The 114,322-nt window shown below is 71.3% G+C and carries 97 protein-coding genes, 6 tRNA genes, 2 pseudogenes and 1 riboswitch (2 of these 106 cut by a window edge); of the genes and pseudogenes, 57 read left to right on the top strand and 48 right to left on the bottom strand.

Going from position 1 to position 114,322, the window contains the following annotated elements; all coding sequences use genetic code 11:
- The 8 genes from ABZS69_RS13160 to ABZS69_RS13125 form a co-directional block, all read left to right on the top strand.
- Window positions 1-155 carry the end of a DUF3618 domain-containing protein gene (locus ABZS69_RS13160; RefSeq protein ID WP_355370512.1) on the top strand. 544 nt of this gene lie to the left of the window's left edge, so only the last 155 of its 699 coding nucleotides appear in the window; its start codon lies off the left edge, out of view; it ends in the stop codon at window positions 153-155.
- A gap of 47 nt (window positions 156-202) precedes the next feature.
- Window positions 203-631, top strand: coding sequence for a protease inhibitor I42 family protein (locus tag ABZS69_RS13155; RefSeq protein ID WP_355370510.1), 429 nt, complete (start codon window positions 203-205; stop codon window positions 629-631).
- Window positions 632-690: 59 nt separating this feature from the next.
- A complete protein-coding gene (locus tag ABZS69_RS13150; RefSeq protein ID WP_355370507.1) occupies window positions 691-1,410 on the top strand; it encodes a DUF1838 family protein in 720 nt (239 codons plus the stop codon).
- Window positions 1,411-1,428: 18 nt separating this feature from the next.
- The gene (locus ABZS69_RS13145; RefSeq protein ID WP_355370504.1) at window positions 1,429-1,833 is read left to right on the top strand and encodes an HIT family protein; all 405 of its coding nucleotides are present in this window, start codon (window positions 1,429-1,431) and stop codon (window positions 1,831-1,833) included.
- 50 nt (window positions 1,834-1,883) lie between these two features.
- Window positions 1,884-3,062 carry a histidine kinase gene (locus tag ABZS69_RS13140; protein WP_355370501.1) on the top strand — a complete coding sequence of 393 codons (1,179 nt, stop codon included), beginning with the start codon at window positions 1,884-1,886 and terminating at the stop codon, window positions 3,060-3,062.
- Window positions 3,063-3,095: 33 nt separating this feature from the next.
- Window positions 3,096-3,842: a LytTR family DNA-binding domain-containing protein gene (locus tag ABZS69_RS13135; protein WP_355370499.1), complete on the top strand. Its 747-nt coding sequence runs from the start codon at window positions 3,096-3,098 to the stop codon at window positions 3,840-3,842.
- A complete protein-coding gene (locus tag ABZS69_RS13130) occupies window positions 3,842-4,267 on the top strand; it encodes a hypothetical protein (RefSeq protein ID WP_355370496.1) in 426 nt (141 codons plus the stop codon). Before ABZS69_RS13135 ends, ABZS69_RS13130 begins: the two co-directional genes overlap by 1 nt.
- A gap of 114 nt (window positions 4,268-4,381) precedes the next feature.
- Complete coding sequence (locus tag ABZS69_RS13125) at window positions 4,382-5,869, top strand: cation acetate symporter (RefSeq protein WP_355370493.1); 1,488 nt, start codon at window positions 4,382-4,384, stop codon at window positions 5,867-5,869.
- 12 nt (window positions 5,870-5,881) lie between these two features.
- On the opposite strand, the gene ABZS69_RS13120 is transcribed toward ABZS69_RS13125, so the two are convergent.
- Window positions 5,882-8,032 carry a helicase-associated domain-containing protein gene (locus tag ABZS69_RS13120; RefSeq protein WP_355370490.1) on the bottom strand — a complete coding sequence of 717 codons (2,151 nt, stop codon included), beginning with the start codon at window positions 8,030-8,032 and terminating at the stop codon, window positions 5,882-5,884.
- Window positions 8,033-8,073: 41 nt separating this feature from the next.
- The gene (locus ABZS69_RS13115) at window positions 8,074-9,108 is read right to left on the bottom strand and encodes a LacI family DNA-binding transcriptional regulator (protein ID WP_355370487.1); all 1,035 of its coding nucleotides are present in this window, start codon (window positions 9,106-9,108) and stop codon (window positions 8,074-8,076) included.
- An 11-nt stretch (window positions 9,109-9,119) separates the two neighbouring features.
- Between ABZS69_RS13115 and ABZS69_RS13110 the strand changes: the two genes are divergently transcribed.
- The 7 genes from ABZS69_RS13110 (at window position 9,120) to ABZS69_RS13080 (ending at window position 18,365) form a co-directional block, all read left to right on the top strand.
- On the top strand, window positions 9,120-10,283 hold the full coding sequence (locus tag ABZS69_RS13110) for a PLP-dependent aspartate aminotransferase family protein (RefSeq protein WP_355370485.1): 1,164 nt from the start codon (window positions 9,120-9,122) through the stop codon (window positions 10,281-10,283).
- Window positions 10,284-10,315: 32 nt separating this feature from the next.
- A complete protein-coding gene (locus tag ABZS69_RS13105; protein WP_355370483.1) occupies window positions 10,316-11,572 on the top strand; it encodes a sugar ABC transporter substrate-binding protein in 1,257 nt (418 codons plus the stop codon).
- Complete coding sequence (locus ABZS69_RS13100; RefSeq protein WP_355370480.1) at window positions 11,569-12,453, top strand: sugar ABC transporter permease; 885 nt, start codon at window positions 11,569-11,571, stop codon at window positions 12,451-12,453. Before ABZS69_RS13105 ends, ABZS69_RS13100 begins: the two co-directional genes overlap by 4 nt.
- A complete protein-coding gene (locus ABZS69_RS13095) occupies window positions 12,450-13,274 on the top strand; it encodes a carbohydrate ABC transporter permease (protein ID WP_355370477.1) in 825 nt (274 codons plus the stop codon). The genes ABZS69_RS13100 and ABZS69_RS13095 overlap by 4 nt, the downstream gene beginning before the upstream one ends.
- 94 nt (window positions 13,275-13,368) lie before the next feature.
- The gene (locus tag ABZS69_RS13090; RefSeq protein WP_355370474.1) at window positions 13,369-16,233 is read left to right on the top strand and encodes a Tat pathway signal sequence domain protein; all 2,865 of its coding nucleotides are present in this window, start codon (window positions 13,369-13,371) and stop codon (window positions 16,231-16,233) included.
- A 165-nt stretch (window positions 16,234-16,398) separates the two neighbouring features.
- Window positions 16,399-16,728 (top strand): DUF485 domain-containing protein, encoded by a 330-nt coding sequence (locus ABZS69_RS13085; protein ID WP_355370472.1) that lies wholly within the window; start codon window positions 16,399-16,401, stop codon window positions 16,726-16,728.
- Window positions 16,725-18,365 (top strand): cation acetate symporter, encoded by a 1,641-nt coding sequence (locus tag ABZS69_RS13080; RefSeq protein ID WP_355370470.1) that lies wholly within the window; start codon window positions 16,725-16,727, stop codon window positions 18,363-18,365. The genes ABZS69_RS13085 and ABZS69_RS13080 overlap by 4 nt, the downstream gene beginning before the upstream one ends.
- Window positions 18,366-18,466: 101 nt before the next feature.
- Here the strand turns inward: ABZS69_RS13080 and ABZS69_RS13075 are convergent, their stop codons facing one another.
- Window positions 18,467-19,960 carry an APC family permease gene (locus ABZS69_RS13075; protein WP_355370467.1) on the bottom strand — a complete coding sequence of 498 codons (1,494 nt, stop codon included), beginning with the start codon at window positions 19,958-19,960 and terminating at the stop codon, window positions 18,467-18,469.
- A gap of 23 nt (window positions 19,961-19,983) precedes the next feature.
- A complete protein-coding gene (locus ABZS69_RS13070; RefSeq protein WP_355370465.1) occupies window positions 19,984-22,185 on the bottom strand; it encodes a beta-galactosidase in 2,202 nt (733 codons plus the stop codon).
- Between the two features lie 107 nt (window positions 22,186-22,292).
- Between ABZS69_RS13070 and ABZS69_RS13065 the strand changes: the two genes are divergently transcribed.
- Window positions 22,293-23,318 carry a hypothetical protein gene (locus tag ABZS69_RS13065; protein ID WP_355370462.1) on the top strand — a complete coding sequence of 342 codons (1,026 nt, stop codon included), beginning with the start codon at window positions 22,293-22,295 and terminating at the stop codon, window positions 23,316-23,318.
- Here the strand turns inward: ABZS69_RS13065 and ABZS69_RS13060 are convergent.
- Genes ABZS69_RS13060 through ABZS69_RS13050 form a run of 3 tightly spaced genes read right to left on the bottom strand, consistent with a single transcriptional unit; the run spans window position 23,260 to window position 25,790 of the window.
- Window positions 23,260-23,985, bottom strand: a complete 726-nt coding sequence (locus tag ABZS69_RS13060) for a DUF998 domain-containing protein (protein ID WP_355370459.1) — start codon at window positions 23,983-23,985, stop codon at window positions 23,260-23,262. The genes ABZS69_RS13065 and ABZS69_RS13060 overlap by 59 nt on opposite strands.
- A gap of 54 nt (window positions 23,986-24,039) precedes the next feature.
- Window positions 24,040-24,387: a nuclear transport factor 2 family protein gene (locus ABZS69_RS13055; RefSeq protein ID WP_355370456.1), complete on the bottom strand. Its 348-nt coding sequence runs from the start codon at window positions 24,385-24,387 to the stop codon at window positions 24,040-24,042.
- Entirely contained in the window at window positions 24,384-25,790 is a 1,407-nt protein-coding gene (locus ABZS69_RS13050) for an MFS transporter (protein WP_355370453.1), read from the bottom strand. The genes ABZS69_RS13055 and ABZS69_RS13050 overlap by 4 nt, the downstream gene beginning before the upstream one ends.
- A 95-nt stretch (window positions 25,791-25,885) precedes the next feature.
- On the opposite strand from ABZS69_RS13050, the gene ABZS69_RS13045 reads away from it, so the two are divergent.
- From ABZS69_RS13045 to ABZS69_RS13025, 5 genes are all read left to right on the top strand, one after another.
- Window positions 25,886-26,617, top strand: coding sequence for a TetR/AcrR family transcriptional regulator (locus ABZS69_RS13045; protein ID WP_355370450.1), 732 nt, complete (start codon window positions 25,886-25,888; stop codon window positions 26,615-26,617).
- 192 nt (window positions 26,618-26,809) lie between these two features.
- Window positions 26,810-28,030, top strand: coding sequence for a cytochrome P450 (locus ABZS69_RS13040; protein ID WP_355370447.1), 1,221 nt, complete (start codon window positions 26,810-26,812; stop codon window positions 28,028-28,030).
- Window positions 28,031-28,123: 93 nt separating this feature from the next.
- Window positions 28,124-30,667 carry a polysaccharide lyase family 8 super-sandwich domain-containing protein gene (locus ABZS69_RS13035; protein ID WP_355370445.1) on the top strand — a complete coding sequence of 848 codons (2,544 nt, stop codon included), beginning with the start codon at window positions 28,124-28,126 and terminating at the stop codon, window positions 30,665-30,667.
- A gap of 171 nt (window positions 30,668-30,838) precedes the next feature.
- A complete protein-coding gene (locus ABZS69_RS13030) occupies window positions 30,839-32,134 on the top strand; it encodes a tetratricopeptide repeat protein (protein WP_355370442.1) in 1,296 nt (431 codons plus the stop codon).
- A 279-nt stretch (window positions 32,135-32,413) separates the two neighbouring features.
- Window positions 32,414-32,881: a hypothetical protein gene (locus tag ABZS69_RS13025; RefSeq protein WP_355370664.1), complete on the top strand. Its 468-nt coding sequence runs from the start codon at window positions 32,414-32,416 to the stop codon at window positions 32,879-32,881.
- Window positions 32,882-33,034: 153 nt separating this feature from the next.
- Here the strand turns inward: ABZS69_RS13025 and ABZS69_RS13020 are convergent.
- Window positions 33,035-33,103, bottom strand: a pseudogene (locus ABZS69_RS13020) (hypothetical protein); the annotation flags it as partial.
- 153 nt (window positions 33,104-33,256) lie between these two features.
- On the opposite strand from ABZS69_RS13020, the gene pip reads away from it, so the two are divergent.
- Window positions 33,257-34,189, top strand: coding sequence for a prolyl aminopeptidase (pip, locus tag ABZS69_RS13015; protein WP_355370439.1), 933 nt, complete (start codon window positions 33,257-33,259; stop codon window positions 34,187-34,189).
- 45 nt (window positions 34,190-34,234) lie between these two features.
- Here the strand turns inward: pip and ABZS69_RS13010 are convergent, their stop codons facing one another.
- The 4 genes from ABZS69_RS13010 to ABZS69_RS12995 are packed head-to-tail and all read right to left on the bottom strand — an operon-like array spanning window position 34,235 to window position 37,911.
- Window positions 34,235-34,822 (bottom strand): ATP/GTP-binding protein, encoded by a 588-nt coding sequence (locus ABZS69_RS13010; protein WP_355370437.1) that lies wholly within the window; start codon window positions 34,820-34,822, stop codon window positions 34,235-34,237.
- Complete coding sequence (locus ABZS69_RS13005; RefSeq protein WP_355370435.1) at window positions 34,803-35,180, bottom strand: DUF742 domain-containing protein; 378 nt, start codon at window positions 35,178-35,180, stop codon at window positions 34,803-34,805. The genes ABZS69_RS13010 and ABZS69_RS13005 overlap by 20 nt, the downstream gene beginning before the upstream one ends.
- Window positions 35,177-35,596, bottom strand: a complete 420-nt coding sequence (locus ABZS69_RS13000) for a roadblock/LC7 domain-containing protein (RefSeq protein ID WP_355370433.1) — start codon at window positions 35,594-35,596, stop codon at window positions 35,177-35,179. Before ABZS69_RS13000 ends, ABZS69_RS13005 begins: the two co-directional genes overlap by 4 nt.
- Window positions 35,593-37,911 carry a nitrate- and nitrite sensing domain-containing protein gene (locus tag ABZS69_RS12995; protein WP_355370431.1) on the bottom strand — a complete coding sequence of 773 codons (2,319 nt, stop codon included), beginning with the start codon at window positions 37,909-37,911 and terminating at the stop codon, window positions 35,593-35,595. The genes ABZS69_RS13000 and ABZS69_RS12995 overlap by 4 nt, the downstream gene beginning before the upstream one ends.
- A 189-nt stretch (window positions 37,912-38,100) precedes the next feature.
- Between ABZS69_RS12995 and ABZS69_RS12990 the strand changes: the two genes are divergently transcribed.
- Window positions 38,101-39,135 carry a terpene synthase family protein gene (locus ABZS69_RS12990; protein WP_355370428.1) on the top strand — a complete coding sequence of 345 codons (1,035 nt, stop codon included), beginning with the start codon at window positions 38,101-38,103 and terminating at the stop codon, window positions 39,133-39,135.
- On the opposite strand, the gene ABZS69_RS12985 is transcribed toward ABZS69_RS12990, so the two are convergent.
- Window positions 39,132-40,685, bottom strand: a complete 1,554-nt coding sequence (locus ABZS69_RS12985) for a prenyltransferase/squalene oxidase repeat-containing protein (RefSeq protein WP_355370426.1) — start codon at window positions 40,683-40,685, stop codon at window positions 39,132-39,134. The genes ABZS69_RS12990 and ABZS69_RS12985 overlap by 4 nt on opposite strands.
- Window positions 40,682-42,061 carry a cytochrome P450 gene (locus ABZS69_RS12980; RefSeq protein WP_355370423.1) on the bottom strand — a complete coding sequence of 460 codons (1,380 nt, stop codon included), beginning with the start codon at window positions 42,059-42,061 and terminating at the stop codon, window positions 40,682-40,684. Before ABZS69_RS12980 ends, ABZS69_RS12985 begins: the two co-directional genes overlap by 4 nt.
- A 282-nt stretch (window positions 42,062-42,343) precedes the next feature.
- On the opposite strand from ABZS69_RS12980, the gene ABZS69_RS12975 reads away from it, so the two are divergent.
- On the top strand, window positions 42,344-43,354 hold the full coding sequence (locus tag ABZS69_RS12975; RefSeq protein ID WP_355370420.1) for a polyprenyl synthetase family protein: 1,011 nt from the start codon (window positions 42,344-42,346) through the stop codon (window positions 43,352-43,354).
- Window positions 43,355-43,420: 66 nt separating this feature from the next.
- Here the strand turns inward: ABZS69_RS12975 and ABZS69_RS12970 are convergent, their stop codons facing one another.
- A complete protein-coding gene (locus tag ABZS69_RS12970; RefSeq protein ID WP_355370418.1) occupies window positions 43,421-44,350 on the bottom strand; it encodes an aldo/keto reductase in 930 nt (309 codons plus the stop codon).
- Window positions 44,351-44,476: 126 nt separating this feature from the next.
- Between ABZS69_RS12970 and ABZS69_RS12965 the strand changes: the two genes are divergently transcribed.
- Window positions 44,477-45,022: a TetR/AcrR family transcriptional regulator gene (locus tag ABZS69_RS12965; RefSeq protein ID WP_355370415.1), complete on the top strand. Its 546-nt coding sequence runs from the start codon at window positions 44,477-44,479 to the stop codon at window positions 45,020-45,022.
- Here ABZS69_RS12965 and ABZS69_RS12960 read toward each other — a convergent pair.
- The 5 genes from ABZS69_RS12960 to ABZS69_RS12940 form a co-directional block, all read right to left on the bottom strand.
- Window positions 44,960-46,540 (bottom strand): wax ester/triacylglycerol synthase family O-acyltransferase, encoded by a 1,581-nt coding sequence (locus ABZS69_RS12960; RefSeq protein WP_355370412.1) that lies wholly within the window; start codon window positions 46,538-46,540, stop codon window positions 44,960-44,962. The genes ABZS69_RS12965 and ABZS69_RS12960 overlap by 63 nt on opposite strands.
- A gap of 142 nt (window positions 46,541-46,682) precedes the next feature.
- Window positions 46,683-47,729, bottom strand: coding sequence for a sulfite oxidase (locus ABZS69_RS12955; protein WP_355370409.1), 1,047 nt, complete (start codon window positions 47,727-47,729; stop codon window positions 46,683-46,685).
- 157 nt (window positions 47,730-47,886) lie between these two features.
- Entirely contained in the window at window positions 47,887-49,014 is a 1,128-nt protein-coding gene (locus ABZS69_RS12950; protein WP_355370407.1) for a serine hydrolase domain-containing protein, read from the bottom strand.
- Between the two features lie 79 nt (window positions 49,015-49,093).
- Window positions 49,094-50,773 (bottom strand): DNA polymerase/3'-5' exonuclease PolX, encoded by a 1,680-nt coding sequence (gene polX / locus ABZS69_RS12945; protein WP_355370404.1) that lies wholly within the window; start codon window positions 50,771-50,773, stop codon window positions 49,094-49,096.
- A gap of 39 nt (window positions 50,774-50,812) precedes the next feature.
- A complete protein-coding gene (locus tag ABZS69_RS12940) occupies window positions 50,813-51,781 on the bottom strand; it encodes an aldo/keto reductase (protein WP_355370401.1) in 969 nt (322 codons plus the stop codon).
- Between the two features lie 246 nt (window positions 51,782-52,027).
- On the opposite strand from ABZS69_RS12940, the gene ABZS69_RS12935 reads away from it, so the two are divergent.
- The 6 genes from ABZS69_RS12935 to ABZS69_RS12910 all read left to right on the top strand — a co-directional run bounded on the left by ABZS69_RS12935 (window position 52,028) and on the right by ABZS69_RS12910 (window position 61,637).
- Complete coding sequence (locus tag ABZS69_RS12935; RefSeq protein WP_355370398.1) at window positions 52,028-53,122, top strand: histidine kinase; 1,095 nt, start codon at window positions 52,028-52,030, stop codon at window positions 53,120-53,122.
- A gap of 124 nt (window positions 53,123-53,246) precedes the next feature.
- Window positions 53,247-55,772, top strand: a complete 2,526-nt coding sequence (gene lanKC / locus ABZS69_RS12930; RefSeq protein WP_355370395.1) for a class III lanthionine synthetase LanKC — start codon at window positions 53,247-53,249, stop codon at window positions 55,770-55,772.
- 3 nt (window positions 55,773-55,775) lie between these two features.
- On the top strand, window positions 55,776-55,907 hold the full coding sequence (locus ABZS69_RS12925) for a SapB/AmfS family lanthipeptide (RefSeq protein ID WP_103955008.1): 132 nt from the start codon (window positions 55,776-55,778) through the stop codon (window positions 55,905-55,907).
- A 65-nt stretch (window positions 55,908-55,972) separates the two neighbouring features.
- Entirely contained in the window at window positions 55,973-57,634 is a 1,662-nt protein-coding gene (locus tag ABZS69_RS12920; protein ID WP_355370391.1) for an ABC transporter ATP-binding protein, read from the top strand.
- Window positions 57,631-59,583 (top strand): ABC transporter ATP-binding protein, encoded by a 1,953-nt coding sequence (locus tag ABZS69_RS12915; RefSeq protein ID WP_355370388.1) that lies wholly within the window; start codon window positions 57,631-57,633, stop codon window positions 59,581-59,583. The genes ABZS69_RS12920 and ABZS69_RS12915 overlap by 4 nt, the downstream gene beginning before the upstream one ends.
- Window positions 59,580-61,637, top strand: a complete 2,058-nt coding sequence (locus tag ABZS69_RS12910; protein WP_355370386.1) for a prolyl oligopeptidase family serine peptidase — start codon at window positions 59,580-59,582, stop codon at window positions 61,635-61,637. The genes ABZS69_RS12915 and ABZS69_RS12910 overlap by 4 nt, the downstream gene beginning before the upstream one ends.
- On the opposite strand, the gene ABZS69_RS12905 is transcribed toward ABZS69_RS12910, so the two are convergent.
- A complete protein-coding gene (locus ABZS69_RS12905; protein ID WP_355370383.1) occupies window positions 61,623-62,231 on the bottom strand; it encodes a response regulator transcription factor in 609 nt (202 codons plus the stop codon). The two genes, ABZS69_RS12910 and ABZS69_RS12905, sit on opposite strands and share 15 nt — an antisense overlap.
- Before the next feature lie 128 nt (window positions 62,232-62,359).
- On the opposite strand from ABZS69_RS12905, the gene ABZS69_RS12900 reads away from it, so the two are divergent.
- Window positions 62,360-62,848, top strand: coding sequence for a carboxymuconolactone decarboxylase family protein (locus tag ABZS69_RS12900; RefSeq protein ID WP_355370380.1), 489 nt, complete (start codon window positions 62,360-62,362; stop codon window positions 62,846-62,848).
- Here the strand turns inward: ABZS69_RS12900 and ABZS69_RS12895 are convergent.
- Window positions 62,826-63,863 carry a zinc-dependent alcohol dehydrogenase family protein gene (locus tag ABZS69_RS12895; protein ID WP_355370379.1) on the bottom strand — a complete coding sequence of 346 codons (1,038 nt, stop codon included), beginning with the start codon at window positions 63,861-63,863 and terminating at the stop codon, window positions 62,826-62,828. The genes ABZS69_RS12900 and ABZS69_RS12895 overlap by 23 nt on opposite strands.
- Before the next feature lie 531 nt (window positions 63,864-64,394).
- Between ABZS69_RS12895 and iscB the strand changes: the two genes are divergently transcribed.
- Complete coding sequence (gene iscB / locus ABZS69_RS12890; protein ID WP_355370376.1) at window positions 64,395-65,708, top strand: RNA-guided endonuclease IscB; 1,314 nt, start codon at window positions 64,395-64,397, stop codon at window positions 65,706-65,708.
- A 29-nt stretch (window positions 65,709-65,737) separates the two neighbouring features.
- Here the strand turns inward: iscB and ABZS69_RS12885 are convergent, their stop codons facing one another.
- The gene (locus tag ABZS69_RS12885) at window positions 65,738-66,565 is read right to left on the bottom strand and encodes a helix-turn-helix transcriptional regulator (RefSeq protein ID WP_355370373.1); all 828 of its coding nucleotides are present in this window, start codon (window positions 66,563-66,565) and stop codon (window positions 65,738-65,740) included.
- A 104-nt stretch (window positions 66,566-66,669) separates the two neighbouring features.
- Between ABZS69_RS12885 and ABZS69_RS12880 the strand changes: the two genes are divergently transcribed.
- The 3 genes from ABZS69_RS12880 to ABZS69_RS12870 all read left to right on the top strand — a co-directional run bounded on the left by ABZS69_RS12880 (window position 66,670) and on the right by ABZS69_RS12870 (window position 69,917).
- On the top strand, window positions 66,670-67,380 hold the full coding sequence (locus tag ABZS69_RS12880) for an SDR family oxidoreductase (RefSeq protein WP_355370371.1): 711 nt from the start codon (window positions 66,670-66,672) through the stop codon (window positions 67,378-67,380).
- A gap of 71 nt (window positions 67,381-67,451) precedes the next feature.
- The gene (locus tag ABZS69_RS12875; protein ID WP_355370370.1) at window positions 67,452-68,825 is read left to right on the top strand and encodes a glutamate--cysteine ligase; all 1,374 of its coding nucleotides are present in this window, start codon (window positions 67,452-67,454) and stop codon (window positions 68,823-68,825) included.
- A gap of 78 nt (window positions 68,826-68,903) precedes the next feature.
- Complete coding sequence (locus tag ABZS69_RS12870; protein WP_355370367.1) at window positions 68,904-69,917, top strand: hypothetical protein; 1,014 nt, start codon at window positions 68,904-68,906, stop codon at window positions 69,915-69,917.
- A gap of 6 nt (window positions 69,918-69,923) precedes the next feature.
- Here ABZS69_RS12870 and ABZS69_RS12865 read toward each other — a convergent pair whose 3' ends face one another.
- Entirely contained in the window at window positions 69,924-70,688 is a 765-nt protein-coding gene (locus tag ABZS69_RS12865; RefSeq protein ID WP_355370364.1) for a PaaX family transcriptional regulator C-terminal domain-containing protein, read from the bottom strand.
- A gap of 31 nt (window positions 70,689-70,719) precedes the next feature.
- On the opposite strand from ABZS69_RS12865, the gene ABZS69_RS12860 reads away from it, so the two are divergent.
- On the top strand, window positions 70,720-72,375 hold the full coding sequence (locus tag ABZS69_RS12860; protein ID WP_355370361.1) for an acyl-CoA dehydrogenase family protein: 1,656 nt from the start codon (window positions 70,720-70,722) through the stop codon (window positions 72,373-72,375).
- 268 nt (window positions 72,376-72,643) lie between these two features.
- Here ABZS69_RS12860 and ABZS69_RS12855 read toward each other — a convergent pair whose 3' ends face one another.
- From ABZS69_RS12855 to ABZS69_RS12840, 4 genes are all read right to left on the bottom strand, one after another.
- Window positions 72,644-73,045: a DNA-binding protein gene (locus tag ABZS69_RS12855; protein WP_355370358.1), complete on the bottom strand. Its 402-nt coding sequence runs from the start codon at window positions 73,043-73,045 to the stop codon at window positions 72,644-72,646.
- Complete coding sequence (locus tag ABZS69_RS12850) at window positions 73,042-73,290, bottom strand: type II toxin-antitoxin system CcdA family antitoxin (protein ID WP_355370356.1); 249 nt, start codon at window positions 73,288-73,290, stop codon at window positions 73,042-73,044. The genes ABZS69_RS12855 and ABZS69_RS12850 overlap by 4 nt, the downstream gene beginning before the upstream one ends.
- A gap of 73 nt (window positions 73,291-73,363) precedes the next feature.
- The gene (locus tag ABZS69_RS12845) at window positions 73,364-74,962 is read right to left on the bottom strand and encodes an ATP-binding protein (protein ID WP_355370354.1); all 1,599 of its coding nucleotides are present in this window, start codon (window positions 74,960-74,962) and stop codon (window positions 73,364-73,366) included.
- Window positions 74,963-75,154: 192 nt separating this feature from the next.
- Window positions 75,155-75,946, bottom strand: a complete 792-nt coding sequence (locus tag ABZS69_RS12840) for a TNT domain-containing protein (protein WP_355370351.1) — start codon at window positions 75,944-75,946, stop codon at window positions 75,155-75,157.
- Between the two features lie 378 nt (window positions 75,947-76,324).
- Between ABZS69_RS12840 and ABZS69_RS12835 the strand changes: the two genes are divergently transcribed.
- A complete protein-coding gene (locus ABZS69_RS12835; RefSeq protein ID WP_355370349.1) occupies window positions 76,325-77,074 on the top strand; it encodes a crotonase/enoyl-CoA hydratase family protein in 750 nt (249 codons plus the stop codon).
- Window positions 77,075-77,086: 12 nt separating this feature from the next.
- Here the strand turns inward: ABZS69_RS12835 and ABZS69_RS12830 are convergent, their stop codons facing one another.
- Window positions 77,087-78,367: an FAD-binding oxidoreductase gene (locus ABZS69_RS12830; RefSeq protein ID WP_355370347.1), complete on the bottom strand. Its 1,281-nt coding sequence runs from the start codon at window positions 78,365-78,367 to the stop codon at window positions 77,087-77,089.
- A gap of 54 nt (window positions 78,368-78,421) precedes the next feature.
- Here ABZS69_RS12830 and ABZS69_RS12825 point away from each other — a divergent pair, with 54 nt between their 5' ends.
- Both ABZS69_RS12825 and ligD read left to right on the top strand, forming a co-directional pair.
- Window positions 78,422-81,616, top strand: a complete 3,195-nt coding sequence (locus tag ABZS69_RS12825; protein WP_355370344.1) for a BTAD domain-containing putative transcriptional regulator — start codon at window positions 78,422-78,424, stop codon at window positions 81,614-81,616.
- A gap of 60 nt (window positions 81,617-81,676) precedes the next feature.
- Window positions 81,677-82,879 carry a non-homologous end-joining DNA ligase gene (gene ligD / locus ABZS69_RS12820; RefSeq protein WP_355370341.1) on the top strand — a complete coding sequence of 401 codons (1,203 nt, stop codon included), beginning with the start codon at window positions 81,677-81,679 and terminating at the stop codon, window positions 82,877-82,879.
- Between the two features lie 66 nt (window positions 82,880-82,945).
- On the opposite strand, the gene ABZS69_RS12815 is transcribed toward ligD, so the two are convergent.
- The 7 genes from ABZS69_RS12815 to ABZS69_RS12785 all read right to left on the bottom strand — a co-directional run bounded on the left by ABZS69_RS12815 (window position 82,946) and on the right by ABZS69_RS12785 (window position 89,866).
- Window positions 82,946-84,364, bottom strand: coding sequence for an FAD-binding oxidoreductase (locus ABZS69_RS12815; RefSeq protein ID WP_355370338.1), 1,419 nt, complete (start codon window positions 84,362-84,364; stop codon window positions 82,946-82,948).
- A complete protein-coding gene (locus ABZS69_RS12810; protein WP_355370335.1) occupies window positions 84,361-85,470 on the bottom strand; it encodes an ABC transporter ATP-binding protein in 1,110 nt (369 codons plus the stop codon). The genes ABZS69_RS12815 and ABZS69_RS12810 overlap by 4 nt, the downstream gene beginning before the upstream one ends.
- Window positions 85,457-86,251 (bottom strand): ABC transporter permease, encoded by a 795-nt coding sequence (locus tag ABZS69_RS12805; protein ID WP_355370332.1) that lies wholly within the window; start codon window positions 86,249-86,251, stop codon window positions 85,457-85,459. Before ABZS69_RS12805 ends, ABZS69_RS12810 begins: the two co-directional genes overlap by 14 nt.
- Window positions 86,248-87,123, bottom strand: coding sequence for an ABC transporter permease (locus tag ABZS69_RS12800; RefSeq protein ID WP_355370330.1), 876 nt, complete (start codon window positions 87,121-87,123; stop codon window positions 86,248-86,250). The genes ABZS69_RS12805 and ABZS69_RS12800 overlap by 4 nt, the downstream gene beginning before the upstream one ends.
- Before the next feature lie 6 nt (window positions 87,124-87,129).
- Complete coding sequence (locus tag ABZS69_RS12795; RefSeq protein ID WP_355370327.1) at window positions 87,130-88,248, bottom strand: ABC transporter substrate-binding protein; 1,119 nt, start codon at window positions 88,246-88,248, stop codon at window positions 87,130-87,132.
- 32 nt (window positions 88,249-88,280) lie between these two features.
- Window positions 88,281-88,859, bottom strand: coding sequence for a cupin domain-containing protein (locus ABZS69_RS12790; RefSeq protein ID WP_355370324.1), 579 nt, complete (start codon window positions 88,857-88,859; stop codon window positions 88,281-88,283).
- A 113-nt stretch (window positions 88,860-88,972) separates the two neighbouring features.
- Window positions 88,973-89,866: an NAD(P)H-binding protein gene (locus tag ABZS69_RS12785; RefSeq protein ID WP_355370321.1), complete on the bottom strand. Its 894-nt coding sequence runs from the start codon at window positions 89,864-89,866 to the stop codon at window positions 88,973-88,975.
- 86 nt (window positions 89,867-89,952) lie between these two features.
- Here ABZS69_RS12785 and ABZS69_RS12780 point away from each other — a divergent pair, with 86 nt between their 5' ends.
- Window positions 89,953-91,719, top strand: a complete 1,767-nt coding sequence (locus ABZS69_RS12780; RefSeq protein WP_355370317.1) for a thiamine pyrophosphate-dependent enzyme — start codon at window positions 89,953-89,955, stop codon at window positions 91,717-91,719.
- On the opposite strand, the gene ABZS69_RS12775 is transcribed toward ABZS69_RS12780, so the two are convergent.
- Window positions 91,682-92,449 (bottom strand): IclR family transcriptional regulator, encoded by a 768-nt coding sequence (locus ABZS69_RS12775; protein ID WP_355370315.1) that lies wholly within the window; start codon window positions 92,447-92,449, stop codon window positions 91,682-91,684. The two genes, ABZS69_RS12780 and ABZS69_RS12775, sit on opposite strands and share 38 nt — an antisense overlap.
- Before the next feature lie 68 nt (window positions 92,450-92,517).
- On the opposite strand from ABZS69_RS12775, the gene ABZS69_RS12770 reads away from it, so the two are divergent.
- The 5 genes from ABZS69_RS12770 (at window position 92,518) to ABZS69_RS12750 (ending at window position 97,051) form a co-directional block, all read left to right on the top strand.
- Window positions 92,518-93,672, top strand: a complete 1,155-nt coding sequence (locus ABZS69_RS12770) for a 4-hydroxybenzoate 3-monooxygenase (protein WP_355370312.1) — start codon at window positions 92,518-92,520, stop codon at window positions 93,670-93,672.
- A 24-nt stretch (window positions 93,673-93,696) separates the two neighbouring features.
- A complete protein-coding gene (locus tag ABZS69_RS12765) occupies window positions 93,697-94,971 on the top strand; it encodes a lyase family protein (RefSeq protein WP_355370310.1) in 1,275 nt (424 codons plus the stop codon).
- The gene (pcaC, locus tag ABZS69_RS12760) at window positions 94,968-96,161 is read left to right on the top strand and encodes a 4-carboxymuconolactone decarboxylase (protein ID WP_355370307.1); all 1,194 of its coding nucleotides are present in this window, start codon (window positions 94,968-94,970) and stop codon (window positions 96,159-96,161) included. Before ABZS69_RS12765 ends, pcaC begins: the two co-directional genes overlap by 4 nt.
- Before the next feature lie 33 nt (window positions 96,162-96,194).
- On the top strand, window positions 96,195-96,569 hold the full coding sequence (locus ABZS69_RS12755) for a VOC family protein (protein WP_355370304.1): 375 nt from the start codon (window positions 96,195-96,197) through the stop codon (window positions 96,567-96,569).
- 143 nt (window positions 96,570-96,712) lie between these two features.
- The gene (locus ABZS69_RS12750) at window positions 96,713-97,051 is read left to right on the top strand and encodes a hypothetical protein (protein WP_355370301.1); all 339 of its coding nucleotides are present in this window, start codon (window positions 96,713-96,715) and stop codon (window positions 97,049-97,051) included.
- Here ABZS69_RS12750 and ABZS69_RS12745 read toward each other — a convergent pair whose 3' ends face one another.
- The 9 genes from ABZS69_RS12745 to ABZS69_RS12705 all read right to left on the bottom strand — a co-directional run bounded on the left by ABZS69_RS12745 (window position 97,052) and on the right by ABZS69_RS12705 (window position 102,821).
- Entirely contained in the window at window positions 97,052-97,606 is a 555-nt protein-coding gene (locus tag ABZS69_RS12745) for a type VII secretion system-associated protein (RefSeq protein WP_355370299.1), read from the bottom strand.
- A 6-nt stretch (window positions 97,607-97,612) separates the two neighbouring features.
- Complete coding sequence (locus ABZS69_RS12740; protein WP_355370296.1) at window positions 97,613-98,623, bottom strand: hypothetical protein; 1,011 nt, start codon at window positions 98,621-98,623, stop codon at window positions 97,613-97,615.
- Window positions 98,624-98,729: 106 nt separating this feature from the next.
- Window positions 98,730-99,083, bottom strand: coding sequence for a YbaB/EbfC family nucleoid-associated protein (locus ABZS69_RS12735; protein ID WP_355370294.1), 354 nt, complete (start codon window positions 99,081-99,083; stop codon window positions 98,730-98,732).
- A 142-nt stretch (window positions 99,084-99,225) separates the two neighbouring features.
- Window positions 99,226-99,297, bottom strand: a tRNA-Val gene (locus ABZS69_RS12730).
- Between the two features lie 19 nt (window positions 99,298-99,316).
- Window positions 99,317-99,388, bottom strand: a tRNA-Gly gene (locus ABZS69_RS12725).
- Window positions 99,389-99,438: 50 nt separating this feature from the next.
- Window positions 99,439-99,509: transfer RNA gene (locus ABZS69_RS12720), tRNA-Cys, on the bottom strand.
- A gap of 16 nt (window positions 99,510-99,525) precedes the next feature.
- Window positions 99,526-99,597 (bottom strand) — tRNA-Gly (locus ABZS69_RS12715).
- 91 nt (window positions 99,598-99,688) lie between these two features.
- Window positions 99,689-102,148 carry an N-acetylmuramoyl-L-alanine amidase gene (locus ABZS69_RS12710; protein WP_355370291.1) on the bottom strand — a complete coding sequence of 820 codons (2,460 nt, stop codon included), beginning with the start codon at window positions 102,146-102,148 and terminating at the stop codon, window positions 99,689-99,691.
- Between the two features lie 64 nt (window positions 102,149-102,212).
- On the bottom strand, window positions 102,213-102,821 hold the full coding sequence (locus ABZS69_RS12705; protein WP_355370288.1) for a TetR/AcrR family transcriptional regulator: 609 nt from the start codon (window positions 102,819-102,821) through the stop codon (window positions 102,213-102,215).
- Between the two features lie 58 nt (window positions 102,822-102,879).
- Between ABZS69_RS12705 and ABZS69_RS12700 the strand changes: the two genes are divergently transcribed.
- From ABZS69_RS12700 to ABZS69_RS12650, 11 genes are all read left to right on the top strand, one after another.
- On the top strand, window positions 102,880-103,692 hold the full coding sequence (locus ABZS69_RS12700; protein ID WP_355370286.1) for an ABC transporter ATP-binding protein: 813 nt from the start codon (window positions 102,880-102,882) through the stop codon (window positions 103,690-103,692).
- The gene (locus tag ABZS69_RS12695) at window positions 103,682-104,437 is read left to right on the top strand and encodes an ABC transporter permease (protein ID WP_355370284.1); all 756 of its coding nucleotides are present in this window, start codon (window positions 103,682-103,684) and stop codon (window positions 104,435-104,437) included. The genes ABZS69_RS12700 and ABZS69_RS12695 overlap by 11 nt, the downstream gene beginning before the upstream one ends.
- Window positions 104,438-104,517: 80 nt before the next feature.
- Entirely contained in the window at window positions 104,518-104,793 is a 276-nt protein-coding gene (locus ABZS69_RS12690; protein WP_355370281.1) for a hypothetical protein, read from the top strand.
- 14 nt (window positions 104,794-104,807) lie between these two features.
- Window positions 104,808-106,628, top strand: coding sequence for a glutamine--fructose-6-phosphate transaminase (isomerizing) (glmS, locus tag ABZS69_RS12685; protein WP_355370278.1), 1,821 nt, complete (start codon window positions 104,808-104,810; stop codon window positions 106,626-106,628).
- 58 nt (window positions 106,629-106,686) lie between these two features.
- Window positions 106,687-107,457: an SAM-dependent methyltransferase gene (locus ABZS69_RS12680; RefSeq protein ID WP_355370275.1), complete on the top strand. Its 771-nt coding sequence runs from the start codon at window positions 106,687-106,689 to the stop codon at window positions 107,455-107,457.
- A 76-nt stretch (window positions 107,458-107,533) separates the two neighbouring features.
- A complete protein-coding gene (locus ABZS69_RS12675; RefSeq protein ID WP_355370272.1) occupies window positions 107,534-108,481 on the top strand; it encodes a tripartite tricarboxylate transporter substrate-binding protein in 948 nt (315 codons plus the stop codon).
- A gap of 4 nt (window positions 108,482-108,485) precedes the next feature.
- A riboswitch (cobalamin riboswitch) is annotated at window positions 108,486-108,683 on the top strand.
- A 123-nt stretch (window positions 108,684-108,806) separates the two neighbouring features.
- Entirely contained in the window at window positions 108,807-110,972 is a 2,166-nt protein-coding gene (locus tag ABZS69_RS12670; RefSeq protein WP_355370269.1) for a ribonucleoside-diphosphate reductase subunit alpha, read from the top strand.
- 10 nt (window positions 110,973-110,982) lie between these two features.
- Window positions 110,983-111,978 (top strand): ribonucleotide-diphosphate reductase subunit beta, encoded by a 996-nt coding sequence (locus ABZS69_RS12665; protein ID WP_355370266.1) that lies wholly within the window; start codon window positions 110,983-110,985, stop codon window positions 111,976-111,978.
- 86 nt (window positions 111,979-112,064) lie between these two features.
- On the top strand, window positions 112,065-113,051 hold the full coding sequence (locus tag ABZS69_RS12660) for a mechanosensitive ion channel domain-containing protein (RefSeq protein ID WP_355370263.1): 987 nt from the start codon (window positions 112,065-112,067) through the stop codon (window positions 113,049-113,051).
- A 167-nt stretch (window positions 113,052-113,218) separates the two neighbouring features.
- Window positions 113,219-113,294 (top strand) — tRNA-Pro (locus tag ABZS69_RS12655).
- 341 nt (window positions 113,295-113,635) lie between these two features.
- Window positions 113,636-113,723 (top strand) — tRNA-Leu (locus ABZS69_RS12650).
- Window positions 113,724-113,781: 58 nt separating this feature from the next.
- Here the strand turns inward: ABZS69_RS12650 and ABZS69_RS12645 are convergent.
- Both ABZS69_RS12645 and ABZS69_RS12640 read right to left on the bottom strand, forming a co-directional pair.
- Window positions 113,782-114,015, bottom strand: a pseudogene (locus ABZS69_RS12645) (GNAT family N-acetyltransferase); the annotation flags it as partial.
- 72 nt (window positions 114,016-114,087) lie between these two features.
- On the bottom strand, window positions 114,088-114,322 hold the 3' portion of the coding sequence (locus tag ABZS69_RS12640; protein ID WP_355370260.1) for a dienelactone hydrolase family protein. Its footprint extends 632 nt past the window's final position; only the last 235 of its 867 coding nucleotides appear in the window; its start codon lies off the right edge, out of view; the stop codon is at window positions 114,088-114,090.

Raw genomic sequence — 114,322 nt, 5'->3', positions numbered from 1 at the left:
ACCAGGTCAAGGACGCCGCCGGACAGGTGCGGAAGGGGCCCGTGCTGCTCGTCGCCGCGGCGGGCGCCGTGACCGCCTTCGTCATCCGCCGCATGATGCTGCGCCGGCACCGCCGCCCGCGCATGACGCTGCGGCGCCGCCGCCCGTTCGGATAGGAGGGGACGGTACGGCCGGCGCCCACGGGGGCCGATACGCTGCCGTGGTGATTCGTCGAACGGCCGCCGCCGCCATCCTCGCCCTGCTGGTGACGGGATGCGGCGGAGGCTCAGCGGTGAGCGACTTCGGCACGCTGGTCAAGGGCGCCAAGGGCACGACCGTGCCCGTCGAGCTGCGCTCCGGCCAGCGCTTCTCGCTGGTCGTCGCCGACAACCCGTCCGTCGGCGACGACTGGAAGCTGGTCGCCGTGCCGGACCCGAAGGTCGCCTCGTTCATCAGCGAGGAGCACAAGACCGAGGGCAGCGGCGGGGTCGGGGCCGGGGGCACGACCTACTTCGTGTTCAACAGCAAGCGCCCGGGCACGACGGAGATCAAACTGTACGACTGCTGGCGGTGCGGCCAGTCCACGACGCCGCCCGACGAGCAGAGCCGGCAGCAGTCGGGCGAGGCCGTCTTCACCGTGACGGTCAGGTGAGCCCGGCGCCGGTCAGGTGAGCCCGGCGCCGCGGAACCCCGCCGGTTAGTGTGGGGATCATGGATTTCATCCGGGTGCGCGCCTCCTCCGACGGCGCGGAGACCATCTCCTATTGGACCGGCGACGTGTACGGCTGGCAGGACGACGGCGGGCCGCACCACCTGTTCGGGTTCGAGGGCCTGAACGTGGCCAGAGCGGTCGAGGCCGACGGCGGCTGGCAGCTGCTGACCAGGGAGGCCGCCCTCTACCTCGACCCGAGGACGAGGGAGGTGCTCGACACCTGGGACAACCCGCTCACCGAGCGGGCGGTCGAGGTGCAGCACGTCTTCAACGACCCGGTCAACCAGCGGCTCGGCGCCTACCCCGTGCCGACCACCCGCCTGGGCGACCAGGTGATCTACAACATCGACATCCGCCTGGCCTACCCCTCGCCCCTGAAGGTCGCCGACCACCCCGACAACTCGGCGAGCGACACCTACCGGGCGCTGGAGCTGTTCCAGTTCTTCGCCTCGGCCAAGGACCTCGACTCGGGCGTGCCGGACGTGCCGTGCGTGTTCTCGTGGTGCCGGGTCTCGCCGTGGCTGCCGTGGATGGCGATGGGGCAGCGCGGGGGCGGGCTGGTCTACCACTGCAGGGGCGCCAAGGTGGCCGAGGTGCCGCAGCGGCTGCGCGAGCGGGTGGGCGAGCACTTCCTGCACGCCCCCGCCGAGTGGTCGGCGCCCAACGTGACGAGCTGGACGGCCTTCGCGGAGCGGGCAGCACGACAGCCTCGCGGATGAGGCGGATAGGGTCGGGCGGTGAGCACTGACCTGTTCTGCGAGATCATCGCGGGTGAGCGACCGGCGACCATGGTCCACTCCGACGAGGTCGCGGTCTCGTTCCTGGACGTCCGGCCGGTCTTCAAGGGGCACGTGCTGGTCGTGCCGAGGGTCCACGTCGAGACGCTCGCCGACCTGGCCGACGTGGGGCCGTTCTTCGAGCGGGTGCAGGCCGTGGCCCGGGCGGTGGAGGAGGGGCTGCAGGTCGCCGGTACGTTCGTGGCCATGAACAACCGCGTCAGCCAGAGCGTGGCCCATCTGCACGTGCACATCGTCCCGCGCAACAAGAAGGACGGGCTGCGCGGCTTCTTCTGGCCGCGCACCACGTACGAGTCCGCCGCGGAGGCCGAGTCGTTCGCCGACCTGATAGCGAAGGCCCTGTGACAGCGGAGGGCCTCTGATGGCGGAGGGCCTCTGAGCTAGGCTCTGGCGGCGTGGAGTACGTGGTGGGCGTCACCGTGGTCGCGGTGCTCGTCAGCGTGCCCGCGATCGTGCTCTGGCGGGTCATGCGGGGGCGCCGCGAGCTGGGCACCAGTCCGGCGGAGCGGGCCACGTTCGAGACCCTGCACACCGCCTCGCTGGCCGGGCCGCCGCTGCGGGCCGGGCTGACCGCCGACGGCGCCGAGCGGGCCTCGCGCCACCTGCGCGCGCTGCTCGGCTCGGCCGCGCTGGCCATCACCGACCGCGAGCGGCTGCTCGTGTACGACGGCGCCGGAGAGCACCACGCCGACCAGGCGTTCGAGCACGCGGCGGCCACCTTGGAAGACGGCCGCACCCAGGTGCTGACCATCGACTGCGACCTGCTCGAATGCCCGATCCACCAGGCCGTGGTCGTGCCGCTCACCACCGACGACCGGGTCGTGGGCGCCCTGGCGGCCTACGGGCAGGACGCCTCGGCGGGCCTGGTCAGGGCCGCGCAGGAGGTGGCCGGGTGGGTGGACTCGCAGCTGGAGCTGGCCGAGCTGGACCGCTCGCGCACGCTGCTCATGGAGGCCGAGGTGCGCGCGCTGCGGGCGCAGATCTCGCCGCACTTCATCTACAACTCGCTCACCACGATCGCCTCCTTCGTCCGCACCGATCCGGAGCGGGCCAGGGAGCTGCTGCTGGAGTTCGCCGACTTCACCCGCTACTCCTTCCGGCGGCACGGCGAGTTCACCACGCTGGCCGAGGAGCTGCGCTCGATCGACCGCTACCTGATCCTGGAGCGGGCCAGGTTCGGCGACCAGCTCCAGGTGACGCTCCGGATCGCGCCCGAGGTGCTGCCGGTCGCGGTGCCGTTCCTGTGCCTGCAGCCGCTCGTCGAGAACGCCGTCAGGCACGGCCTGGAGAGCCGCAACGGCGTCGGCCGCATCACGATCATCGCCGAGGACGCCGGGGCCGAGTGCCGCATCAGCGTCGAGGACGACGGGCTCGGCATGGACCCCGACCGGCTGCGCCGAATCCTCGCAGGTGACATCCCCGCCTCGGGCGGCGTCGGGCTGGCGAACGTGGACGAGCGGCTGCGCCAGGTCTACGGCGACGAGTACGGCCTCGTGGTCGAAACCGCCCAGGGAGCGGGCACCAAGGTCAACGTCAGGTTGCCGAAATATCACCCAGGCGTCTCTGCCCGTTGACCTGGATCTTTCTTGTCGGTTTTATCACTGTCTATGGCGCAACTACGGGTCCTCGCGGTCGACGACGAGCTGCCGGCCCTCGAAGACCTGTCGTACCTGCTGCGTGCCGACCCCCGCATCGGCGAGGTGGCCACCGCCAGGGACGGCGCGGCGGCGCTGCGGCTGCTCGACCGCGCCATCGCCGACGGCCGGCCGATCGACGCGGTCTTCCTCGACATCCGGATGCGCGGGCTCGACGGGGTGGTGCTCGGGCGGCTGCTGTCGCAGTTCGCGAACCCGCCCAGGGTCGTGTTCGTGACGGCGTACGAGGAGCACGCCGTGGACGCGTTCGAGATCAAGGCCGAGGACTACCTCCTCAAGCCGGTACGCCCGGAGCGGCTGGCGGAGGCGATCCGGCGGGTGGCGGTCTCGGCCGACGTGCCGGCGGAGGTGGGGGAGACCGACACGATCCCGGTCGAGCTGGGCGGGGTGACCCGGTTCGTGTCCAGCGCCGACGTGATCTACGTGGAGGCGCAAGGGGACTACGCGCGGCTGCACACGGCCACGGGCAGCCACCTGGTGCGGATCCCGCTGGCCACCCTGGAGGAGCGGTGGGCCTCGGCGGGGTTCGTCCGCGTGCACCGCAGCCATCTGGTGGCGGTCAAGCACATCGAGGAGCTGCACATCGACTCGGGCAAGTGCACGGTGCGGGTCGGGGACACCGAGTTGCCGGTCAGCCGCCGCCACACGCGCGAGCTGCGCGACCTGCTGGTGCGCAGAGCCAGGAAGGCGAGGTCGTGATGAGCCAACCGCGTCCAGGGCGCCGGGCGCCCCTGCCCCGCGTGGAGGCGTCCCGGCGCGAGGCCCCGCGCCGGGTGGCCGTGACGAGCCCGCGCACGGCCGCCGCCCGCCGTCCGCGCTACCCGGGCACCCGGGAGATCGACGAGCAGACCCGGCTCGGCGAGGTCTACATGCGCTCGTTCCTGCGCACCCAGGTCCGGCTGGCGCTGTTCGTCTGCACGGTGCTGGCGTGCGTGGTCGGCGGGCTGCCGCTGCTGTTCCTGCTCATTCCCGAGCTGCGCTCGGTGCACCTGCTCGGCGTCCCGCTCCCGTGGGCGGTGCTCGCCGGGCTCATCTACCCCGCCTTCGTCATCGGCGCCTGGCTGTACGTGCGCCAGGCCGAGCGCAACGAACGCCACTTCGCCGAGCTGGTCAAGCGGCCATGAGCACGGCGATGACCGGACGCGCGCGAGCGGCGGAGCCGGTCGCATGAGCGAGCGTAGCGAGCGACCAATTAGACACAGCTCTGTCAGGCTCATGCGCCCGACGAAGGAGGGCGCATGAGCCTCGCGGCGGTGCTGGTGGTCGTGGTGGCGGCCGTGCTGATCGGCGCGTTCGGGATCAGGGTCTCCCGCACCACCTCCGACTTCTACGTCGCCTCCCGCACCGTCAGCCCGCTCTGGAACGCCTCGGCCATCGGCGGCGAGTACCTGTCGGCGGCCTCGTTCCTGGGCATCGCCGGGCTCATCCTGTCGTTCGGCGTGGACATGCTCTGGCTGCCCGTCGGCTGGACCGGCGGGTACCTGGTGCTGCTCGTGCTGGTGTCGGCGCCGCTGCGGCGCTCGGGCGCGTACACGCTGCCGGACTTCGCCGAGGCCAGGCTGGAGTCGATGGCCGTGCGCCGCACCGCGAGCGTGCTCGTCGTGCTGATCGGCTGGTTCTACCTGATGCCGCAGTTCCAGAGCGCGGGCCTGGTGCTGCGGGAGATCACCGGCGCGCCGGTGTGGGTGGGCGGGCTGCTGGTCGCCGTCGTCGTGGCGGTGAACGTGCTGTCCGGCGGCATGCGGTCGATCACGTTCGTGCAGGCGTTCCAGTACTGGCTCAAGCTGACGGCGCTGGCCCTGCCGCTGGTGTTCCTGCTGATGGCGTGGAAGGCCGACGGCGCGCCCGCGGTCAGCCCGCAGGACGCGGCCACCTGGCAGGTGCCGCTGGCCGGGGGCAAGGAGTACGGGCTCTACTCGACGTACTCGCTGATCCTGGCCACGTTCCTGGGCACCATGGGGCTGCCGCACGTGCTGGTGCGCTTCTACACCAACCCGGACGGGCGGGCCGCGCGCCGCACGACGCTGGTGGTGCTGTCGCTGCTCGGGGCCTTCTACCTGCTGCCCGCCGTGTACGGCTGGCTCGGCCGCCTCTACGCGCCCGACCTGGTCCGCACGGACACGGTCGTGCTGACGCTGCCCGAGCGGATGGTCGGCGGCACGGTGGGCGAGCTGCTGACGGCGCTGGTGACGGCGGGGGCGTTCGCCGCGTTCCTGTCCACCTCGTCGGGGCTGACCGTGTCCGTGGCGGGGGTGATCGCGCAGGACCTGCTCAAGGGCAGCGTGCGCTCGTTCAGGATCGCCACGCTGATGGCGGTGGCGGTGCCGCTGGCCCTGGCGTTGTGGGCGCGGGCGCTGCCGGTGGCTGACGTGGTGGGGCTGGCCTTCGCGGTGGCGGCCTCGTCGTTCTGCCCGCTGCTCGTGCTGGGCATCTGGTGGCGCCGCCTGTCGACGACGGGGGCGCTGGCCGGGCTGTTCGTGGGCGGCGGGCTGGCGTGCGCGGCCGTGCTCGTCACGATCGTCGCCGGTCCGTACGACGGGCCCGCGGGGGCCTTGCTGAGCCAGCCGGCGGCCTGGACGGTGCCGATCGCGTTCGCGGTGATGGTGTCGGTGTCGTTCCTGACCCCGCACCGCGTGCCGCCCGGGGTCGCCAGGACCATGGTCAGGCTGCACACCCCGGAGGACCTCGACCTCGACCGCGGCGACTGGCGCCCCCGCTCGTCGTGATCCCGCGGGCGGTCAGGGCAGGTACGCCTCCTTGATCCGGGCGCGCTGGTAGGTGTGGTCGGTGCCGCAGTCGTGGCAGTAGCCGGACACCGTGCCACGGGTGAGCTCGATGTCCTCCATGTAGTGCTCGCGCCGCTGCCAGACGATGACGATCGGCTCGCCGGTGACGGAGGCCACGGCGAGGGCCTCGGCGGGCGTGGCGGGCTCGCCGCCGTGGAGGATCGCGGTGGCGTCCAGCACCGGTTCGGACTCCACGGGGAGGCGGCGGCGCTGGGGAGGCTCGGCCTTGACGGTGCCGTCGGGGGCCAGGGCGACCGGGGCGTGGCCGCTCTGCCGCAGCAGCTGGAGGGTCTCCTCGGGAGGCAGGGCGCTGAGGGCGACCGTGGGGGCGACGGGCCGCAGCGCCAGCTTGCGCAGGGCCTTGGTGCCGCACAGCTCGGTGATGAGCGCCGGGTCCTCGGCGGTCAGCACGCAGGCGGCGGAGGCGACGCGGACGGCGCCGTGCCTGCGGGCGACGTCGGTGACGAGGTAGCTCAGCGGCTGGGGGACGGCCTTGGCGGAGACGCGGGCCAGCTCCTCCAGCAGGCCGTCGGCCGTGGTCCCCGCGTCCAGCGCCCGGCGCACGCTCTTCTGCGAGAACCGCCACACGCTGGCCCGGTCGCGTGACTCCAGGTCGGCGCAGCCGTTCAGGAACGCGGTCAGCTCGGGCGCGGGCACCCCCGAGACGATCGCGGTCAGGTCGTTCTGCAGGGTCACGGTGCGGGACGGCGCGGGGAAGCGGGCGGCCACCTCGGCGCCGTCGAGGTGGGCGCGGCCGAGCTCGGTCAGGGCTCCCTCGTGGACCATCCCGAGCAGCTCGCCCTCGCGCAGCGCGGCGGCGACGAACTCGGTGGCGGCCTGCGCGAACTCCTTGACCGCCCTGGTCCGCCACTCCACGGCCGGGCGCAACCCGGCGGGGGTCGAACCCCGCCCGGGAGGAAGCGTCTGGAGCACGCGCAGCGTGGCCCGCCGGATCTCGCCGGCCCCGGACTCGAACTGGTACGGCGGCGCGTGCGGTGTCATGTGCTCGGGGCAGCAGCCCGTCACCCGGAACGTGGCCGCCTGCGGCACGGCCAGCCAGGTGTCCACCAGGGCCTTCCACCGCGAGGCCGGGTCCAGGCCCAGCCAGGTGTCGGCCAGGGTGGTGCTGACCAGCCGCTCGCCCGTCTCGGAGGCGATCAGCTCGGTGCCGAAGGCGAGGTCGAGCCAGAGCGTGACCGCCTGCTCGGTGGCGTCGAGGGTCTTGGCCGTCCGCTTCAGCTCCCGCGCGCCCACCCCGCCCGCCTTCAGCTCGGCGATGGGCTGCGTCCCCGCCAGCTCGATCAGCGCCTCCATCCGGTCCACGGCGGCCAGCGCGGCGGCGAGCCCGTCCGGGTCCGCGGCGAGCTCCGCGGACGGCACGTCCGGCTGGCCCGTGAGCTCGGGCTTCCAGCCGTCGCCGCGCAGCGCGAGCGCGACCTCCATGGGCAGCTCGTACTCCCAGCCGTCCCGCACCACGAACCCGGCCTCGGCCAGCCGCGTGACCGGATGGTCCGCCTGGCCGGTGCCGTACCAGACCGCGTGCTGGTAGACCGGCTCCCCGTCCGCCATCGACTCCAGCAGCGTCACGGCGGCGGGCGGCAACGTGGCGGCGCGTGCCCGTACGGCCGGGCCGTCGCCGACGATCTCCGCCGCCTGCGCGAGCACCTCCGGCCTGCGGCCCTTCGGCTTGCCGCCCAGCCCCTTGACCAGGGACTTCAAGTCCTCGGCGGTCAGCTCGCGCAACGGCCGGCCCAGCCCGAACGGGTTCGCCCACAGGCCCGGCCGGTGCGGCGAGGTCACCGTGCCCGCCTCGCCGTCGCCGTCGAGCACCACGAGGCCCCAGGCGGCCAGGGTTTCGAGCGTCTCGCCGAGCCGGTCACCGGGATCGTGGACCAGCTCGGCCAGCGCCGCGCGGCTCGCCTCGCCGCCCAGGATCTGCAGCGCCTGGCTGGCGAGGTGGCAGTCGGCGTCGAGCGCGAGCAGGGCGGGGACGGCCAGCTCCGGTGCCGCCAGCAGGCGTTCGAGCGCCTCGGGGGAGGGGGCGGCGGCCAGCTCCGGCCTGTTGTGGAGGAGGCGGGCCAGGTCGGCGGCGGGAAGAGACACACCTCGACCCTAGCGAGACGGGCGCCGCGCACGCACGGTGTTCAGCCGGGCGGCAGCTCGCCCGAGCCCCGGGCCACCAGCTCGACCGGGACTTTGACGCGGCGGGGCGACGGCGACGGGTTCAGCAGGAGGTCCACCGCGCTGCGGGCCAGGCGGGCCGTGTCGTAGCGGACCACCGTCACCCCCGGGTTGAACACGTCCGCGAGGGCGAAGTCGTCGAAGCCCACGTAGGCGGGCCGCTCCGGCCGTTCCCGCAGCGCCTGCAGGATGCCGATCGCGGCGCGGTTGTTGGTGGCGAAGAAGGCCGTCGGCGGGTCCGGGAGGTCCAGGAGGCGGCCCACCTCGTGCGAGACCCGCCACGGGTCGAAGAGCCCGCGGACCGTCAGCGTGTCGTCGGCCGGCAGCCCGGCCGCGCGAAGAGCCGCGCGGTAGCCGGTGGCGCGGTCGTGGACCGAGCTCACGCCCTCGTCGTCCGAGACCAGCGCGATCCGGCGGTGGCCGCGGGCCAGCAGGTGCTCGGTCGCGGCCCGGCCGCCCCGCACGTCGTCCAGCAGCACCACGTCCGCCGAGTCCAGGCCCGGCGGCACGCGGTCCACGAACACCGTGGTGAGCGAGGCGTGCTCGGCCAGCCACGAGTGATCGGCCGCAGAGGGGACGACGATCAGGGAGTCCACGCCCCGCGCGTACATCGACTCGATGAGCATGCGCTCCTTGTCGGCGCTCTCCTCGTACGAGCCGAACACCACCAGCGCCTCGTGCCGGGCCGCGGCGGACTCCACGGCGGCGGCCAGGCGGGAGTAGAACTCGTTCGAGATGTTCTCCATCACCAGCCCGAGCGTCAGCATCGTCGCGCCCCTGGCCAGGCGGGCGGCGGCCTCGTTGCGGCGGTAGCCGAGCGCGCTGATCGCCGCCTGCACGCGCTCCTGCAGCAAGGCCCTGACGTGCGGCTCCTGGTTGACCACGCGGGAGACGGTCTTGAGGCTCACGCCCGCGTGCCGGGCCACGTCGGCCATGGTGGGCTTGCGGGTGCTTTCGCCCCGCGAGGCCGCCCGGTCACCCAGATCCCTGGCTGTCATAGTCTGCCCCCATGGATGACGAATGGATCTGTGGCCGGTTGGGCGAGGACGAGCCCTGGGCGTTGGGCGCGGTCAACCCGCCGGTGTTCGAGAACTCGCTGTTCACCTTCGCGACCGCGGAGGAGCTCGGTGAGGCGATCAGGAGCGAGGACGAGCGCTACGTCTACTGGCGGGGCACCAACCCGACCGTCGACCTCGCTCAGCGTAAGCTCGCCGCGCTCGAGCGGGGGGAGCGTGCCAAGTGCTTCGGGTCGGGAATGGGAGCCATCTCGGCGACCATCTCCTCGCTCGTCAAGACCGGGGACCACGTGCTGGTGCTGGGCGCAGTGTACGGCCCCACCACCCAGTTCCTGCGTTACCTGGAGAAGTTCGGGATCACCCATACGCACGTGAACGACCTCGCGGAGTGTGACAGCGCTATCAGGGCGAGCACCCGTCTACTGTACTTCGAGTCGCCTTCCTACATGGCCTACGCCGTGGTCGACATCACGGAGGTCACGGCGTGGGCGCGGGAGCGCGGGCTGGTGAGCGTGATGGACAACACCTGGTCCACGCCGATCTTCCAGAAGCCGCTGACCATGGGCGTCGATCTCGTCGTGCACTCGCTGTCGAAGTACATCGGCGGGCACAGCGACCTCGTGGGCGGCGTCGTGGTGGGCCCCTCCCGGCTGATCAGGCCGCTCGCGCTGACCGAGTACCAGCTCTACGGGGCCGCCATGTCGCCGCACGACGCGGCCAAGGTGATCAAGGGGCTGCGCACGCTGCCCGTGCGGATGGCCGCGCACCAGGAGCGGGGGCTGGCCGTGGCCGAGTTCCTGTCGGGGCATCCGGCCGTGCGGGCGGTGAACCACCCCGGGCTGGCCTCCCATCCCGGGCACGCCATCGCGAAGCAGCAGATGTCGGGGTTCTCCAGCCTGTTCAGCCTGGAGCTGGACACGGAATCGCGCCAGGAGGTCGGCCTTTTCCTCAATAAGTTGCGACATTTCAGGATTGGGGTGTCTTGGGGAGGCTTCGAGAGCCTGGTGAACGCCCCCGCCCTGTCCACCGAGGAGAGCGTGCGGGCCACCATGGGCATCCCCGTCGGCCTCGTGCGCCTCTCGGTCGGCCTGGAGCCCGCGGAAACGTTGATCAAGGATCTCGGTCTAGCGCTGGAGGGGGTCGGTCGCCTAGCGTGACTGACAGCGCTGTCTGAAGCTGGAGGCTCAGCATGAGAACCCCCCTCCTGGCGGCCGCGGCCGCCGCCACGCTGTTGCTCGCAGGTTGCGGCTCCGGCTCGTCGTCCCCGGGAGAGGTACGGCTCCGCATGATCGAGAGCCTGACCAGTCCCGAACGCACGAAGCTCATCAAAACCCTGCTTAACGACTTCGAGAAGGCCAACCCGGGCATCAAGGTGGAGCTGATCTCGCCGCCACTCGACAGCGCCGACCAGAAGATCACCCAGATCCTGCAGACCAAGAAGGACCTGGACGTGCTGGAAGTACGCGACCACACGGCCAAGTCCTTCTCCAACAACGGCTGGCTGGCCGAACTGCCCACCGCGGACTGGCCCGGCTGGCCGGACCTGACCGAGCTGGCCCAGAAGAAGGCGGTCGAGGTCGGGGGCAAGGCGTACCTGATCCCGTACGGCTTCTACCAGCGCACGCTGTTCTACCGTACGGACTGGGGCCTGGCCCAGCCGCCGGCCACCTGGCAGGAGCTCTACGAGGCGGGCAAGAAGCTGACCTCGGGCGACCGGTTCGGCTACTCGTTCCGGGGCGGCAAGGGCGGGGCCGACTACGCGGTCATGATGGTCAGCGCGTACAACGGCGAAGCCCTGAATCCCGAAAAATCGTTCTATCTCAAGGACAAGCGGACGATCTTCTCCACCCCCGAGGCCGCCCAGGCCATGGACCTCTACGTCAAGATCTTCAAGGAGGCGTCGCCGCCCGACTCCGTCTCCTGGGGCTACCCCGAGATGGTCCAGGGCTTCACCTCGGGCGTCACCGGAATGCTCATCCAGGACCCCGAAGTGATCAAGACGGTCCAGGAGAGCGGCATGACGACCTGGTCGACGGCCCCCATCCCCAAGGGCCCCTCGGGATACGCCTTCCAGCCCGTCGGCTACGCCGGATGGGGCGCCACCTCCTTCTCCGAGCACCCGAAGGAGGCGGTCAAGCTGGTCCAGTTCCTGTCGGAGGCCAAGCAGAGCATCGCCTTCGCCAAGGGCAACTCGCTCATCCCGATCTCCAAGCAGGCCCAGAGCGACCCGCAGTTCTCGCAGGGCGCGTGGAAGGCGTACCTGCAGGCCCAGCAGGACCCCAAGCAGGTGATCACGATCAGGCCCGTCGACTACCCGGGCTGGAGCCAGTTCATCACCGACTCCGACCGTGACGTGCAGGCCCTGATCACCGGCAAGAAGACCACGGCCGAGGTGCTCAAGTCGTGGGACGCCTTCTGGACGGACCAGGCCAAGAAGGTCTCATGAGGCTCTTCACCCCCCGCCGGGCCAGGTTCATCGCCCTGTGCCTGCTGCCCGGCGTGGTCTTCGTGACCCTGTTCACGTACTACCCGATGATCCGCGGCGCGGTGATCGCCTTCCAGCGCTACAACCTGTTCGACATCACCTCGACGCCCTTCGTCGGCCTGGAGAACTTCCGGGCGGTCCTGGCCGAGGACCGGTTCTGGACGGCGCTGCGCAACACCGGCACGTGGGTGGCCGTGTCGCTGTTCTTCCAGTTCTTCCTGGGCTTCGGGCTGGCGCTGCTGCTGCGCCGGCACTTCCGCGGGCGGGGCCTCTACCAGGCGTGGGTGTTCTTCCCCTGGGCCATGTCGGGGTTCCTGATCGGCCTGCTGTGGCGGTGGATGTTCAACGGGCAGTTCGGCGTGCTCAACGACCTGCTGCTCAAGACCGGGCTCATCGACCAGCGCATCGGCTTCCTGGCCACCCCCGGGTGGGCGATGACGTCGGTGATCGTGGCGAACATCTGGTACGGCGTCACGTTCTTCGCCATCATGATCATGGCCGCGCTGCAGTCGGTCCCGAAGGAGCTCTACGAGGCCGCGGCCGTGGACGGGGCCTCGCGGCCGCGGCAGTTCTGGCACGTGACGCTGCCGCACATCCGGCCCACGCTCGCCCTCATCGTGCTCCTGCGGATCATCTGGATCCTGAACTTCCCCGACCTCATCTACTCGATGACCGGCGGCGGCCCGGCCGGCGGCACCGACATCATCACGACCTTCCTCATCCAGCAGGTCATCGGCGGCGACTACGGCCGGGCGGGCGCGGTGGGCCTGCTCATCCTGGGCCTGCTGCTGGCCTTCAGCGTCTTCTACCTGAACGCGACGAGATTCGAGAAGTCACGATGAAGCATGTCGGCAACGCGGCCAAGGTCGTCGTGCTGGGCGCCTGGCTGCTGATCACCCTCTTCCCCCTCTACTGGATCGTCGTCACCTCTCTCAAGCCCAAGTCCGAGATCTTCTCGATGCCGCTCAGGTACTGGCCGGGCAACGTGACGTTCGAGCACTACGAGGAGCTGTTCTCGTTCGCGGACTTCGGCGCGTACCTGCTCAACAGCCTGCTCGTCTCGCTCGTCGCGGCCGGCGTGGTGACCGCGATCGGCGTGCTGGGCGGCTACACCCTGGCCCGCTTCGCCTTCCCCGGCAGGGGCGCGCTGATGCTGGCGTTCCTGGTCACGCAGATGATCCCGCTGTTCATCGCGCTCGGCCCGCTCTACCTGCTGATGTCCGACCTCGACCTGCTCAACCGGCTGGCCGGGCTGATGCTGGTGTACGTGGCCATGCTGGTGCCGTTCGCCACGATCATCATGCGCGGCTTCTACGAGCGGGTGCCGGTCGCGCTGGAGGAGGCCGCGCAGGTGGACGGCGCCTCGCGGCTGGTGGCCATGGTGCGGGTGGTCGTCCCCGTCATGCTGCCGGGCATCGCGGCCACGTTCATCTTCGCGTTCGTGCAGTGCTGGAACGAGCTGTTCCTGGCGATCACGTTCATCGACAGCGAGGACGCCAAGACCATCCCGGTCGCCATGAACTCCTTCATCACCCAGTACGACATCGACTGGGGCTCGATGGCCGCGGCCACCGTGATCTCGGTGCTGCCGACCCTCGTGCTGTTCGCCGCCATCCGCCGCTACATCGTGGAAGGGCTCACTGCGGGCGCCGTTAAGGGGTGATGCATCCGATGTATTTCGGTTGACCGCCCTTGACTAAGGTCATCTTGCGTGTCATACAGGCGAAAGACCCGATGTCTCGTCTGTGAGGTCCCGCATGACACCCCCCAACGACGACCCGACCCGCCGTGCCGTGATCGGCGGCTTAGGGCTCGCCCTCGTCCCCGCCGGCCCGGCGCTCGCGGAAACCGCCGGCACCGAAACCGCCAGCGCCCAGACCGGGGCCGGACCGGCCGCCCGCGGCTGGCAGCTCCGGCAGCGCGTGCGCTGGGCCGAGTTCATGAAGGGCCAGGACCTGCTCTGGGGCAGGATGCCCAGGTCCTGGTACGAGGGCCCGTTCCTCGGCGACGGGCTGCTGGGCAGCATGGTCTACCAGGAGCCCGGCCAGAACAAGATCCGTTTCACCGTCCAGCACGGCCGCGTCCAGGACCACCGGCCCCAGTTCGGCAGCGGCTGGGGCACCTGCCGCCTGCCCGTCGGCCACGTCACCCTCGACCCGGTCGGCACGATCACGGCCGTCGACTGGCGGCTCAGCCTGTGGGACGCCGAGGTCACCGGCACCGTCACCACGGACAAGGGCAAGCTGTCCTTCTCCGCGTTCGTCCACGACGAGCTGCTCGTCGCCAGGGCGGAGGCCGACGGCGAGGAGCAGGTCCGCTGGACGTTCCACCCCGAGGAGGCCGTCAGCCCCCGATCGGTCTCCGAGGCCCCGCCCAGCGGCTACACGCCGCACCCGCCCTGGACCACCGCGACCGCCGGCGACGTCGAGCAGGTGCTCCAGCCGCTGACCGGCGGCGGCCAGACCGCCACCGCCTACCGCGTCAAGGACGGGACGCTCCTGGTCGCCGTGGGCCACAGCTTCCCGTCCGCGACCGAGGCCCAGGAGAGCGCGCTCGCCAAGGTCAGGACCGCGCCGTCGTACGGGACCATGAAGAAGCGGCACCGCGACTGGTGGCACGAGTTCTACGGCAAGAGCTTCGTCTCCCTGCCCGACCAGCGGCTGCAGAGCTTCTACTGGATCCAGCTCTACAAGGTCGCCGCCGCCAGCCGCGCGGGCGGCCCGGTCATGGCCACCAGCGGCCCCTGGCTGGAGTCCACCCCGTGGCCCGCGGTGTGGTGGAACCTCAACGTGCAGCTCGAATACTGGCTCATCCACGGCTCCAACCACCTGGAGCTCGACTCGCTCACCAGCACGCTCGACCGCAACCGCGACCAGCTCGTCGCCAACGTGCCGGCCGCCTACCGCGCCGACTCGGCCGGGGTGGGGCGCAGCTCCGACATGTTCTGCACCCGGGGCGTGGGCACGCCCGGCTCGGGCGCCGAGGTGGGCGACCTCACGTGGGCGCTGCACAACGTGTGGCTGACCTACCGGCACACCATGGACGACAAGCTGCTGCGTGACACGGTCTTCCCGCTGCTGCGGCGGGCGATCAACTACTACCTGCACTTCCTGGCCGCCGGGGCGGACGGCAGGCTGCACCTGCCCAGCACGCTCTCACCCGAGTATCCCGTCACGCCGCCCCAGGACACCAACTACGACCTGGCGCTGATCCGGTGGGGCTGCCGGACGCTCATCGAGTCGGCCGAGCGGCTCGGGATCGACGACCCGCTCAAGGCGAAGTGGCGAGAGGTGCTGGACACGCTCGTCGACTACCCGGCCGACGCCAACGGCTTCATGATCGGCGGGAGCACCCCGTACGACCAGTCGCACCGCCACTACTCCCACCTCCTCATGATCTACCCCCTCTACCTGGTCAACTGGGACCAGCCGGAGCAGCGGGCGCTGATCGAGAAGTCGGTCGCCCACTGGCAGTCGCTGACCAGCGCGCACCGCGGCTACAGCTACACCGGCGCCGCCTCGCTCTACGCCATGATGGGCCGGGGCGACACCTCGCTGTCCTACCTGGAGCGCTTCTTCGACCCGGCCAGCCGCTACCCGTGCCAGGCCAACACCCACTACGCCGAGGCCGGGCCGGTCATCGAGACGCCGCTGTCGGCCGCCCAGTCCCTCCACGACATGCTCTGCCAGAGCTGGGGCGGGATCGTCCGCGTCTTCCCGGCCGTGCCGGCCGCGTGGGCGGACGTCGCGATCCACGACTTCCGGACGCAGGGCGCGTTCCTGGTGTCGGCGGTGCGCGAGGGCGGCCGTACCTCGTTCATCCGGGTCAGGAGCCTGGCGGGGGCGCCGCTGCGGCTCAAGCACGGGCTCGACGGGCCCGTCACGGCCGTGCTCCCCGACGGGCGGCCGGCTCCGGTGAAGGACCTGGGGGAGGGCGTCGTCGAGATCGCGCTGCGCAAGGGGAGCGAGGTGCTCCTCCACACGGGCGCGCGGCCCGACCCGGTCATCGGACCTGTGCCGGTGAGCAAGCCGGGGGACACCTGGGGGCTGCCGCCGATCCCGCCTCCCGGGCGCACCACGCCGGTGGACCTTTCGGCGTACGCCGACAACGACGGCGTCTCCACACACGAGGCGATGACGGACGGGGACTTCGACGGGTCCGGCTACACCTATCCGGCCGAGGAGCTGCCGCCCGCCGGGCCGCTCGGCCACGACGGCCTGAGCTTCGTCTTCCCCGCGTACGGGGACGGCGCCGGGAACAACGTCACCGGCCGGGGACAGACGATCGCCGTGCCGTCCGGCCGGTACGCCAAGGTCCGGCTCCTGGGCGCGGCGAGCTCAGGGGCCGTCACCTCCACGCTGACCGCGACGTACGCCGACGGGACCACCGCCCAGGTGCCGTTCGTCCTGCCCGACTGGGGCGGCCAGCCCGGGGCGGGGTCCTCGGAGGTGCTGCGCTGCACCCACCGCCACGGCCGCACGGGCGTCAACTCGCTGCGGGTCGGGCTGTTCGAGGTGCCGGCGCCGCTCGACCCGGCCAAGGAGCTGCGCTCGCTCACCCTGCCCGCGCTCACCCGGCCCCAGCTTCACCTGTTCGGGCTCTCCTTGGAAGAACCCCGATGAAAGGAACGGTCGACCGCTCGTCGCACGCAACAGACCTTTCATCGCAAGCCATCCCCAACTAATCGCCGGACCTCAGCGACTCGTCGAACAACGTCACCAGGGGCCTCCACGGCGGGTAGGTTGCGCTCTTACGTTGGGCGTGATCCGCATCACAGTGGAGGTCTCATGACGACTAAAGAACATGACGCATCGGTCTATGAAGAAGTTCAGGAGAGCAGTGAGTTCCAGGATCTGAAACGGCGATTCCGCGCCTGGACGTTCCCGATGACCGTGGCGTTCCTCGCGTGGTACCTGCTCTACGTGGTGCTGTCCGGATGGGCGCGCGACTTCATGGGGATCAAGCTGCTCGGCGAGATCAACGTCGGCCTCGTCTTCGGTTTGCTCCAGTTCGTCTCGACGTTCCTGATCGCGTGGGCGTACGCCAGGCACGCCGAGAAGAAGCTCGACCCGATCGCCGACAAGCTCCGCCACGAAGTCGAGGAGAAGACCAAGTGACCTCCCACACCCTGGGGATGATCCTCTTCCTCACCTTCGTCGCGGCCACGCTGGGGATCACGTTCTGGGCGAGCCGGCAGACCAAGACCGCCGCCGACTACTACGCCGGCGGGCGGTCGTTCACCGGCGTGCAGAACGGGCTGGCCATCGGCGGCGACTACATGTCGGCCGCCTCCTTCCTCGGCATCGCCGGCATCATCGCGCTGTCCGGCTACGACGGGTTCCTGTACTCGATCGGGTTCCTGGTGGCGTGGCTGGTCGCGCTGCTGCTGGTCGCCGAGCTGATGCGGAACTCGGGCAAGTTCACCATGGCCGACGTGCTGGCCTTCAGGATGAGCCCGCGTCCGGTGCGTACGGCGGCGGGCGTGTCCACCATCGTGGTCAGCATCTTCTACCTGCTGGCCCAGATGGTCGGCGCGGGCGCGCTGGTCGGCCTGCTGCTCGGCATCACCTCCCCGGCGGGCAAGGCGTGGACCATCGTCGGCGTGGGCGCGCTGATGATCGTCTACGTGGTCTTCGGCGGCATGAAGGGCACCACCTGGGTGCAGATCGTCAAGGCCGTGCTGCTGATGGGCGGCGCCGCGCTGGTGACGGTGCTGGTGCTGGGCAAGTACGGCTTCAACCTCTCGGCCCTGCTCGGCCAGGCCGCCACCACCAGCGGCCCCAAGGCGAACCCCGACAACTTCCTGATCCCCGGGCTGAAGTACGGCACGGAGGCCCAGGGGCTGGCCGGCAAGATCGACCTGATCAGTCTGGGCCTGGCCCTGGTGCTCGGCACCGCGGGCCTGCCGCACATCCTCATCCGCTTCTACACCGTCCCCACCGCCAAGGACGCCCGCAAGTCCGTCCTGTGGGGCATTGGCATCATCGGCGTGTTCTACCTGCTGACCCTCGTGCTCGGCTTCGGCGCCGCGGCCCAGGTCGGCAAGACCGCGATCGTCGCCGGTGACGCGGCGGGCAACACGGCCGCGCCGATGCTGGCAGAACGCATCGGCCAGGAGATCTTCGGCTCGGTCGGCGGCACGATCCTGCTGGCGCTCATCGGAGCCGTCGCGTTCGCCACGATCCTCGCCGTCGTGGCGGGCCTCACGCTGGCCTCCTCCTCCAGCTTCTCGCACGACCTGTACGCGCACGTCTTCAAGCGCGGCCAGGCCAGCGAGCGCCAGGAGGTCGTGGTGGCCCGCGTCTCCGCCCTGGTCATCGGCGCCGTCGCGATCGGCCTGGGCATCCTGGCCCAGGGCCAGAACGTGGCGTTCCTGGTCGCCCTGGCCTTCGCCGTCGCGGCCTCCGCCAACCTGCCCGCGATCCTCTACAGCCTGTTCTGGAAGCGGTTCAACACGACGGGCGCGGTCTCGGCCATCTACGGCGGCCTGATCTCGGCCCTGGTCCTGGTCATCTTCTCGCCGGTGGTCTCGGCGCCCGCGCCCCCGGCCGGCGTCAAGCCGACCGCGCTGATCGTCGGCGTGGACTTCCACTGGTTCCCGCTGAGCAACCCCGGCATCCTGTCGATCCCGCTCGGCTTCCTGTGCGGGTGGCTCGGCACGATCCTCAGCAAGGAGTACAACGCGGCGAAGTACGCCGAGATGGAGGTCCGCTCCCTCACCGGCGTCGGCGCGGAGAAGGCGACCCAGCACTGACGTTCCCCCCTGAAGGCGCCTCCACCCCCTGCCCCCGAAGGCGCCTGCACCCGAGGGCCCGGCCTCCCGCGAGGCCGGGCCCTTCGCCGTGCCGAACAGGATCAGGCGGGCGCCCGGCGCCCGACCAGGTAGAGCAGGGCGCCCACCAGCAGGGACGCCAGCGCGATCCCGCCGACCAGCCAGAACCACATCCCGTACGCGATCTCGGCCCCGAACAGCGTGACCTTGCCCGCGTCGTTGGAGATCAGCGGCGTCCACGACCCGGAGAGCGTGGCCACCACGCCCACGAACGACGCCAGCGCCCCCACGACGGAGGCGACCCAGAACACCGCGGGCGAGGCCAGCCGCCGCGCCTCGAACTGGTCGCGGTAGCGCCGCAGGATGATCAGCACGTCCACGAACAGCACCACGATCGACAGGCACCAGATCACGGTCACCGCGGCCTGCAGGACGTTGTAGACCTCGGTCTGCGCGTCGGCGGGTCCGGTGGCGGTGTTCGTGGCGGCGAAGGGCACCACCACGAACGCCACCACCGTGAAGATCCCGGCCAGCGCGGTCTGGATCCAGACCGCCACGTCCGGCACCTTGTGCGCGTTGACGTGGGTGACCACCTTCGGCAGCCGCCGGTCCAGCCCGGACACGAAGATCAGCCGGGCGAAGGAGTAGTTGTAGACGACGGTGATGATGAAGAACATGGCCGCCAGCACGAGCGCGACCAGCTTGCCCGCCCAGTCGCCCAGCCCGATCCCCACCGCCTTGGCCACGGACGTGATGTCCGCCGCCTCCCCGGAGGGCACCGACACCATCACGCCCCAGGTGGCGACCAGGTAGGCGACCATGACGGCCAGCGACCCCCACAGCAGGTAGCGGGTCACGGCCCGCTCCTGCCTGATCTCCACCCCCATGTTCAGCGGCACCTCGACGCCGAGCAGCGCCAGCACGGCCAGGCCGAAGAAGCTCCAGTTCGCGAAGTTGAGCCCGTGCTCGGCCGACGGGCTCCAGGCCGCGAAGTCCCACGGGTCGGTGGCCGCCGGGTGCCCCGCGGCCAGGCGCGCGATCCCGGCCGCGAACATGAGCAGGATCGCCAGCCCGTACGCCAGGAAGACGACGTTCACCACGTTCTGGGTCAGCCGGAAGCGCAGGACCGCCAGCACGGCCGCGAGCAGCAGGATCACCACGATCAGCCCGCCCTGGGCCGCCACCGGCAGCGCCCCGAGCCCGGGGAAGACGTAGCCGAGGAACGAGATCGTCAGCGTCCCGGTCGCCACCATCACCAGCACGCCCGGCCACCAGGCGCAGAATCCGGCGAAGAACCCCCAGAACGGCCCGAACGCCTTGGTCGTCCAGAGGTAGATGGAGCCCTCGCCGGGGAACATGGCGCCGAGCTGGCCGGTGACGATCGCGCACGGGACGAGGAACAGCGCGAACGCGATGATCCACCACCCGAACGCGGCCGGGCCCGCGGACTGGATGACGGCGGCGTTCGTGATGAACAGCACGATCGACACGAAGATCGCCACCATGTCGAAGGTGGTCAGCACCCGAGGCAGGATCCCTCCGGCCACCCGCTCGGACAGCAGCTCGTTCTCGGCCATGGCGTGACCTCCCGGCGGATCTCCTACCTGCAAAGATCCGCCGGGCCGCGGCCGGCGTCAAGCACGTGCGCCCGGTGGTCGACCACCGTGGCGGACAGGATGCGCGCGCCCGATCCCCGTGGGGCCTCGGGCAGCCACGCCGGGGTGCCGGCGTCGAGCGGGTAGATCATGACCTCGACCGTCTCGACGCCGCCGGAGATGTCGATGTCCCAGGGCGCGCCGTTCCAGAACAGGTCCTGCGTGCGGTCCCCGGCCCTGGCCACCGCGACGTCGCCGACCAGGTCCAGGCGCAGCAGCGTGCGGTCTCCGCCCGGGGGCACGGTGATCGTGTAGCGGGCCGCGTGGGCCGCGAGCGTCTCCGGGTCCGGCGCGGAGGCCCGCCCGGGGACGGTGACCGGCCGGGCGGGCGGCGGCGTGGCCTCGGCCGTCCGCACGATCTTCACGGGGGCGCTCGATCGCGGGTGGTCGAGTTCGTGGCGCTCGAAGGCGCCGTCCTCGAAGATCTCGACGGTGGCGGGGCCGGTGGTGACGGCGGTCAGCGCGCCGTCCGCCTCCAGGATGTCGGCGTCGGACAGCACCAGCCGGCCGCCCGGCGTCCAGGCGCGCAGGGCGTCGGCCGCGTCGAGGACGAGCAGGCGTAGCCGCGACCCGTCCGGGGTCTCCACGGTGACGGGCGCGCGGCCGCCCGGCAGGTCCTCAAGGATCACCTCGCCGTCCCGCTCCAGGACCGGATGGCCGCTGACGGACGTGCCCGCCGGAAGGGAGAGATGGCCGGGGATCCCGTCCGTCTTCGTCAGGACCAGGACCGAACCCTCCACGACGGTCAGGACGCCGAGGGTCGCCCAGTTGATCGTGACGCCGCGGACGTCGAGGTTGACCGGCCAGCAGAAGAACGCCCCGCTCGGAACGTCCACCGGGCGGTGCGGGAACCGCACGCGGGCCCCGTCGAGTTCGAGGTCGAAGACCACGTCCCGCCGGGCCGGCAGCGGCTCGTACGGCTGGTGGTTGTTGACGAAGACGAACCCGGCGCGCCCGTCCGAGCGCAGCGACCAGCGCAGCGGCGTCTGGGGCGGGATGGTGGCGTTCATCCCGGCCAGGCGGTCGCCGAACGCGGCCAGGAAGGCGTGCTGGTTGCGCAGCAGGTGGAAGGTGTCGCGGGTCTGCAGGTGGGCCCCGATCGGGGCGCGGAAGTCGTAGTCGTACTCCGGCAGGTCGTTGGGGTAGCCGGTGGCGTGCGACTCCTGCAGGCCGGGCCGGGGGTTGGCGCCTCCGGCGTACATGTAGTAGCCCTGCCAGGCCGAGCCGCTGCCCAGCTTGGTGAGCGCCACCGCGGCGATGTCCGCCCCCGCGAGCAGGGGGCGCCGGTGGTAGGCGGTGGCCATGCCGCCGCCCAGCTCGCACGTCGCGGCGGGGAAGTCGGGGTGCTTGGCCCCGCCCGCCCGGTCCCCGGCCAGGTCCTTGCCGATGCCGGGGTCGTCCCACTGGTGGGAGAAGCGGAAGTGGGCGCGGAAGGAGTCGTCCCAGCCGTCGGCCGTGTCCACCCAGAAGCCGTCCGCGTACCCGCCGTAGAGGGGGAAGACCTCGCCGACGGGGAGGTCGGCGCTGCCCCAGGCGGTGGCCGTCCAGAGCGGGGCGTGCAGGCCACACTCGCGGGCGATCCGCTTCAGGGTGAGCAGGTGGCCGGGCTGGTCGTACAGCTCGTTCTCGAGCTGGATCCCGATGATCGGCCCGTCGGGGCCGCACAACGGGCCGAGCCGCCGCCCCAGGTGGCCGAACCAGGTCCGCACCGCCTCCAGGTACGCCGGGTCGTCGCGGCGGGCGGGGGAGACCCAGTCGGGCAGCCCGCCGTTGCGGACCTCGCCGTGGCACCAGGGGCCGACGCGGACGATCGCCTCCAGCCCCGTGTTCCTGCATAGGTCGACGAACGCGGCCACGTCCAGCCCGCCGTCGAACACCGGCTCGCGGTCCTCGTGCTCCTGGTGGTGGATCCAGAAGACGTACGTGGAGACGACGTTCACGCCGCCGGCCTTCACCAGGCGCAGGGCGTCCTGCCAGCGCTCGCGCGGCACCCGGCTGTAGTGCAGCTCGCCCGTCACGGGGATCCATCTGCGGCCGTCGCGCCAGAGTGAGCGGCTGGTCAGGGCCAGGCCGGGGCGCGGGTCCTCGGCGCCGGCCATGGCGGGCCGGGTCTCGGGCCGGTCCCAGGGGGTGTTTCGCACGGGCATCCGACCATTGTCCACGCCGCTCGGGAGGGCGCGGCAGCCGGGGTCTTACATCGCAGATATTTTTACATTAGTTGTAAGTTTGCTCGAAGTGGTGTTATCTGGGGGTCGTGACAACAACTCACCAGCTGCCCTTACCCGTTCGCGTGGCGCCCGCGATCGGGCTGTGGTTCGTGGCGCCGCTGACCGCCGAGTTCCTGATGGGGAACATCCCGATCACCGATGTCGTGGCGGTGATCTCCACGACCTTCATCTACGGCGCCGGCGCGCTGGTCATCCGCGAGGTCGCCCGGCGGACCGGGCGCGGCTGGCCGTCGATCCTGGCGTGGGCGCTGGCGTACGGGATTTTCGAGGAGGCGGTCTTCACCCAGACGCTCTGGAACGAGAACTGGGCGAACGTCCGCATCCTCGACTACGGCTACGTTCCCGCGCTGGGGACCGGGGTGCCCTGGCTGATGTTCATGGTGGGCGTGCACACGATCTGGAGCATCAGCGCCCCGATCGCGGTGGTGGAGGCGCTCGCCGGCTCGCGCCGCACCACGCCGTGGCTGGGGAAGACCGGCCTGCGGGTCGTGTCGGCGGTCTTCGTGCTCTTCTTCGTGCTGGGCGGCGTCGCCAAGGCGATGCTCGAAGGCTGGCTCGCGTCCCCGGTCCAGTACGTCGGCGCCGGTGTGCTGGTCGTGGCGCTCATCGTGCTCGGCCTGCGCCTGCGCCGCGGCGGCCCCACGGTCGAGGGCGCGGTCGAGGTTGCGGTGCCCGGCCCGTGGGCGGTGTTCGCGTTCGCCCTGGTGGCCGGTGCGATCTTCGTGCTCCTCTACGCGTGCGACCCCACCGGCCTGTCGCCCTGGCTGGCCGTGCTGTCCGTCCCGGCGTGGCTGAGCGTGCTGCTCTATCTGGTGTTGTTCGCCGGGGTCGGCGCCCTGGTGACCCGCTGGTCGCACCGCTCCGGCTGGTCGGACGCGCACCGGCTGGCGCTCGCGGCGGGGGCCGTGCTCACGTACGCGTGGCACTCGTTCCCGTGGAAGGTGATCTCGATCTTTCCCGTGAGCCCGGCGGTCGATCTGACCAGCAACGCGATCATGACGGTCGGCGCGGTCGTCCTGCTGGTGTTCGCGGCCCGGCGGGTCGCCGCCTGAGCTGCCGGAGCGCCAGCAGAGTCAGCCAGGCCCAGCCGACGGTCACCGCGACGCGCTGGAAGAGCCCGCCGTGGGCGACCAGTGCCGGGTTCTGGGTGAAGGCGATCGTGGCCAGCACCATCGCCACCGTGAACCCGGCCGCGCTGGCGACCGAGTACGCCGCCCACCCGAGCGCCCGCTCCCGCGCGAACCCGGCCGCGAAGACCAGGCAGGCCGCGACCAGCGCCGCGAATCCCGCCAGCGAGAGGTAGTCGTGCAACGCCGCGTGCCCGCTGCCGTACTCCAGTAGCAGGCCGGGAGTGCCCGGCGGATAGCCGCTCACCGGGTCGGCGGTGAACACCCCGGCGCCGATGAGCCCGGCCGCCCAGATCCCCACCAGGACCGGGCCCCAGACCTTGTGGAGCGCCCGCCGCAGCCCGGCGGCGAAGGCGAGCATGAGGAGGCCGGCCACGACGAAGTTGACCGCCTGCACCCAGCCGGACGGGCCCAGCGCGAGCGAGCTGACCGGGTGCCGGAGCGGGTCGTAGTGGGGGCGCAGGGCGCCCTGGACGAGGAACGCGAGGGTGAACAGCGGCCCGGCGACCACCCCGCACAGCAGCAGCCGCCGGGGAGTCGGGTCGCCGGGCCCCGCGACGGGGGCGGGGCCCGCAGGTGTGAGAGTTCGCATGCCTGTCAAGCTAGACTGACAAGCGAGCTGCTGTCAATCCAGCCTGACAGGAATTCATTCGAAGAACCCGACCACGCGGCTGATGCGGTCGCCCGCGAACTCCACGACGTCGTAGCCGGTGGCCACCGGTGTGTCCGCGCCCGGCGCGCCGAGCCGCCAGGTGAACAGCGCCGTGTCGTGGTGGGCGCCGATCAGGGTGCCGAGGGTGAACACCAGGTCGCCGAAGTTCCGCTGAGCCCGGCCGATCGCCTCGGACAGCTCCGCGTGCCCGCGCAGCCCGGCGTAGTCGGGGTCGGAGTAGACGGAGTCGTCGGTGAGCACGGACTTGAGCAGGAGGTCCCGGGCGGCGGCGTCGCGCTCGTTCCAGACGTCCAGGTACTTGCCGATGAGGTCGTCGATCATGACGTGATTCCTTCCGTGGTCCGGTTCGGTTCGAGTGCCAGGGCGGCGAGACCGCCCAGGCCGGCGGCGGCCGCGGCGGCCCAGCCGGCCGCGTGCAGCCCGCCCAGTACGTCGGAGGAGGCGGTGGCGACGGCCACGAAGACCGCCAGCCCCATCGCGCCGCCGACCTCCTTGGCCGTGCTGGCCAGGCCCGACGCGACGCCCTGTTCCGCCGGAGCCACCCCGGCGCCGGCCGCCGCGAACAGCGCGACGAAGGCCACGCCGCCGGAGAATCCCCAGAGGAGGCTGCCCGGCATCAGCGTCCAGAAGCCGCCGCCCGCGGGCATGCCCGCGGTCAGCACGGCGATCCCGGCTCCGGCGCCGAGCATCCCCGCGCTGAGCGTCGTACGGACGCCCCACCTGCCGAGCATCACCGGCGCGGCCTTCAGTGCGGCGACCATGCAGACGAGGGTGAGCGGCAGGAACGTCAGCCCCGCCGCCAGGGCGCTGTAGCCGAGGACCGGCTGCAGGTACGAGGTGAGCACGTAGTAGGCGCCGCCCAGCGTGCCCTGGAACACGGCGATCACCACCATCGTGGTGGCCGGGCCGCGCCGGCGGACCAGCCGCAGCGGGATCAGCGGGTCCCGGCCGCGGGCCTCGACCAGGACCAGCAGCCCCAGCAGCGCCAGGCCCGCGACCAGCGACCCGGCGCCGCGTATCGACCCCCATCCGGCCTCCGGCCCGCTCGCCAGGCCGAACACCACCAGCGTCGACCCCGCCGTCGCCAGCAGCGCGCCCGGCACGTCGAACCCGCGCAGCCCGGACGCGGGACGGCCGTCGGAGCCGAGCAGCCGGGGCGCGGCGAGGGCGGCGCCGGCGGCCAGGGGGACGTTCACGAAGAACACCCACTCCCAGCCCAGGGAGCTGGTGAGCACGCCGCCCAGCAGCGACCCGGCGGCCAGCCCGGCGCTGCCCGCCATGCCCCAGGCCCCCAGCGCCCGGTTGCGCGCGGGCCCCTCCTCGAACCCTCGGTAGATCAGCGCGAGCGTGGCCGGGGTGAGCAGCGCCCCGCCGACGCCCTGGACCGCGCGGGCGGCGATCAGCACGCCGGAGCCGGGAGCCAGCCCGCCGGCCAGGGAGGCCACGCCGTAGAGCGCGAGCCCGAGCACGAACGTGCGCCGGGCCCCGAGCTTGTCCACGGCCCGGCCGCCGAGCAGCAGCAGCCCGCCGAGCCCGATGGCGTACGCGCTCACCACCCACTGCACGGACCGCGCGCTGAATCCCAGCGCCGCCCCGATGTCGGGCAGCGCCACGTAAACGATGTTGTAGTCGAGAGCCACGATGAGCTGGGTGAACGCCAGGAGCGCCAGCCTGGGCCCGGAACGGCCCGCTTCGGTCGGCGCGCGAGAGGCGGCAAGTGTCACTGGGGAGACCCCCTTCTCGTGTACGGCAAGAAGTTACTACACGCCGTTCAATTTCTACACGGGGAACAGTAGCCCAACGCTGTAGACTGTCAAGCGTGGGTGACCAGACGATGAGCAGGCGCGAGCGATTGCGCGCGGAGACCACGGCGGAGATCAAGGAGATCGCGCTCAAGCTCATGGCGGACGGCGGCCCCGACGCCATCTCGCTCCGCGCCATCGCCCGTGAGATGGGCATGACGGCCGGCGCGATCTACAGCTACTTCGCCACCCGCGACGACCTGGTCACCACGCTCATCGCCGACCTCTACACGGCCCTGGTGGACAGGGCCGAGGCCGCCCGCGACGCCGTTCCCGCCGGCGACCCGGGCGGCCGCGTGCTGGCCTGGGCGCAGACCGTGCGCGAGTGGGCCCTGGCCAACCCGCAGGGCTTCCGCCTCATCTACGGCGACCCGGTCCCCGGCTACCAGCCCCCAGAGGACGGCCCGGCGAAGGAGGCCGAGCACCGGGCGTGCCGGGGCCTCACGGGCCTGGTCGCGGCCGCCTGGACCGGGCCCGGCGCGGGTGCGGGTGCGGGCTTGGGTCCGGGCTCCGGCTCCTATGTGTGGTCCGACTTCGACCCCGGCCTGGCGGCGGACCTCCAGGCCGGTTTCCCTGGCCTGCCGCCGGACGCGGTGGCCCTCACGCTACGGGTGTGGGGCCGCATGCACGGCCTGGTCGCGCTGGAGATCTACGGCCACCTGCGCACGCTCACCCTCGACCCGGCCGCGATCTACCGCGACGAGATGATCGCCCTGATCGCGTCCCTCGGCCTGACCCCACCCTCCTGACCCCACCCTCCTGACCCCGGGGGGCCTTCACCGCGATCCGCCGCCCGGCCGTCCGCCTGAAGCCGCTACCAGCGCGGGCGAACGCAAGGTAACCATCGCGTCACCGATCGCTGGGCGGTGTTGTCTCTTGATCACGGCGGAGATTTGATGGGTGCGCTGGTCACTTACCGACTTCTTCCCCAAGGGCGGCAAATGACGTCGAATCTCCCCTCGTTCCCCGCCGTGGACGAGAACCCGCTCGACACCTGCATCCGGTTCCGGGAGATCGCTCCCGTGGTCGAGGTGGAGTTCCCAGGGGGCGTGCCCGCCTACCTGGCCCTGACCCACAAGGCCGTGCGGGAGATCCTCGCCGGGGACAACCGGACCTTTCTCCGGGATCCCCGGCACTGGCCCGCTCTGCACGACGGATCGATCCCCGAGGATTGGCCGCTGCGCGCCATCATCCAGGGCGGTCACCTGTCCACCATGGACGGCGACGACCACAGGCGCCTGCGCGGCCTGATCAGCACGGCGTTCACGCCGGGCCGGGTGCAGGCGCTGGAGCCGCGGATCCAGCAGATCATCGACGAGCTGCTCGACGACGTGGTGGCCGCCGGCGACGGCGTCGACCTGGTGCCCGCCTTCACCGAGGCGCTGCCCATGTGGGTGATCTGCGAGTTGTTCGGTATCCCCGCCGAGGACCGGCTCCGCCTGCGGAACTGGACCTCCACGCTGCTGGCCCACACCACTCCGCCGGAGGTGGCGTTCGCGACGCAGAACGAGCTCCAGGCGTTCCTGCACGAGCTGGTGGAGCGCAAGCAGCGCGAACCGGGCGACGACCTCACCTCCGGCCTGGTCCAGGCCCGCGACGAGGGCGACAAGCTCACCACCGACGAGCTGGTCGGCGTACTGTGGATCATGCTCGTCGCCGGCCACGAGACCACCGTCCACCTGCTCGGGTACGCCATCGTGGCGCTGGCCCGCAACCCCGGCCAGCTCGAACTGGCCAAGGCGGGGGACCGGTGGGCCGACGTGGTCGAGGAGACCGTGCGCCACCGCCACTCGGTGATGATGACCAGCTTCCGGTTCACGGCGCAGGACGTGACCATCGCCGGGGTGCGCATCCCCAAGGGCAAGGCGGTGGGCGTGGTCTACCAGGCCAGCGGCGTCGACCCGGCGGAGTTCGGCGAGAACGCGGACGAGTTCGACATCACCCGCGCGCAGACCGGGAACCTCGGCTTCGGCCACGGCCCGCGCTACTGCATCGGGGCGCCGCTGGCCCGGCTGGAGAGCCGGCTGGCGCTGGCCACGCTGTACCGGCGGCTGCCGGAGCTCGGCCTCGCGATCGACCCCGACGACATCCCGTACTCCCCGTCGTTCTTCACGATCGGCCCGCTGTCCCTGCCGGTCACCCTCGGTCTCGCCAAACCCTGACGGTCCGGCCCGGCGGCCCGCGCCGCCGGGCCGCCGACACCCCTGGAATCACGGGCTTCGCCTTCCCTGGAGGGACGAAAGAGATCATGTAGGGTGAGCCCGGCATATCCCCCCAACGGCCTGGAGCTCGCCGTGCCGCACATGTCCCGCCGCCAGGTTCTCTCCCTGCTCCCCGCCGCCGGTCTGCTCGCCGCGGCCACCCCTTCTCGCGCCGCCGCCGGGATCGATCACGCGCGGCTGATCGCCAACACGGTGGCGATGCTCGCGGGCACCCCCGACGTCAACGCCTGGCCCGAGGTCGCCGCCAAGCTCGCGTCGATCACCGGGACCGCCCGGCAGCGGCTGACCGCGCTGGACCAGGCGGGCGCCGGGGAGCTGTTCTCCGGGCTGAAGCTCGGCACCGACGACGCCAACCTGCGGCTGGCCTACCAGTACCTGTACGAGATCGCGCTCGCGACCCGCACGCCGGGCGGCCAGCTCGACGGTGACGCCGCCGCCCAGCGGCGGGTCCTCGACGGCCTGCAGTGGTTGCACGAGCGCTACTTCGGCGACCAGGCGGCGGGCTACTACGGCAACTGGCACAACTGGGAGATCGGCATCCCCACCCACGTGAGCAGGACGCTGGCCCTGCTGGCCGAACGGGTGCGGGAGGACCGGCCCGGCCTGACGGCGACGTACCTCGCCTCGATGGACGCCTACCTGCGCAACGGCAAGAACGGCGACGTCGACCTCGACTCGCGCTTCCACACCGGGGCGAACCTGGCCGACCTCACCGCCAACCGGATCCTGCAGGGCGCGCTCACCGGCGACGACGCCCGCGTCGGCAAGGCCATCTCCGACCAGGCCACCGTCTTCGCCACGATCGACCCGTACGACCTCCAGCACGGCAACACCGACGGCTACTACCGCGACGGCTCCTTCATCCAGCACCACTCGGTCGCCTACACCGGCTCGTACGGGAAGGCCCTGCTCACCCGCGTCGTCCAGACCCTCAAGACGCTCGAGGGCGCGACGGGCGACGGCGCCTCGGACCTGGCCGGCGTGGTCTACCGCTGGGTCGCCGACGGCTTCGCCCCGCTGATCTTCGAGGGGTGGATGATGGAGATCGTCAAGGGACGGGCGGTCTCGCGCACCACCACCGGCTACGCCGACGTCGGGGTGGTCGTGGAGGCCATCGCCGACCTGGCCGACCACGTCGGGAGCGCCGAGGCGCTCGCGCTGAAGAAGTACGTCAGGTTCCTGCCGGCCGCCGACACGGCCGCCTTCGTCTCCCCGGTCAGCCTCGCCCGCTACGCGGCCATCCGCGCCGACTCCGCCATCCCGGCCGCCGACCTGAACCCGGCCGAGCGCTGCGTGGCGTTCAACTCCATGGACAGGACCGTCCACCGCCGCCCCGGCTACGCCTTCGCGCTCGCGCGCAGCTCCGCGCGGATCAGCAAGTACGAGTACATGAACGGCGAGAACCTCATGCCCTGGTTCCAGGGCGACGGCGCGCACTACCTCTACCTCGCGGGCGAGGACCAGCGCGAGGTCTTCGGCGTCGACTACTACACGGCCGTCTCGCCGTACCGGCTGGCCGGGATCACCGCGCCGGTGGAGGAGCGGCGGACGGTGCCCGACCTGTACGGCCGGTTCTGGTACGAGAACCCGGGGCACCCGCTGAACTTCACCTCCTCCTCGGAGTCCCAGAACACCTACGTGTACTTCCCCCGCGCCGGGAACGCCTTCTCGGGCGGCGCGACGCTCGGCGCGTACGGCGCGGCCGGCATGGTCCAGTCCGACGACGTCGCCTACACCGCCAAGCAGGCGGGCACCCTGCCCGACGACTTCGTCGCCTACCGCAACTCCCGCGCGACCAGGTCCTGGTTCATGTTCGACGAGGAGATCGTGGTGCTGGCCGCGGGCGTCTCCGGCCAGGGCGGCCGCGACGCGGTGACCACCGTGGACAGCCGCATCGCCGCGCCGGGCGACGCGGTCGCGCTCACCGGCGAGAGCTGGGGCGGCCGGGCCTGGCGGCCGGGCGACACCACGCCGCCGCGCTGGCTGCGCTACGCCAACGACACCCGCGCCACCGCGATCGGCTACGCCTTCCTCACCAGGCAGGCCGTCGCGGCCGGGCTGGAGACGGTGACCCGCAGCCGCAGAGTCGTGCGTACGTCCAACCCCGACACCGCCGTGACCAAGAACGTCTTCACCGCCTCGATCGCCCACCCCGCCTCCGGCGAGGTCCCCGCCCTCGCCTACGCCCTGGTCCCGAACGCCACGGAGGCCCGCCTGCGCCGCTACACGGACGGCCCGCTGACCGTCCTGGCGAACGACCGGCACGTGCAGGCCGTCAGGCACAGGACGCTGGGGATCGTCGCCGCCAACGTCTTCACCGACGGCCCCCGCCACGCCGGGCACCTGATCGTCGACGGCCCCGCCTCGGTCATCGTCAAGTCCGGCGAGCGCACGCTCGTCGCCCTGTCCGACCCCACGATGGGCCGCGACCACGTCAGCGTCGTCCTGCCCGGCGCGCCCCTCAGGCTCGTCACGGCCGACGAGGGGGTGACGGTGCGGCGCGTGCCGGGTGGCACCCTGATCCAGGCGACGACCCGCCACGCCTACGGCCGCACCTTCACGGCCACCCTGCGCTGAGCCTCACTCCCGCCCCGGCTCGGCGATCAGGCGATACCGCCCGACCTCGCGGGGACGGCGCCGGGGGCTTCGCACGGGAAACGCCGGGGAAACGCGCCTGCGGGTTGGCTGCTCTCATGGCCGCCGTGAGTCCGTTCGGCGGCTCCCGAGCACGACGTGAGGAACCCTGGCATGCCCCCTCGAACCGTCGATTTCCACGACCCCAGCCGCCGCGCGTTCCTGCGGCGAACGGGCCTGACCGTGGCCGCGGGCGCGCTCCTTCCCCTGCTGGACTCCGCCCCGGGCGCGGCCGCGGCCGACGACCCCGATCAGCTCTTCAAGCAGGGCAGGTTCGCCGCGGCCGAACGCGGCTACCGGCGCCGGCTACGCGAGGACCCGGGCGACGCGCACGCCCTGGCCCAGGTCGGCTACTTCGCCCTGCTGTCCAACCGCTTCGGCGAGGCGGAGAAGCACCTGTCCAAGGCCGTCGCCCTGCGGCCCGGCGACGTCGCCCCGGCACAGCGGCTGGCCGAGTGCTTCGTCCGGCAAGATCGGCTCGCCCCGGCGATCCCGCTGCTGAAGGGCACCGGCCGTCCCCGCGACAAGGCGTTCGCCGAGCTGTACTCGCACATCAGTGGCAGGCCGTGGCAGATCCATGGGGAGCGGAGCGCGCACGTGCCCTTCGTCACCCTGGATCCCGTGCCCGCCGTCGAAGCCGTCGTGAACGGGAAGCCGGGGAAGTACTGGCTCGACACGTACGCGACGCTCGATCTGTCCAAAGAGGTGGCGGAAGAGGCGGGTATGCGCGCGGTGGCCGAACTGTCGGGAGGGGTGGCCGACAACCGGCCCATCACCATGTGGCTGGGCGTGCTGGACTCGTTCAAGGTCGGCGGCATCGAGATCCGCAACCTGCCCGTGCAGTGGAGCGACGCGCGGCGGCCGGCCCTGCCGGACGGGACGCCGGCGGCGGGCGCGTTCGGAACGACGATCTTCTACCACTTCCTGACCACGATGAACTACGCCGGCCGCGCCCTGACCCTGCGCCCCAAGAGCACGGCCGCGCCCCGGACGCACGTCACCGACCGGCTGCCGCTGTGGCTGGCCGGCGACCACTTCCCCTGCACGCTGGGCAGCCTCGGCGACCACGGGCCGCGGATGGTCACCCTCGACACCGGCGGCATCGGCAGCGGCCTCGACACGACGGTGGAGATCGCCGAACGGGTGGGCGGCATCACGGTGGACTACGACCATCCCATCGAACAGGCCGGGAACAAGATCTATCCGATCACGGCCGACCGGATCAGCCTGGGCCGGGCGGTCGGCCGCGACGTGCGCGGCCACGCGGCCGAGAAGGTCTTCCCCGGCTTTCCCGGGCCCGGCCAGTCCGCGCAGTTCGGCTTCGACCTGCTCGCCAACTTCACCCACGAGTTCTTCAAGCCGTACGCCGTCACCTTCGACTACACCACCATGCACCTCACCATCAGGTGATCACCCACCTCAAGCGTCGACGATCAGGCTCCGCCTCATCGTCGTCCCGGACACCCGCCACGCGGAAGGGGCCACATCCAGGTCATGACCGGCACCCGGCGACGAGCGTGCTCATCATGGCCTCGAACAGGGAGAACCGGATCAGGAAGCCGCCCAGCCGCTCGCGCTCGGCGGGCTCCCCGGGCCCCGCGGTGGCGCGGTCGCCGCCGACGCGCCGGCGCCGGTCCGGCGCGGGAGGAACCGCTTTCCCTCCGGCCCGTCGAGCGGGATGATGCGTCCGTGGCCGATCACGATGCGTTGATGGCCGCGGTGATCGCCGCCGCGCGCGACGCCGACGCCGAGGGGTGGGACGGCACGCACCGCGTGTACGCCCTGACCGACCGCGACACCTACCTCGGCGTCGCCTACCCCCTGGACCCGCCGGCCGAGCTGCCGCCGGACGCCCTCCTGGCCATCCCCCTGACCCCGCTCGGCCCCGGCGACCTCAGGACGGAGCTGGCCCGGGTGACCTGGCCGGACGATGTACGCGGATGCGTGCTGGTGACCGAGGTGACCGTCGTGACCCTCCTCGGCAGGTGGCGGCGCGGCAAGAGCTTCGGCGTACGCGGGGCTCGGTTGGCCGTCGGCGTGTTGCGCGACGGCCGTCACAGGTCCGTGCTCAGGTCGGGCGACGAAGGCGACTGGCGGATCTGCCCCGGCTCCCTGTCGACCGATGCGGTGGTGTCGGCGCTGGTCGGGACGTTCTGATCGACCGCGTTCTTGAGGATCTCGCGCCACATCCGGTGATCGGGGGAGTGGATCTCGTCGATCCGGACGTTGTCCGAGCCGAGCATGACGCCGCGGCCGTCCGTCACGGCCAGCCGACCCTCGGCGTCGGCCAGCAGGCCGAAACCCGTACTTCTTGGGGAGCGGCGAGGCCCGCAGGCAGGCCTGGTCCTTGGCGAAGAAGGCGGCACGCAGCGCGCCCACTTCGTCGTCCGTTTCGCGCGGGGCGGGCACCACGCTGCTCTCGACAGGACAGTCGTCGGCCACGGCGATCAAGGTGTCGACGTAGTTCACCACCCCATCATGAGCCCTCGTCCGGGTGATCGGTCCGGCCGGAAGGGCGTTACCTTTGCGCCTATGTATTCTCCGATCGAGGCGTACGACCAGGGCATGCTCGACGTGGGCGACGGCAACCAGATCTACTGGGAGGTCAGCGGCGACCCGGCGGGCAAGCCGGCGGTGACCGTGCACGGCGGTCCCGGGGCCGTCTTCTCGGCGAACTGGCGGCGCTTCCACGACCCCGAGGCGTACCGGATCGTCCAGTTCCACCAGCGGGGGTGCGGCCGCAGCACGCCGGACGCGGGGCTGCCGGAGACCGACCTGTCGGTCAACACCACCGAGCACCTCATCGCCGACATGGAGCTCCTGCGCGAGCACCTGGGCATCGAGAGGTGGCAGCTGGTCGGGGGCTCATGGGGCTCGACGCTGAGCCTGGCCTACGCGCAGCGGCACCCGGAGCGGGTGAGCGAGGTGATCCTGCTCGCGGTCACGGCGGGGCGCCGCAAGGAGATCGAGTGGATCACCCGGGACGTGGGACGGGTCTTCCCCCGGGAGTGGGAGCGCTTCCGCGACGGGGTGCCCGAGCAGGACCGTGACGGGAGCCTGGCCGCGGCCTACGCCAGGCTCCTGGACGACCCGAGCACCTGCGAGCAGGCCGCCCGCGACTGGTGCGAATGGGAGGACACGCACGTGAGCCTCGACCCGCAGTACCAGCCGAACCCGCAGTTCAAGGACCCCGTCTTCAGGATGACGTTCGCGCGGCTGGTCACCCACTACTGGGGCAACGACTGCTTTCTGCCGGAGGAGGGCGACCTGGTGGAGCGGGCCCACCTGCTGGAGGGGATCCCGGGCGTGCTCATCCACGGCAGGCTCGACGTGAGCGGGCCCCTGGAGACCGCCTGGGAGCTTCACCGGCGCTGGCCCGGCAGCGAGCTCGTGGTCATCGACGAGGGGCACGGCGGGCCCGACATGTTGTCGGAGATGGTCGCCGCGACGGATCGCTTCCGCTGAAAGGCCCTGGGAGGCGCCGTGCCGGCGCCTCCCAGGGTTCGCGCGCTAGCTGCCGACCGGTTCGGCGCGCAGCCGGGCCGAGTGCTTGACCAGGGCGATCAGGACCTCGCGGGAGGAGTCCCGCTTGCGGGCGTCGCACAGGATGATGGGGACGGAGGGGCTGAGCTGGAGCGCCAGCCGTACCTCGTCCAGCTCGAACGAGGGCGATCCCTCGAAGCAGTTGACGGCCACCACGAACGGCGTCCCCCGCCGCTCGAAGTAGTCGACCGACGGGAAGCAGTCGGCCAGGCGCCGCGTGTCCGCCAGGATGACGGCCCCCAGCGACCCCTCCGCGAGCTCGTCCCACACGAACCAGAAGCGTTCCTGGCCGGGTGTGCCGAACAGGTACAGGACGTAGTCGTTGCCCAGCGTGATCCGGCCGAAGTCCATCGCCACCGTGGTGGTGCGCTTGGCCTCCACCGAGGTGAGGTCGTCGACGCCTATCCCGCGGTCGGTCAGGACCTCCTCGGTGCGCAGTGGCCGGGTCTCGGAGACAGCGCCCACCATCGTCGTCTTGCCCGCGCCGAAGCCGCCCGCGATCAGGATCTTGATCGCCGTCGGCAGGCGCGGACGCTCAGAGCGAACGAAGGCCATCGAGCACCGCCCTGTACATCTTCATGTCGTGCATGTCCACCTCGGATTGTGGTTCCTGGGCAGAGACGAGTTCGCGGTCGAACAGGTCGCCGAGCAGCACCCGGATCGTGCCGGCCGGCAGGTTGAGGTATGCCGCGATCTCGGCGACCGACTTCGGTTCGCGGCAGAGCTGGAGGATGCGCAGGTGCTCCGGATCGAGCCCGGCGTCGGGGCCCGGCGGCGGGCCCACCGCCAGGGCCATGGAGATCAGGTCGAACCGGCCGTGCGCGGGCTGCGTGCGGCCACGGGTGACCACGTAGGGCCGGATGATCTCCGGATCCACCCAGTGCTCATCCGTAGGTTCGTCCGCGCCTCTCACCGGTCGCTCCTGGCGGCCGCCTCGGCGTTGCGGGCGCCCGAGGTGAGGTACTGGCCGACGCGGGCCACCATCATCGCCATCTCGTACGCGACGAGCCCGATGTCGGCGTTCTGCGCGCACAGCACGGCCAGGCAGGCGCGCTCGCCCGCCATGGTCACGATGAGGAACTGGTTCTTCCACTCCACGACCGTCTGCCGCACGGCGCCGCCGGAAACGTGGTCCGAGACGCCTTTCGCCAGGCTCTGGAGCCCGGACGCCACGGCGGACAGGTGCTCTCCGTCGGTCCGCTGCAACGCGGCGGACGAGGCCATCAGCAGACCGTCGGACGACAGCACGATGGCGTGCTCGACCTCCTTGACACGGCCGACGAGGTCGTCGAGCAGCCAGTTCAGGTCGGTGCCGGAGGTAGGGGTCATGCCTCATCTCCCGACTGCTCGTCCAGCATCCTGGCGGCTTCGGTGCGGCCAAGACGGGTGCCTGACTGCAGGGATCCCATCATCGCGCGGATCTCCTCCGGCGAGCGCTCGTCATCGTCCTCCTCGAAGTCGGGCTGCGTGGGCGTGTCGTCCCGCAGCGCTGGCGCCAGGTTGGCCTGGGGCACCCGGAGGGGCAGCCCGTTCGACGTGAACTCGGTCACAGGCATCTGCTCCGGTTCGGCTGGCGTTTCGGGTTGTGTCTCCACGGCGGTGACCGGGGGGGAAGGCTGGGGGACGGGTGCCGGGACCGGGACCGGGCGCGCGGGCTTGAGCGTGCGCACGTTCTCCCCGGTGACCGGCCGCACCGCGGTGGCCACGGCGGGCGTCCTGCGCGGCAGCCGCTCGCGCCGGCCGCCGTCCGGCGGCTCGGGCGTGGGATCGAGCTGTACGAGCTCCTGCGGCAGCAGCACCACGACCGTCGTCCCGCCGTACGGCGACGGCTTGAGCACCACCTGGATCTCGTGGCGCCTGGCCAGCTGGCTGACCACGTACAGGCCCAGCCGGGCGGTGCCGGTGATGCGGAACTCGGGCGGGTCCGCGATGCGCTCGTTCGCGGACTCCAGGTCCTCGGGCTTCATGCCCAGGCCCCGGTCCTCGATCTCGATCACGTACCCGTTGGCCACGAGCTGGCCGCTGACCTGCACGTTCGTGTACGGCGGCGAGAACGACACGGCGTTCTCGATCAGCTCGGCGAGCAGGTGGATGACGTCACCGACGGCGCGGCCGACGAGCACGACGTCGCCCATGGGCATGAGCGTGACGCGGGTGTAGTCCTCGACCTCGGCCAGCGCGCCGCGGACGACGTCGACCATGGGGACCGAGCGGCGCCACGTACGGGCGGGGGCCGAACCGGACAGGACGATCAGGTTCTCCGCGTTGCGGCGCATGCGGATGGCGAGGTGGTCGAGCCGGAAGAGCTCCTTCAGCTCCTCGGGGTCGGTCTCGCGGCGCTCCATGACGTCGAGCACGGTGAGCTGCCGATGGACCAGGCCCTGCGTCCTGCGGGCCAGGCTCAGCAGGATGTCGCGGATGCTGCGGCGCAGCTCGGCCTGCTCGGCGGCGACGCTGATGGCGGTGCGCTGCACGGTGTTGAACGCCTGGCCCACCTGGCCGATCTCGTCGTCACCGAAGTCCAGGTCGGGCGCCTCCTTGGCCAGGTCGACGTCCTCGCCGCGGCCGATGCGCTCGACGACGCCGGGCAGCCGGTCGTCGGACAGCTCGTGCGCGGAGTCACGCAACTTCTGGAGCTGGGCGAACAGGGAGCGGGCCGTGGTGATGGACAGGATGATCGAGGCGACGACCGCGATGAGCCCGAGGCCGCCGGCCAGGATCAGCCGGACGACCACGTTGACGGCGACCGGAGTGGCCCGCTCGACCAGGCGGTCGCCCGCGGTGAGCACCAGGTTGTTGAGGTCGGCCAGGGCCCGGTCGGTGGTCGACTTCCACTGGTCGGCGCCGAACGGCAGGGTCCCCATGCTCGGGTCCTGCTGGGACAGCGCGTTCTCCAGGTTCTTGAGACGGGTGAACGACTGGCCTTCGACCACCTTGTCGTAAGCGGCCTTCTCGGACGCGGGGAGCTCGGCCGCGGCCTGGTCGGCGAGGATCCGCCAGGCTCCAACGGTCTGCGTGAACTGCGCGTGCTCCGAGGGGGTCATCCGGCCCTCGGTGAGCGCACCGGCGACGAGCGCGTCCTCCCTGGTGATCACCTCGCGGGCCCGGCTCAGGGAGAGGAGCGTGCGGATGTCCTTGGCGAGGACCTTGTCGTCGAGGGTCGCCAGCGAGCCGTAGAGGCTGTAGACGGAGTCGATGATCTCGCCGTAGGTGGCCGTCGCCTGGAGCCGGTTCATCTGGCCCGCGTCGATGGACTGCCGGGTCTGCTTGAGGGTGTTGAGCTCCTGGAGCACGTCGGTGAGCCGCTTGGCTCCCTCGTCGTCCAGGGCGAGGTCGACCGTGCCGGCGGTCGCCGACTCCTTGAAGGTGGCGAGCAGGCGGTCGGTCTGCTTGCGCTGGTTTTCGAGGTCCTTACGGGACCGGACGCCCGCGTTGCTCAGCTTGACGACCGAGACCCGGCGCTCCTTCTGGAGCTCGACCAGAAGCGGCTCGCTGGGAGAGATGATGCTCGAGTCGAGCTGGGAGACCCAGAGCAGGTTGACGCCCTCGCGAAGGGTGACCCACGCAGCGAAGGCCCACAGCGCCGCGAGCGAGAGAAGCAGAGCCGTGACTTTGGTCCGCAGTCGTGTATTGCGGAAGCCCATTGTACCTACCCTGTGAAAGTCATTTCGTGTGCTGACCACCAGGACATGCAGTGGCATACCGGGCGCTGTCGATCAAGGAACCTTAGCGCAGCTCAGAGTACCCCTCAAGCAACAGCATTCACTTTGCCAACAAATATCCCGTTTTTGACAACATTAGTCAAATGTACGCAAAGTGGATATCCTTCCAACGTGAGCGACCCAGTCCCGCCTGCGTACTTCACTATCAGTAATGACATCGTTGATCGTCTGCTCCAGGGAGCACACCAGCTCGCCGGCGTTCCCGAGGAGGATCGGCGCAGCGTGCTCCGGACCGCGCTCGACGCGGTGCCCGAGGGCGCTGAGCTGGTGCGTCCGTACCCGAACCTGCTCGCCGACGGTGACAGCGGCGCAAGCCGGCTGGCCTTCAGCTGCCTGTCCGCGGCGGCGACGTTCCCGCGGGCACGCCCGGAACAGATCGCCGATCTCGGGACGATGATCACGATCTTGTTCGGTTTCGACGACATCGCCGACAACATCGCGGGACAGTGGTCCCATCACGACATCTCCGATTTTTTCCGGCAACTTTGTGTAATGGTTTCCGGCGAGCCGGCCCGCGTTAACGCGGAGGACGCCCTCGGGCAAGGGCTGCGCGTCTGGGAGGCGTGGTGCGCCCGCTTCCGCGGGCACGCGGGTGCCGCGGCGCACGCGGCGAACCTGCGGGAGCAGCTCGAACTGGCAGGCGCCGCCATGATGCGCGAGCGCAGGTGGGCGGCGGGCGAGGAGCCCTGGCCGGCCTACGACGAGTACGTGTCCAACGGCAGCCTCACGATCCTCTACCCCACCTGGTGGGCCGCCGCCCTGGCGATCTGCGGGCCCGCTCCGGCCGACGCCGGGCACTGGGACGCGATCGCCCGGGTCACCTCCCTCGGCGCGGCCTGCATGCGGCTCGTCAACGACATCAGGACCTTCGAACGGGAGAGGAGCGAGGGCAAGCCGAGCTCCGTCCTCATCCTGGAGCGCGCCGGGCTGCCCACGGAGGCGGCCGTCAAGCGGGTCTTCGCGCACTACGCCGAGCTCCACGCGGCGTTCCTGGCCGCCCTCGAGGAGCTGCCCGCCCCACTGGCGGGCATCGCGGAGGGCCAGCGCAGGAACGTCGCGTTCAACGGCGGCTGGTACATGGCCAGGGACACGCACGCGTACACCGTTCAGGAGCTGGCCAAGGACGTGGACGCGTACACGGACTAGAACGGCGCACCGCCCGGCTCCAGCGCCAGCCGGGCGAGGTGCGCCGCGGAGATCACCGCGGCCCGGGCGACGGCGAGCGGCACGTACAGATCCTTGTCGTGCCAGAGCGGAGGGTGTTCCTTGCCGGCCGAGCGCGCCAGGTACTCCTCGCCCGCCGCCACGGCGCGTAGCCGCCGCGGGTCCGTCCCGCCCGCGGTCAGCAGCAGGGTCTGCATCGCGTACGCGGTCTCCTCGGCGGTGCCGTCCCAGCGGCCCCAGGAGCCGTCCGGCCGCTGGGTCTCCAGCACCCACTCGACCGCGGCGCGCACCGGCTCGTCCGAGGCGTCCCCGCCGAAGGAGCCGAGCGCCAGGGCGCAGCTGACGGTGGCGTAGTACGGCGAGGCGTGCCACCTGTCCGTCCAGCTCCCGTCCGGCCGCTGCCGCTCGCGGACCCAGGCGGCCATCTCGCGAATCGTCTGCTCGTAGCGCGGCGCGGCGTCGGGACGGCAGGCCACGTACTGGCCGAAGGCGTCCAGCACGTGCGCGTTGACGCTGACGGAGACGCCCTGCTCCGCCGGCCAGGTGGAGAAGTGGGTGCCGGAGCGGAACCGCCACAGGCTGTCCGGTTCGCGCGGCGCCCCAAGCAGCGCCAGCGCGTACAGCGCCACGGAGGTCGTGTCGGCGTCGGCGGGCAGCCCAGGCCCCGCGGGCGTCCCGTCGGGGCCGATCGCCGCCCTGAGGTCCGCCACCATCTCCGGCGGTACCTCGACCGGCACGCCCGCGCGGACCAGCCAGCTCAGCACCCAGCCCCGCTCGAACACGGTGATGGGCAGCCCGACGGGCACGGGGCCGCCATGACGCCGGACGACCGCCTCCAGATGATCGCGGGCGGGACCGTCCGCCTCGCGCCCGCCCAGCCAGGCGGCGGTGGCCGCGGGTGACGCGCCGATGGTCCCGATGGCCGCCGGACGGACGCTGGGCGCCCCGCCGGCCTGGTCGCCCGCGACCTCCAGGGCGTGGAGCAGCTTCTCCGGGATCTCGTTCCCCGAGCCGATCCACGACGCCACCTTCCGGAGGCCGTCGTAGCTCATTCCTTCGGGCAGCGGCAACGGCGCGTGGCCCGGCAGGTTCTGCAGGTGCCGGTTGATGAGAGCCACCAGCGAGGGCACGATGTGCTCGATCGCCGGCATGTCGGGCAGGTCGAGCGGCTCGCGCAGCCACGTGGTGAGCAGCCGCAGCCCCCGCTCCGCCGCCTGGGCGAGGCGGTCGGGGTCCGTGCCGGGGTCCTGGCGCTCCAGCGAGGCCAGGATCGCCTCGGTGGCGCTCAAGGTCGGTACGAGACCGTACCCGTCGGGCGCGCCCCATGCGCCGTCCTGGCGCTGGGTGCCGGTCAGGTACTCGATCCGCTCCCGGTGACCTGTCAGCCAGGGGGCCAGCGCGACCACCCGGCCGGTCTCGTAGACCGACGGCGAGACCTGTCCCCATGGCCTGAGCATCAGGCTGTCGATCAGTTCGGCGGCGAGGGCGGCGACGTCCGTCGTCGCGCCGGCGGTGACGCTTCCGTGGCTCATGATCGCGCGCTTCGTTCGATCGGCACCAGTCGCAGCATGATCTGCTCTTTCGGTCGTGCCGACGCTCCCGGTACGGCGGTGAGTGGCTGGGGATTGGTCACCACCAGCCGGTACCTGCTCAGCAGGTTGGCGATGACCAGCGGGGCCTCGATGCGGAACAGGTTCTGGCCGAGGCACGAGTGCGGGCCCGCGCCGAAGGGGAAGAAGGCGTAGCGATGCTTCGGCGCGGCGCCGTCGCCGGCCCAGCGCTCGGGGTCGAACTCCAGCGGCCGTTCCCAGAACTCCGGCAGCCGGTGGGTGGTGAACGGGCTGATCAGAACCTGCGAACCGGCCTTGATCCGGACACCGCCGATCTCCGTGTCCGTCACCGCCTGGCGGGGGATGAGCCAGCCCGCCGGATACAGCCGTAACAGCTCCTGCAGAACCATGTTGAGATAGGGGAGCCGGGACACGTGCTCCGGCCGCACGGGGCCCGGCCCCACCACGCCGGCGATCTCCTCGTGGAGCCGGGCGCTGACGGCGGGGTGCTCGTGCAGCACCGCCCACAGCCAGGTCAGCGACATCGCCGTGGTCTCCGTCGCCGTGGCGTACATGCTCACCAGGTCGTCGCGGACCTGCCGGAGGTCCCCCTTGCCGTCCTGCCCCATCCTGGCCGCCAGCAGCACCGAGATCAGGTCGCCCTCCCCGCCGCCCGCGCCCTCGCGGCGCGCCTGCTCGATGAGGGGGTAGACGATCTCGTCGATGTTGTTCATGGCCCTCAGGTACGTGCGATCGCCGGGGACCTTGATGGAGTAGGGCACGAACGGGAAGAGCAGCCGGAAGGCGATCGACGTGGCGCAGGCGGCGAACTCGGGCGCCAGCCGCTCGGCGGTCTCGCGCGAGATGCGACCGCCGAAGAGAACCTTGACGACGGCCTGGTTGATGATCGCCGTCATCTGGTCGGCCGCGTCGATCGGCCGGCCCGTCCGCGCGTGGACCTCGAGCTCCTGGACGCGGCCGGCGATGACGTCGGCCATCTCCTCGGCGAGGTTGGCCGTGTACCTGGCGGTGAAGAGCGGCTGGAGAATTTTCCGGGCGGTCACCCACTCGTCACCTTCGCGCAGGATGCCCCGGCCGGTCACGCGTCGTACCGGCCGCCAGAACATGCCGTCGCGGGTGAAGGTGCTCCACTGCGCCGTGAGCACCTGCTGGACGTGGTCCGGGTGCGAGACCAGATAGGGGCGGAAGGGGCCGAGGTCGACCCGGACGACCTGGCCGGCGGCCTCGGTGCCCATCCTGGCCAGTTCGGCGACCGGGTCCTTCACCAACCGGGGGATGGCTCGATGAAACGGGACGATTTGCGGGCTGATCACGGAGGGTTCCGTGGCGTGCGACATGGCGGCGATCCTCGATCCGAATGCCAGAGACGACTAGGAGCCAGATAGACGGCTATTTATCGTGATTAATAGGCGTTTGTCCGCTTTGTCGTAGTTTGGGAGGTGGTGGCGGCGGCCCTTCTGGGGCGAAGGGGGTGGCATCCAATCGCCACGAGTGCTTCCTCCATCGCGTACCGTGTCCGTCTCACGCCGTGGACATTCCCTGACAAATGTCAATCGATGGGTGGAGTATCACATGCTTGTGCATGTAGATTCAAGATCGTACCTGGGTAGGAGCACCGTTTGAATCTCAGCCATCCCTTGGGCGGCGGCGCTGTGGCCCGCTGCCGGGGTCTGCTTGAGCCGGCTCTTCGCGAGGCCGTCTCGGTGCTGCATCCGTGGGGCGCCCGGATGGCCGCGTTCGCTCTGGGCTGGTCGGATGCCGACGGGAGGCCCTATCACGGGGACGGCGGCAAGGGCGTGCGGCCCGCCGTCGCGATGCTCAGCGCCGAGGCCGTGGGCGGCACCGCCGAGTCGGCGCTCCCGGCGGCGGTGGCGGTGGAGCTCGTGCACGCCTTCTCGCTGGCGCACGACGACATCATCGACCACGACGAGCGGCGGCGGCACCGGGAGGCGCTCTGGAAGGCGTACGGGGTGGGGCCGGCGCTCCTGACCGGGGACGCGCTCCTGGCCCTGGCCGTCAACCAGCTCGCGGGCCGGCCCGAGGCGATGAGGCACCTGTCGGCGGCGCTGGTCGAGCTCGTCAACGGGCAGACCGCGGACATGGCCTTCGAGAACCGGCCGTGGCGCGGGCCCAACGCGGTCACGATCGCCGAGTACACGGAGATGGTCGCGGCCAAGACGGGCAGCCTGCTGGGGGCCGCCGCGGCGGCCGGGGTGGCCCTGGGCGGCGCTCCCGAGCTCGCCGACCGCATGTGGGCGGTCGGGCGCGATCTGGGGGTGGCCTTCCAGATCGTCGACGACATGCTGGGCATCTGGGGCGATCCGCGCGTCACGGGCAAGCCCGTCCACTCCGACCTGCGGCGCGACAAGAAGACGTTTCCCGTCCTCGCGGCCCTGGCCGCCGACCACCCCGCCGCCCGCGAACTCTCCGACCTCCTCTCGGCCGGGGTCTCCGACGAGGACTCCGTACGGCACACCGCCCGGCTCGTCGAGGAGGCCGGCGGCCGGGCCGCCGCCCAGGCCCTGGCCGAGCGGTACGTGGCGGCGGCGGTGGCGGTGATGGACGAGCACCTGCCGGACGCCGCCGACCTGCGCGCCCTGTGCGTCTCCCTGTCCGACCGCGCCCGCTGACGGCCGGTGGCCCCGCGCCGCCTGCGGGGACGGGGCGGGCGGGGCGGCCTGCCGCGGGCCGGTGGGTCAGCTGCGGGAGGCCTCGTTCAGGAGGGCGATCTCCTCGTCCGTCAGCGTCAGCTCGGCGGCCGCCAGCAGCGGCTGGAGCTGCGCCACATCCCTGGCGCTGGCGATCGGGGCGGCGATCGTCGGCTGGGCGGCCAGCCAGGCCAGCGCCACCGTGGCCGGGGCCGCCTCCTGCTCGGCCGCCACCTTGAGCAGCGCCTCCAGCGCCCGTCGCCCGTGCTCCTTCTGCAGGTACTCGGCCGCCAGCCCGGCCCGCGGGCTGTCGATCGTGACCCCCGGCGCGTACTTGCCGGTCAGGAAGCCGCGCGCCAGCCCGAAGTACGGCGTGCTGGACAGCCCCTCCCTGGCCACCACGTCCCGCAGCTCGCCCTCGTAGCCGCGTTCGACCAGGTTGTACTGCTGCTGCAACGCCACGTACCGGGTCAGCCCCTCGTCGTCGGAGACCTTGAGGGCCTCGGCCAGCCGGTCCGCGCCGTAGTTGGACGCCCCGACGTGCCGGACCTTGCCCTCGCGGACCAGCGCGTCGAACGTCGCCAGCGACTCCACCAGCGGCGTGTCGTGGTCGTCCACATGTGCCCAGTAGAGGTCGATGTAGTCGGTACGGAGCCGGCGCAGGGAGTCCTCGACCCCCGCCCGGATGGTCGCAGGGGCCAGCCCGGTCAGGCCCTCCAGCATGCCGACCTTGGTGGCGAGCACGACCGAGTCGCGGTTGCGGCGGACGTGCAGCCACTCGCCGATGATCATCTCTGACGTGGACTCGCCGGTCACCCAGTACGGGTAGACGTCGGCCGTGTCGATGAAGTTGCCGCCGCCCTCCACGTACGCGTCCAGGACGGCGAAGGCGGCCTCCTTGTCGGCGGTCCAGCCGAAGACATTCGTACCAAGCGATATCGGGAAAACGGACAGGTCCGTCGTGCCTATCGATCTCATCCCGCCATTATCCGCACCTCCCCTGAACAGGCCCGATGGCACCCCCTCGATCGGCGCCGGGTGGACAGGGGGGTCTCGCTTCCGCGGGATGGCGGTGAAGTCACGGCTGCCGCTATGGTGCGAGCTGTGGTGATCGGTGACGCGCGCACGCGCATCCTGGACGCGGCCGAGGAGCTGTTCGCGGGCGGCGGCTACGAGGCCACCCCGACCGCGGTGATCGCGCGCCTCGCGAAAGTGCCCAAAGGGCTGATCTTCCACTACTTCCCGCGCAAGATCGACGTCCTGGTGGCCCTGGTCGACGAGCGCACGCTGGTCGAGGAGGGGCGGGAGGTGGACGCCGTGCCTGGCGATCCGGCGCGGACGCTGTCCAAGCTCGCCCGCGGCCTGCCGCTGCGGGCCTCGCCGGCGATGCGGCGCATCCTGTTCAGGGAGGCCGACACGCACGGCTCCGTCAAGGAACGGCTCGGGCGGCTGAACGGCGAGCTGATCAGCCGGGCCAGGTTCGCGCTGGAGCTGGCGCTGCCCGGGGCGCGCGGCGACGCGGCCAGGCTGGAGGTGGCGGCGGCCACGTTCGCCGCCGTCCTGCTCTACCAGGAAAACCTCTGCCAGCTAACCGGTCACCAGATCGATCCCGACGCCGTCGCGGAACTCATCGCCCACTCGCTCGTCTAGCAGCTCGTCGAGCGCCTTGCGCAGGTGGCCGACCAGCCCCCACACGTCGTCCATCCGCTCGGGGCAGGCCACGATGCCGAAGTCGAGCATGCCGTCGTAGGAGAAGCAGGTGATGTTGAGTCCGCCGCTCAGGTCGGTCAGCACGGACAGCGGGTAGTACGACAGCACCCTTCCGCCGCACAGATAGAGCGGGAACTGCGGGCCGGGCACGTTGCTGATGATGAGGTTGATGGGCGGGCACGCCAGGCCCGCCAGCCGGAAGATCGCCGGGGTGGCCAGGCTGGTGAGCGGGGCGGGCAGCACCGAGCACAGCTCGCTCAGCCAGGTCGCGGGGGCCAGCGCGAAACGCCGCTTGGCCCGGCCCATGACGGCGCCGACGGCCTGGAGCCGCTCCTTGGGGTCGGGGACGTTCGTGGGCATGGGGGCGACCATGGCGGAGATCTGGTTGCCGACCCGCTCCTTGGCCGCGGCCGTGCGGACCGCCACGGGGACGGCGACGATCAGCGGCGCCTCCGGCAGCGCGTCGCGCTCGCACAGCCAGGACCGCAGGGCCGAGGTGCACAGGGCCATGACGACGTCGTTGACGCTCATGCCGTGGGCCTTGGCGACGTTCTTGACGTCCTTGAGCGACAGCGAGCCGAACGAGAGGCGGCGGCCGGCGCTGATCGGCCCGTTGAACGGGGTGCGGGGGACGGTGAGGCTGGGCAGCTCGGGGCGGTCGTGCCGGTCGCCGGAGACCAGCCGTGCGGCCTTGGCGATCAGCCTGGCGCCCGGGATGCCCGCCGCGAGCGGGATGGCGTCGAGGTCCTCGGCCGCCCTGACGACCGACTGGACGGCCCGCACGGGGTGGGTCGCCGTCCGCCTGGCCGCCCCGGCCAGCATCCCGGCCACGCTGGGCACGTCCTGTGCGGGCAGCCCGGGAATGCGCCGTGCCAGGGCCTGCGCGGGGCCGCCGCCGTTCGCGAGGTGGACGGCGCCGGTCGTCTTGCGGCGGCGGGGGCGGTCGGCGTTCGCGGTCGGGATGCCCCGCCGTTTGAGGTGGCCGTCCGGGGTGAGGTCGAGCAGGGTGGCGAGAGTCTCCGCGCCCGAGACGCCGTCGATGGCGGCGTGGTGGACCTTGGTGTAGACGGCCACCCTCCCGTCGGCCAGCCCGTTGATCAGGTGCATCTCCCAGAGCGGGTGCGCCCGGTCCAGCCGCCGCGCGTGGATCTCCGCCACCGCGTCCGCGAGCTGCCAGTCGTCCCCCGGAGCCGGCAGCGTCAGCTCGAACAGGTGGTTGCCGAGGTCGAACCCGGGGTCCTCCGCCCAGTACGGATGATCCAGCCCGAGCGGCACCTCGGCGAGGCGGAGGCTGAGCGCGGGCGACAGATGGAGTCGTTCGAGGAGCAGCACCGCCAGCGCGTCCCGGTTGACCGCGCCGTCGGCCGGGTCGAGGATCGCCAGCCCGGCCACGTGCGCGGCCGTGGTCGCGGTCTCGACATTGAGGAACTGGGCGTCGAGTGCGGTCAGCTGGCGCATCTGCTCTCCTTTTCCCGTGATCTGTGCAGCATCACACGATGGGATTTCCGGAAGGTTTCCGCGAGAGTCTTTCAGATGAATTCAGGTGCGCCGTACCAGCTTTTAGAGAATGTCCAGCTCAGGCTCGGTCGGTGACAATTACCTATCCATTGACCACGTCAATGGGATGTTGCACGACCGCGTCGAAGTCGTAGCCGAACGGGTGACGCGGCGTGACCAGGGGTTGCGTGGCCCCGGTCTCGTCGGTGGCGCGCGCCATGAGCACGTGCGCCCCCGTGCGCCGGGGGGCCCATGAAATGTGCCATGGCAGCCACGCGCTGACCAGGTGCTGTCCGTGGTGCTCGGCCGGCCGCCAGCTCACCCCGGCGTCGAAGCTGACCTCCACCCGGACGATCCGGCCCCGTCCGGACCATGACCGTCCGCGTACGATGTGCGGGCCGGAGACGGGCAGGCGCGCATTCCAGGCGAGCTCGAACGCGCTCTTCACCGGCTGCGTCGTGACGTCCGGGTAAAAGACCGTGTTCCACGGTGTGAAAATCTGCGTCGGTGAAACTTCAATTTCACCCAGCCATTTGATGGACGCTATTCCCACCCATCCCGGCACCACCAGCCGCACCGGAAATCCATGGTCGGGCGGCAGCCGCTCGCCGTTCATTTCGTAGGCGACGAGCACGTCGTCCATGGCCTTGTCTATCGGCAGCGGGCGGCGTACGTGCCCGTAACCCTCGAACGGCGCGTCCAGCCCCGTGGCCAGCACGTCCACCGCGCCCGGGAGCACCCCGACCGCCTTGAGCAGGGATCTCAGCGGCACCCCGCGCCACCGCGCCACGCCGATCGCCCCGAGCCCCCACTGCGTGCCGGGCGCGGCGTCGTGCTGCTGCGTGCCGTAGAAGCGCCGGCCGTTGCCGGCGCACTCGATCGCCAGGTCGAACGTGCGGGACGGCATGGCCAGCAGCTCGTCGTAGCCGAACTCGCGCGGATACCGCACGCTCGCCCCGTGCACCCGCAACCGCCAGGTCGTGGCGTCGATGAGCGGCGTGGAGGTGTGGTTCCGCACGAAGAACCGGTCGTTGGGAGTGTGGTACCCCTGCCCCGCCATGGCTTCCCAGCGCATCTCCGCGCTCGCGCCGTGCACCCTGAACAGGTGGTCGGGCAGCGGCTTCACGATCGTCGCCAGCGCTTGCTCCATGGACACCGCCTCCGTAAGAGCTATTTCCTACCTGTAAACCATTTAATCTCTTCTGGTTGTCCTGTGGCGTCCCCCTTGCCAAAATCTGTCCAACCGGTACGGGAACGTTCCAAACTCCCTTACCCCCGGCGTGCGCTCGCACAACCGGGGGCCGGCCTTACTCGCCTGGGCAGAGGACGGCTTCCGCCGCCTGGCTGACGGCCTGGCCGATGACGGCCGGGTCCTGGTCGCTCGTCGTGGTGGACGTCGCGAACTGGATGCGCCCGTCGGTGGAGCTGAAGGTGACGGCGGTGAAGCCGGCGGTGCCGCCCGCGTTCGCCCGCAGCTCGGGGTCGCCTCCGCACAGGGGCGGCCGGGTGGGGGCGCTCTCGGGCGGGTCGGCGATCAGCTTCTGCAGGGCCGGCGGGAGCAGTTTGCCCTGGTAGAAGGCGCGATCGAAGGCGCTCAGGTCGTGGGCGGTGGAGATCACGCCCCCGGCGGCGTACCCGTAGCTGGCGTTGAGCCGGTGCATGTCGCGCACCTTGCCTTCGGCGTCGGTGCTGTAGCCGTGCCCGTGCGGGCCCTTGATGCCCTCCGGCGGCCTGACCGGCAGGTACGTACGGCTCATCCCGAGCGGCACGAAGAGCCGGCGGGCGAACTCGGCGCCCAGCGAGCGGCCGGTCAGCTTCTCGATGATCATGCCGAGCAGCATGTAGTTGGTGTTGGAGTAGAAGTACTTCTCGCCCGGCTCCCCGGTGCGCGGCTGGGTGCGGGACTTCTTCACCAGCTCCATCGGCGAGTAGTAGGTGGTGAAGTCGTAGATGTCGACTAGGTCGGGGGTGAACCAGTTCGGGATGCCGGACATGTGCCGGATGAGCTGCCGTACCGTGATCTCGTCGGCCCGCTCCACGGCGTCCTGGCTCGCCACCTCCGGCAGGAGGTCGCTCAGCTTGTCCTCCAGCCCCAGCCTGCCCTCCTCGACCAGCTGGAGCACCACCGTGGCCGTCAGGCGCTTGGTCTGCGACCCGATCCGGTAGCGGGAGTCGGCGGGGACCCGCCCGCCCTTGCCGTCGAGGAGCCGCGAACCCGCCGAGCCCCGGCCGACGCGCCTGCCGTCGACGTAGAGCTCCCCGATGGTGCCCACCACCCCGCCGGTCCGGGCGAGCGCGTCGAGGGCCTGCTGCAGGTCCCCCGCCTCCGGCGTGGCGGCGGTCGCGGGCGAGCCGGCGGGCGAGGCGGCGGGCGAGGCGGTGATGGCCAACGTCAGCGCGGCGCAGGCCAGGCGGGCCTTTGCGGTGTGGTTCATGGTGATGATCCCTTCGTTGCGTCCGGGATCAGGTGTAGGGCGGCGGGCGTTTCCTGACCGTTTCCGCCGGTGGTGCGGCTCAGCGCCCCAGGAAGACCAGGAGCCGCTCCAGCGGCCAGGTGTTGACGACGTCGTCCGTGGTCAGCCAGGCCCGCTGCGCGAGCCCCACCCCGAACCGCTGGTTGGCCAGGTGCGGGATCGCGTGCGAGTCGCTGTCGATCGAGAACTTCACCCCGTGATGCTTGGCCAGCCGCACCAGGTCGGACGGCAGGTCGGACCGGTCGGGGAAGGAGTCGATCTCCATGGCGGTCCCGGTGCGGGCGGCCACCCGGAAGATCGCGTCCCAGTCGGCGTCCACGGACGGCCGCTTGCCGATCTTGCGGGTCGTCGGGTGCCCGATGATGTCCACGTACGGGTTTTCGCAGGCGGCGATGAAGCGCCGGGTCATCTCGTCGCGCGACATCCCGAAATGCGAGTGCACCGAGGCCACGCACACGTCGAACCCGGCGAGCACCTCCCCGGGCCAGTCGACCGACCCGTCGGGGGCGATGTTGAGCTCCGTGCCGTGCAGGATCCGCATGTCGGGATATTTCTGCTGCAGCGCGGCCACCTGCCCCCGCTGCTCCAGCGCCTTGTCCAGCGTCATCCGCTGCATCGCCAGGTCGGGGGCGTGGTCGGTGACCGCGTAGTAGGCGTAGCCCCGGGCGTGCCCGGCCGCCACCATGTCCTCCAGCGACGCGATGCCGTCCGTCAGGTCGGTGTGGGTGTGCAGGTCGCCCTTCAGGTCGCGCAGCTCCACCAGCTCCGGCAGCTCGCCCCGCAGGGCCGCCTTGACCTCGCCGCCGTCCTCGCGCATCGGCGGCGGCACGTACTGCATGCCGAGCGCGGCGTAGATGTCCTCCTCGTCGGCGGCGGCGATCACCCGCTCGCCCTCGAACAGCCCGTATTCGGACAGCTTCCAGCCCTTCTTCACCGCCATCTCCCGGATGGCGACGTTGTGCTCCTTGGAGCCGGTGAAGTACTGCATCGCCGCGCCCCACGACTCGGCGGGCACCACCCGCAGGTCGACCTGGATGCCGGACGTCGTGCGGATCGACGTCTTCTTGTCGCCCGCCGCGATGATCTCGGCGACGTAGGGCTGGGCGCGGAAGCCGGTCATGATGGACTCGGGCGCGACCGCGAGGATGTCGATGTCGCCGATCGTGTCCTTCATCCGCCGCAGCGACCCCGCGTACGCGATGCGCTCGGCCTCCAGCGAGGCCATCACCTGCTCGGCCAGCGACATGGCGACGCCCACGTGGACGCGGCGGCTGGACTGCTCCAGCTGCTCGATGCCCTTGAGCAGGTTTGCCAGCGTCTTGGGGCCGAGGCCCTTGACGCCGTCGAGGCGGCCGGAGGTGATCGCCTCGCGCAGGGCCACCGTGGAGTCGACGCCGAAGTCCTCGAACAGCATGATCGCCGTCTTGGGCCCCAGCGACGGCACCCGGGTCAGCGCGCGCACGCCCTCGGGCACCCGGCCGCGCAGGTCGTCGAGCTGCCGGAAGCTCCCGCGCTGCAGGAACTCCTCCATCTTCTTGGCGATCGCCTCGCCGACCCCGGGGACGTTGCGCACGTCGACCACCGAGATGTCCTCGGGGAACCCGGCGATGGCCTTGGCCGCCTTCTGGTAGCTCCGCACCCGGAAGGCGTCGCCGCCGCAGAGCGCGAACAGCTCCGCGTATTCCTGCAGCGCCGACGCCGCCTCCTCATTTGCCCGCATGGCACAACCCTAAAGGTCGGCCCCGACAATCCAGGACTGTCAGAAGCGCACCTCACGGGGGCGGTACGGCTCCCCGAGGAAGGCCAGCTCCGACTCCGAGAGCGACACCGACACGGCCGCCACCGCGTCGTCCACGTGGCGGTCCTTCGTGGCCCCCACGATCGGCGCGGTCACGGCCGGCTGGTGGAGCAGCCAGGCCAGCGCCACCTGGGCGGACGGCAGGCCGCGCTCCCCGGCCACCTGCGCCACGCGGTCGAGGATCGCCTTGTCGTTCTCCGGGTCGTACAGGAAGTCGATGCGCCCGTCGGACCCCGTCCGGGCGGTCGTCGCGGACGAGCCGGCCCTGGCCAGCACGCCGCGCGCCAGCGGGCTCCACGGGATCACGCCCACGCCCTGGTCGGCGCAGAGCGGCAGCATCTCCCGCTCCTCCTCCCGGTAGAGGAGGTTGTAGTGGTTCTGCATCGACACGAACTTCGTCCACCCGTTCCGCTCGGCCACGTGCTGCGCCTTCGAGAACTGCCAGGCCCACATGCTCGACGCGCCGATGTAGCGGGCCTTGCCGGCCTTGACCACGTCGTGCAGCGCCTCCATGGTCTCCTCGACGGGCGTCTCGTCGTCCCACCGGTGGATCTGGTAGAGGTCCACGTGGTCGGTGCCGAGCCGCCGGAGCGAGGCGTCGACGGCCGCGTGGATGTGCTTGCGCGACAGGCCCCGGTCGTTGGCGCCCCTGCCCATGGGGAAGTAGACCTTGGTGGCCAGCACGTAGTCATCGCGGCGGGGGAAGATCGCGCGCAGCGCCTCGCCGGTCACGGTCTCGCTCGCGCCCTGGCTGTAGACGTCCGCCGTGTCGAAGAAGGTCACACCCGCGTCGGCCGCCCTGCGGATGATCGGCTCGGCCTCCTCGCGTGCCAGCGCCCACTCCTGCCTGGCGGGATCGCCGTAGCTCATCATCCCCAGACAGATCCTCGAGACCTTCAAACCTGTGTCGCCAAGTCGGGTGTATTCCATACGCCCACCATAGAGTCGGCCTCGCGATGGTCCGGGCCCCGGGCGGGAGGTAACGGATCGGTCTGGTTAACCGGCGGCCCGACGGGAAGTCATGGGTGTCCAAAAGCGGCACCGACCTTTACAGGGACGAGCCCGATCGGGTCGATTAGGGAGACGCGAGACCACGGCGGGCACGCTCTCGCGACACGGCCCGACCGGGCGATCCAACCGCATACCGGGGGTGAGGTGGGCACACACCGTGCACTCGTGTGGGCACGTTCCAAACTGAAGAACCCCGGCTGGCTGGGCGCGCTCGGGCTGGCGGCGGCGATGCTCGGCCTGACGGTGCCGGTCCAGCTCGGGCTGGTGCGGTCGGGGGCGGGGATCGCCGGCGGGGTGACGCTGTTCGTCCTGCTGACGCTGCACGTCAAGTTCGTCATGGAGACCCCGGTACGCCGGGCGGGCTCGTGGTGGATCGTGGCCGTGCAGGCGTGGCTGACGTACCTGCCGCTGACGGTGTTCGGGGCGGCGTGGACCCCGGTGTGCGCCCTGCTGTCGGGCGCGCTGCTGGTGACGGCGGGCCGGATCCGCTCGATCGTGCTGGTGGCGCTGGCGCTGGCCTGCGGCCCGGTGATGCTGGCCGCGCCGGAGCGCACGATGGTCGACCCCGTCTGGGCGCTGGCCGCCCCGCTGATCGGCGTCATCGAGTACGCGCTGGTGACGCTGGCCAAGCGGATCACCCGGCTGACCGAGGCGCGTACCGGGGTCATGCGCGAGGCCGTCGCCCTGGAGCGCCGCCGCTTCACCCGTGACCTGCACGACCTGGTCGGCCACCGGCTCACCGCCCTGGTGCTGAAGGCGCAGCTCCTGCAGCGGTTCGTCGCCGAGGGCGACAACCGGGCGCACGACGAGGCGTGCGAGACGCTGGAGCTGCTGCGCAGCCTGTCCGCCGACGTGCGGGCCGTCGCCCACGGCCTGCGCAGCTCCTCCCTGGCGGCGGAGCTGGGCTCCGCGCGCTCGCTCCTGGAGTCCGGACGGGTCCGCTGCCAGGTCAAGATGTCCTGCCGTGACCTCCCCGGCGACGTGGAGGAGGCGCTCACGCACGCCCTGCGCGAAGGCGTGACGAACGTTCTGCGGCACGCCGAGGCCCGCCAGTGCTCCATCCAGCTCCTCGAACGCGACCAGCTCGTCCGCCTGACGATCAGGAACGACGGGGTGCGCCCGCAGCGCCGCCCAGGAGACGGTGGACAGGGCCTGCTGAACCTGGCCGAACGCGTCTCCGACCTCGGCGGCTGGCTGGAGGCCACGTCCTCCAGGACGGGGCAGTTCACCTTCAGCGCGTACGTCCCACGAAAGAAATAGCCAATTGTGAAAAACACACAAATGCAATTTCAATAACCATATTTCGGTGTTGTTACGTGTAACTAGACCGAATCGCCGCACGGCGGCAATCTCTAAGGGACAACGCCTTGGAGGTCGGCGCCAGATGGACAAGTACGAGCTGTACTGCCTGGTGGATCCGCGTTTCTACGACTCGCTCGAACACGGCACGGCGGAAGACGCCGACTTTCCCCTTCTGCGCGAACCTGTGCCCGCCGGCTGGTCGACCGCCCTGACCGACACCTGGTGCTATTTCGCCCCCGACGACGAGCCGCCCCTGCCGGCCCAGGGCTGGAAGATCCACGTGTCCGCCCGCATGGAGGACGCCGAGCAGGCCATCGCCGCCGTGTGGAGCTACTGCGTGCCGCGCCGGATCGCGTTCAAGTTCCTGCGCGGCGCCCCCGTGCTCGTCATGGTCAACTCCAAGGCCGCCTCCCGGGCGTCCAGCGGCAAGCTGATCACCGTCTACCCGCGGGACGAGGACCAGCTGGAGCTCGTCCTGAAGGAGCTCGACGAGCTGCTGCGCGAGGTCGAAGGCCCGTACATCCTCAGCGACCTGCGCTACGGCGCCGGCCCGCTGTTCGTCAGGTACGGCGGGTTCGCCGAGCGGCACTGCCTGTCCGGCTCGGGCGAGCGCGTGCTGGCCGTCGAGGACGGCGACGGGCGGCTGGTGCCCGACGTGCGCGGCGCGACGTTCTCGGTGCCGCCGTGGACCACGCTGCCCGGGTTCCTGGAGCCGCATCTGACCGCGCGCAACGCGGTGACGACGGCCGGGCTGCCGTACCGGGTCGAGAGCGTGCTGCACTTCTCCAACGGCGGCGGCGTCTACCTCGCGCGGGACACGCGTACGGACGAGCGGGTCGTGCTCAAGGAGGCCAGGCCGCACGCCGGGCTCGACGCGGCCGGACGCGACGCCGTCACCCGGCTCCGGCACGAGCGCGACATGCTCCGGCACCTGTCCGGCCTGCCCGCCGCGCCCGCGCTGCGCGACTACTTCAGCCTGGGCGAGCACGACTTCCTCGTGCAGGAGTTCGTGGACGGGACGCCGCTCCAGCGGCGGCTCGTGCAGCGCTACCCGCTGACCCGCGCCGACCGCACCGAGCCGGACCTGGCCGACTACACGGCGTGGGCGGTCGAGACGCTGGAGAGCGTGGAGCGGGCCGTCGAGTCGCTGCACGAGCGCGGGGTCGTCTTCGGCGACCTGCACCCGGACAACATCCTGCTGACCGCCGACGGCCGGGTGGCGCTGATCGACTACGAGGTCGCCACCCTCGCCGCGGACGGGGCCCGCGCCGCGCTGGCCCACCCCGCCTTCATCGCGCCCGCCGACCGCCAGGGCGTGGACGTGGACCGGTACGCGCTGGCCTGCCTGCGGCTCGGCCTGTTCGCCCCGCAGTGCACGATCATGCTGCCGCTGCACCGGGCGAAGGCGGCCCACCTGGGGGAGATCGTCAAGGAGACGTTCCCCGTGCCGCCGGAGACGGTGGACGAGGCCGTCGCGACCATCGGCGGCGACGGCGACCCAGTGACCATGCCAGTGAGCATGCCCGGCACCTGGCCCGAGCTGCGGGACGCGATGTGCCGGGCCATCGTGGCCGGCGCCACGCCCGCGCGTGACGACCGGCTGTTCCCCGGCGACGTGGCCCAGTTCCGGCCGGGCGGCGGGCTCAACCTGGCCCATGGCGCGGCCGGCGTGCTCTTCGCGCTGCACCGCGCGGGCCTCGGGCCGTTCCCCGAGTACGAGCGCTGGTTACGCGACCGCGCCCTCCGCCCCGTCCAGGGCTCCGGGCTCGGCCTGTACGACGGGCTGCACGGCATCGCGTACGTGCTCGGCCTCCTCGGACACCACGAGCCCGCGCACGAACTGGTCGACGTCTGCCTGCGCGAGAACTGGGAGCGGCTGGAGTCGGCCCTGTTCTCTGGTTTGTCCGGCATCGGGCTGAACCTCCTCCGCTTCGGCCGCGCCGACCTCGCCCTGCGCGCCGCGGACATCTGCGCGGAGCGGCTCGCCGGACCCGTTCCCGAGCTCAGCGGCGGCTCCCACCCGAGGGCCGGGCTCATGTACGGTTCGTCGGGGCCCGCGCTGCTGTTCCTGCACGCGTTCGAGCACACCGGGGACCGGGCCCTGCTCGACCTGGCGGCGACCGCGCTCCGGCAGGACCTGCGGCGCTGCCGCCACTCCGCGGACGGCTCCCTCCAGGTGAACCAGGGCTGGCGGCTGCTGCCGTACCTGGACGAGGGGTCGGCCGGGATCGCCCTCGTGCTGGAGCGCTACCTCGCGCACCACCACGACGAGGAGCTCGCGACGGCGCTGGCCGAGCTGCGGCTGGCCGGGCACGCCGGCTTCTTCGTCCAGTCGGGGCTGTTCACCGGGCGCGCGGGCCTGCTCGCGGCCGGCGCGGGCGACCCGCGCGAGCACGTCAAGGGCTTGAGCTGGCACGCGCTGCCGTACGGCGGGGGGCTCGCGTTCCCCGGCGACCAGCTGTTGCGCCTCTCCATGGATTTCGCGACCGGAACGGCGGGCGTGCTCTTCGCCCTCGGGGCGGCCCTGGGCGACCAGCCTGGCCACCTGCCGTTCCTGGCGGCCGCCACCGAGCGGTCCGCCCCCGACGAGTCCCGGAAGGAGGTGTAACGAATGGTTCTTCTCGACCTGCAGGGTCTCGAGGCCCCCGCGGCTAGCGACGTCGCCAGTGGTGGCAGCACGCTGACGGTTCTCTCGTGTCACTCAGGCAAGCCCAGCAACCTCAGTGTCGCACTTTGCCACTGATCCGCGATATCGGTCCCCGCGCCGTCCTGGACGGCGCGGGGACGCCGACACCAAGGAGGCATCGGGTGCGAGCGGGAGACCGGCTGGTGATCGGCACGGTACGGCGCGGCGGCCCCTGGCCCGCCGTCCTGGCCGTCACCGCGGTCGCCGGCGCGGCGGGTGAGCTCGCGGTCCCGTACCTCGTCGGCCGCACCGTGGACGCCTTCGTCATACATCGGCTGGACGGCACCCTCTGGCTGACCCTCTGTGCTTGCGCCGTCGCCGCCGTCGTGCTCTGCGAGAGCCTCGGCGTCTGGGCCCGCGGCGCCTGCGGCGCGTTCGCCGCCGCCAGGCTGCGCCTCGGGGTCCTGCGCCACGTGCTCGGCGCCGGGCCGGCGGCCACCCGGCGTTTCCCCGAAGGCGAGCTGGTCACCAGGGCCGGGCTGAACGCCGAGGAGGCGGGCCGGGCCCCGGAGACGGTGACCGGCGCGCTCGCGCTGCTCGTGCCCACGGCAGGCGCGCTGGTCGCGCTCACGCTCATCGCGCCCGTCCTGACGCTGACGCTCGGGGTGGGCATCGTGGCCATCCTGCTCGTGCTGCGTGCCTTCCTCCGCGCGACGACGGTGATCTCGGGCGGGTACCAGGAGGTGCAGGGCGAGATCGCCGCCCGGCTCGTGGACGCCATGGAGGGGGCGCGCACGATCGCCGCGGCGGGGACCGCCGCCCGGGAGGCGCGGCGCGTGCTGGAGCCGCTGCCCCGGCTGCGGGCCCACGGCATGTCGCTGTGGCGGGCCAACGCCGGGGCAGCGGTCCAGTCGGGGCTCGTGGTGCCGCTGCTGGAGGTCGCGGTGCTGATCGTCGGCGGGTTCATGCTCGCCTCCGGCCGCCTCACCGTCGGAGAGCTGTACGCCGCCGCCCGCTACGCCGTGCTCGGGGCGTCACTCAGCACCTCCCTGGGCTTCGTCGGAGGCCTGGCCCGGGCACGGGCGGCCGCCGGACGGGTGGCCGAGATCCTCGAACTCCCCCCTGTCACCCATGGCACGCGCACGCTCCCCGCCGGGCCGGGCACGGTCGAGTTCCGCGACGTGGCGGTGGACGGCCTGACCGTCGGGGACCTCACACTGCCCGGGGGCTCGGTGACCGCGGTGGTCGGACGGTCCGGGTCGGGCAAGTCCCTGCTGGCCGCACTGGCGGGCCGCCTGACCGACCCGGCGCGCGGCGCCGTCCTGCTCGACGGGGTCCCGCTGCCCGAACTGCCGCGTGAGGAACTGCGCAAGGCCATCGGGTACGCCTTCGAACGCCCGGTCCTGGTGGGCGAGACCGTGGGGGAGGCCATCACGACGGCCACCGGACCCGCCGCGGCCGAGGCGGCGGAGGCGGCGCGCGCGGACCCGTTCATCCGGCGGCTGCTGCTCGGCTACGGCACACCCTTGCGCGAGGCCCCGATGTCCGGCGGCGAGCGGCAGCGGATCGGCCTGGCCAGGGCGTTCGCGCAGGGGGAACGGCTGCTGGTGCTCGACGACGCCACCTCCAGCCTCGACACCGTGACGGAGCGCGAGGTCGGGCGGGCGCTCGCCACCGACCGGCGGGGCCGCACCCGGCTGATCGCGGCCCACCGGCTCGCCACGGCCGCCCGCGCCGACCAGGTCGTCTGGCTGGAGGGCGGGGAGGTGCGGGGCCGGGGGCCGCACCACGTGCTGTGGCGGGACCCTGACTACCGGGCGGTCTTCCAGGGAGCGACGCCATGACGGCCCCCGGCCGACGGCGGCGCGCGGCACGGACCAAGGCCGGCGACGAGCCCGCCAGGCCGGGCACGGTCGGCGGCGAGCCGGAGCCGGGCATGGGGAGCGGCGGGCCGGGGTGGGTCACAGGGGGTGGCGGGGCGGGGCGGGTCGGATTCTGGCGGGCGTTGGGGCGTGAGCCGCGGCGGCTGGCCCGGATCGGGTTCTGGTCCGTGCTCGAAGCGGCGCCCGCGTTCCTCATCGGGCACGCCGTCGCCCGGGCCATCGAGGACGGGTTCGCCAGGGCCGAGCCCATGACCGGGCTGGCGTGGCTGGCCGCGCTCGGCGTCGCGTGGCTGGTCGGGGCGGTGGCCGCCCGGCAGGTCGTGCTGGCCGTCGCGGCGGTGGCGGAGCCGTTCAGGGACGACCTCCTGACGCACGTCGTCGAGGGGACCCTGAGCCGGGCCACGAGCCGCGACAGCGCCGCGGTGGCGCGGGCGACACTCCAGGTCGAGCTGGCCAGGGACGCCTTCGCGGCCGTCGTCACGACCGTCAGGGGGTTCGTGTTCACGGTGGCCGGCGTGGTGCTGGGGCTGGTGACGCTGGCCCCGCAGACGCTCACCCTCGTGCTCCCGCCGTTCGCCGCCGGGCTCGGACTGTTCCTGGCCTCACTGCCTGCCCTCGCACGCAGGCAGCGGGCGTTCCTGCTGGCCGACGAACGGCTGGCCGACGAGATGACGGCCATGGCGGGCGGGCTGCGCGACATCGAGGCGTGCGGCCTGCGCGAACACGTGGCCGGACGGCTGGAACGCCAGGTCGGCGCGCAGGCCGCCGCCGCCCGCGCGCTCGCCGGGGTGACCGCCGCCCGCACCGCGGCCCTGGCCGTGGGCGGCTGGCTGCCGGTCGTCCTCGTGCTGGCCGGCACCCCATGGCTGCTGGACGGCGGCCTCGGCCCCGGCGTGATCGCCGGCACGCTCGCGTACGTCACGCAGTCCCTGACCCCCGCGCTCGGCGGCCTCGTGCAGGGGCTCGGGGTCAGCGGCATCCGCCTGGCCGCCACGCTCGGCCGCATCGCCGCCTCCGCCCCGCCCGCCGCGCCGCCCCTGCCCAGGATCCGTCCCCGCGCCTGCGACGTGCGGCTCGCCGCCGTCACCTTCGCGTACGGCCCGCACTCCGCCCCCGTCGTCGACCACCTGGACCTCGCCATCCCGGAGGGCGACCACCTGGCGATCGTGGGACCCAGCGGGGCCGGCAAGTCCACGCTCGCGGCCCTGGTCAGCGGCATGCTCCGGCCCGGCGCGGGCGAGGCCCTGATCGGCGGCGTCCCCGCCGACCAGGCCGACCCCGCCGTCCGCGCGCTGATCCCCCAGGAGGCGTACGTCTTCCGCGGCACCCTGATGGAGAACCTCACCGCACTCGGCGCACCGCCCGGCACCACCCCGCGAATGGCGGGTGACCCCGAAGCGACCCCTCGACGGACGGCCGCCCTCGAAGCGGCCCCGCAACGGGTAGCCTGCCCCGACACCGTCCAGGGGGAGTGCCCCGACACCGCCCAGGGGACGTGCATCGACCTCGTCGCGAGGCTGGACGAGGCCGTCGCGGCCGTCGGGGCCCGCGAGCTGGTCGACGAGCTGGGCGGTTACGGGGCCCGGCTCGACCCGGCGGCGCTCTCGGCAGGCCAGCGCCAGCTCATCGCGCTCGCCCGCGCCTACCTCGCCCCCGCCCCGCTGGTCATCCTCGACGAGGCCACCTGCCACCTCGACCCCGCGGCCGAGGCCCGCGCGGAGACCGCGTTCGCGCGGCGCGGCGGCACGCTCGTCGTCGTCGCCCACCGCCTCACCTCCGCCCTGCGCGCCCGCCGCATCCTCCTCATGGACGGTACGCGGGTGACCATCGGCACCCACGACGAGCTGATCAGGACCTCTCCGCTCTACGCAGACCTGGCCGGCCACTGGCACCCGGAGCCCGTGTCATGAAATTTCTGTACAAATATCCGCGCGCCGAGCGCCTCCCCGGCGGCTCGACGCCGAGTGGGATCGACGACCCGTACCGCTGGCTCGAAGACCCCGACGCCCCCGCCACCACGGCCTGGCTGGCGGAGCAGGACCGGCTGTGGCGCGACGGCGCCGCCCGCCTGCCCCACCGCGAGCGGTTCCGCGCCCGGCTCACCGAGCTCAGGGAGGCGGGCCTGGTCACCCCGCCGCTGTGGCGCGGCGAGCGGAGCTTCCACCTGCGCCAGACCCCCTCCCAGGAACACCCGGTCCTCCACTGCGGCGACCGCGTCGTCCTCGACCCCATGGAGCTCGACCCCACGGGGCTCACGACGCTGGACGACTGGCAGCCCGACCTGGAAGGGCGCCTGCTGGCGTACCAGATCTCGCGCAGAGGCGACGAGAAGGCGGACCTGTACGTCAGGGACGTGGACACCGGCGCCGTCGTGGACGGGCCCGTCGGCGGCTGCCGCTATTCGGCGGTCGCCTGGCTGCCGGGCGGCGCGGCCTTCTACTACGTGCGCTTCCACGAGGGCGTCTTCCTGCACAGGATCGGCGATGCGGCGGACGTACCCGTCTTCACGAGAGGGCCGGTCCGCTACGGCGTGCAGATCAGCGCCGACGGCCGCTGGCTGACGATCTCGGCGGGCGGCTCGCTCTGGCTCGCCGAGCCGGGCGACCAAGGCGAACTCGATGCAGCCGGTCAGGACGGGTTCGGGTCGGCCGGTCGGGGCGCGCCCGATTCGGGCGGTCAGGGCGAGCTCGAATCGGGCGGACGGAGCGAGCCCCGTCCCATACCCGGCGCCCTGGCGGCGGCGGTGGCCTGCGACGGCCGCCTCTACCTGGTCACCGACACGGACGCGCCGCGGCGCAGGCTCTGCGTGGCCGACCCCGGGGCGCCCGGCGCGTGGCGGGAGCTGATCCCCGAGGACCCGGAGGCGGTGCTGGGCGCGTTCACGGTGCTCGACGGCGACAGGCTGCTCGTCGCCAGGACCCGGCACGCCGTGGCGGAGATCGCCGTGCACCACGCCCGCACGGGGGAGCGGCTGGGCACTGTGCCGCTGCCCGGCAGCGGCACCGTCACCTCGCTGACCTCGCGCCCCGGCGGCGGCCCCGAGGCGTGGTTCGCCTACACCGACGCCGTCACGCCCCCCGAGGTCTGGCGCCACGACGTCCGCACCGGCGCCACCACCCTGTGGTCGGCCGCGCCGGGCCGCGTGAGCCGGCCCGACGTGCGCAGCCACCACATCGAGTACGCCTCCGCCGACGGCACCCGCGTCCGCATGGTCGTGGTGGCCGGCCCGCCGACGGGCGGCCCCCGCCCCACGATCCTCACCGGGTACGGCGGCTTCGGCATCCCCCTCCTGCCCGGCTACGCCGCCGACTCCCTGGCCTGGGTCGAGGCGGGCGGCGTGCTGGCCGTCGCCAACCTCAGGGGCGGCGGCGAGGAAGGCGAGCAGTGGCACAGGGACGGCATGCTGGAGCGCAAGCAGAACGTGTTCGACGACTTCGCCGCCGCCGCGGACAAGCTCATCGCCGACGGCTGGACGACCCCGGACCGGCTCGGCATCTGGGGCGAGTCGAACGGCGGACTCCTCGTCGGCGCGGCCCTCACCCAGCGGCCCGGCCTGTTCGCGGCGGCGGTGTGCTCGGCGGGCCTGCTCGACATGGCCCGCTACCACCTCGGCGGCCTCGGCCCCTCCTGGACCGGCGAGTACGGCGACCCCGAGGACCCCGAGCAACTGGCGTGGCTGCTCGCCTATTCGCCCTACCACCAGGTCAGGAAGGGGACGGACTACCCGCCGACGCTGTTCACGGTCTCGGCGGGCGACACGCGGGTCGATCCGATGCACGCGCGCAAGATGTGCGCCGCGCTGCAGTGGGCGGCGGGCGGAGACCGGCCGATCCTGCTCCGGCACGAGCCGGACGTGGGCCACGGCGCGCGGGCGGCCGGCAGGTCGGTGGCCCTGGCGGCCGACGCCCTCGCCTTCCTCGCCGCGCACACGGGCCTGGACGTACCGGGCTCAGATCCAGCCTGACTCCCTGGCGATGCGGATGGCGTCGATCCTGCTGCGGGCGCCCAGCTTGGCCGACGTCTTGGACAGGTAGTTGCGCACCGTGCCCTCCGACAGGTACAGCGACGCGGCGATCTCCCCGATCGACGCCCCGTCCGCCGCGGCCCCGATGACGTCCAGCTCGCGCGGCGTCAGCGGCGCCTCGGCGGGCCGCATGGCCGCGATGGCCAGCTCCGAGTCGATGACCCGCTCTCCCTCGGCCACCCGCCGGATCCCGTCCGCCAGCCGGTCCGGCGGGGCGTCCTTGGCCATGAAGCCCCGTACGTGCACCTCGAGCGCCCGCTTGAGCAGGCCCGGCGTGCCCACACCGGTCAGGATGAGCACCCCGCACTCGGGCAGCTTCGCGTGCAGCTCGCCGGCGGCGGTGAGCCCGTCCTTGCCGGGTAACGCGATGTCGATCACGGCGACGTCCGGCCGGGTCGCCCTGGCCGCGGCCAGGATGCGGTCTCCCCTGGAGACCTCGGCCACGACCTCGATGTCTTCCTCATAAGCCAGCAGCGCCACGATCGCCCCGCGTACCAAGTTCATGTCCTCAGCGAGCAACGTTCGAATCACCATGCGTCCTTGCGGTCGGCCGGCTTGCAACGTCTGCGGGCTCCCTAATCCTGACTTATTGACCCCGATGTGAAAAGTCCTGCCAAATATCCGTCAGACCAAACCTGTGCTTTTGGGGAATGGTCAACGACATGGAACCACGCGTCCGCCCCCTCCCGCCCGAAGAATGGGACGATTTCACGAAGGCCAACCCGCACAACGTGTTCACCACGCTGGCCCGCCACCCCGCGCTCTACAAGGAGTGGCTGGGCTTCGGCGGCGTCCTGCTGGACGGCACGCTGCCCGCCCGCGACCGGGAGCTGGCCATCCTCCGCACCGCCTACCACACCGGCAGCGCCTACGTGTGGGCCCACCACGCCCGCCTGGGCAGCGAGGCCGGGCTCACCGACCTGGAGATCGCGTCGGTCAGCCACCCCGACGCCCTCTGGCCGGTCGAGGACCAGCTCGTGCTCCAGGTCGCCGACGACCTCCACTACGCCGGCGACCTGACCGACGCCACCTGGACGGCGCTGTGCGACCGCTACGACGAGCCGGGCAGGATCGAGCTGGTCGTGCTCGTGGCCCACTACACGATGCTGGCGATCGTGCTCAGGACCCTCAGAGTGGAGATCGAGGAGTGATCATCGTGACGCCCGGCACCGAGCCGATCGAGGCCAGCGCCTTGCCGGCGTCGGCCAGCCCGATCGTGCGGGTGATGAGCTGGTCGGGGTGGAGGATCCCGGCCCTGATCATCTCCAGCATCGGCGGGTACGCGTGCGCGGCCATGCCGTGACTGCCCAGCAGCCGCAGCTCATGGCCGATCACGCGGCCCATCGGCACCGGCGTCGGCCCGCCCGGCAGCAGCCCCACCTGCACGTGGCGGCCCTTGCGGCGCAGGCTCTCGATGGAGGCGGCGCAGGTCTGCGGGCTGCCCAGCGCGTCGATCGACACGTGGGCGCCGCCCCGGGTCAGCTCCCTGACCTGGGCCGCCGCGTCACCGGCCGAACCGTTGACGAAGTGCGTGGCCCCGGCCTGCTCGGCCAGGTGCAGGGCGTCGGTGCTGATGTCCACGGCCACCACGCGGGCCCCGGCCGCCGTCGCGATCATCACGGCGGACAGGCCCACGCCGCCGCACCCGTGCACCGCCACCCACTCGCCCGGCCGCACCTCGCCGACCTGTGCCACGGCGCGGAACGCGGTGGCGAAGCGGCAGCCGAGCCCGGCCGCCGTGGCGTAGGCCATGTCCTCGGGGATCGCGATCAGGTTGACGTCGGCGTGGTCGATGGCCACGTACTCGGCGAACGAGCCCCAGTGGGTGAAGCCGGGCTGCGTCTGCCGCTCGCACACCTGCTGGTCGCCGGTGGCGCAGGACGGGCACGAGCCGCAGGCGCAGATGAACGGGACCGTCACGCGCGTCCCCGGCCGCCAGGCGCGCACGTCGGAGCCGACCGCCTCGACGACCCCCGCCAGCTCGTGGCCCGGCACGTGGGGCAGGACCTTGATGTCGGGGTCGTGCCCCTGCCAGCCGTGCCAGTCGGACCGGCACAGCCCCGTGGCCTCGACCCTGATCACCGCTCCGTGCGCGGCAGGGGACGGGTCGGGCAGCTCGCGCACGTCGAGCTCACCACCGAAAAGTTCAAAGGCAACCGCTCGCATTTCATCAGCCTAGCTTTAGAGCCAGTTGCCCCAGGTCGCGCAAGGCCTGTTGGGAACGGGGTTCGGCGGTATGGACAGTTGGAGGCCCCTCTACTCGAAAACACTATGGAAAGGCTCGATCACATTCAGTAGTGTGTGTGCGGGGAGTGAGGCTCTCATAACTGCTTGAGCTCGCCACCGAAGGTAACCGGATCCCCCGATGCAAGAAGCGGGGGCTTTCGGCCGAGATGGCTGAGGCCCGTGTGTTACCAGCACCAGCCAACACCTAGTTGGAAGTGATCGACGTTGGCTACGTTTCGCGCAGGACAGAAGACCCACCAGGCTGTGCCTCCTCAGCAGCCTGCTCTGGAACTCGGTCCAGCAGACAACCCCGGGATCAGGGACGAAACGGGGACCGAGAGCCGCCGCAAGGCGGCGCCCGGCGCGAGACATGTGCGAGAGGAGATCCCCGGCACTTCACCTGCCGCCGGGGGCGTCACCCCGGACCGCCCGGTCCGGGAGAAGGGACGTGAGTCCCCGCCCTATGTGTTCGTGCTCGACAAGCATGGGCGCCCGCTGCAGCCCTGCACCCCAGCCAGAGCACGCCGGCTGCTCAAGAAGGGAAGGGCCGTCGTTCACCGCCACACGCCGTTTGTCATTCGCCTGAAGGACCGCACCACAGCCGAGAGCGAGATAGACGGCGTGGAGCTGGGTGTCGACCCCGGCTCCCGGCACACCGGGATCGCCGTGTTCACCGCGCGAGCCGGCCAGCGCCGCGCCCGGTACGGCATCCAACTCGACCACCGCGGCGCGGCCATCGTCAGGAAGATGCAGCAGCGAGCTGCCTACCGGCGTGCCCGCCGTGTCCGGAATCTGCGCTATCGCAGGCCGCGCTTCTCGAACCGCGGCCGCCGCCGCGAATGGTTGCCGCCATCTCTACACCACCTTGTGGTCACCACGGTCTCATGGGTGAACCGGCTGGCTCGTTGGGCGCCGGTGCGGGCGGTGCACCTGGAGCGGGTCACCTTCGACACCCACGCCATCAGTGCCGGCGGGCCTTTGGAAGGTGTGGAATACCAGCACGGCACGTTGCACGGAACTGAGGTCCGCGAATACCTGCTCACCAAGTGGGGACGACAGTGTGCCTACTGCGGCGCCCGTGGTGTGCCGTTGAACATCGACCACATCCATGCCCGCAGCCGCGGCGGCACCGACCGGGTCTCCAACCTGACCTTGTCCTGCGTGGCATGCAACACCTCGAAGTCCAACCGGCCGATCGCAGAGTTCCTTGAAGGCAGGCCGAAGCTGCTCGCCAGTATCTTGGCCCAAGCGAAAGCCCCGCTTCGCGACGCCGCGGCCGTGCAGTCCACCCGCTGGGCGCTCTGGCGTGAACTCGACGCTCGCCTGCCCACCCACGTGACCTCGGGGGGTCGCACCAAGTGGAACCGCACTCGCAACTACTTGCCCAAAACCCACACGCTCGATGCCCTGGCCGTCGGCGAACTCGACACCATCGCTCAAACCGTGTCCACGGTGCTGATAGTAGGATGCACTGGCCGCGGCACCCACACCCGCACTCGCACCAACAAGCATGGCTTCCCCCGCCTCCGCCTTCCCCGGCATAAGACGTTTTTCGGCTACGCCACCGGCGACCTGGTGATCGCCGTCGTCCCCACTGGCAAAAAGCAAGGCACGCACATGGGCCGCGTCGCCGTCCGCGCCAGCGGCAGCTTCAACATCACCACCGCTCACAGCACCGTCCAAAGCATCAGCTACCGTCACATTCGTCTGCTACAACGAGCGGACGGATACGCCTACGCCTTTCAGGCGGAAGCATGGGGACCATACGCCGTCTTGCCCGCCTGAACGGAGGGATCTCCACGGCGGCCGGCCGATCAGCTTAGGGTCAGTTGCCGCAGGTCGCGCAAGGCCTGGTGGGAGGGCGAACCCGGTTCGGTGGTGTAGAGGACGAGGCGGAGATCGTCGCGGTCGGGCACGGGCATGACCTGACAGATCGCGTCGATGGTGCCGACCACCGGGTGCGTGACCTGTTTGCGCTGCTCCCTGCGGACCTCGACCTCGTACCTGGCCCACAGCTCGGCGAAGTGCGGGCTGAGCGCGAGCATCTCGGCGACCAGCGCCTGGAGGGGCCGGTCGTCGGGGTAGCGGCCCGCGGCGGCGCGCAGGTCGGCGACCGAGGCGCGGGCGAAGCGGCTCTTCTCCTCGTCGCTGAGGTGCTCGGCGATGTCGGGGGACATGAAGACCCAGCGGATGACGTTCCGGTCCTCCGGGTCCACGGCTTCGAGGCCGCCCATGAGCGCGCTGGCCAGGGGGTTCCAGGCGCGGATGTCGTACCTGGCGTCCAGCACGTACGCGGGGACCTCCTCCAGGAACCCGATCAGGTGCAGCAGGCTCTGGGGCACGTCCTCCCTGATCCGCGGCGTCTCCACCACGTGTCCGGCCAGGTGGAGCAGGTGGGCGCGCTCGTCCTGGCCGAGCATGAGCGCCCTGGCCAGCGCGTTGAGCACCTGCCTGGACGGGTGCGGGCCCCGGCCCTGCTCCAGCCGGATGTAGTAGTCGATCGACATGCCCGCGAGCTGCGCGACCTCCTGCCTGCGCAGGCCCGGCGTGCGGCGCCGCTCGCCGCCGGGCAGGCCCACCTCGGCGGGGGTGACGCGGGCGCGCCTGACACGGAGGAAGTCGGCTAGTTCGTCGCGGTTCATGCCTCCATCCTCGGCGATGTCCGGTCGCGGGTGGGTGGTACCGCTGATACCAGGCTCTCCAGGTCTCTCCCGCGCCCCCTGTGACCTGGACGAACGTGGGCGGCATGACGAAGATTGCCCTCATCACGGGCGCCAACAAGGGAATCGGCCACGAGATCGCGCGGCTGCTGGCCGAGCAGGGTGTCACCACGATCGTGGGGGCGCGCGACGAGGAGCGGGGGCGGGCCGCCGGGGAGCGGCTGGGGCAGCCGTACGTGCGGCTCGACGTGACCGACGAGGCGAGCGTGGCCTCGGCCGCGAAGTGGGTCGAGCAGGAGTACGGGCGGCTGGACATCCTGGTCAACAACGCCGGGATCACCGGCGGCTTCGCCGACCCGCGCCCCAGCGCCACCCCCGCAGGGGCGCTCAGGGAGGTCTATGAGACGAACGTGTTCGGCGTGGTCACGGTGACCAACGCGATGCTGCCGCTGCTGCGGGAGTCGGAGGCCGGGCGGATCGTGAACATGACGAGCGAGCTGGGCTCGCTGGGCATGGCGATGGACCGGGAGAGCCCCTTCTGGGACGTCAACATCATCGCCTACAACTCCTCCAAGACCGCGCTCAACATGATCACCGTCTGCTACGCCAAGGAGCTGATGGACACCCCGATCAAGGTGAACGCGGCCAACCCCGGCTACTGCGCCACCGACCTCAACGGGCACATGGGGTTCCGCACCGCCGAGCAGGGCGCGGCCATCGCCGTGCGGCTCGCGACCCTCGACGCGGACGGCCCTACCGGGGCGTACCTGGAGGACGCGGGCTCTGTCCGCTGGTGAGGTGTCAAACCGGGTGAACAGGACAGAAGGGGGTGATGGGACAAGATCTGGATAAGGAGCGGTTTACTGAGGTGGAGTACGCGGCCTTCGGGGAGCGGACGCGGGAGCAGCTCGGCGTGCTGCGCGAGCTGCTCGCGACCCCCGGCTTCGGCCAGGGCCCGGCCACGATCGGGGCCGAGCTGGAGCTGTTCCTGATCGACGGGTGCGGCCGGCCGCTGCCGCGCAACAGCGAGGTGCTCGAAGCCCTCGCTGACCCCCGCGTGGTGCTGGAGCTGGGCCGCTACAACCTTGAGGTGAACCTGACCCCGACGCCGCTGGCCGGCGAGCCCTTCGCGCGGCTGAGCGGGGAGGTGCAGGAGACGATCGCCAAGGTGGACCGCGCGGTGGACGGAGTGGCGGAGGGCGGGGGCGCGCTGCCCATCGGCATCCTGCCCACGCTGGACGCCGCGGACTTCACGGTCGGCGCGATGAGCGACCAGAACCGCTACCGGGCCATGAGCAGGGGCTTCAGGCGGCTGCGGCTGGAGCCGTTCCTGGTCAAGATCGAGGATCTGGAGCTGTCGGTGGAGGACGTGATCCTCGAGAGCGCCAACACCTCCTGGCAGGTGCACGTCCGCACGCCGCCCGACCGCTTCGCCCGGCTGTTCAACGCCGCCCAGCTCGCCGTCGGGCCGGTGCTGGCCGCCTGCGGGAACTCGCCGTTCTTCCTCGGGCGGCGGCTGTGGGAGGAGACGCGCATCGCGCTGATGGAGGAGGCCGCCGACGACCGGGACGTGCAGCGGCGCGAGCGCAGGGACGGGCGGGTCACGTTCGGCTCCGACTGGGTGCGGGAGGGCGCGTACGAGCTGTTCGAGCGGTCCGTGCGGGACTACGACCCCGTGGTGCCAGACCTGAGGGACGACGCGGAGCCGTACGAGGTGCCGGAGCTGCGGCTGCACCAGGGCACGATCTGGCAGTGGAACCGGCCCGTCTACGACCCGGCCGACGGCGGCCACCTGCGGATCGAGATGCGGGCGCTGCCGGCGGGGCCGTCGTGCGCGGACCTGGCGGCCAACACCGCGTTCCTGCTCGGGCTGACGTTGTCGCAGGCGGAGCGGGACCTGACCGGCTTCCGGTTCGCGCAGGCGTACCAGAACTTCTACCGCGCGGCCATGCACGGGCTGGACGCCAAGCTCTCCTGGCCCGGCTCCGACGCCGGCTTCGAGGCGGCCGAGCTGGTGCTCCGCCTGCTGCCCGAGGCGCGGGAAGGGCTGCTCGCGGCCGGGGTGACGCCGTCCGATGCCGACCGCGCGCTGGACGTGATCGCGCAGCGCACCCGGCTGCGCCGCACGGGCTCGGCCTGGCAGCGAGAGGCGCTGGAGCGCTTCCACGGCGACAGGGAACGACTCGTACGGCGCTACCGAGAGCTCGCACTCTCGGGACTTCCGGTGCATTTGTGGCCCTGAACGCAAACTTCCGTCGCACTCTTTCCGTCAAACTAGGTCAAGGGACGGCAAAGCGAGGGAGTTATGGCGGCAACGGGGATGGTACCCACGGACAAGGCGCCCTTCGCCTTGCGCCGGGAGACGGGCGACCTGGCCGAAGGGGCGGCCAAGCTGGCGGGGGAGATCGGCAGCGCCGGCGTCGAGGCGGTGCTGGCGCAGGCCAACCGGCTCGCGGTGCGCAAGGGGGCGTCGAGCGCGCTCGGGGCGATGAGTCCGCGACCGGCCGAGTGGTACGCCTTCGACGACAAGGACCAGGACACGGTCGACTGGTACCCGCAGGGGCTGACCTGCTCCGACGAGTCGGGCTCCATCGGGGTGCCGGCGTTCCTGGCGACCTGGTACTTCAAGCCGGAGGTGGGCGAGCGGGGCATCAGGCTGTCCTTTCTCAGCCCCAAAACCCTGAAATATCAGCATGCGCTGCTGGTCACGGCGAAGCCGGATGGCTCGTACGGGCCGATCAACATCCACGCGGGCGGCGTCGCGTGCGACGGCGACCTGGTCTACGTCGCCGACACCAAGAGGGGGCTGCGCGTCTTCGACCTCAAGCGCGTGCTCGACCTGCGCACCGCCCAGAACGACCTGGGCGACCCCAAGCAGATCGGGCGGCACGGCGGCAAGTTCCACGCGTTCGGCTACCGGTACGTGATGCCGCAGACCGACTTCTGGAAGATCGCGAAGCCGGGGCCGCTCTTCTCGTTCGTCTCGATCGACCGCAGCGGCGGCACGCCGCGGCTGGTCACCGGCGAGTACCGCGAGAACGACCCGGGCGGCTGGGTGGGCCGCTGGAGCCTGGGCCTGTCCGGCGGCGAGCCCGAGGACGCCTTCGTGATGGGACAGCCCAAGATCCAGGGCGCCATCTCGTGGGGCGGCAAGTGGTACCTGAGCCAGGCGTCCGGCGCCAACGCCAACGGCAAGCTGCTCGTCCACGCCGACGGCAAGCTGCAGACGCGTCAGCTCCCCGTCGGGCCCGAGGACCTGACGGTGCAGGGCGGCAAGCTGTGGAGCGTCACCGAGTTCAGGAACCGGCGGATCATCTTCGGCGTGCCGCTGTAAGGCCGCTCAGTCCTGGAGGTGCCGGTAGAGCACCTCGCGGTAGTGGCGGTCGAAGTCGTCGTAGCGGGCGCGCAGCTCCGCGCCCGGCCAGCCGGCCGGCAGCAGCTCCTCCGGGAGCAGCGGGTCGGCCAGGAGGTGGCGCAGCACGGCGGCGGAGACCAGGAAGCCCTCGGCCAGCCCGCCGGTCAGCCCGTCGGCGCGGTCAAAGGCCCGGTCAAAGGCGCGGTCAAAGGCCCGGTCGAGGGCCTGCTCCAGCCGGTGGGCCTCGGTCGCCCAGCCGTCCAGGTCCCACAGCAGGGGAGTGGGGTCGGCGTGCGGCCGGCCGTCGATCAGCGTGCACTGCGCCGTGACGGCCTCGGGCCACGCGCGCACCAGGTTGGCGGGCCGCATCCAGGTGCCCTCGCGCAGCTCGGCCAGGCGCAGCGCGGTCATCGTGGCCCGGAACGCGGCCCGGTCGGCGGGCGCGCGCCGCTCGGCGGTGACCACGGCCACCTCCCAGGTGCCGTCCCACGGCCTGGTGTGCGGGTCGCGGCTCTCGTCCTGCCTTGCCTGGCGCTCGACCAGCCGCTCCGACAGCGTGTAGAAACGGTCGTCCTGCAGCAGGTCACCGGCCGCGACCATGCGCGACAGCGCCACCCGTACGGTGCCCTCGGCGATGCCGAAGAGCGCGCCGATGCGCACCAGGTGCCGGGCCGGCAGCCGCGGCGGGTGGCTGCCCAGCAGCGCGCTCAGCACGGCCGATCTGGCGCTCAGGTTGTTACGCTCTTCCATCGCGTGTCGAGTATATGTAACACTCGCGAGTATGGGGCGCTATCTCATCGAACCTTTCGACCGCAGCGACCGTTACGCCACCGAGCGCTACCAGGGCGCCGCCGGGCGCAACTGGTGGACCTGCGATCCCACGCTGCGCCTGCTCATGCGGCGCCATCTGGGCGAGGGCTTCGCCTGGGCGGAGCCGCACCTCGACCGGCTGGGCGCGCTGACGGGCGGGCTCGTGGCCGAGTGCGCCGAGGAGACCGATCGCAACCCGCCGCGGCTGGAGAAGTACGACAAGTGGGGCAGGGACGTCAGCGAGGTCGTCATGCCGCCGTCGTTCCACGCGGCCCGGCAGGCGCTCATGGAGGACAACTTCACCTCGCCGTCCTTCGCCGCCGAGGCCCGCGCGCAGGGGGCGAACCCGGCCGCGCTCGCCGCCGCGTGGACGTACCTGCTCGATCAGGCCGACATCGGGATGGGCTGCGCGCTCGGCACCGGCGGGGACATGGTGGTCTCCCTCGCCGAGAAGCACGCGCCCCCGGACGTACGCGATCGGGTACGGGAGATCTTCGCCAACGGCTACTACTCCGGCGAGGCCGCTCAGATGTTCACCGAGCGGACGGGCGGCTCGGACCTGGCCGCGCTGGAGGCCACGGCGGTGCCCGCCGGCGACGCGTGGCTGCTGACCGGCTTCAAGTGGTTCGCCTCCAACGCCAACGGATCCGCGTTCGTGGTGCTGGCCAGGCGCCCCGACGGGAACGTGGCGCCGTTCCTCGTGCTGTGGGAGCGGCGGGACGGAAGCCGCAACGGGCTGCGGATCAGGCGGCTCAAGGACAAGCTCGGCACCAGGTCGGTCGCGTCGGCGGAGGTCGAGCTCACCGACGCGGAGGCTTTTCCGCTCTCGGGGGAGGGCACCGGCTCCGGGCTCGGGACCATGATGAAGCTCACCAACGCCTCCAGGCTCGGCGTGTCCATGATGGGCGTCGGCGTGGCCAGGCGCGCGTTGGTGGAGTCGATCTGCTACGCCAGGGCACGCGAGGCGTTCGGGCGGCCGCTCATCGACCAGCCGCTCATGCGCCGCAAGCTGAGCGAGCTGATCGTCGAGGTCGAGGCCGCCCAGGCGCTCGTCTTCGACGGCCTCGTGGGCCCCCGCCTGCGCCTCGCCCCCGCCCTGATCAAGCTCCGCGCCGCCCGCCTCGGCGTGACGGCGGCCAGCGACGCGATCGAGGTGCACGGCGGCAACGGCTACATCGAGCAGTGGCCGGTGGCCCGCCTCCTGCGCGACGCCCAGGTCAACCCCATCTGGGAGGGCGGCGACAACATCCTCTGCCTCGACGTGCGGCGGGCCATGGTGAAGGAGCAGGCCCACGTGCCCTTCCTCGACCGCCTGCGCGACCTGGCCACCTCCGACCTGGTGCACGTTCGCATCGACGACCTCGCCAAGGCCGTCTCGGCGTGGGCCGCGCTGGAGCCCGCGGTGGCAGAGGAGCGGCTGTATCCGCTGGCGCAGTTCATGGCCGACGTGTACGCCGCCGCCCTGCTGGAGGACCAGGCCACGTGGGGCCTCGACGACGGCCGCAAGGCGCTGGTCGCCCGCCTCTACGTTGAGACTCACCTCGTCGATCACGGCCCGCTGCGCGGGATCGACGCCCCCGCCGCCGACCACTTCGAGGATCTCCTGACGGGAGCGGTCACCCTCTGACGAAGCTGGGGTGAGCGGGTCTTCGATCCGCTCACCCCGGCGCTTTCAGCCGACGATCACCGCCGATTGGTGCAGCGGATGGAAGGCGGGTCGCGGCGACCCGACCTCAGGCAGGCTCGGAACTGGTCCGCTGTCACCCCACAGCGTGTCCCCGCCCAGGTGAGCCCAACCGCGGGTAAGGAGGGCTGTCTTATCGCTGCGGATATCAGCCGGGAACGGCCGGAGCCAGGCGGAGGCGGGGTGGGGCGAGCGACGGCGTTTCGTCCGCTCAGATACCGATGAGCAGGACACGGTCGCCGCACAGTCGGGCCATGTCGTCGACATCGGAGGTCAGCATGGCCACCGGACCCGGCTGGCGCAGTGCCACCTCGGCGACCGTCGCGTCGATCGCGTACTTGTGGCCGTGCAGACCTGCGGCCTTGAGCAGTTTCGCGGACGCCTTCGCCGCACCTTCGGTCACCGGCTCGACCTTGACGCGGGAGAGCACCCAGTGCAGCCGAGGCATGTTCACTCGTGTGTGGCTGACTTCCACGATGGCGTTGGCGCCGATGACGAAATCGGCGCCCATGCTGTGGAACACCTGGAACATCGCGAGAATCTTGCGGTCCTGCGCGATCCATGCGGAGAGCCCTTGGGAGTCCAGGACAACGGTTTCGACGTGCTCGATCACGCAGCGCCCGCTGATCCGTCGCGCTCCGCCGTCTTGAAGATCCTGGAGCGAGCCTGAGCCAGCTCCTCCTCGGTGAACTCTCCGTGCTCCTCCTGGTGACGCAGGAGGTCGGTGCCGAGAAGCTGGTGCCGCAACTGGCGTGCCACCGCCTCGGCGACATAGCCGGAGATGTTGTCGGTGAGCTTCCTGAGCTCGGCGACCTGGTCACTCGGCAGCGTCACCGTGATGCGCGTCGTGTCCGCCATGCGGCAAGCATACTGCAGTATGCATGACAGCGCCGTGCTGCCGGGAAAGGGGGCCTGAAGGCTCGGGCAGCCGTCACACCCGCAGAACGGTGATCTGGCGGCCGGAGGGTGTGGTCGCCTGCTCGAAAGCGCCTCGTTCCTTCCAGGACGGGGCCTCCGGGCGCCGGTCGAAGATCACCAGCACGCCGGTGGAGAGACTGAGCCGGTCCAGATACCGGTCGAGCTGCGCGAGACCGTCGGGCAACGGGTCGTCCCCGCCCACCCGCCAGACCTTCAGCTCCATCGCCTCCCGCTGCATCAGCCGTTCGCCTTCCGGACCGGTGTAGGGCCAGCGGACCAGCACGTCCAGGCGCTTGGTGCCGGCGGCGTACTCCCGGTCGAGATAGCCTCCGCCGTTGACCAGCCGGTGCAGGAAGGCCATGAGGATGATCTGGCAGGCGGCCTCGTGGTAACCCTCCTGCCGGATGAGCACCTCGCCGTGCTCGCGCCAGAACACGACGAACTCCTGCAGCAGCCGATCCAGGTCGAAACGGCCGTCCGGCAGCACGAAGCTGCGCGGATCAGCCTGCACGAACCGTTCCGTGCGATTACCCAGCACCCGTAGCAGGACCTCTCGATAGATCGGGTTGGCGATCTCCAGATTCCGGGTCCCCCGGATGAGGCCCAGATCGTGGACGTAGGAGACGTCATCATCAAAAGCGGCGTCTATGCTTGGCAACATTCCCGCCACGATCGGTTCGATCACCCGTTCCACCCGTGGTTCGTGCAGCCGGGTCACCAGCGTGTCCAGATGCATGGCGCGCGCCCGGATCAACCGCTCCTTGGCCTCCTCCACCTGCCTGGCGGTGATGTCGCCGGTCACCCCCATCCGAGAAGTGATCTCAAAGGCGAGGGCGTTGACCAGCCACGGTTGTCCCTGCGTCAGCTCGAAGACCCGATCCACCGCGTCCTTGGTGAACTCCTGGCCGGTCGCCTGCGTGTGCTGGTCGTACAACTCGGCGATCTGATCGGTGGTGAAGTCGCCCAGGCGCAGCGACTCAGCGATGATGTTGAACGGGCTGGCCGGGTTCCACCCGCCGGGATCGCCACCCGAGGCGACCTTGTAGTCACGCACGTTGCGCACCCCGCACAGCACCACGGATGTGGGGAAGAAATGGCCCTCGTGTCGCGCGTTGTGGCCATCGCGGAGCTGGCTGAGGATGCTGATCATGCTGGTGCCCTGCAGGGCGTCGATCTCGTCGAGGAACAGCACCACCCGACGCGGGCTGCGGCGGCACCACTCGCTCAGCGCCGCACTGAACTGGGTACCCGGCGTTGACTGCGGCCAGGGACTCGGCGGCAGCAACTCGTCCGGCCATCCCGATCGCTCAGCGGCTTCGCGGATGGACTTCAGCAGGATCGACTCCGCGGCGGCGTAGTCGTCGCCGGCTGCCTTGGCACGCTCGCAGGAGAACATCAGCGCTGCGACGTCGCCCTCGGCGGTGAGCTCGGACGCCAGGGTGCGCAGCGCGGTCGTCTTCCCGGTCTGCCGGGGTGCGTGCAGCACGAAGTAGCGGTCCATGTCGATGAGCGTCCGTGCCTGTGGGAGCCGCTGCGTGGGGGACAGCATGTAGTGGTGCTGTGGGCCGCACGGGCCGGTGGTGTTGAAGTACTTCGCTCGGGGTGGCCGCATGGTCACATTCTGCCATCAGGCGCTGTGCCCGTGGCTGGATTCCGTGTAGAGACCGCCGGGGTCCGGCGCCCCGCGTCCGCCCGGTGTGCGACAGCGGAGCAAGGTGAGCGCCGGCACCCAGCAGGTCTGCCCGGCCTTCAGGGGCCTCCTGTCCCGATTCCCGGTGTCGGGTCAATTGGCGCTTGCGGGTCTCTATGTACGTACCGCGGGCGTTGGTGTCGTGGCCGAGTTCGTGGTGGGCAGGAGGATCGGCTCGATCTCCTCCAGGTATCCGTTCATCAGCAGCCAGCTCACCGGAACTTCTTCGCTCGTCTGCGGAGCTTCGGGAATGTACTTGCTGAGCACGTGGTATTGCGTGCCGCCGCCCGGTTGCTGGAACGCCGGCGAGATCGGGCCCACCTCGACGCGGAAGGACTTGAGCACCCGGAACGCATGGTAATTGCACAGGTGCTGGGGATCCTGTGGGTTGGTGTTCAGATTGCGCGGCGGCAACGCGCGTTTGCTGAACTGATCGCCCAGCGGCGACAGGAACGCCCCCGTGTAGCCGCCGAAACGGTCGAGTCTCATGCCGATCTGCAGAAACGTCGTCTTGGCCAGCAGTCTGCCGTTGGGATAATTGCCGGAGTGGCCGAAGCCGGCATCGGGCGGGAAGCGATAATTGTTCGTGACGTAATCCCAGTAGCGGGAGAGGAAGTGCTGCGGGCTCAGGCCGCCCAACGGCACGTAGTCGCGCAAGAGAGCGGCAAGATAGCCGGTCGTGGGCAAGATCGTCGGCCCCAGATCCGGGTCGCCGGTTACGTACGGCGGTCCGCAGACCAGCCCGCCGGCCTGCGTGCTTCCTTCGTCGGTTTTGCCCTTGTCGGGAGGCGGCGTCGGCTGGAGAGGCGTTGGTCGGAGGAGCCGGGTGCTTGACTGGGCGACGCTGTCGGCATGTGCGGCCACGCCGCCCATGGCGCCGGCCACCACGCACAGCGCGGTGGCCAATATAACGTTTCGTCGGTGATATCGCATGACTTCCCTGTTAACGGTACATAAGAGGCGAATGTAGATAGATCACGAGTTATTCGACGATGCGCCGAACGGCGGCATGCGGACAACGAGCGTATTTTGACTTCGTTGTCCGCATGCGTGCAGTCGTGTATGTGAATACGGTGATCGAAGGCTACATTCCCAGATATCTCCCATATTTCATCTTCTGTGTTACAAGGGAAGGGTAAAGAGTGTAGCGACGAAAGTGGCGATTGCTGCCATCCTTGAATTTTCTAAGTATTGTGGACTTTGTGTGTCATATCGGGCTGGCCGGGAGCCTGGGTTGGACGTACGCTCGGCCCGTTCCCCGAGGACTTCCCCGAGGAGGGTCGCATGACCGTACGTGTGGAGCGCGAGGGGTCGGTCACCACCGTGGTGATCAGCCGGCCGGAGGCGCGCAACGCGGTCGACCGCAAGACAGCCGACGCTCTGACGACCGCGTTCCGCGATTTCGAGGGCTCCGACGCCGCCGTGGCGGTGCTGTGGGGCGAGGGCGGCACGTTCTGCGCGGGCGCCGACCTCAAAGCGCTCGACAACCACGTCGGCGAGGACGGCGACGGGCCGATGGGCCCGACCAGGCTGCGGCTGTCCAAGCCGGTCATCGCCGCCGTGGCCGGGCACGCCGTCGCGGGCGGGCTGGAGCTCGCCCTCTGGTGCGACCTGCGGGTGGCCGAGGAGGGGGCGGTCTTCGGGGTGTTCTGCCGGAGGTGGGGGGTGCCACTCATCGACGGCGGCACCGTACGGCTGCCCCGGCTCATCGGCGCCTCGCGGGCGATGGACATGATCCTCACCGGCCGGCCCGTCGAGGGGCGGGAGGCGTACGAGTGGGGGTTGGCCAACCGGCTCGTGCCGGACGGCACCGCCCGGCGGCACGCCGAGGAGCTGGCCCGCGAGATCGCCTGCTTCCCGCAGACCTGCCTGCGAGGCGACCGGCTGTCGGCGCTGGAACAGCATGGGCTGAGCGAGGAGGAGGCGATGCGGAACGAGCTGCGCCACGGGCTCGTCTCGCTGCCCGACGCCGTGGGCGGCGCCGCCCGCTTCGCCGCGGGCGCGGGCCGCCACGGCGACTTTAGCGACCTGTAGCGGGGGCGGGGTCTAAGCGAGCACGGGGAAGTTGGCGCGGATCACGCCGTGCGGGTCGCGGGCCCGCTTGAGGTCGCGCAGCCTGGCCAGCGTCTCGCGCGGGAACGCCGCCGCCGCCTGCTCCCCGCCGTGCAGCATCGTGTACGGCTTGCGCCCGCTGCTGAACGGCACCAGCGCCTTGCCCAGCCGCCCGAGGCGCTCGTCCGTGGCCTCGGTGGGCGCCCCGATCGCGTAGATCAGGTACGGCTCGTCCAGGTGCCCCGCGGCGCCCCCGCCCTCGGCCGGCCTGGACAGCGCGCCGCCGAGGTGCCGGATCTGCACGCTGATCAGCGGGTCGATCGGCTCGCCCAGCAGCACGCCGGCCACCTGGTCGTCGAGCCCGGTCAGCAGCTCGCACCGGCTGGTGCCGGGCTGGGGATCGGTGGGCTCGTCGCAGATGGAGCCCAGCTCGGCCACCGGCAGCAGCCGCCGGTTGTCGCCGACCGCACCGCCGATGAGCTCGAAGGGCCGCAGCAGCGTGCCCGGGTCCCGGCCCAGGTACGTGCAGTCGACCATGACGAACCCCGGGCCGCCGGGGATCTGCAGCAGGTCGAACCAGACCGTCAGCTCGTCCGGCGCGCCCGCGGTGACCTCGCGGTAGGCGGCCAGCACCTCGGGCGCCCGCTCGATCGGCCACATGATCCGCCCGCCGTACAGGAAGGGCGCGGGCCGCAGGTCGAACTCCATCGCCGTCACGATCGCGAAGTCGCCGCCGCCGCCCCGCAGCGCCCAGAACAGCTCGGGGTCCCGCTCGGCCGTCACCCGGATCCGCCGGCCCCCGGCGTCCACCGCGTCGAAGGCCCGCACGCTGTCGGCGGCGAAGCCGTACTTCCTGCCGAACCAGCTCAGCCCGCCGCCCAGCGTGTACCCCGTCACGCTGACCACGGGGGAGCTGCCCGCGAGGCCGGTCAGCCCGAGCGGGCTCGCCGCCGCCAGCACCTCGCCCCACTTGACGCCCGCGCCGACGCGCGCCACCCCGTCGACGATCTCCACTCCGCCCAGGCCGCGGGTCCGCAGCAGGATCGTGCCCTCGGTGTCGCCGGAGGCGCCGTGGCCGCTCGGCTGCGCGGTCACCGACAGCCCGTGCAGGCGGGCGTAGCCCACCGTGGCCGCCACGTCGTCGGCGTCGGCCGCGTCGACGACCGCGCGCACCCGCTGGTCGACGGCCACGTTCCAGGGCCGGCGCGCCTCGTCGAAACCCCTGTCACCGGGGAGGAGCACGCGGCCGTTCATGAGGTTCTTCAGTTCGTTCATGGATCAAGCATGCGGTTTAGCGCTTGAGGTGGAGTTGGGGTTGACTTGGGGTCCGTGGAGTTCAGACTGTTCGGTCCGCTTGAGGTGGACGACGGCGACGGCAACCGGCTCGACCTCGGCACCCGCAAGCAGCGGGCGGTCCTGGCCAGGCTGGCCCTGGAGCCCGGCCGCGTCGTGCCGCTCGACCGGCTGATCGAGGAGCTGTGGGCGGGGGAGGCGCCGGCCAAGGCCACGGCGACGCTGCAGGCGTACGTCTCGCATCTGCGGCGGGTGCTGGAGCCGGACCGCAAGCCGCGCACGCCGCCCCGGGTGCTGCTCACCCGCGAGCCCGGCTACGTGCTGGACGTCACGCCCGGCCAGACGGACGTGGGCCGCTTCGCCGCGTGGGCCGCCGACGGGGCGCGCCTGGTCAGGCAGGGGCGCCACGCGGAGGGTGCGCGGGTGCTCGACCGGGCGCTCGAGCTGTGGCGGGGGGAGCCGCTGGCGGAGTTCCCCGATCTGGCGCCGGCGGCGTCCGCGCGGCTGGAGGAGCTGCGGCTGGCGGCCGAGGAGGACCGGCTGGAGGCCCTGCTGGCGCTCGGCGAGGCCAGCGTGCCCGACCTGGAGGCGCTGACGGAGGCGCACCCCTACCGGGAGCGGGCGTGGGGGCTGCTGGTGCTCGGGCTGTACCGGGCGGGCCGCCAGGCCGACGCGCTCGCCGCGCTGCGCAAGGTACGCGCCCTGCTCTCCGGCGAGCTGGGCATCGAGCCGGGGCCCGAGCTGAGACGGCTGGAGCAGGCGGTGTTCGAGCAGGCGCCCGAGCTCGACCCGGCCCCCAAGCTCAACGCGGCGCCCGTGCCCGACCCCGTTCCCGCACCCGTCCCCGCGGGCCCGGGGTCCGACCGGCTCGTGGCCAGGGAGGGCGAGCTGCGGGTCCTGGAGGAGCTGCTGGCGCGGGCCAGAGGCGGCAAGGGCGGGCTGGCGCTGGTCACCGGCGAGGCGGGCATCGGCAAGACGAGCCTGGCCAGGGCCGTCGCCGACCTGGCCACGGCCAGGGGCTTCCGGGTGGAGTGGGGCCGCTGCCTCGACGGCGGCACGGCCCCCGCGTTCTGGCCGTGGACCGGCGCGGGCCTGATCCCGCCGTCCCCGCAGGCCGAGCTGTTCGACCTGTACGACGCCGTGCTGGCGGAGCTGCGCACCGGCCCCCTGCTCGTGGTGCTGGAGGACCTGCACTGGGCCGACGCCTCCTCCCTGAAGCTGCTCGGCCACGTCGCGGGCGAGCTGGCCAGGACCTCCGCGCTGGTCGTGGTCACGCTCAGGCCCGAGCCCGGCGACCACCCCGAGCAGCTGCGCGAGACCCTGGGCACGCTGGCCAGGGAGGGCCGCCGGCTGCCGCTGGCGCCGTTCGACGCCTCGGGCGTGCGTGACTACCTGCGCCTGCGCGACCTCGCGGCCGACCCGCAGGAGCTGCTCGACCGCTCGGGCGGCAACCCGTTCTACCTGACCGAGCTGCTCCGACTGCCCGAACCCGAGCGCCACCTCGTCCCGCCCGGCGCCCGCGACGTCATCGAACGCCGCCTGGCCCGCCTCCCCGAGCCCACCCAGGAGCTGCTCAGAGCCGCCGCGGTCGCGGGCCGGGAAGTGGCGCCGGACCTACTGACGGCCCTCGTGGACCGCCCCGTCGAGGAGGTCATGTCGGACCTGGAGCCCGCGCTGGCCGCCGGGCTGCTGGCCGAGCTGCCGGCCGGGGCCGCCGACTACCGCTTCTCCCACGCCCTCGTACGGCAGGCGCTCGACCAGGGCCTGACCCGGCTCGACCGCGCCCGCCTGCACCTGCGCGTCGCCGGGCACCTGGAGGCCCTGCCCGGCGCCGACCCGGTGATCCTGGCGGGCCACTTCGCCGCCGCGGCGAGGCTGGGCGGCGCGGCCAAGGCCGTCACGTACGCCACCCGGGCCGCCGGGCAGGCCGCGGAACGGCACGGCTACCAGGAGGCCGTGCAGCTGTGGGAGCTGGCGCTCGACCACCTGCCGTCCGGCGACTCGCCCGAGCGCTGCCGCGTGCTGACCGAGCTGGGCCAGGCCCGCCGCACCACGGGCGACGCCGAGGGCGCCTACCGCGACCTGACCGAGGCCGTCGCCCAGGCCCAGCGGCTCGGCGACCGGGACGCGCTGGTGGCGGCGGTCTCGGTCTTCGGCGGCCTGTCGGTGTGGAACTGGCGCCCGTACGGCGTCGTGGACGAGGACATGGTCGCCATCCTGGAGGACCTCCTCGCGGGCGACCTCGACGACCGCTCCAGGGCTGCGCTCCTGGGCACGCTCGGCATCGAGCTGCACTACGGCCCCCGGCGCGCCGAGGGCGAGCGGCTGGCGCTCGACGCGGTCGGCCTGGCCCGCCGCATGGGCGATCCCAAGGTGCTGGCCAGGGCGCTCAACAACTATCTGATCGCGAGCTTCGTACCCGGCCGCAACCCCGAGCGGCTGGCCGCGGCCGAGGAGATGCTGGCCATCCCCGGCCTGCCCAGGGAGGCCAGGCTGGTGGCGCGGGTGCTGCGCATGGCGTGCCTGCTGCGCGCGGGCGAGCTGGACGAGTGGCGCAGGGACCTGGCCCGCTGCGAGCAGCTGCTGCACGAGGTGGCCCGGCCCGAGCTGGAGGCCATGGTCCGCGTCGCGCAGACCGCCGACCACGCCCTGCACGGCCGGTGGGCGGAGGCGGAGGCGCTGGCCGAAGACTTCCCCGCGATCTCCTTCGGGGCGAGCCTGTGGGGCCAGGAGGCCCGCCGCCTCGGCGTCCGCTACACGTGCCGGCGCGGCGAGGGCCGGGTGGCGGAGCTGGTGGACGAGCTGGTGGCCGCCGGCGACCGTCCGCTCATGAGCATGGTGCGCCCGCTCGCCGTCCTGGCCTGCCTGGACGTGGGCCGCACCGGACAGGCGCGGCAGCTCGTCGAACGGTGGGGCGTGGAGCTGCGCGAGGACTGGTCGGCGGACTTCTTCTTCCCGGTCTGGGGCCTCGTGGCCGCTCAGCTCGGCACCCCCGACCCCGCGCGGATGTACGAACGGCTGCTGCCGATCGCCGACCAGATCGTCGTCCTGGGCACGGGCAGCGCGGCCCTGGGCTCCGTGCGGGACGTGCTGGCCGAGCTCGCGCTCCGGCTCGGGCGTACGGAGGAGGCACGCCAGCACAACCAGGCGGCCGTCGACACGCACCGGCGGCTCGGCCTGGCCTACCTGGAGTCGCGCAGCCGCGCCCGCCGCGCCCAGTTGGTGCCCTGAGCGCTGTCGTCCGAGCCTTGTCGTCCGAGCGTTGTCGGTGGCCCCGCGTATCGTGACCGTATGCCTGACATCGAGGTCGCGGGTCGCGAGGTCCGCATCACCAGCCCCGACAAGGTGGTCTTCCCGCAGTCCGGCCACACCAAGCTCGACCTGATCCGCTTCTACCAGGCCGTGGGAGAGGGGGCGTTGCGGGGCGTCCACGGGCGGCCGATGGTGCTCAAGCGGTTCGTGCACGGCATCGAGCAGGAGGCGTTCTTCCAGAAGCGCGCCCCGGCCAAGCGGCCCGACTGGATCGAGGTGGCCGCGCTGAAATACCGCTCGGGGCTGAGCGCGGAGGAGGTGGTCTGCACCGATCTGGCCCAGCTGCTGTGGGTGGTCAACCTCGGGTGCGTCGACCTCAACCCCCATCCGGTGCGCGCCGACGACCTGTCCAGGCCCGACGAGCTGCGCATCGACCTCGACCCGGTGCCGGGCGTGGAGTGGGCCGACGTGCTGGCCACCGCGCAGGTGGCCCGCGAGGTGCTGGCCGACCACGGGCTCGTCGCCTGGCCCAAGACGTCCGGCTCGCGCGGATTCCATGTCTACGCCCGGATCGAGCGGCGCTGGCCGTTCGCGAAGGTGCGCAGGGCGGCCGAGACGGTGGCCCGCGAGGTCGAGCGGCGCGCGCCCGAGCTGGCCACCAGCCGGTGGTGGAAGGAGGAGCGGCACGGGGTGTTCGTCGACTTCAACCAGAACGCCTACGACCGCACCGTGGCCTCCGCCTACTCCGTGCGGGCCGTGCAGGACGCCCGCGTCTCGACGCCGCTGACCTGGGACGAGGTGCCCGGCTGCCGTCCCGAGGCGTTCACGATCGACACCGTGCCCAAGCGGCTGGCCGAGGCCGGCGACCCATGGGAGGACATGGACCTGCACCCGGGCTCGCTCGACTCGCTGCTGGAGCTGGCCGAGGAGCTCGGCCCGGCGCCCAAGCCGCCCAAGGGCACCGGGCGCAGGCAGCAGACGATGCCCGTCATCGAGATCGCGCGGGCGGAGCACAAGGAGGAGGCGCTGGCCGGGCTCGAGCGGTGGAAGGCCCGCCACCCGGCGGTCGCCGACCGGCTGGAGCCCGCCGACGTGCTGGTCGACGGCATGCGGGGGCGCAGCAGCGTGTGGTATCGCATCCGGGTCAACCTCCAGCACGTGCCGGAGGAGGAGCGGCCGCCGCAGGAGCCGCTGGAGGTCGAATACGACCCCTGGCACGGCGCCGGCCCCCCGGAGCGCTGACCTGACCGTGACACCCGGAGCGCCGACCGCTGACCCCGGAGCGCTGAGCACGCTCCGGGGGGCGGGTCAGCGGCCGGAGATCAGGTTCGCCATGCGCGCGAACGGCGACGTGGTGGTGCCGTGGTCGTTCTCCTGCCGGTCGGCGGCGCGGAACAGCGCGTAGATGAGCTGCACCCCCGTCCACCGCAGCGGCTCGGGCTCCCACTGGCGCACCTGGCGGCCCACCCAGGGCAGGGCCGTCAGCTCGGTGTCCTGGCGCAGCACCAGGTCGCGCAGGGTGCGGCCGGCCAGGTTGGTGGTCGTGACGCCGCTGCCGACATAGCCGCCCGCCCAGCCGAGACCGGTCGCGTGGTCCAGGTGGACCGTCGAGCACCAGTCGCGCGGCACCCCCAGCACGCCGCACCAGGAGTGCTGGATCCGCGCGTCCGCCGCCGCGGGGAAGAGCTTGACCAGCATCCGCCACAGCAGCGCCACCGTCTGCGGCTGCGTGGCGCCCCGCACGTCGGTACGCGAGCCGTACCGGTAGGGCACGCCCCGCCCGCCGATCGCGATGCGGTCGTCGGCGGTGCGCTGCGCGTAGATGTAGGCGTGCGCCTCGTCCCCGAGCAGCTCGTTGCCCTCCCAGCCGATGTGCTTCCACACCTCGGGAGGGAGCGGCTCGGTGACGATCATGGAGCTGTTCATCGGCAGCCACTGCCGGTGCTGCCCGGCCAGCGAGGCGGTGAAGCCCTCGGTGGCGCGGATGACGTAGTCGGCCGTGACCGCCCCGCGCGTGGTGATCGCCGCCGCCTGGCCGCCGTCCCGCCGCGGGATGATCTTCGTAACCGTGGTGTCCTCGAAGATGTCCACCCCGAGCCGGGCGACCGCCTCGGCCAGGCCGACGGCCAGCTTGGCGGGCTGGATGCGGGCGCAGTGCGGTGAGTAGGTGGCCTCCAGGGTGCCCGCCACCTGCACGCGCTCGCGCTGCTCGTCGCGGTCCATGAGCCGCAGGTCGTCCTCGCCGTACCCCCAGGTGCGCAGGTCCTCGAGCTCCGCGCGCAGCCGGCGCCGCTGGGCCGGGTTCGTCGCGACGTGGATGAGGCCGCCCTTGTGGATGTCGGCGTCGATGGCCTCCTCGCGGGTCACCGCGATGACCTCGTCCACGGCGTCGAACATCGCGTGCTGCAGGTCGATCATCGCCTGCCGGCCGCGGGCCTTGGCGTGCCGCTTGCGCGACCCGGCGAACTCCGCCGACAGCCACCCGCCGTTGCGCCCCGAGGCCCCGAACCCGGCGAACTCCTTCTCCAGGATCGCGATCCGCAGCCCCGGCTCGGCCTTCTTCAGGTAGTAGGCGGTCCACAGGCCGGTGTAGCCGCCGCCGACGATGGCCACGTCGTACGAGCGCGGCCCCGGCAGCGCGGGACGCCGCTCCGGCAGGCCGATGTGCCGGTACCAGAACGAGACGCCGCCGTTGGCGAAATCCTTGGTGAGCGGGATGCCTTTCACGTGAGCACAGCCTCCACATCGGGCGAGTCGGGCAGCAGGACGGAGTCGGCGACGCGCCACGTCAGCGTGACCTCGTCGCCGCCACGGGCGTCGCTGAGGTTGCCGGCCTGCTCGCGCACCAGCGCGGACGAGCCGTCGGGCAGCCTCAGCTCCAGCTTCCTGCTGGAGCCCAGATAAATCTCGCCGGTGACGGTGGCCGGCAGCGCGTTCCAGTCGGAGCCGGGGGAGAAACCCGCCTCCCGTACGGCCAGCCGCTCCGGGCGTACGACGAGCGCGCCCGCCTTCTCGGCCAGCTCACCGGGCGCCCGCAGCAGCCGCGCGCACACGCCGATGCCGTCGGGCGTGACGTCGCCGCGCAGGATCGTCGACTCGCCGAGGAAGCGGGCCACGAACAGCGTGGCGGGCCGCTCGTACAGCTCCTCGGCGGGCCCCACCTGCTCGATGCGGCCGCGGTTGAACACCGCGACGCGGTCCGACAGCACCAGCGCCTCGTCCTGGTCGTGCGTGACATAGACGAACGTGGTGCCGAGCTCGCCGTGGATGCGCTTGATCTCGAGCTGGAGCCAGTCGCGCAGCTTCTTGTCCAGCGCGCCCAGGGGCTCGTCCATCAGCAGCACGCGCGGGCTGTAGACGATGGCGCGGGCCACGGCCACGCGCTGCTGCTGGCCGCCGGACAGCTCGCGCGGGTAGCGGTGGCCGTACTCGCCGAGGTGGACGGTGGCCAGCGCGGCCGCGACCAGCTCGGCGCGGCGCGCCTTGGGCACCTTGCGCTGTTTGAGCGGGTACGCGATGTTCTCGGCGACCGTCATGTGCGGGAACAGGGCGTAGTGCTGGAAGACCATGCCCATGTCCCGTTTGTGGGCGGGCGTCGCGGCGATGGCGGTCCCGTCCACGGTCAGCTCGCCGGCGGTGGGGTGGTCGAAGCCGGCGATGATGTTCAGCGTGGTCGTCTTGCCCGAGCCGCTCGGCCCGAGCAGCGTGATGAACTCGCCCGGCTTGACCGACAGCGAGACATCGTCCACGGCGACGAAGTCGCCATAGCGCTTGGTCAGTCCGGTCAGCTCGATGCCGGCGCCGCGGGCGGCGAGATCGTTACTGGTGGGCACGTGACCTCCTGGCGACGAAGAAGGTGGCGATCAGGACGAGGCTCGTGGTCAGCACGATGATCATCGTGGCCGCCGCGGCGATGGTCGGGTCGGTCTCGCGGGTGACGCTCGCGTACATCTTCACCGGCAGGGTCTGCAGGTAGGGGCTCTGGATGAACAGCGAGACGACCACCTCGTCGAAGCTGGTGACGAACGCGAACAGCGCGCCCGCGGCCACGCCGGGCGCGACCAGCGGCAGCGTCACGGTGCGGAACGTGGTCCAGCGGCCCGCGCCCAGGCTGGCCGCCGCGCTCTCCAGCCGCCGGTCGAACCCGCTCAGCGACGCCGTCACCGGGATCATCACGAACGGCAGCGCCAGCACGGTGTGCGCCATGACGAAGCCCACGAGCGTCCCGACGAGCTGCAGTTTCAGGAACACGGCGTAGACGCCGATGGCCAGCACGACCCCGGGCACGATCATCGGGGCCAGCATCGACCCCTGGACCAGCGCGAGCCCGCGCATCCTGGCCCGGGTCAGGCCGAGCGCCGCCGCCGTGCCGAGCACGGTGGCGACGACGGTGACCAGCAGGCCCACCTCGAGCGAGGTCCACAGGGCCGACATCCAGGCCGGGTCGCCGAAGAAGTGCTCGTACCAGCGGGTGGACCAGCCGTCCGGCGGGAACTTGAGCGACGCCTTCGAGGTGAAGCTGAGCGGCACCACGATCAGCGCGGGGGCCACCAGCCACACGCCGACCAGGGCGCAGAACGCCCACAGCACCCCGCGGCCCGCACGCGCGCTCATCCGGTCACCTTCTTCCCGGCGCGGCGCAGCGTGACCGCCAGCAGCGCGATCATGGCCAGCGTGAGCCCGAGCAGGACCACGCCCATGGCGCCGCCGCGGCCCCACTTCAGCAGGCCGTTGACCTGCGTGAAGATCTGCTGCGACAGCAGCGCGTCGGTGGGGGAGCCGAGCAGCGCGGGGGTGACGTAGAACCCGAGCGCGCTGATGAACACGGTCAGGCACCCCGCCGACACCCCGGGCAGCGACAGCGGTACGTAGACGTCGAGGAACGCCTTGGCGGGGCGCGCTCCCATGCTGCCCGCCGCGGTGAGCAGCCGCCGGTCGATCCCGCTCATGACCGCGTAGAGCGGCAGCACCATGAACGGCATCAGCAGCTGCACCATCCCGATCACGACGCCCGTCTGGGTGCGGATCAGGCTGAACGGGCCCAGCCCGATGGTCCCGAGCAGGTCGTTCACCACGCCGGTGTCCTGCAGCAGGATCACCCACGCGAAGGTCCGCACCATCAGGCTGGTCCAGAACGGCACCAGCACCAGCAGCGTCAGCACGGCCCTGGCCCGCGGGCCGGCGATCGTCATGGCGTACGCGTACGGGTACGACAGGATCAGCGCGACCACCGTCACCCACAGGGCGGTGGTGAACGTGCGGCCGAGCACCCGCAGGTTCTGGGACTCGCTGAAGAACCAGGTGAAGTTGCCCAGACCGGGTGCCGGGTCGGTGAACGCGCTGATCACCATCGAGATCAGCGGATACAGGAAGAAGACGGCGAGCGCCACCAGCGCCGGCAGGACCAGGAGCGCCGGGCGGCGCTCAGGGTCCGCCGGCTGTCTGGCGGCGGCGGGCGGGGCGACCGCCTGCAGGGTGGAGGCCATGCGCGATCAGCCGCCGAGCCAGGCCGACCACTTCTCGATCATCTCCGGCTGGTGTTCGGCCCACCACTTGGAGTCGATCTTGAGTGCCTTCTCCGGCACACCCGGAGCGGTGGTCAGGAACGCCTGGCCGGTCTGGTCGAGGTTCGGCTTGGCGTCGGTGTTGATCGGCGAGTACGAGGTCAGCTCCGTCAGCTTGCCCTGCTGCTGAGCGCCCAGGTAGTAGTTGATCAGCGCCATCGACGCCTTGGGGTTCCTGGCGTTCTTCGGCACGGCCAGCGAGTCCATGATCGGCATCCACTGGTCCCAAGCGACCTGGAACGGCGCGCCGTTCTTGACGGCGGCGTAGGCCCGGCCGCTCCAGACCATCCCCATGTCCACCTCGCCGGACTCCAGCAGTTGCTGGGCCTCCGCGCCGGTCTTCCAGAAGACCAGGTTGGAGCGGACCGACTGCAGCTTCTTGGTCGCCCGGTCGACGTCCAGCGGGTAGAGCTGGTCGGGCGCCACGCCGTCGGCGACCAGCGCGCCCTCGAACGGTCCTGGTGCCGAGTCGCCGGGGTTGCCGGAGATGGCGCGCTTGCCGGGGAACTTCGTCGTGTCGAAGAAGTCCTTCCAGCCCTTGGGCGGGTTGGCGCCGAACTTGTCCTTGTTGTAGACGAGCACCATGCCGTACTGCATCGCCGGGACGGTGCACTGGCCGGACAGGCCCTCGGGGACCTTGGACTTGTCGATGATCGAGTAGTCCAGCGGCTGGAGCAGCTTGCCGCAGTGGGCCTCGGCCCAGATGGAGTCGGAGTCGATCACGTCCCAGGTGACGTTGGAGGAGTCGACCTGCGCCTTGATCTTGGCGTAGTCGGTCGGGCCGTCCTGGAGGATCTTGGCGCCCGACTCCTGGGCGAACGGGTCCACCGCCGCCTTCTGCTGGCCCTCCTGGTAGACGCCGCCGTAGGAGACGAAGGTCATGTTGAGGCCGCTGAGCGCGTCCTTCTTGATCGTGCCCGACGTGGCGGGTCCCGACCCGAGGTCGATCGAGGCGGGCGCCGCAGAGCCGGCTCCGCAGGCGGTCGCGAGCAGGAGCGAAGCCGCGGCACCGGCCATGGCGGCCAGTCGCGTTGGGTGCTTCGGCATGGGTTACCCCCTAGGGCAGGTATAGCTGGGGTTCAGGAGGATGTAGTAGGTGGGGCGACCACCCAGAGGACCTCGGCGGTCTCGTCACTCTCGTTGACGATCCGGTGGGGGACCGACGTGCGGTACTCCACGCTGTCCCCGGGCTCCAGCACGTGTGCGGCGGCCGAGCCGTTGGGTCCGAGCCAGAGAGTGATCCGCCCGCGGATGACCAGGAAGATCTCCTGGGAGTCGCCGTGGGTGTACGGTTCGTCCCCGGTGGACGAGCCCGGATCGAATTCCCCGGCGTACACCTCCACGTTCTGGAGCGGACGCTGGGAGATCAGGAACTTGCGCGTGCCGGGAGCCGTGTGGAGCTCCGGACGCCCGTCGCGGCGCACCACCCGGTGGCCGACCTCGTCCTCCTCGTTGAACAGATCCGCGACCGTGAGCCCGAGAGCCGAGGCTATCCGCCTGAGCATCCCGATGCTGGAGCTGGTCTGCCCGCGCTCCAGCTGGCTGATGAAGCTCGCGCTCGCCCTGGCCTCCGCCGCGAGTGCGCGCACGGTCATGCGGCGCATGTTGCGGTAGGCGCGGATTCGCGCACCCAAGCGGGCGTTCTCCGACTCCGTCATCGAACCTCTCGATTGGCTGCACTGAACAAGTTGTTAAGTGGCAATGAAAGGACCGTACATAGGTAGTCGAATGCCCATCAAGGGGGAGCTGTGTAACGACTGCGTAAAAGGGGTCAGCCGCGGGTGGGGCGCTCGTAGCCCTCGTCGCCCCCGTAGACGTGCAGGTCGGGGTCGTGCTCCGGCTGGTTGGCCGGGCTGGTGGGCGAGGCGGTGTGCTCCGAGGCGAAGTCGTCGGAAGGCTCAGGCAGCGGCGGGAAGAGGTAGTCGCGCCAGGTGATCCGGCCCTTGGGCTCGGCGTCGGTCAGCAGCTCGCCGGCGCGCTGGGCCGCGTACAGGCTGCCGGGGAAGCGTACGGGCAGGCAGGGGCGGTGCAGGTTCCTGGCCTCCAGCCAGGTTCTGACCAGGTCCTCAGTGTCGAGCACCTGGGGGCCGCCGTACTCGAGCTCGTCCATCGCGGGGCCCGCGGAGATCAGCTCGTTGAGGCGGGCCGCCACCTCGCCCGTGTGGACCGGCTGCCAGGGCATCGAGCGGTCCACGGCCAGCACGGGAAGCGACTCGAAGTCGCTCAGCCGCCGGTCGAGAGCCTGGTGGAAGTGGGTGACGCGGAGGATCGTCCAGCCCAGCTCGCTCTCCGAGACCAGCCGTTCTGCCTCCAGCTTGTGCCGGAGGTGGCCGCTGGCCGCGCTGTCGGACCCGACGCACGAGACGTACAGCAGGTGCGGGTAGCCCGCCTGGCGGGCGGCGGCGACCAGCTTGCGCGTCCCGGTCACATCCACGGAGCCGCGCCCCTTGCGGCCGCCGGTGGCGAGGTGCGCGACGACGTCGATGTCGCGCACGGCCTCCGCGAGGCCGTGCCCGGAGACGAGGTCGCCCCACATCCACTCGACGTTCCCGTGGCTCTCGCGCTTGGTACGGCTCAGCGCCCGCACCCGGTGGCCCGACCTGAGCAGCGCGGGCACCAGGGCCCCGCCCAGCGTGCCCGTGGCTCCAGTGACCAGAATGCGCATGCCGCCCCTCTACCCGCGAATGCCCGCAATTGACAACGAATCTGGTAAAAGCGTCTGAGGGCGGCGGAGCAGGGTAGTGCGGCCCCATGGCTCGAATCGCAGCGGAATCCCTGGTCGAGCGGCTCGCCGAGTGGGGTGTCGACACCGTCTTCGGCATGCCGGGCGACGGCATCAACGGCATCATGGAGGGGCTGCGGCGCCACCGCGACCGGGTGCGCTTCGTCCTCGTCCACCACGAGGAGGCGGCCGCGTTCATGGCCACCGGCTATGCCAAGGCCACCGGGCGGATCGGCGTGTGCCTGGCCACCTCGGGGCCCGGCGGCATCCACCTGCTCAACGGCCTCTACGACGCCAAGCTGGACCACGTGCCCGTGCTGGCGATCACGGGGATGCAGGAGACGTCCGTGCTGGGCACCGGCTACCAGCAGGAGGTGCACCTCGACCGGCTGTTCGCGGACGTGGCCGAGTACAACATGATGATCACCAACCCGGCGCAGCTGCCCTCCCTGGTGGACCTGGCGATCAGGACCGCCTACGCGCGGCGCGGGGTCGCCCATCTCACGCTGCCCAACGACCTCCAGGTGGCCGAGGCGGGGGCGGCCCCGTACCCGAGCGTGGCCCCGGCGCGGCTGCCGGAGACCGCGCCCGTCTACCTGCGGCCGTCCGGCCTGCCGCGCCAGGAGGACGTCGAATGGGCGGCCGAGGTGCTCAACAACTCCGAACGCCCCGCCATGCTCGTCGGCCAGGGCGCGCTGCACGCCCGGCAGGAGGTGCTGGCCGTGGCCGAGGCGCTGGGCGCCCCCGTGGTCAAGACGCTGCCCGGCAAGGCGGTCGTCCCGGACGACTCGCCGTACACGACCGGCGGGATCGGGCTGCTCGGCACCCGGCCGAGCGAGGAGCTGATGGACGAGGCCGACGTGCTCTTCATGGTCGGCACGAACTTCCCCTACTCCAGGTTCCTGCCGGAGCGGGCGCGCGTGGTGCAGTTCGAGGCGGATCCGACCAGGGCGGGGGCGCGGATCGCGACCGACGTGCCCGTGATCTGCGACGCGAAGGAGGGGCTGAGCGCGCTGCTGCCGCTGCTGGGCTCCCGGGACCGAAGCGCCCATCTCACGAAATATCAGGAAATGATGGGCAAGTGGCGGGCCGAGATGGACGCCCTGGAGAACCCGGACCGCGATCCCATCGCGCCGCAGTACGTCGTGTCCATCGTGGACGAGCTCGCCACCGACGACGCCATCCTGACCTGCGACAGCGGCACCATCGCCACCTGGGCCGCCCGGCACTGGACGATCCGCGGCGAGCGCGAGTTCTACCTGTCCGGGACGCTGGCCTCGATGGCGCCGGGGCTGCCGTACGCCATCGCCATGCAGCACGCCTACCCGGGCCGGCAGGTCATCGCGTACGTCGGGGACGGCGGCTTCACGATGTTGATGGGCGAGTTCCTCACGGCGGTCCAGCAGCGGCTGCCGGTCAAGGTGATCATCAACAACAACAACTCGCTCGGCCAGATCCTCTGGGAGCAGATGGTGCTCGGCTACCCGGAGCACGGCGTGCGCTACCCCGAGCCGGAGGCCGACTTCTCGGCCTGGGCCAGGTCGTGTGGCGGGTTCGGGGCCAAGGTCACCAAGTCGGAGGACGTCGCCATGGCGATCGGGCAGGCGCTCGCGCACGACGGCCCGGCCCTCGTGGACGTGGACGTGAACCCGAACGAGCCGCCCATGCCGGCCAAGGTCACCTACGAGCAGGCGAAGAACTTCGCCCAGGCGTTCCTGAGGGGGCAGCCGCACAAGGCCGCCATCGCCACGACCCTGTTCAAGGACCGGATCCAGCGGCTGGGGGACTCGCCTTAGCGATCGCCGCCGCGGTGCTCAGCAGCGGCTCGATCAGGCCCGGCAGCTCGCGGGCGCGCCGCGAGGACAGCACGATGCCCACGGCCGCCACGGGCCGCCCGTCCACCAGGATCGGCGCCGCCGCCGAGCAGGTGCCCAGCGTCATCTCCTCGTACGTCAGCGCGTACCCCTGGGCCCGCACGACGGCCAGCTCCCTGGCCAGCCGGCCCGGCTCGGTGATCGTGTGCGGGGTGGGCCGCTCCAGTTTGCGCGCGAGGTAGGACTTCACGAACCAGTCAGGCTCGAACGCCAGCAGCGCCTTGCCCACGCCCGTCGGGTGCATCGGCAGCCGGCCGCCGGTCCTGGACACGATCGGCACCGCCCGCCGGCCGTACACCTTGTCGACGTACAGCACCTCGAGCCCGTCGCGCACGGCCAGGTGCACGTTCTCGCGCGTGCTCGCGAACAGCTCCTGCAGCCACGGATGGGCCAGGTCGTGCAGCCGCCCGGGCGCGAGCTGGCCCAGCTCCCACAGCCGCAGCCCGACCCGCAGCCGCCCGTCGGGCGCGCGGCTCAGCGCCTGCCACTCCTCCAGCTCCGCGACCAGCCGGTGCGCCGTGCTCAGCGGCAGCCCGCTGCGCCGGGCCACGTCGGTCAGCGTGAGCTGCGGATGCGCGGAGTCGAACGCGCCCAGGACGGCCAGCACCTTGGACGTCACCGAGCGCCCGCGCTCCCGGGCTCCGCCTGCCATGGAGCCATTCTTCCACTGAGTGGAAGGAGGATCTCGGCCAATAACGGTCAAGGCGGCATGCTTCCCTCATGCGAACTCAGGTCGGGATCATCGGGGCGGGCCCCGCGGGACTGCTCCTGTCCCACTTGCTCCACCTGCGCGGCATCTCCTCGGTGGTGCTGGAGAAGCGCAGCCGCGACTACGTCGAGCGGCGGGTGCGGGCCGGGGTGCTGGAGCAGGGCACGGTGGACACGCTGGTCGAGGCGGGCGTCGGCGAGCGCCTGCTGCGCGAGGGGCTGCCGCACCACGGCATCGAGCTCAGGTACGGGGGCGCGGGCCACCGCATCGCGTTCGAGAAGCTCGTGCCGGGCCGGTCCATCACCGTGTACGGGCAGCAGGAGGTGGTCAAGGACCTGATCGCGGCCCGGCTGGCGGCCGGCGGCGACCTCCGGTTCGAGGTCGAGGACGTGGCCGTGCACTCCCTGGAGTCGGACCCGTACCTGACCTTCGGCGGCGAGCGGCTCGACTGCGACGTGATCGCCGGGTGCGACGGCTTCCACGGGGTGTCCAGGCCGGCCGTCCCCGAGGGCGTTCTGAGCGTTTACGAGCGGGACTATCCCTTCGCCTGGCTGGGCATCCTGGCCAGGGTGGCGCCCTCGTCGGAAGAGCTGATCTACACCAGGACCGAGCGCGGCTTCGCCCTGCACAGCATGCGCTCGCCCACCGTCAGCCGCTTCTACCTGCAGGTCCCGGCCGACGCGCGGGTGGAAGAGTGGCCGGACGAGCGGATCTGGGCCGAGCTGCGGGCCCGGCTGGAGAGCGTGCCCGGCTTCACGCTGACGACCGGCGAGATCACGGAGAAGGGCGTCACGCCGATGCGGGCGTTCGTGGCCGAGCCCATGCAGTACGGCCGGCTCTACCTCGCCGGCGACGCCGCCCACATCGTGCCGCCGACCGGCGCCAAGGGGCTCAACCTGGCCGTGGCCGACGTCCGCGTGCTGACCGAGGCGCTGGCGGCGTACTTCGCGGACGGCTCGACCGGGCTGCTCGACGGCTACTCCGACGCGTGCCTGAAGCGGGTGTGGCGGGCGCAGCACTTCTCGTGGTGGATGACGACGCTGCTGCACACGTTCGAGGACGAGGACCCGTACGGGCGGCGGCTGCAGCTGTCGTACCTCGACTACGTGACCTCGTCGGAGGCGGCCGCGACGACCCTGGCCGAGAACTACGTGGGCCTGCCGTGAATGATGGCCTGAACGAGGAGCCGGATGAAGGAGGCGACCGCGATGGGCTCTGACGGCGGCCTGCTCGCCCCGGTCTGGGCGGGGACCCGGGCGGAGGCGATCACCTCGGACGCGGCCTGGCTGCGGGCCATGCTGGAGGCCGAGGCGGCGCTGGCCCGCGCCCAGGCGCGGCTGGAGCTCATCCCGTCGGAGGCGGCCGCGGCCATCGACAGGACGGCCGCCGCGCTCGTGCTCGACCCGGCCGACCTGGCCAGGCGGGCCCGCCAGTCGGCCAACCCGGTCGTGCCCCTGGTGTCCGACCTGCGGCGGGCCGTGCCGGGCGCGGCGTCGTCCGTGCACAGGGGAGCGACCAGCCAGGACATCCTCGACAGCGCCGCCATGCTCGTGGCCACGCGGGCGATCCGCGGCATCGTGGGCGATCTGAGCGCGATCATGCGGGATCTCGGCGGGCTGGCCGAGCGGCACCGGGACACGGTGATGGCCGCGCGGACGCTCGGGCAGCAGGCGGTGCCGACCACGTTCGGGCTGAAGGCGGCGGGCTGGCTGGCCGGTCTCATGCGCGCCCGCGCCCGGCTCCGGGAGCTGCGCCTGCCGGCCCAGCTGGGCGGCGCGGCCGGCACCCTGGCCGCCTTCGCCGAGGCGCCGGGCGATCCGGGCAAGGCCCTGCTGCTGGCCGAGGTGTTCGCCGAGGAGATCGGGCTGGCGGCGCCCCCGATGCCGTGGCACGCGGAGCGCTCCGCCGTCACCGAGCTGGGCGCGGCGCTCACCGCCACGGCCCGCGCGCTCGGCAAACCGGCCACCGACATCATCCTCATGGCGCAGACCGAGGTGGGGGAGGTGGCCGAGTCGTCGGCCGGCTCCTCGTCGGCCATGCCGCAGAAACGCAACCCCGCCCTGTCCGTCCTGGTCCGGTCGGCCGCGCTCCAGGTGCCCGCGTACACGCAGGTCCTCGGGCAGGTCGGCGAGCACGAGCGGGCCGCGGGGGCCTGGCAGGCCGAGTGGCTGCCCCTGCGCGAGGCGCTGCGCCTGACGGGCGGCGCCGCCGAGACCGCCGCCGAGCTGGTGGCCGGGCTGCGGGTGTTCCCCGAGCGGATGCGGGCCAACGCCGAGCTGACCGGCGGCCGGCTGCTCGCCGAGCGCCTGGCCGCCCACCTCGACCGGCAGACGCTCGAACGGGCGCTGTCCGCGGAAGGCCCGCTGCGCGACGTCGAGGGCCGGCTGCTCGATCCGGAGGCTTACCTGGGGGCGGCCCCCGAGCTCGTCGACCGTATTCTCGCCACCTACCGGGAGCAACCGTGAAACTCCACCACCGCATCGACGGCCCGGCCGACGCGCCGCTGCTGGTACTCGGGCCCTCGCTCGGCACCACGATGGAGATCTGGCAGCCCCAGCTTCCCGCTCTCACCGAGTCCTGGCGGGTCCTCAGGTACGACCTGCCGGGCCACGGCGGTTCGGCGCCGGCCGCGGCCGGGTTCACGATCGACGACCTGGCGCGGGCCGTGCTGGACCTCGTCGAGGACGAGCGGTTCGCGGTCGGCGGCGTCTCGCTCGGCGGCGCGATCGCCACCACCATCGCCGCCATGCTCGCCGACGGGGCCGCCCGGCAGCGGGTGCGCAAGCTGGTGCTGTGCTGCACGTCGGCCAAGTTCGGCGAGCCGGGGCCGTGGCTGGGACGGGCGGCGCTGGTGCGCGGCAAGGGCATGGCGGCGCTCGTCCCGACGCTGAAGACCCGCTGGTTCACCCCCGGCTTCGACGGCCAGTGGGTGTTCGACCAGCTCATGGAGGTGGACGCCAAGTCGTACGCGGCCTGCTGCGAGGCCATCGCCGCCTTCGACCTGACCCGCCGCCTGGGGGAGATCACCGCCCCCACGCTGGTGATCGCCGGGGCCGAGGACCCGGCCACGCCGCTCGACCAGGCGCTCACGCTGGCCGGCGACATCCCGGGAGCGTCGCTGACCGTGGTGCCCAGGGCCTCCCACCTGGCCAACGTGGAGCGCCCGGACGCGATCACCGCCGCCATCGCGAGTCACCTGAACGGCGACCACCACACCCTGCCCACCGCTGGGCCCGCCGCTGGGGAGCCCGCCGCGGCCTCGGTTTCGCCTGCCGAGGCCGCCTTTGCGGCGGGCATGCGCACCCGGCGGGAGGTGCTCGGGGACGCGCACGTCGATCGGGCGGTCGCCGCCACCACCGACTTCACCCGCGACTTCCAGGAGCTCATCACCCGTTACGCCTGGAACGAGATCTGGAACCGGCCCGGCCTGGACCGCCGCACCCGCAGCTGCGTCACGCTCACCGCCCTCGTGGCCAGGGGACAGCTGGAGGAGCTGGCCATGCACGTCCGCGCGGCATTACGGAACGGGCTCACGCGGGAGGAGATCAAGGAGGTGCTGCTCCAGACGGCCGTCTACTGTGGGGTCCCGGCCGCCAACGCCGCCTTCGCGGTGGCCCGCCGCACCCTCGCCGAGATCGACGCGGACGATCACTGACCTTGTCCGGGGCCGGCCGTTAGGGTGATCGGTATGCATCGCAGCCGGGTCTATGCCCTCCTGATCGACACCCCCGCGTCCGAGGCCGGGCAGGCGGCGGAGTTCTGGGCGGCGGCGCTCGGGGCCGGCGCGCGCCCGCTCCCCGGATACGAGCAGTTCACCTCGTTGCACGGAGCCGTTCCCGGCCTCGATGTGGCGGTCCAGGCGGTGGACGACGCGCCGAGGTTCCACCTCGACATCGAGACCGACGACGTCGAGGCCGAGACCCGGCGGCTGCTGGCGCTCGGGGCCACGGAGGTGTCGCGCTGGCAGGAGTGCCGCATCCTGCGGGCGCCCGGCGGGCACCTGCTGTGCGTGCTGCCCGCCGAGAGCGACCGGTTCGAGGCGGAGGCGAGGACCTGGCCCTGACCCCGGGACGTCAACCACGATTCCCGACAGGTCCAACGGACGCACGTGTCCTGTACGACGACCAAAGTTTCGATGAAGGAAAGCCGGCGTCCACCACGAGGGCCCAGACTTGATCAAGTCCCCTGGGTCCGGGAGGTGTCGCCATGCGCGAGGTAGACGTCTCGTACAGCGATCTCGCCACGGCGGTGTCGGAGCTCCGCCGGTTGTCCGGCACCATGCGTGACCAGGTGACCGCCCTGCAGGCCGACCTGTCCGCCGTGGGGGACCCCTGGGGGAGCGGCGAGTTCGGGGGGCAGGCGGGGGCGATCTACCGCGACCTCGTCGAGCGGCTGTTCGCAAAGGGGCACGGCATCGCCGACGGGTACGGCACGGTGTCGGAGCAGGTCCGGAGCATGTCCGGCAACCACAGGGGCGCCGAGCTCGTGTCCGAGCGGGCGTCGGAGGCCGTCGAACGCATGCTGTGGCCCGTCGCGGGCGGTTGATCAGGGGCGGAGCCGGTCGAAATCGGCGCGGGGAAGGCGGACGCCGAACGTCCCGGGGTTGATCGCGACGCCGGCCCCCGGGGGGAGCAGGGCGATCAGCTCGCGGCCGCGGATGCCGCGCCACTCCCGTACGCCTTCCGGGAGCGTCGCCGGAAGGTGATCCCGGGCCGTGTACGCGCGCGCGGCCAGGTCGTCATGGTCGCCGAACAGCGGGACGCGGTCGTCGTCCCCGATGCCGGTCAGCACGTCGGCGTCCATGAAGAGGGGCGCGATCCTGGCGTCGTCGAGGTAGCCGGCGGAGCCGAGCTGGATCGCGGCGTCCAGTTCGTCGGTCGGTTCGGGGTAGCCGAGGCTGAGAGGCGAAGGAAGGTAGTTCGGATTCGGGAGGAACTCTCCTATCTGACCGTGTTCGTCCACCTGCCAGGCGCCGGCCACGCCGAACGGCGGCACCTCATCGTCGGGGTCGAAGTACTCGTCGACGACATAGAGCCACTGGCCGGGATTGGCGCGGGCCGCCGCGCGCAATTCGTCGCTGATCGGCGGTGGTTCCATCATCGGCGATCAGCTCCCGGGGTCGTAGTGGGGATTGGGGATGAACCTGTTGTAGGTGCGGCGGCCCCTCCGGACCTCCTGCGCGCCGACGATGTATCGGCGTTCGATGCCGCCGATGAAACCTACCTCCCGCTCTTCCGGATAGAGATTGTCAATCTTGTTCCGGCGCAACGTCGGGTTCATGTAAACGCCCCCGGGAGCGTCGATGAGGTACCGGTAATTGCGCCGGCGGAGGAGGAGCAGATTAGGGCTTCTTGTCGTCGACACGAATGCGGAATCCCAAGGGTCGCCCTGCTGCATCGCCACAGTCACGCGCTCGCCCTTCGGACGGAATCCCTTCTCGAAGATCTCGTCGGGGGCCCGATCGTCGCCGCGCCACAGGAATCGGCGGTCGGTCCGCCACGCCGGGTTCGACACGTCGAGTTTGCCGAGGTCGACGGGGCGGGTGGCGGCGTGCAGGGGGTCGTCGCGGAAGGACGCAGGCCACCGCGCCGGCTTCCGCACCATGGGAACGCCGAGGCGTTCGCTCGCCTTGGCCATGGGACGCAGCACCATGCGCGCGAACATCTCGCCGAAGGCGCCGCGCAGCCTGGTCGCCACGATCTTCTCGGCCTCGAACGCCGCCGCTCCGGCGCCCGGCACGAATATCATCGCGGAAAGCCGCATCGCCAGCCGCAGGAGCGAGTAGATGATCGCGAGCTTGTAGACGACCACGATGACGGCGGCGGCGAGCAGCGCGAACGCGATGAGCACGGTCACCCCGGAGACCGCCTCGCCCTCGGCCGCCAGACCGGTCTCGTCCTGCCAGTCGTCGCGCAGGGCCCGTACGCCCTCGCTGTCGTTGCGGCTGTGCACCCAGGTGGTCAGGTCGTCGGCCTCGCCGGTGGTGCGCGTGGAGTCGTCCCCGAACCGCGCCAGTCGCATGCCGGTGGCGGCCAGGCCCGTCTCGTCGCTGTCGGTCCAGGTGTGGCCGGTCAGCGGCACCAGGGGGCGGAGCGCTTCCGGCAGTTCCAGCCCCATCAGAACCTGCCGTTCGCGCGGAGGGAGAAGCCTGGCTCGGCCAGGCTTCGAACGGCGAGGATCCGGGAGCCTGGGACGGCCTGGAGGATCCCGTCGACCTTCTCGCTCACTGCCGCTTCAACCGATCCAGCCGCTGGGTCAGCTCGTTGACGGTGGACAGGAGCGTGTTCAGGTCGTCCTGGGTGTCGGCCTTGACCTTGTCGATCAGGCTGTTCAGCTCCAGCGAATCCTGTTTCAGCACTTCCGGGAGGGCCTGGGTGGCGCGTTGCCGGGCCACCGCGCGGGCCTGGCCGAAGGCCTCCCTGATCGCCTCGGCCAGCTCGGCCGCGGGCAGCCGCAGGGCGCGCGGGTCGAGCTTCAGTCCGGTGAGGTCGGAGGTGCCGTCCACTTCCACGGTCACCAGCCCGCTCGCCGCGGTGGCGGTCTCCCGCACCGCCACGAACTCATCCAGGAAGTCCATGGCCTCCAAGGCTAGGGACCCGGGCCGGACCTCCGCCACGGAAGATCATCAGCGTTCAAGCACAGTTCATCCAGCGTGCATACATGATCCAGCCGATACGAGAAAACCCCAGGCCGTCCGGCCTGGGGTTTTCTCGTTGAGGTGGACGATACTGGGATTGAACCAGTGACCTCTTCCGTGTCAGGGAAGCGCTCTCCCGCTGAGCTAATCGTCCGTATTGAGTTAATACTCCGAGCGGAAGACGGGATTCGAACCCGCGACCCTCACCTTGGCAAGGTGATGCTCTACCACTGAGCCACTTCCGCGTGGTGCTGCGTTTACTTTAGCGGATCCCGAGGGGTCCGTTGTTCGGCCGAGGTGGAGACGGGATTTGAACCCGTGTAGACGGCTTTGCAGGCCGCTGCCTCGCCTCTCGGCCACTCCACCATGGAGTCTTGCTCCGAGCGGAAGACGGGATTCGAACCCGCGACCCTCACCTTGGCAAGGTGATGCTCTACCACTGAGCCACTTCCGCGTTAACCCCGGACAACGTGCGCCGGGCTACGGGAAAACCATATCGTCTTCCTGGAGTGCCCGTGCGCACCGAGCGGCCCGTGGGGCCAAAATCAGCGGATCAGGCGCACGTCCTTTGCCATGACGAACATCACCCGGTGACCGAGTTGGATCTGGTAGTAGCGGGTTTGCCCGGTTGTGGTGACGTGTTTGGCCGGGCTGAAGGCGCCGGCGGAGTAGTAGGAGCCGGTGATCGTGTCGCCCACCGTGTATGTCTGGTTGGGCCCGATCTTGTACTGGAGCGGCGCCAGCGCCTGGTAGGACGCCAGCTTGTACGCGTTCTGCTCCGGGTACGCGCGGCCGTACACCCTGGTGCCCGGTCTGAGGGGGCTGACCAGCGGGCCCTTGGCGGGGACGGCGGTGGGGTCCGACGGCGGGTTGTGGAACCAGGCCTTCTGGCCGAGATACCAGATGGCCGTCCAGTCGTCCCGCCGGTCCGCCATCGCGTAGCGCTGGCCGGCGGAGGCGCGGGCGCTGTGGTCGTACACGCTGTACGTGCTGGGCTTGCTCCCATGTTTGCCCGGGTCGGTGACCAGGGGCGACGACTCGCTCGGCTCCTGGTGCAGCCAGACCGTGGCGGCGCCGTGCGGCGGGCACGCCTTGTCCGGCTTGGTGGCGACGCAGCCGGTGAAGCGGGGCCGGTTGGAGGTGTACGAGGGGCGGATCATGACGGAGTTGCCGCTCTGCACCCCCTTGAGCGGCCTGCCCAGCAGGTCGAAATAGTGGGACCAGTCCCAGTACGGGCCGGGGTCCTCGTGCATGCCCGCGACCATCTTCGGCGTGGTGCCGGGGACGTTGTCGTGGCCCAGGATGTGGGCCCGGTTGAGCGGGATGCGGTACTTGCCGGCCAGATATCTCACCAGTTTGGCCGACGAGCGGTACATCGCCTCCGTGTACCAGGTGCCCTTGGCCAGGTAGCCCTCGTGCTCGATCCCTATCGAACGGGTGTTGACGTCCCAGTTGCCCGCGTGCCAGGCGATGTCGTTGGTCGCCACGTGCTGGGCGACATGTCCGTCGCGGGAGCGGATCGTGTAGTGCCAGCTCACGTACCTCGGGTTGCGGATGAGGGACGGGATGCCCTGGTAGGTGCCCTCGGTGTCGTGGATGACGATGTAGTCGACGGAACGGGACCGGCTCAGGCGGTCGTGGTTGCCGTAGTCCCGGTTCTTCCTCTTGCCGAAGCGCTCGTAGGCGGCGGGCACCCACTCGCAGGCGAGCGAGCTGGGGCACTCCACATGCCCGCCGTTTCCGGTCTTCTCCACGTTCCCGGCCTCCGGCCCGTATTCGCCCGGGGCGGCCTGATCGTCCGTGCCGGGCTCCTCCCCGGTGAAGGACAGCGGGTCGGTGTCGAACGGCTCGTCGGACGCGGGTGGCGGGTCGTTGTCGATGCGCGGCGCGTCGGGATCCTTCTGGGCGCGGGTCTCGGCCTGCTCGGCCGTGACGGCGGCTGAGTTCTTGGCGGCGGTGGAGCTCGCACCGGTGGCGGACCCCGTGCCGGTGGCGGAGCTCGCATCGGTGGCGGATCCCATGCCGGTGGTGGACCTCGTATCGGTGGCGGAGGTCGTGTCGGTCGCGAAGGCGGGATGGGGCAGGTTCGGCATGGGTTCGAGCCGCACCAGGTGGCCGTCGTCGGTACGCCGCTGCGCGCCCTCCCGCATCACCGAGAAGACCTCGTCGGCGAACTCATGGGACGCGGCCGCGCCCTCCGCGCCCGAGTAGCGGGCGACGGCCTCGTACCAGTCGGCCGGGTCTGCGCTCGGGTGGTCCTGGTACGAGGCGAGGAGGGCGGCGCCGCCCCTGATGTTGGCGGCCGGGTCCGCGCGCAGCAGGGCGGGGTCCGCGCCGATGAGGCGCCCCGCCTCGGGCAGCGTGGTGGGCGGCGCCGGCGCGCGCAGCGCCGAGGCGGGAGGGGCATCGGCGAGCGTACGGGGCATCGGGCGGGCGTCGTCCCCCCGGGCGTCACCCAGCGCGTCACCCATCGGCCCCCCGTGACCGCCGCCCGCAGAGGATGCGTGCCCGCCCTGGGCGGTCCCGGTCGAGGTGGTCCCGGTTGAGGCGGCACCGGTTGAGGAGGCACCGGTTGAGGAGGCACCGGTTGAGGCGGCGCCGTTCAAGGGGGTGAGCGTCTCGGCGGGGAACGCGTCCACCAGGTGCATCGGGCCGTAGCCGCCCGCCGTGCTCGGGGATCCCCCGTTCGTGTCCCAGCGGGACTCCAGGTACGAGACGCCGAGCAGCACGCTCTCCGGCACCCCGAACTCCCGGGCGGCCGCGGCGAACTCGGCCTGCCGCCCGGGCGGGGCCACAGGGGAGAGGGCGACGACGGCCTGGCGCCCGGGCGGGTCCGAGGAGGTGAGGGCCGTTATCCGGTGTCCGGGCGGGCTCGCCGGGGCGCGGCCGGGTGGGCCCGCGAGGGTGAGGCCGGGTGGGCCCGCTGGGGTGGAGCCGGACACGGGCATGCCCGCGGGCGCGGTGAGCGGGCCGGCGGTCAGGACGGCGGCGAGCCAGAGGCGCATGACATCTCCCCCAGGAAGGTCACGATACGGCTACTCACCGTAACCATTCCCAGAAAGGGATGTGTCAGACGGGTCGGATGATACGCATGAGATCTGCCAGATCGGCAGCGAACTCGGCATCCCAGTCATCGGGCGTCAGATACTCGGCGAGCCGCCGGTGGACGGGCGCGTCGGCCCCGCGGCGGAGCCGGACGTCCCGGGAGGCGTCGGAGAAGCGCCCGCTCACCTCGGACAGCGCGAACCCCATCACGAACGTGCTCACCAGCCGCTCGATCCGGGGCACGTCGGCCTCCGGCACGCCCGCGTCGAGCAGTGCCTGATAGAGCTGGTCGACCACGTTGACCCCGTCGGGCGTCGCCGAGGTGCGCAGCAGCAGGAGCGGGAAGACCGACGGGTGGTCGCGGGCCAGGCGCCGGGTGGCCCAGGCGATCGCGCCCAGGCGCTCCTGCCAGGTCTGCCCGGGGTCGCCGGGCGCGAGCCGGTCGAGCAGGCGGCCGACGAGGCCGTCGAGCAGCTCATCCTTGTTCCGGAAATATCCGTAGAGGGCCATGGGCGTCACCCCGACCCGCTCGGCGACGGCCCGCATGGACAGGGCGTCAAGTCCGCGCTCGTCGGCGATGGCGAGGGCCGCGTCGAGGATTTCCGGCTGCCGGGAGGTCTTGAGCTTCCGCACCGCCTCAGTCTACGGTGTATATCAGTCTACATCGTAGACTGAGGCGGAAGGGGGACACATGAGCGGGCTGGTGAACGCGACCGGGCTGGTCAAGCGGTACGGCGACGTCACCGCGCTGGACGGCTTCGACCTGCGGGTCGAGCCGGGCGAGATCGTCGGGCTGGTCGGGCACAACGGCGCCGGCAAGACGACGTTCTTCGAGATCGCCGCGAAACTGGTGCGCCCCGACGCCGGGCGGGTCGCGGTGCGGGGCGAGGTGGGGATGGCACCCCAGCGGCTCGCCCTCTACCCCGGCGTCACCGTACGGGAGACGCTGCGGCTGTTCGGCGGGCTGGCCGGGCTGCGGCGGCGCGCCCTGACGGCGGCCGTCGACGGCGTGGCGGCGGAGCTGGCGCTGACCGCGGTGCTCGACCGGCGGGTGAGCGTGCTCTCCGGCGGCCAGCAGCGCCGAGCGCAGGCCGCCACCGCCCTCCTCCCGGACCCGGATGTGCTCCTCCTCGACGAGCCCACGGCGGGCGCCGACCCCGAGACCCGCAGCGCGCTCCTGGCGGCGGTGCGCCGCAGGGCGGACGGCGGCGCGGCGGTCATCTACTGCACGCACTACCTGCCCGAGCTCGCGGAGCTGAACGCCACGATCGCCGTCGCGCGGAGCGGGCGGGTGATCGCCAGGGGCACGGGCGCCGAGCTGCTCAAGGGGCTGCCGGGCGAGGTCCGCGTCATCCTGGACGACGGCGAGATCACGGCCTCGACCACCGACCCCACCGCCACCCTGGCCGCCCTGCTGCGCGACCTCGACCGCCCGGTACGCGGCATCGACATCCGCCAGCCGTCGCTCGACGACCTCTACAAGGAGCTGGCCGATGCCGCGTGAGCTGATGTCGCGTGAGACGTTGCACCGCATCGGCGTGCTGGCCGCGCACAACGTGCTCCTGCGCCGGCGCGACCCGGCCCACCTGGTCAGCTACCTGGTCATGCCCATGGTCCTCATGCTCGTCTTCAAGTCCATGCTGGGCGAGCCCGCCCAGGTCGTGACGGGCCTGCTGGTCATGTTCTCGGTGCTGTCGATGGCCGACGTGGCCATGGCCGGCCTCACCGAGCGCGCCTGGCACACCTGGGACCGCCTCAGGGCCACCAGAGCCCGCGTCCCCGAGATCATGATCGGCAAGGCCCTGCCGGTGTTCGCCGTGCTGGTCCTGCAGCAGGTCGTGCTGCTCGCGTACGGGACGGTGGCGGTGGGGCTGCGGCCGGCCGGGCCGGTGTGGCCGCTGGCCCTGGCCGTGGCGGCGTGGTGCTTCGCGCTGCTCGGCGTGGGCACGGCCCTGGCCGGGGTGGTGCGCAGCCAGGGGGAGCTGAGCACGCTCTGCAACATCGCGGCGCTGTCGGTCAGCGCGCTGGGCGGCGCCCTGGTGCCGTACGCGATGATGCCCGCCTGGGCGCAGGCGATCGCGCCGATCTCGCCCGGATACTGGGCGACCACCATGCTCCAGGCCGCCGTCAGGGGCGACGTCGCGGGCACGGCCCGCCCCGCGGCCGTCCTCGTGGGGCTCGGTCTGGCCGCCGGAGCCTTCGCCTGGTGGCGGTTCAGCAGGGGTTGGGGCCGCGACAGCCTGCTCTAGACAGTCCGTTGAGTTAATTCCTGCCCGATTTCGGGCAGGATGTTGAAGTGTCTCGTTCCAGATGCGTAGTGTCCTCGTCTGTGTCCCCGGCACGACATCCCTACGAAGATCTCATCGTCCACCTCACCGAGACGAGCCCGCTGGGCCCGGGTGAGGCGGCGAAGGTGGTCGCCGACGTGCTGTCGTACTTCTCCGAGTCCGTCGAGGAGTACGTCCGCCGCAGGCACGCCGAGCTGAAGACGGTCGGCCACACCAACGACGAGATCTTCCCCAGGGTCGCGGCCGAATTACGCGGCCGGCGGGTCGCGGCACCGGAGCTGTCCCTGCGGCAGCTGCGCAGGATCGTCTACGGATAAAAGAGGAGACCTCGATGTGCGGAATCGTGGCTTACGTCGGCCCGCGGGACGCGGCGCCCATCCTACTGGAGGGCCTGCAGCGGCTGGAGTACCGCGGGTACGACTCGGCCGGGGTCGTGGTGTCCAACCGGGGGCTCAAGCTGCGCAAGGTCAAGGGCCGCGTCGCGGACCTGGCCAAGGTCGTGCCGGCCAGGTTCAAGGGCACCCTGGGCATCGGGCACACCCGGTGGGCCACGCACGGCGTGCCGAGTGACGAGAACGCCCATCCGCACCTGTCCGCCGACGAGCGCATCGCGGTCGTGCACAACGGCATCATCGAGAACGCCGGCGAGCTGCGCGCCAAGCTGGAGGCCGACGGCGTGGTGTTCGCCTCCGAGACGGACACCGAGGTGCTCGCGCACCTGATCGCCCGCGCCGCCGACGAGAACGACTCCCTGGAGGAGGCGGTCAGGAAGACGCTCAAGAGCATCGTCGGCACGTACGGCATCGCGGTCATCGACCGCGAGCGGCCCGGCGAGGTGGTCGTGGCGCGCAACGGCAGCCCGATCGTGCTGGGCATCGGCGAGAAGGAGATGTTCGCCGCGTCCGACGTGGCCGCGCTCGTCCGCTACACCCGCCAGGTCGTGCACCTGGAGGACGGCGAGCTGGCCGTGCTCAAGGCCGACGGCTTCCACACCTTCGCCAGCGACGCCCGCGAGACGGCCAAGGAGCCGCTGACCGTCGACTGGGACGCCGGCCACTACGACACCGGCGGCTACGAGCACTACCTGCTCAAGGAGATCTCCGAGCAGCCCGAGACGATCACCCGTACGATGAGCGGCCGGCTCGACGAGCGCTTCAACGTGGCCCACCTCGGCGGCCTGAACATGGACGCCCGCGAGACGCGGAGCTTCCGCCGGGTGAAGATCATCGGGTGCGGGTCCGCGTACTACTCGGGGCAGATCGGGGCGCAGCTCATCGAGGAGCTGGCCCGCATCCCGTCCGACGCCGAGCCCGCCAGCGAGTTCCGCTACCGCAACCCGGTCGTCGACCCCGACACGCTCTACGTCGCCATCAGCCAGTCGGGCGAGACGTACGACACCCTCGCCGCCGTGCAGGAACTCAAGCGCAAGGGCGGCCGCGTCATCGGCATCGTCAACGCGGTCGGCAGCGCCATCGCCCGCGAGGTGGACGGCGGCATCTACCTGCACGCCGGTCCCGAGGTCTCGGTGGCCTCGACCAAGGCGTTCACCTCGACGTCGCTGGCGTTCGCGCTGCTCGCGCTGCACCTGGGCCGGGTGCGCGACCTGTCGCCCGCCGACGGGCGGCGCATCGTGGAGGGCCTGCGCAGGCTGCCGGGGCAGATCGAGGAGATCCTCACCCAGAGCGACAAGATCGCCGAGCTGGCGCAGAAGTACGCCAAACACCCGAGCATGATGTTCGTGGGCCGCGTGCGCGGCTACCCGGTGGCCAGGGAAGGCGCGCAGAAGCTCAAGGAGATCTCGTACGTCCACGCCGAGGCGTATCCGGCCAGCGAGCTCAAGCACGGGCCGCTCGCCCTGATCGGCCCGGACATGCCGACGGTCGCCATCGTCCCCGATGACGAGCTGCTTGACAAGAACCTCACCACGCTGGGCGAGATCCGCGCCCGCGGCGGTCAGGTGCTCATGGTCGGCCACCGCGAACCCGACGCCAAGCTGGCCGACGACGTGATCGTGATCCCCAGGAATGAGATCGAGCTGGACCCGATCCTGCTCACGATCCCGCTCCAGCTGCTTGCGTACTATGCGGCCGTGGCGCTGGGCCGGGATGTGGACAAGCCTCGCAATCTCGCCAAGAGCGTCACGGTTGAATAAACAGGCTAATTTGGCCTCAAACCTCGTTATCTTGCTGCGGACGACATAAATTCGATACGTGCGGCAGTTCGACCCAGAGAGGCCCAATCTCGCACGCATGTACGATTACATGCTCGGCGGGAAGGACAACTTCGCGGTCGACCGCCAAGCCATCGAGCAGCTCGCCGAGCTGATTCCGGAGGCGGTCCCGCTGGCCCGCGCGAACCGGGCCTTCCTGCAGCGTGCCGTGCGTTACGTGGCCGCCGGTGGGGTGCGGCAGCTCCTCGACCTGGGCAGCGGGTTGCCGACCCAGGGCAGCGCGCACGAGGTGGCGCCCGGGGCCCGGGTCGTCTACGTCGACCACGATCCGGTCGTCGCCGCACACGCCGCAGCCCTGCTCGGACGTTCGAGCAGGGCTGCTTTCGTCGAGGCGGACCTCCTGGACCCCGAGGTGGTGCTGGCGCGGGCGGGCGGGTTCCTGGACCTGCGCGAGCCGGTCGGGGTGCTGCTCGTGTCGATCCTGCACTTCCTGCCGGACTCGGCGCGGCCCCAGGAGGCGGTGGCCGCGTTGCGCGAGCGGCTGGCGCCGGGCAGCTGCCTGGTGATCACCCACGCCACCTCGATGGGCCGCCTGGAGGACGGGCAGCGCTACCGGGGCGCCAACTCGGACGACCCGGGCGGCGGCACCGACCGCACGCCCGCCGAGATCCGCGCCTTCTTCGGCGACTTTCCGCTGGAGCCGCCGGGCCTGGTGCAGGCCGTCGACTGGCGTCCCGACCGGCCCAAGCTGGTGGGGGACTGGTCGCTGCCGTCGTCCCTGATGGCCGGGGTGGGCAAGAAGCCTTTGTGAGAGATATGTGTATCTCTGCGTATTGTGTCGATAACTTGGAGTAAGCGGTCGTTCGCGAAACTCGGGGGAGAGGCACATGCGCCGTCGGCGGTTCTTCGCGTGGGGGCTGGGCCTGGCCGCGTGCGCGACAGGCTGCGGGACGGAGCGCCTCGCCGGGAACGTGACGGGCCCGCGCGCCCGGTTCTCGATCAATCCTCAGGGGCGCCGCTGGACGCCCGTCGGGCAGGCCTTCTCGGGCGCGGCCAGGGCGGCCGGATACGAGCTCGGCGAGGGCACCAGGATCACGGTGACCGGGCTGCCCGCGCTGGCCGCCGCCGAGCTGAACAACGGCCAGACCCTCCTCGACACCGCCACCCCCCTGTCCAGGCTCAGCGGCGAGGTCGAGGTCGTGGTCGTGCCCGCGAAGTCGCCGTTCAAGGACTTCGAGGACTTCGGCGCCCACCTGCTCGCCCGTCCCGGCCAGACGCAGCTCGCGGGCGGACCCGAGGGCGAGCCCGACCACCTGCTGTTCGGCCTGATCGCCAGGGGGCTCGGCGCCGACGCCCGCCAGCTCGCCTACACCGGCTATCTCAGCAGCCAGGAGGCCGTCACCGAGCTGCTGTCCGGCAAGGCCCAGGCGGCCGCGGGCCTGCTGGCCGACTGGCGCGCGAGCATCAAGGCCGGCCGGGTCAGGGCCCTCGCGGTGTCCTCGGCCAGGCACGTGCCGGGCCTGGACGCGCCGACGCTGCTGGAGTCCGGCGTACGGGTCGACTTCGCGGACTGGTCGGCGGCCTTCGGTCCCGAGAAGATGCCGGACGAGATCCGTGAAACGGCCGTCCGCATGTGCGAGGACGTGACCGGCTCGGCCGGCTGGGAGGCCGCCTGCCGGTCCGAGGGCTGGATCTCGATCCCGCTCAGCGGCGACGACTTCAAGCTGTGGCTGGGCTCCGAGGTCGAGCGCACCCGCGCCGTCCTGCGGGATCTCGGTCTGGTCGACACCACGAAAGCCACAACATGCTGGGGTAGTTGCGGGAACGGCCACTAGATGTAGGATCCTGGTCGTCGCTGGTTCGCCTCCTCGGAGGCGGAGCAAAAGGGAACCCGGTGCGATTCCGGGGCTGCCCCGCAGCGGTGAGCGGGAACGACCGCCGTCATGTGCACTGGAGCGATCTGGGAAGCGACGGCCAGTAGGAGCGAGTTACGCGCGCCCGCGAGCCCGAAGACCTGCCAGCGCCGTGCCGGGCCGCCCGCCCGGCACGAAGTGACCATGGCCTCGCGGGAGGGCCGGGGAGCGAAACGGCCGGTGGGTGATCCGTGCCGCCGTGCTCTCGCGCGCCCTCACGGGGGATGAGCTCGCGAGGAGAGAGCACGTGACGCAGATCATCGAGATCGACCGTCGTCTGGCCATCGAGGAGGCCGCCGCCCGGGTCATCGCCGACCCGGCCAACTCCCGGGTCGCCGCCCGGCTCCTGGCCGAGGAGATCGCCGACGAGGCCGCCGCGCACGGGGTGCGGACGTTCTCCGAGTCCATCGCCGCCACGCACGCGGCCGGGCTGATCCAGGACGGGCTGGCGGAGTTCGTCGCCGCGCACGCCGCCGAGCTGGACGCGCTGGTCTCGGCGCAGGCGGACGACCGGTTCGAGTATTTCGGGTTGCGCACCGTCTACGACCGCTACCTGCTGCGTCACCCCGAGACGCGGGCGGTGCTGGAGCGCCCGCAGCACTTCTTCCTGCGCGTGGCCTGCGGCCTGTCGGAGTCGGTGGCGGAGACCGCCGAGCTCTACGCGCTCATGTCCACGCTGTCGTACCTGCCCAGCTCGCCCACGCTGTTCAACTCGGGCGCGCGCCGCCCGCAGCTGTCGTCGTGCTTCCTGCTCGACTCGCCGCGCGACGAGCTGGAGGCGATCTACGACCGGTACGGCCAGGTGGCTCGGCTGTCGAAGTACGCCGGAGGCATCGGCATCGCCTGGACCCGGGTGCGCTCGCGCGGCTCCCTGATCCGGGGCACGAACGGCCACTCCAACGGCATCGTCCCCTGGCTGCGCACGCTCGACTCCTCCGTCGCGGCCGTCAACCAGGGCGGGCGGCGCAAGGGCGCCGCCTGCGTCTACCTGGAGACCTGGCACGCCGACATCGAGGAGTTCCTGGAACTGCGCGACAACACCGGCGAGGACGCCCGCCGCACCCACAACCTGAACCTGGCCAACTGGGTGCCCGACGAGTTCATGCGCCGGGTGGAGGCCGACGAGGTCTGGTCGCTGTTCGACCCGAAGGAGGTGCCCGACCTCACCGACCTGTACGGCGACGCGTTCACGCGGGCGTACCGCGCGTACGAGGCGGCCGGGCGCCACGTCCGGCAGATCCCGGCCAGGACCCTGTACGGCCGCATGATGCGCACGCTCGCCCAGACCGGGAACGGCTGGATGACCTTCAAGGACGCCGCCAACCGCACCTCCAACCAGACCGGCCGCCCCGGGAACGTCATCCACCTGTCGAACCTGTGCACCGAGATCCTCGAGGTCACCAGCGACGCCGAGACGGCGGTCTGCAACCTCGGCTCGGTCAACCTGGCCGCTCACCTGCTCGACGGCGAGGTGGACTGGGACCGGCTGCGCACCACCGTGCGCACAGCCGTGCGCTTCCTGGACCGGACCATCGACCTGGGCTTCTACCCCACGCCCGAGGCCGAGGCGGCGAACAGGCGCTGGCGGCCCATCGGGCTCGGCGTCATGGGGCTGGCCGACGTGTTCTTCACGCTGCGGCTGCCGTTCGACTCGCCCGAGGCGCTGGAGCTGTCGGCCAGGATCGCCGAGGAGATCGCGCTGGCCGCGTACGACACCTCCGCCGACCTGGCGGCCGAGCGCGGCCGGCACCCGTCGTACGCCGAGACGCGGGCGGCCGGGGGAGTGCTGCACCCGGACCACTACGTCACGGGCACGGAGCGCTGGGAAGCCGTCCGGGAGAAGATCGCCCGCACCGGCCTGCGCAACTCGCTCATGATCGCCATCGCGCCCACCGCCACGATCGCCTCCATCGCCGGCTGCTACGAGTGCATCGAGCCGCAGGTGTCCAACGTGTTCAAGCGCGAGACGCTGTCGGGCGAGTTCCTGCAGGTCAACCGATATCTGGTGGCCGACCTGCAGGCGCGCGGGCTGTGGACGCAGGAGATGCGCGACGACATCAAGCGGGCCGACGGCTCGGTCCAGACGATCCCCGGCGTCCCCGACGACCTCAAGGTGCTCTACCGCACCGCCTGGGAGCTGCCGCAGAAGGCGCTGATCGACCTGGCCGCCGCGCGCCAGCCGTACATCGACCAGTCCCAGTCCCTGAACCTCTTCATGGCCAGCCCGACCATCGGCAAGCTCTCGTCGATGTACGCCTACGCCTGGAAGCGGGGCCTGAAGACCACGTACTACCTGCGCTCCCGGCCCGCCACCCGCATCGCCCAGACCACCGTGCAGGCGGCCCCCACGACCTCCGCCGAGGCGATCGCCTGCTCCCTGGAGAACCCCGAGACCTGCGAAGCCTGCCAGTAAGGAGACTGTTGTGCTGCTCGACCCCGGCATGGACCTCACCCTGCGGCCCATGCGCTACCCCGACTTCTACGAACGCTACCGCGCGGCCATCCGCAACACGTGGACCGTCGAGGAGGTGGACCTCCACTCCGACCTCGCCGACCTGGCCAAGATGACGCCGCAGGAGCGGCACCTGATCAACCGGCTGGTCGCGTTCTTCGCCACCGGCGACTCCATCGTGGCCAACAACCTCGTGCTCAACCTCTACCAGCACGTCAACGCCCCCGAGGCGCGTCTCTACCTCAGCAGGCAGCTGTTCGAGGAGGCCGTGCACGTCCAGTTCTATCTGACGCTGCTGGACACGTACCTGCCCGACCCCGATGAAAGGGTGAAGGCGTTCGCCGCGGTCAACCACATTCCCTCGATCCGCGACAAGGCGGAGTTCTGCTTCAAGTGGATCGACTCGATCAACGAGTTGCAGCGCCTGGAGACCCAGGACGAGCGCCGGCGCTTCCTCCTGAACCTCATCTGCTTCGCCGCCTGCATCGAGGGCCTGTTCTTCTACGGGGCCTTCGCGTACGTCTACTGGTTCCGCTCCCGGGGCCTGCTCGGCGGCCTGGCCACCGGGACGAACTGGGTCTTCCGCGACGAGTCCATGCACATGGAGTTCGCCTTCAGCGTGGTGGACACCGTGCGGGCGGAGGAGCCCGACCTTTTCGACGATGAGCTGGGCAAACAGGTTACCCTCATGGTGGAGGAGGCCGTGGCCGCCGAGTTGGCCTTCGGCGAGGATCTCTGCGGGGACGGCATGCCCGGCATGGGGGTCGCGCAGATGCGCCAATACCTGGAATATGTCGCCGACCAGCGGCTGGCCAGGCTGGGCCTGCCCAGGAGGTACGGCTCGGCCAACCCCTTCGCGTTCATGGAGTTGCAGGACGTGCAGGAGCTGGCCAATTTCTTCGAGCGGCGAGTCTCCGCGTATCAAGTGGCGGTTGAGGGCAATGTGACCTTCGACGAGACGTTCTAGACATTGGGGGCATAGGCGTGCAGTCTCCAGCAGGCTGGCTGATTCTCGTGATCGCGGTGATCGGCTCGATCCTTCTGGTTGAGTTGGTGCGGAGGGTTCTGAACAGGGCCGGGCGAAAATGGTCGCTCGCCCGGCACCTGGTGGAGCACTGCACGTGGCCGGCGTACTCGGTGGCGGTGGTGGTGGCCGTCAACCTGGTGCTCGGGCCGGGCATGTTCGGCGAGAGCGCGGACGCGCGGGCCATCGCGGAGACCGTGCACCGGGTGCTCGGCCTGGCCACCATCGCCGCCGTCACCTGGCTGATCGTGCAGGCCAACTACGCGCTGACGGACGTCGTACTCGACCGGCTGGTGCTGGTCGAGGGGGAGCGCAACCGCCGGGCGCGGCGGATCATGACGCAGATCGCGCTGGTCCGCCGCATCGCCGCCGCGGTCATCATCGTGATCGCGCTCGGCGCGATGCTCTTCTCGTTCCCGCAGGTCCGCGCGCTCGGCGCGGGCATCCTGGCCTCGGCGGGCATCGCCGGCGCCATCGTCGGCATCGCCGCCCAGCCGACCATCGGCAACGCCCTGGCCGGACTCCAGCTGGCCTTCAGCGACGCGCTCCGGCTCGACGACGTGGTCGTCGTGGAGAAGGAATGGGGCCGGATCGAGGAGCTGACGCTCACCTACGTCGTCCTGCGCCTGTGGGACGAGCGCCGCCTGGTCCTGCCGGTGTCGTACTTCACCCAGAACCCGTTCGAGAACTGGACCCGGCACGGCAGCCGCGTCCTCGCCGTCGTCTTCCTGCGCGTGGACTGGTCGGTGCCGGTGCCCAAACTCCGGGAGGCGCTGTACGCGTTCCTGCAGGGCAACCCGCTGTGGGACCAGAAGGAATGGACGCTCCAGGTCACCGACGTGCTGCCGAACGGCCTGGTGGAGCTGCGCGCCCTGATGAGCGCCGCGGACTCGCCGTCCTCATGGGACCTCAAGTGCGACGTACGCGAGTTCCTGGTCAACTACGTCAGGGACCACCACCCCGAATCCCTGCCCAGCTTCCGCGTGGAGACCCCGGAATCTCGCGCGCAGAAATAAAGGTGTGGCACGGTCGCCGGCCATTCCTTTACCTTGGACATTGTCCAGCCGCACGAAGAAAGGCAGTGAAGTGAGCTACCCCCGACTGTGGCGAGGGCTTTCCGGATAACCAGCCGATTATCGGAAAGCCGTCTCGGGATGCACCGGGGCGGCTTATTTGTTGACGACCGAGTGTGGGGCAGTTTGGTCAGCCCGCCTGCCTTGGGAGCAGGAGCACCGCAGGTTCGAATCCTGCCACTCGGACAGCGGTCCTGAAAGAAGAGGGCCGCGGGCCACGGCCTGACCGGAGGGATTGGCGCCCCCCGGCCGGACCCGGCCCCCACCCCGGGCCGGCCCACGCCAGCCAAGCCCGGGGTCCAACCGCTCTGGCTGAAGTTCATCGCCGTCTCGGGCTTAAGACCGCAGGAGGCACGAAAACCGGTATCGACCGACATATCGCACGCCTGGGGTGGTGGTCCAAGGGCACCGCGAAGCGTCCCGAGGAATTCGAGGCAGACATTCGACCGCTTCTTCGTAAGGGGCCGCGCACAGCCGGCACCTCTACAAATTGACCACACAGGAACGGCCGGCGTAGGCCGGTTCAGGCGCTCGTGGCGGAACTTCGGTAGACGCGCTGGACCCAGGATCCAGTGCTCCGCAAGGAGCGTGGGGGTTCGACTCCCCCCGAGCGCACGCACGACGCGGGAGGCGGAGGTTCGGGGTTCGAATCCCTGGAGGTGAAACCCTCGGAGTCATAGAGGGCTCGGGCACGGTGATTGTGTGATTTCACGTCCAGCCAGATCCGATGGGTGCCGTGGTGCCGGCAGGCCCGTGTGAGGACGGCTCTGAGCAGGGTGCGCAGTTCGGGAGGACTGGTTGCTGTGGGGCGCCCGGGCGTGCGTCGACTTCCAGCTTGAGGCGCGGGAGGCGCACCAGCGGTGATCGATGTCCTTGACGAGGATGGCGGGGAGTACCTCGGCTTCACCCTGGTGACCGCCCGAAAGCGATGACCGGGAACGGGGACGGCGCGCTGGCCGTCCCCGTTCCCGCAACCGGATCAGGAGTGCGGGCAGGTGTCGCGGTACTCGGAGATGTCGCGGTCACCGACGGGCGGCGGGCAGAGGAACTGCTCGTAACGCAGGTCATCGTCGATGAAGCGCTTGAGCCAGGAGACGCCGAACTTGCCGATCGTCGGGTTGGTGGAGGTGGGCGCGAGGTGGCCGGCGCCGTCGAGCTCCAGGTAGGCCTTGTCCAGCGAGGAAGGCAGGCTGTTGTAGAACGGCTCGGCGTGG

Origin of the sequence: Nonomuraea sp. NPDC005650 (genome assembly GCF_040605375.1) — a bacterium.
GTDB lineage: Bacteria > Actinomycetota > Actinomycetes > Streptosporangiales > Streptosporangiaceae > Nonomuraea.
Note: the sequence above shows the minus strand (reverse complement) of the source record. Positions and strands in the feature narration are given on the sequence as shown.

Bases quoted from the DNA above. Each gene is read 5' to 3' on its own strand.
- ABZS69_RS13150 (WP_355370507.1), top strand. From the start codon at position 691: ATGGATTTCATCCGGGTGCGCGCCTCCTCCGACGGCGCGGAGACCATC.
- ABZS69_RS13135 (WP_355370499.1), top strand. From the start codon at position 3,096: ATGGCGCAACTACGGGTCCTCGCGGTCGACGACGAGCTGCCGGCCCTC.
- ABZS69_RS13130 (WP_355370496.1), top strand. From the start codon at position 3,842: ATGAGCCAACCGCGTCCAGGGCGCCGGGCGCCCCTGCCCCGCGTGGAG.
- ABZS69_RS13125 (WP_355370493.1), top strand. From the start codon at position 4,382: ATGAGCCTCGCGGCGGTGCTGGTGGTCGTGGTGGCGGCCGTGCTGATC.
- ABZS69_RS13115 (WP_355370487.1), bottom strand. From the start codon at position 9,108: ATGACAGCCAGGGATCTGGGTGACCGGGCGGCCTCGCGGGGCGAAAGC.
- ABZS69_RS13110 (WP_355370485.1), top strand. From the start codon at position 9,120: ATGGATGACGAATGGATCTGTGGCCGGTTGGGCGAGGACGAGCCCTGG.
- ABZS69_RS13105 (WP_355370483.1), top strand. From the start codon at position 10,316: ATGAGAACCCCCCTCCTGGCGGCCGCGGCCGCCGCCACGCTGTTGCTC.
- ABZS69_RS13100 (WP_355370480.1), top strand. From the start codon at position 11,569: ATGAGGCTCTTCACCCCCCGCCGGGCCAGGTTCATCGCCCTGTGCCTG.
- ABZS69_RS13095 (WP_355370477.1), top strand. From the start codon at position 12,450: ATGAAGCATGTCGGCAACGCGGCCAAGGTCGTCGTGCTGGGCGCCTGG.
- ABZS69_RS13090 (WP_355370474.1), top strand. From the start codon at position 13,369: ATGACACCCCCCAACGACGACCCGACCCGCCGTGCCGTGATCGGCGGC.
- ABZS69_RS13085 (WP_355370472.1), top strand. From the start codon at position 16,399: ATGACGACTAAAGAACATGACGCATCGGTCTATGAAGAAGTTCAGGAG.
- ABZS69_RS13075 (WP_355370467.1), bottom strand. From the start codon at position 19,960: ATGGCCGAGAACGAGCTGCTGTCCGAGCGGGTGGCCGGAGGGATCCTG.
- ABZS69_RS13070 (WP_355370465.1), bottom strand. From the start codon at position 22,185: ATGCCCGTGCGAAACACCCCCTGGGACCGGCCCGAGACCCGGCCCGCC.
- ABZS69_RS13060 (WP_355370459.1), bottom strand. From the start codon at position 23,985: ATGCGAACTCTCACACCTGCGGGCCCCGCCCCCGTCGCGGGGCCCGGC.
- ABZS69_RS13055 (WP_355370456.1), bottom strand. From the start codon at position 24,387: ATGATCGACGACCTCATCGGCAAGTACCTGGACGTCTGGAACGAGCGC.
- ABZS69_RS13040 (WP_355370447.1), top strand. From the start codon at position 26,810: ATGACGTCGAATCTCCCCTCGTTCCCCGCCGTGGACGAGAACCCGCTC.
- ABZS69_RS13030 (WP_355370442.1), top strand. From the start codon at position 30,839: ATGCCCCCTCGAACCGTCGATTTCCACGACCCCAGCCGCCGCGCGTTC.
- pip (WP_355370439.1), top strand. From the start codon at position 33,257: ATGTATTCTCCGATCGAGGCGTACGACCAGGGCATGCTCGACGTGGGC.
- ABZS69_RS13010 (WP_355370437.1), bottom strand. From the start codon at position 34,822: ATGGCCTTCGTTCGCTCTGAGCGTCCGCGCCTGCCGACGGCGATCAAG.
- ABZS69_RS13000 (WP_355370433.1), bottom strand. From the start codon at position 35,596: ATGACCCCTACCTCCGGCACCGACCTGAACTGGCTGCTCGACGACCTC.
- ABZS69_RS12995 (WP_355370431.1), bottom strand. From the start codon at position 37,911: ATGGGCTTCCGCAATACACGACTGCGGACCAAAGTCACGGCTCTGCTT.
- ABZS69_RS12985 (WP_355370426.1), bottom strand. From the start codon at position 40,685: ATGAGCCACGGAAGCGTCACCGCCGGCGCGACGACGGACGTCGCCGCC.
- ABZS69_RS12980 (WP_355370423.1), bottom strand. From the start codon at position 42,061: ATGTCGCACGCCACGGAACCCTCCGTGATCAGCCCGCAAATCGTCCCG.
- ABZS69_RS12970 (WP_355370418.1), bottom strand. From the start codon at position 44,350: ATGAGATCGATAGGCACGACGGACCTGTCCGTTTTCCCGATATCGCTT.
- ABZS69_RS12960 (WP_355370412.1), bottom strand. From the start codon at position 46,540: ATGCGCCAGCTGACCGCACTCGACGCCCAGTTCCTCAATGTCGAGACC.
- ABZS69_RS12955 (WP_355370409.1), bottom strand. From the start codon at position 47,729: ATGGAGCAAGCGCTGGCGACGATCGTGAAGCCGCTGCCCGACCACCTG.
- ABZS69_RS12950 (WP_355370407.1), bottom strand. From the start codon at position 49,014: ATGAACCACACCGCAAAGGCCCGCCTGGCCTGCGCCGCGCTGACGTTG.
- polX (WP_355370404.1), bottom strand. From the start codon at position 50,773: ATGCGGGCAAATGAGGAGGCGGCGTCGGCGCTGCAGGAATACGCGGAG.
- ABZS69_RS12940 (WP_355370401.1), bottom strand. From the start codon at position 51,781: ATGGAATACACCCGACTTGGCGACACAGGTTTGAAGGTCTCGAGGATC.
- lanKC (WP_355370395.1), top strand. From the start codon at position 53,247: ATGGACAAGTACGAGCTGTACTGCCTGGTGGATCCGCGTTTCTACGAC.
- ABZS69_RS12925 (WP_103955008.1), top strand. From the start codon at position 55,776: ATGGTTCTTCTCGACCTGCAGGGTCTCGAGGCCCCCGCGGCTAGCGAC.
- ABZS69_RS12915 (WP_355370388.1), top strand. From the start codon at position 57,631: ATGACGGCCCCCGGCCGACGGCGGCGCGCGGCACGGACCAAGGCCGGC.
- ABZS69_RS12910 (WP_355370386.1), top strand. From the start codon at position 59,580: ATGAAATTTCTGTACAAATATCCGCGCGCCGAGCGCCTCCCCGGCGGC.
- ABZS69_RS12905 (WP_355370383.1), bottom strand. From the start codon at position 62,231: ATGGTGATTCGAACGTTGCTCGCTGAGGACATGAACTTGGTACGCGGG.
- ABZS69_RS12900 (WP_355370380.1), top strand. From the start codon at position 62,360: ATGGAACCACGCGTCCGCCCCCTCCCGCCCGAAGAATGGGACGATTTC.
- ABZS69_RS12895 (WP_355370379.1), bottom strand. From the start codon at position 63,863: ATGCGAGCGGTTGCCTTTGAACTTTTCGGTGGTGAGCTCGACGTGCGC.
- ABZS69_RS12885 (WP_355370373.1), bottom strand. From the start codon at position 66,565: ATGAACCGCGACGAACTAGCCGACTTCCTCCGTGTCAGGCGCGCCCGC.
- ABZS69_RS12880 (WP_355370371.1), top strand. From the start codon at position 66,670: ATGACGAAGATTGCCCTCATCACGGGCGCCAACAAGGGAATCGGCCAC.
- ABZS69_RS12870 (WP_355370367.1), top strand. From the start codon at position 68,904: ATGGTACCCACGGACAAGGCGCCCTTCGCCTTGCGCCGGGAGACGGGC.
- ABZS69_RS12865 (WP_355370364.1), bottom strand. From the start codon at position 70,688: ATGGAAGAGCGTAACAACCTGAGCGCCAGATCGGCCGTGCTGAGCGCG.
- ABZS69_RS12860 (WP_355370361.1), top strand. From the start codon at position 70,720: ATGGGGCGCTATCTCATCGAACCTTTCGACCGCAGCGACCGTTACGCC.
- ABZS69_RS12850 (WP_355370356.1), bottom strand. From the start codon at position 73,290: ATGGCGGACACGACGCGCATCACGGTGACGCTGCCGAGTGACCAGGTC.
- ABZS69_RS12845 (WP_355370354.1), bottom strand. From the start codon at position 74,962: ATGCGGCCACCCCGAGCGAAGTACTTCAACACCACCGGCCCGTGCGGC.
- ABZS69_RS12835 (WP_355370349.1), top strand. From the start codon at position 76,325: ATGACCGTACGTGTGGAGCGCGAGGGGTCGGTCACCACCGTGGTGATC.
- ABZS69_RS12830 (WP_355370347.1), bottom strand. From the start codon at position 78,367: ATGAACGAACTGAAGAACCTCATGAACGGCCGCGTGCTCCTCCCCGGT.
- ligD (WP_355370341.1), top strand. From the start codon at position 81,677: ATGCCTGACATCGAGGTCGCGGGTCGCGAGGTCCGCATCACCAGCCCC.
- ABZS69_RS12805 (WP_355370332.1), bottom strand. From the start codon at position 86,251: ATGAGCGCGCGTGCGGGCCGCGGGGTGCTGTGGGCGTTCTGCGCCCTG.
- ABZS69_RS12800 (WP_355370330.1), bottom strand. From the start codon at position 87,123: ATGGCCTCCACCCTGCAGGCGGTCGCCCCGCCCGCCGCCGCCAGACAG.
- ABZS69_RS12795 (WP_355370327.1), bottom strand. From the start codon at position 88,248: ATGCCGAAGCACCCAACGCGACTGGCCGCCATGGCCGGTGCCGCGGCT.
- ABZS69_RS12790 (WP_355370324.1), bottom strand. From the start codon at position 88,859: ATGACGGAGTCGGAGAACGCCCGCTTGGGTGCGCGAATCCGCGCCTAC.
- ABZS69_RS12785 (WP_355370321.1), bottom strand. From the start codon at position 89,866: ATGCGCATTCTGGTCACTGGAGCCACGGGCACGCTGGGCGGGGCCCTG.
- ABZS69_RS12780 (WP_355370317.1), top strand. From the start codon at position 89,953: ATGGCTCGAATCGCAGCGGAATCCCTGGTCGAGCGGCTCGCCGAGTGG.
- ABZS69_RS12775 (WP_355370315.1), bottom strand. From the start codon at position 92,449: ATGGCAGGCGGAGCCCGGGAGCGCGGGCGCTCGGTGACGTCCAAGGTG.
- ABZS69_RS12770 (WP_355370312.1), top strand. From the start codon at position 92,518: ATGCGAACTCAGGTCGGGATCATCGGGGCGGGCCCCGCGGGACTGCTC.
- ABZS69_RS12765 (WP_355370310.1), top strand. From the start codon at position 93,697: ATGAAGGAGGCGACCGCGATGGGCTCTGACGGCGGCCTGCTCGCCCCG.
- ABZS69_RS12755 (WP_355370304.1), top strand. From the start codon at position 96,195: ATGCATCGCAGCCGGGTCTATGCCCTCCTGATCGACACCCCCGCGTCC.
- ABZS69_RS12750 (WP_355370301.1), top strand. From the start codon at position 96,713: ATGCGCGAGGTAGACGTCTCGTACAGCGATCTCGCCACGGCGGTGTCG.
- ABZS69_RS12745 (WP_355370299.1), bottom strand. From the start codon at position 97,606: ATGATGGAACCACCGCCGATCAGCGACGAATTGCGCGCGGCGGCCCGC.
- ABZS69_RS12740 (WP_355370296.1), bottom strand. From the start codon at position 98,623: ATGGGGCTGGAACTGCCGGAAGCGCTCCGCCCCCTGGTGCCGCTGACC.
- ABZS69_RS12735 (WP_355370294.1), bottom strand. From the start codon at position 99,083: ATGGACTTCCTGGATGAGTTCGTGGCGGTGCGGGAGACCGCCACCGCG.
- ABZS69_RS12710 (WP_355370291.1), bottom strand. From the start codon at position 102,148: ATGCGCCTCTGGCTCGCCGCCGTCCTGACCGCCGGCCCGCTCACCGCG.
- ABZS69_RS12700 (WP_355370286.1), top strand. From the start codon at position 102,880: ATGAGCGGGCTGGTGAACGCGACCGGGCTGGTCAAGCGGTACGGCGAC.
- ABZS69_RS12695 (WP_355370284.1), top strand. From the start codon at position 103,682: ATGCCGCGTGAGCTGATGTCGCGTGAGACGTTGCACCGCATCGGCGTG.
- glmS (WP_355370278.1), top strand. From the start codon at position 104,808: ATGTGCGGAATCGTGGCTTACGTCGGCCCGCGGGACGCGGCGCCCATC.
- ABZS69_RS12675 (WP_355370272.1), top strand. From the start codon at position 107,534: ATGCGCCGTCGGCGGTTCTTCGCGTGGGGGCTGGGCCTGGCCGCGTGC.